A 115,343-nucleotide genomic window follows, 5' to 3' on the forward strand; every position below is an offset into this window, starting at 1 on the left:
GGTTTAGCTTCTCAAGCGCGGTCCATATGCCATCGCGAGTAATATAAATAGGAAATATTTCAAATTTCGATTCATCTAGGGATAAAATGACGGTGTATGCTGTTTTCAAAGAAACCTCATGCTCGACGGACTTGCCGCCGTATAGGACATATAGCTTTGTTTTCACAAGAAAAAACCTCCTAAAATCAACTCGTTATCTCTACCTAAAGATAACCGTCAATCATTAAGAGGCATGTAATTAAAGTTTAATTAAGTCTTAAGTTTCCTTAAATTGTTTATATGCTTTTTTTACCCGAATCAGTTATTGCTCCAGCAAGCGTCTGTAAATCTTGACCTTGCAGAGCTCCCGCTATGAGCTCTGGCAGACGATCAGGCGTACAGCCAAAGCAAGGAATGCCAAAGCCGGACAATCGCTTCGCAAGCTCCGCATCATAGGAAGGAACACCGCCATCAGACAATGCCAACAGGCAAATGACGCTAACCCCCGATTGACGCATATTTTCCATTCGACGGATAAGCGCTGACTGGTTGCCGCCTTCATAGAGATCGGAAATTAAAATAAAAAGCGTTTTTTTCGGATCATGGATAAACTGCTCGCAATATTGAACTGACTTGTTAATATCCGTTCCCCCGCCGAGCTGAATGCCAAATAGCATATCAACGGGATCACTCGCGCATTGCTCGCTTAGATCAGCGACTTCCGTGTCAAAAGCAACGACATGCGTATCGAGCGAGGGCAAGCTTGCGAAAATCGATCCAATAATAGACGCATAAATAACGGAATCTGCCATTGACCCGCTCTGATCAATATCAAGGATTACAGTCCATTCCTTACTGCGCCGTGCCCGCTCGAAAAAATAAAATTTCTCTGGAATAAGCAGCTGCCTTTCAGGATCATAATGCTTCAAATTACGGCGTATCGTCGTCTTCCAATCCAGCCCGGTTACGGAAGGAAGCGGAGAATGTCTCCTGCGGTTTAGCGCCCCGGTCACTGCACGGCGAATATCATGCGCCAGCTTCGCCATAATCTCCTCCACGACCTCGCGGACCAGTAATCTCGCCGTCTCCTTCGTTCTCTCGGGAATACGGCCCTTTAATGCAATGAGAGTCGCAACCATACGGATATCGGGCTTCACCTGCCTGAGCGTTTCGGGCTCAAACAACAGCTGGGTCAAGCCCTTTCTTTCAATCGCATCCGCTTGGATAACGGAAACGATATCGGAAGGAAAGAAGCTTCGGACATCGCCAAGCCATTTTGTTAGTTTAGGAGAAGAAGCGCCTAGTCCAGCCGAGCGTGCAGCGCTATTCCCTTGTTTATCTTTGGGATCATTAACCGTATCGTCATAAATAGCCGCCAGCGCTTCATCCATTAAGCTTTGCTCTTCATCAAGCAGTCCGCGCCCATTCGCCATATCGGACAGTTTGTCGTTTGCAGCTTGGCCTAAAATAAGACGCCAGCGCTTCAATTGTTCGAATTGCTCATTATCGCTCATCTTATAGGTCTCCAAAATCGAACTCGTTGAGCTCGTCCAATTTTTGTTGCTCTTCGCTGCTAAGCGGACGCTGCAGAACATCGGCAGCCTCAATCATGCCAATTTCCCATAGGTCTCCCAGCATTTCGGCAATAGCGTTCTTCTCTCTCGGTTCAAATGCAGCTAACGCCCTTCTAAGAAAGACCAAGGAACGCCGGAATTGCTCTTCATCAAGCGACGCCGTATACAGATCAAGCTGCTCCCAAAGCTGTCTGCGGGATAATAGCACATACCGGTTTCTTAGCGACATGCCTTCAAACCAGCCAGCGCCAATATCTGCGGGAATGCCAGGCGATAATCTTCTGGATACCTCCCTGGCTAAACGATCATTATCGATAAGATTTCGCTCTAAAAGCAGTGCGAAGGCAAGTCCGGAGAGCTTCGCGTTACGGTCATCCCGATAGGCGAGCTCTTCCAACTGCGTTACCCAGCGCTCATCGTCTACCACATCGAAATGCTGCTGCGATACCGCGTGCATATCGATAACGGCCGATGCCATTTCCGCTGCCGCATCATCGCTGCATGCGGCAGAATCAACAAGAAGCAGCGTCCCCCTCAAAAACAGCTGTTGAAGCAGCGGGATTAAGACACCCGTATCCATTTTGCGGACATCCCCAAATTGTACTAATAATGAAAGTTCCCGAAGCGTGCCAGCAATTTGCGTGTAATCGCCGGCATCTACCGCTAATCGCTGCAGCGTTTGACGGGCATCCTCCATGGAAGCAGGAAGACCGCATTGCCAAGCCGCCTTAACGAGAGCAGCTGCTTCTAATATATTCGTGCTTTGAGCCAACGACTCTTTTATTAAAAATGAAGCGGCAAGCTCAATCGTCTCCCCTTTCATAATGGATTCGACCGCTTCGATTTCCGCTTCCGGCGTCCAGCGCAGCACCCAGCTTTCTGCCCAGGTTGCGCTGTCCTGTCTGACAGCGCGTTTTTGGGCAAAGCTGATTTGCAGCAGCTGAATCCGCTCCAGGAAAAAGGATCTTCTTAAGTCGAGAAAAGCAGCATCCTCGGACTTCACTCTTCGATTTTCACGGAGATCCAGCTCCAGCTCAGTCGCAACGGTTGTCTTATATTTTTCTAGCTTCAACGTCTTCAGATTACGGTTCAAATCATCCTGTATCGGCGTTTGGCTGATGCCCTCGGGCAGAAAGCCGATGCTGGTTCCAACATCCGTTCTTACGATCGCATCCGCAACATTGGCGAGCTCCCCGTAACCAAGACAGGTAATTGCGGCATCATGAAGATCCCGTAATACCGGCAGCCTTCCACCATGCAAGGATGCTAATGATTCTGCGAGCCTAACGGCTTCAATAACGGAAGCTGCGGATCGAAACGTACCGCTCTCACGCATATGGCAGGCTATCGTAGCAAGATACAGCGAAGCCAGCTTGTCAGGATCTCCGCTCTTTGCACACTGCCACGCCAGCTCGAAATACGATGGTGCCATATTTCCTGCGCCGTAGCCGGAATGGTTCGACAGCTTATAGTACGAATAAGGCATCAAGGTAATCTTGGTCGGAACCGACGGCAAGGATGCGGCTTCCGCCGCTGTCAATTCCGATCGTTCCGCTACGAGCGCAGATGCATGATAGGCGCCAGTTACGACTACGATACGGTTCGGCGGAATGCCTTCGGCAATCGCCTTGGATATTTGGGAGCGCATGTAAGCCTCGCGGATTTCATTATGCGCTGCCTCCAATGGCGTATGAATACGCTCCTCTGCCTCGGATAGCTGGCGCATTTCATTAGAGAATGCTTGTATGGCAAGGCGGTATGTTCCGGGCTTGTTTAATTGTTCAAAATACCGTTCCCAATACGTTTCGTCATCGGGTTCGCCCGCAAGTATTGCGACTTGCTCATAGCGACCGTTGATTTGCTGACGGTATTCGCGTGCACCTTCCGAATCCGCTTCTTTTTCCAATGCGGCACTCCGGGCTGCATGCAAGCTGACGGATACATCCGACGGTAAATCGATAAACCTTGCCTCCGCGCCATTTGAGGCCGCCCACAGAAATGCCTGATATTCCGGGGAATATTCAGCCAGAGGGAAAACAACCGTTCGTATAGGCAGCTGCTCTGTATAGGCCAAAATTGCTATGGGAGGTTTCACTCTGCTTAACGTGATCTGACTGATCAGCTCTGACGCATCCGAAGGACCCTCTACGAGTACTAAGAGCGGCTTGGTCTCATTTAAATAACTGATTAAATGGAGTGCTCCGTTTGGCGAGAGATGTCGCACGCCGAAAATATGGACGCCGTGCCTGGCAGCGGCACCCGCGCTCACGAACTCAGCTCACGGCAAGCACGATATAGCCCTCTCCACTCGGCTCCCCGTTTCTTCATCACGTTTTCCAAATATTCCTTCCATACCGCGTCATCCTTAGCTTCATCCTTCACTACCGCGCCGAGCAGGCCTGCTGCAAGATCCTCTTCGGCTACCTGGCCATCGCCAAAGCTGCTTGCCAGAGCCATGCTGTTGATCAGCAATGAAATCGCTTCGGCTGTCGAGATGGCACCGCTTGGCTGCTTGAGCTTTTCTTTGCCATCAAGGGTCATTCCGCTGCGCAGCTCGCGGAAGATCGTTACAACCTTGCGTACCGCCTCCTCTTCTGGAACTGCCTCTCCTAACCTGTAATTTGAAGCGATCTCGCTTACGCGCTTGCGTACGATGGAGACCTCCGTTTCCAAATCGGAAGGTGCCGGAAGCACCACGATATTAAAACGCCGCTTTAAAGCGGCAGACATATCATTTACGCCGCGATCTCTTGTATTCGCTGTCGCAATAATAGAAAAGCCTCTCTCTGCCGGAATATCTCTTCCCAGCTCGGGGACTGAAATCGTCTTCTCTGACAAAATGGATATGAGCGCATCCTGCACCTCAGAGGCACAGCGTGATATCTCTTCAAATCGCGAGATCCCGCCTGTTTCCATCGCCCGGTAAATGGGGCTTTTCACCAATGCTTCCTCCGTAGGGCCATTGGCCAGCAGCATCGCGTAATTCCACGAATAACGTACCTGCTCCTCGCTGGTACCCGCAGTTCCTTGTATGACTTTGGAGGAATCCCCATGAATGGCCGCTGTTAAGTTTTCGGAGAGCCAAGATTTTGCCGTGCCCGGCTCGCCGATCAGCAGCAGGGCACGATCGGTTAGCAAAGTAGCGATGGCGATTTCGACCAATCGCGTATGACCGATATATTTTGGTGTAATATCGACTTTGCCCGCACGACCGCCCGTAATAAAAGTAAGCACGGCCCGCGGTGACAGCTGCCAGCCTGCCGGCTTCTCTCCTTGATCATGAGCCTTCAATGCTTCCAGCTCGTGCGCGTAAAGCAGTTCGGCTGGCTGCCTTAAGATAGTTTGTTTTTTATCCATGCTAGAAATCCCGCTCCTTCTGCTTCCGTTTCGATCTCTTCCGGCTTGGCCGCAACATGATCGGCTAACTGTTTGATTTGATTCCGCGAGTACTCATAAGTGATTTTGTCCGCGATTTGGTGCAGCTTTTCCGCATAATGACTTGGCAGCATGGCTATTAACAGCTGTTCCTCTCTCCCCACGTAATAATAAGATTTTTGCGTTGCAAGCTCCAAAGCGGTTAAGAACATCTCATCCGTTTCCCGGTGTCCGAGCCTAAATAACGTGTGAAAAAGGAGCAAGGTCCGCGGTTTCATCAGCTGAGGCGCGACCTTAGACTTCTCTACCAGATAAGCCGCGATCCTTTTATCTGGCGCTTTGACCAAACGGCATACCAGCTCTTCTTCATTAAGCTCCACGAATCGATCAACCCATCTCGCGTCCCACACCACATTCGTTTGTTCCTGCTGTCCCGAGATCATTAGATCCAATGGATTAGACGTGTATGCATAAAAGGCTTGAAGCAGCTCACGCGTATTTTTGCCTTTTTTCTGCGTTAGGTAACCCTCATATTGATCGTATAGCTTGGCTGGCTCAAGAAAATGAAGCGCAGCCTTCAACGAGTAGCCTATTAACGGCGGCCGGCTATCCCGCTGCTCATGCAGATATGCTAATGCAAGCTTATCCTTGGAATACAACAAAATTTGAGCTGCTTCGTTCAAAATCAAATCGTATTCCTTGTGATCGACCTGCTCATTCGAGAACATTCGCATTAAAAACTGTCTCACTGCGCTTTCATGCGCTTTGGTTTGAAAGCTTGAAATCACGCCGCCTAGCGTCTCTTTTACGGCGGCGCTTGGTTCACCTGATTCGATTTTATCGATAAGCGCGGAGCCCAAGTGAAGCAGCTGCCCGGTTAAACGCGGCGCTGTACAAGCTTGTATCGGTGCGATCGCAAGCTCGGTATCCTTCTTCGCCAGCGCATCCATCAACCGGATGACAACCCGATCAGATTGAAACCCCGAAAGCGCGGTTAACGCAGCTCCGCGAATGTCTTTCTTTTTGTCATGCGACAATTCTAGCAGTTCCTCTTCGAACGCAGGAAAGCCCGCCATTAAAGAAATAGCAGCTAGACGAACGGGCGACGCGCCTTCCTTCGAAGCGGCAGATAACAGCGGCCAGAGCGCTTCGGATTCCGAGGTTAGCCGGTATAGGCAGACCAGCATTCTAGCATCTCCGCTGTTTCCCTGCATGTTGAACTGCTCATGCAAAATAGGAAGTACTGCTGCACTCATTTGCGGGATCACTTTTTCTGCGATATAATCTGCAATCTCAGCATAGCTGTCTCTTAGCCCGATCACCGCCGGAATGAACGCCCGAAAGTCGGTAAATAGGCCATCCTCTGCGCCTTGTCTGATGATCTCGAGTCGACCGGGACCGCGCTGGGTCAGCGCATCAAGCAGCGGTTTTAGCTTTCTATAAGGGTACTCAGTGGATACTCGGACCGGATTGGCGGAATTCCCTAGCGGAAGAAGCTCGCCATCCGCATCCGCAGAGCTTTGGGTGTGCAGGACGGCGTGAAGCAAAACGGCTAAATCCAAGAGCTTACCTGCCGCATGCTCGGGCTTTGCCTCGGTAACCCCGTTAATCTCTTCAGCAACTCGTTTAAAAATGGGGGCTTTCTCTCCAAGCTGCTGAAGCTGCGGCAGCATCCGCTTTAGTCTTAAATCATCCGCCGCAATGCCAGCTCCCGCGATGACTAATCGGCGTACATCTTGATGTAATTCTCTAAGTAATGAAATGCTCATCCTATGCTCCTTTGTCACGCATTAATAATATAATCGAATCATTTCATTTTCGGTAATCAGCGTTAGCGGTTGGGCAGTTAGCTTGCCTTCGGATAAATGATCCTCGAACATGACCAGTACCGCGGTATTTTTTATTTGCTCATGATTTAAATGAGGCAGCAGCTGCAGCGTGGGATGCCCAATTCTACTAATATTGCTCAGGGGCAGCCTTCCTCCTTGATCATCAATCAATACGCAGCCATTTTCCGTTTTAGCTACTTCAGCTGCATGGAGCAGCATGACTGGATTTTTATCGGCTAACGGGGTTTTTATATGGTTTTTTACCGCTTTTACAGCCGCGGCGGAGGATCGCTCAGCAAAGGATCGAATATTTTTTCGGTCGGCGTCATTTAACTCCCTCATGGTCATTTCTTCCCACCGAACCCTTTTGTTCAAGTCACCCGGATATGTAAACAGCTCCTTCGTTTGAACGGCCATATATACGGAATCTTCTTCCTTGATATGCTTAGCTGCTCGAAATGGCCGATAGTTGCGTGTAACGACGATTTCTCCGTCATGAAGCTGCAGCCAATGCCCCTCATCCACATACTCTCCCCGGGCTTCATCCGTATAAGATCGGAAGTTTAGCTGGACCAGCTCAACATCCCTGCGAATAAGCTCCAGCTCGCGAAGCTCTGAAAGCTGCCATGCATGCCCGATCTTCTCTTCTAGATTACTTGTGATGTCCATCGGCAGGTCCGGATCCTCGATACGCGCTTTTATATAGTCCCGGCTTCGTTTAAGCAATGCGTGCAAGGAAGCTAGCTGTTCGAATGCTTCCGTATAAATCGCTTCATGGTTATCGCTGGTGTTTATTAATACGAATACCTCACGAAGAGTTGCTTGCACACCTGGCACATAGTGATTGCCAAGCTGCTTCGCTTGGTCCTCATACATACGAATGGAGCGCATATCTAAGGAAGCCAAGCCTGCTTGCACCATTTGCTGGATCAGCTTATGCGCCAGCTCAATCCCCTCTAGCTGCGAAGCAAGCTTCTTAGCCAACGCATTTTTATTAACCTTGCGTTTGCTCTCCTTACCTTCCGGGGCTGCGGCGGTTTCTTTCTTTTTTTCCTCGCGCTTGTCTGCTTTCTCGCGTTTATCCGCGATATCAGAAGGAATATCCGCAATGTCAAAGGTCTTGCCGTCCACATAGGCGTGCATGAGTCCTAAAATATGCTTGCATGGAAACTGTCGGCTTGGGCAGGAACAACGAAAAATAGGCTGCTCCGCTTTTAAAAAGTCTGCGGAACAGCTATAGGGCTCTTTGCCGCTGCCCTTGCATTCCCCGAAAAGCAGCGTTCCGTCTTCTGTGCGGGCTAGCTTTTGAAAGCTGTTTTTACGAACGAGATCCTTTCCGTTTTTGATCGCACCCGCGTTTAGCGCGAATGAATCAACATAAGCTTCTGTTAGTTCGGTCATAGTTTCCCTCATTCATTAGGTTGTTTTTCATCCAATATTTCCACAGAACACTCTCTATTTCCTGCTTTTGGAGTGATTCAACCGGCGAGCATAAAGAAAAAACCCAGGCATGTATGCGCCTGGGCTTGCTTTTACCATGGAATATCTCCAATGTTGTGCATGATCAAATCAATCTCTGTTATTTCGTCAGCGGATAACGGTGCGCTTTCCAGTGCCTTCACATTTTCTTCGATTTGACTAACACGGCTGACGCCGATAAGCGCAGAGGTTACCCCGCCTTCGCGAAGTGCCCATGACAATGCCAGTTGCGAGAGCGTTTGGCCTCTTTTGGCGGCAAAAGCCTCCAAGCTGCGGAATTTCTGTACTCGCTCCCCAGTGATGGCTTCCGGCTTCATCGTGCTGTTTGTCGCCTTGGCTTCCGCTTCAATTTTATCGACATACTTATTGGTCAGCTGGCCTCTGCCGAGCGGGCAATAAGCGATTGAACCAATCCCCTGCTCTTCGAGTACGTCCTGCAGCCCATCTTCGATCCAACGATTCAGCATCGAATAGTTCGGCTGATGAATAAGGCATGGCGTGCCGAGCTCCTTCAGGATTTTTACCGCTGCGCTGGTTTGCTCCGCGTTGTAATTGGACAATCCCACATACAAAGCTTTACCCTGCCTGACCGCATGATCAAGCGCTCCCATCGTCTCCTCCAAAGGCGTTTCCGGGTCCGGGCGGTGAGAATAAAAAATATCGACGTAATCAAGGCCCATTCTGGTTAGACTGCGGTCAAGACTGGACAACAGATTTTTACGCGAGCCCCACTCGCCGTAAGGGCCCTCCCACATGTAATAGCCTGCTTTTGTGGATATAAGCAGCTCGTCCCGATATGGAACAAGATCCTTTTTATAAACCGCACCGAAGGTTTCCTCCGCGGATCCCGCAGGCGGTCCATAATTGTTTGCAAGGTCAAAATGGTTGATTCCAAGATCAAATGCTTTTAGAATCATTGCTCTTGAATTTTCCAGCGGCTGGTTGCCGCCAAAGTTTTGCCAAAGTCCGAGTGAGATGGCGGGCAGCTTAATGCCGCTCTTGCCTGCGCGTTTGTACAACATATCGGAATAACGTGATTGCTCTGCTGCATATGGCATGTAATGGTAGTCCCCTTATCCTATTAATCTGATTTCCTTGAAAAAGAATATGCAATAATGTTTACTTCTAAATCTGATTACTTTCAAAGTATATTGATTTATACAGGAATAAGGAATGTCCACAAGCAAGGTTTATATGTCATAATGTAAGATGTATAAGATTCAATGGCAGGAGCTGAACCGGATGTGCGAGCATTATGATCTCATTTATTATTACCATGGAAAGCAGTATTGCCCTCCCAGCTACAATTGGGGACCAGGAGTAAAAGACCATTATAAAATTTTGTTTATTCATGAAGGAAAAGGCAGCTACCATATAAACGGCCATACGTATGAGCTAAAAAAAGGACAAGGCTTCATGGTTTTTCCAAATATCATCTGTCATATGATGGCTGATGAGCTGGAACCGTGGGTTTATTCTTGGATAGCCTTTCAAGGCAGCAGCGTTGAGCGTTTGCTTGAACAAGTGCAGCTCAGCGTCGACAACCCTTATTTCACCTTTGCGCCGGCCAATTGGTTTGACCCCTGGATGGATCAGCTGGCTGAAGCAGAAGCTCTTGAAAAAAACAGCGGGCTTATCGTACACAGCCTGCTTTACCGTCTCTTCTCGGAATGGATCGATATGCTGACCGGACCTAATCAATTGGGGTACATGCCGAAAGCGAAGGATGAATATGTGCGTAAAGCCGTCGAGTATATCAAAATGAATTATTATACAAAAATAAGCATTACCGAGCTGGCGAATCGGATCGGTATTGATCGAATCTATTTTTCGTCCTTGTTTAAAGAGATCGAGCAGCTTTCCCCTCAAATGTATTTATTGCATTACCGAATGGATAAAGCTTGTGATTTAATGAACAATCAGCAGCTCTCGGTTTCTGATATTTCCCATTCCGTCGGTTATACCGATCCTCTGCTCTTCTCGAAAATGTTCAAGAAGGTGAAGGGGGTGTCTCCCTCTCATTTCCGCAAAAAATTGATCTGAAAAAATAGAAAAGAACCTGCAGGCGTTAGCTCACAGGTTCTTTTCTATTTATTAATGTGATAAATCTTTAACCATCTTAACATGCGGGATGTTTTCTTCCATAAATACGGTCGACGCCACTTCATAACCTTGCTTTTCATAAAAAGCCGCCGCTTGCACCTGTCCATGCAGCTTGGCTTTCTTCATTCCTTTCTCGCGTGCAATCGCTTCAAGCTCGTCCATGATCGCTTTGCCTAAGCGGTGCATCCGGTGAGTGGATAGCACACAGATACGCTCCAGCTTAGCATATTCATCCACAACCCGCACTCTGCCTGTGCCAACTGGTTCGTTTTCGTAATAAACAAGGACATGATCGGCGATATCTTCAAATTCATCCAGCTCTACTTCCTCCGCTACACCCTGCTCCTTCACGAAGACTGCTTTCCGAATACGGAATGCATCATCTAATTGCTCTTCAGTCGTAATACGTGTCGTTTCCATCCTTCTCTTTCCTTCCATAACTAAATTACTTCTTGTCCTGCGTTTCAGCAGCCTATGCTTCTTATTATAATGCTTAATGCTTAATTAGCAAAAATTACTGGTTTGTTTGACTCCGATTTATCCTTCTTCCGATTCCAAACGTTGTTTTTTTCTGCAGACATACACAAACGCAGGTGGAATATTAAACGGAACAAATATTATTTCATCAATATAGAAATAGAAGCTCAGCTGCTTTTTCATTTGCTGAGAATATTGAAATGCAATAAACAGACCATCATCCCGTAAAGAGGCCGTAATCTGTTCCAGCAATGCCGTTCTATACGCGTGAGTAAAATTAAAAAATGGAAGTCCGCTTATGATGCAATCCAGTTGTTCGATTCCTTCTTGGGCTAAAGCTTCATGCAGTTCCAACGTATTCTGAAAGATTAAGAACCGGGGATAAGCATCTTTTAATGCTTTAAACATATACGGATCCTTCTCAAATAATAAAATATTTGTTTGGCTGCTGGCTGCTTTCTTAATATGCTTTGTTATCGCCCCTGTACCTGCACCTAGTTCAGCTATATGATTTACAGCTTGCCATGGCACGCTTTCAACCATTTTTCGGCCTAAATAATTTGAGCTCGGGGTTACGCTTCCCATTTGACCTGGTTTATAAAAGAATTTAAACATAAATAATATTTTCTCGAGAATTGATTTATTAATACCCATATGCTGCGAAAGCCTCCCTTATTGCAAGCTCATCAAGCTAGAAATAAATGAAGTAAAGGGAATGGTGAACGATTTCTGAGCACTTTTATAATACTGTGTATCCTATTTGGAGTAAAATCACTATCTTGAGGAACTATATGCCAAATACGGAGCGTTTTTTTCGGTTATTTACATGCTATGCTGTTCTTAGGTTTAACCATTATATTAAAAGGCGGGATCATTCGTGTCATACCTATCTATTAGTACATGGAGTTTACATCGCATATTGGGCCCTCTCCGCTGGACGATTTGGGATACAGAAACAAGCAGCCATCAGATTAGTGAACAGGAACAGCCTCAGTTGTTGACCTTACTGGAGCTTCCCGCAGAAGCGGCTGCCAGGGACTATCAAGCGCTGGAGGTTTGTCATTTTCATTTCGCATCAACGGAGCCAGAATATCTAGAGCAGCTAAAAAAATCCTTTCACGAAGCCAATATCAAATTTGATACGCTGCTGCTCGATTACGGCGATATCACTTCAGCGGATGAAAACAAGCGATTGGCCGACCTCTCTTTGATTAAAAAATGGATCGATATCGCCTCACTTTGCGGAGCAAAGCAAATACGGGTAATTGCTGGAGAAGCCTCCCCTACGAATGAAGCAGCCATTCAAATTTCTGCGGCATCCTTAGCTGAGCTGGCTTCGTACGGGGCCTCCAAGGCTGTTCATGTCATTACAGAAAATTTCAAATCGCTCCCTTCAACTGCCGAAAGCAGTCTCAAGCTGCTTGCGCAAGCTGGAAGCCAACTCGGTTTTATTACGGATTTCGGAAACTATCATGGTGAAGGGAAAGTCGAAGAAATCGGAGCGACAGCTCCCCTTAGCGTTTCCGTTCATGTGAAGCCCACCTACGATCAAGCTGGCTTCCCGGACAAAAATGAGCTGATTACTTTTCTCAACAAAGTTGAAGAAACAGGCTACGACGGCGCATATGTCCTCATTTATGATGGTCCCGGCGATATGTGGGCGGGCTTGGAACGCGTCAAAGCTATTGTAAAGCCATTTTTATTGACAGTCCGTTAGCTCCCTCCTATACTGATAGAGTACATAGAATGATAATCGTTATCGATACAGCATATACTCTATTAGCCATTATTTTAGATTAGAAAATGAGGAGCTCGCTAATGTCGAATCAAATGGACTTTACGCTTGTCGAAACCTATTTTCATATTTCACCGGGGGGTGCGGCCCATCCCATGCTTGAGCTTCCCGCCGTTAATTTTCATAATCGCGACATTTCTCATGCAACCTTGATTAAGGCTGGCGATATGGTCCAAGCAACGGGCATGGAATTAGCAGCATCCTTTGTCGGCATGTCCTTCTTCAATCTTTGTATTACGAACCTCATTTTTGCGGCCCAATACAACCGATATTTAGATTTATCACTGCAAAACTTGACTTATCAGCTGGAACAACATGATGATCATGCACATCTTGGCTTTAAAATTAATGAATTGCGCTGGACAGAGGTTCCGACCGAAGATCAGGAACGTAAGGCTTTTCTTGAGCAAGCCTTCGGTTCCTATTTCAAAGAAGAAATAAATGCAATCGTCGAAGCTATTGCACTTAGCGCTGATGTGAAATCAGCGATGATTTGGAACCAAGTGGGCGGCCAAATCCATTTTGTGCGAGATTATGTGAATCAAAACATTAAGGATCCCGCTCTTCTTTCCAATTTCCAACGGGATTTTGATGTTTTAGTCGGACTTCCAGCTGAGGTATTTAACCGTAAACGCAATCCATTCATTCACAAACCGCGCTATATTGATAATCCGTGGGCACCTGAAGGTGAAAAACTGATGATGCATTCCTCCTGCTGCATGTATGAATGCCGGGTAGACGGTCAAAAATGTTATACCTGTCCGCGCATGCTGCCCGAGGAACGAGAAGGAAGAAGCAAGCTGGTTGCTGCTGGTGCTCAATAAACAAAAAAAGCTGTTGACAGATACGCTAAGTATCTGTCAACAGCTTTTTTTATAAAAGAAGCAGATTCCCTATATTTGTTTACATAATTATAATTACGTTATGTATTATGAAACTTTAATGGAATTTTGCTTGAAATGTTGTTCATTGCGTTCCGAAGCTGTTTATTATCAATATGTGTATAAATTTGCGTTGTTTCTATGCTTGCATGACCGAGCAGCTCCTGCAAGGTTCGGATATCGGTACCGCTGCGGATTTGCATAGTCGCAAAAGAGTGGCGCAGTTTATGGCTTGATAGCCGTTTATCAGCTAAGGCCGGCATCCGTTCCTTCAGCTGCCTGATCGTTTCATCTGCAACAGTCTGAATCATGCGAATGGACAATCTTCGTCCAAATTGGGAGACAAAAAACGGCTGCTCCTTGCCCTGCCTTGATTCCTTGCGATCTGCGAGCGCTTCATTCAGCATATGCTGCAATGCTTCCGGCAGCGGGATAACGCGCCATTTGCGTCCTTTCCCAAGAATATGGATAGACCCGTCCTGCCGGAAATCCTGTACATTCATCCGGTGGACTTCTCCTACTCGCAATCCGGCATACGCCATCAATAGTACAATTGATACATTTCGAATATAATATTTGCCTTTCATCGTATGGAGCAGCGCTTCAAGCTCGTTCTCCTCCAAATAGACAGGAATTCGATTTTTCTCCTGCTTTGACTTCGCAATGAGCGCCGCGGGGTTACTCTCCAAATGCTCCATTTCGATCAACGCTTTAAAAAAAGAACGCAAGGAAGAGAGCTTCCGGTTCCGCGCCTCATCACCTGCTCCCTTTTCACGGCAAACAGCCATATATCTCATAATATCCATTTTCGTAATTTTCTTCGTATCTGTCGGATGTACCGTCTGGAGAAAATAATTGACATCATTCATGTAGGCTTGATGCGTTGACTTCGTCATCCCTTTATTCTTCATCCAAATGGAAAATAGATCCATCTCTAACCCGTAGCTATCCTTTACTTCATATTGTCCCATATAAATTGTAAATCCTCCATATGTATCCATATTAATCACTCTATTTAGTTGATCACTATGCTAGTATGATAGCTTAAAAATCGATATAAAAGCAAACTGCGTGAAATATGTATTTCACGCAGTTTTTTGAAGCGTAAAAACAACCTTTTCCTGCATATTAAAACGATTAGTATCCTTGCTTTGAGCCCGTTTCCGTTATTGATACCATCACATCATAAGTAATGGGAATACGGCTAAATTCCTCATCCCAATCCTCTTTTACCGTTTTCCATACCTTAGGGTGTTTTATACTCAATTTTGTTCCAAAACCAACAACATCCGTTTTATACTCTTTCTGTATTTTATTAAGTCCCAGCTTGATCAGCCGTTTTATTTCTGTCTCCACTGACTGCTCCGCCTTACTTAAAAACTTTTCATCTATAGGTTCATTCATAACCAGCCATTCTTCAATTAAACGTCCTTCGGTTTCGATGTTGACTCGAAAACTGATTTTACTCCCATCAACATAAGGCACAATTTTGCTCTTCATAGATTTTAGCTCGTACGTGATAACCTGTTTGGTTTTTGGATCATAACTTTTAACGGCGCCGCCTTTCCCTTCGCCTTTTAACCAGGTTACCCCTAACAATTCTTCCTCGCTTAATCTCCCTCTAAATTTCTGTGTCTTGCCTTTGATAACAGCTGCTCCTGAAAATTCCACTTCGCCGTCAACCGCAATGACGTTTTGCAATAAATAACTGGATTTGGAATTCATTTTTCCTTCAAGTTTGATGAGAGACATTGGCGGCAAAATTTTATACGTACGATAACGATTGTCAACCATGCCAAAGAGCCGAAAGGCAGGAATAATTGCTTTCCCTTTTGCTTCTAAGACATCTCTTGCTATCCCTCTGCTCATGACAACTAGGCAATTAAGACGAATATCGTTATCACGCAGCATGAAGCTCAGAAGGTTATTCATATCATAGCGACGAGATAATGATTCATTAATGATGATCACTTTCATATGATGACCGACAATCGGACGTTCCAAGCGAGCGGAAAACTGCCTGATCATCTCGAAAAGTGAATCTCCGGTTTCTGATACGTTAAGGTAAGGTTTGGCCGAGGCATCGCTTTTCGTATCCCCGCTCTTCGCCTCCGACTGCTTGTCTACGATTTGTAATGTATAGGTAAGATTGTCTTTTTTTCTGTATTTTGAACCACGATTCTCCAGCTTTTCCTCAAGCTGCGTTTCATTTGCCAAATCTAGGCCCATACCGACAATGATACTAAGATCTTCGATTTCATCCTTGCTCCAGCAGCCCGTTTGAAAGAGCAGTGCAATGAGGCAAAGAATGATTGCAATTGGTCGAAAATTACTACGACTTCGGTATCCCATCATCCTTCGCTCCTTTATTGCTTTTCTTCCATTTAGTCAGCATTAACGCCAGGATCGGAATCGGAATGAACAAATATAAAGCCAAATTACCAAGAAAATCACCAAAGGCAAATAGCGTACTTAACTCTTTGGGGAGCGTTGAAATGATAAATACGATCGTGAGCAGCCCGTACAAGCATTTCACTATTTTAACCTTGAAAATCTGCGACATCCCTAAAGCTGCTGCATAATACGTAATCGTGAAGGTGGAATAAATTTGCATGATCCAGATGACCAGCAGCAACGACTCGAATCTCTCAAAAATCAAGCCTGTAAACTCAAAGCTTCGAACAAGATCAAGCGTCGGCCATGTTCTCGTACTTACCCCGTGAATCGATAACCCTCCAATAACGACAACAACTGTGAGCAAATATATAATCATGGGAATCGTTGTGCCAATCACAACGGCTTTCACCGATTTATTAGGGTTGCTCATGAAGGCAGTAATGACCAAGATAATTTCCACACCGAGAAAAGAAAGAGCTGTGGAACGGACGCCATTAATTGCCGGGAAAATTCCTTGTCCCAAAAAAGGCCGCAAATTCTCCCAGTCAAAAATCTTAAGCGACATGAGCATCACCAATAAATAGATGACGATCGTTACAGGCAAAATCAATTCAAACAATCGCGCGATTGGATTTATACCGCCGGTCATCAAATAGAGACTAACCCACATAAATACCATGACAATAGCCCAAGATGGCGTTCCTTCAAGCAAGAATAGCCCCGTTACTTCTGACAGTGCGCGTACCTGATATGCGGCAGTCATGAAAAAATAAATGATATAAGCTAAGCCGATAAAACCACCGATCCATTTTCCCAGCAGCAATTGATAATATTGAAAAACAGTTAGGCCTGCATGTGATTTTGATAATACTGCCATGATCACGCCTGCTGCAATGGCAACCATACCGCCTAATAATACGGACAGCCATACATCCGGCGTCCCCACCAAATCTACGGAAGCTCTTGGTAAGGTCAGGATCCCCGATCCGAGTAAAAAATTCGAGACGATCACAGCGGTTTGGACGGTAGTAATTCGATCCTGAGCCTTTTTCATTGGAGCCTCCCTCTATTACAAGAATTACTTTTTTTTCCTCCTTACATTTGCAGGATGCAGCATTTCGGGTCTCTTTTTCATCAAAAAAATAGGTGCGCGAACAAAAAAATCTTTCCAGTCCCCTACTCGATAAGGTGCTCCGGGACTTGCATAGGGTACGCCAAAGCTCTTCAGCTTGCATACATGCGCGCATAATAGAAGAACAAACAATACGACGCCATAAAGCCCGAAAGCTGCCGCGCAGAACATAGCTCCAAAACGAAGCATGCGAAGCGCGATACCGGCACTATATTGCGGAATTGAAAAGGACGAAATAGCCGTTACCGCAACGACAATGACAAGAATAGGACTGACGATTCCTGCTTGCACGGCTGCTTCGCCGATAATCAAACCGCCAACGATGCCCATGGCAGGCCCGATTGGTTTTGGCAATCGAAGCCCGGCTTCCCGCAGTATTTCTATCGCAATCTCCATGATTAATGCTTCTACCAGTGAAGAAAAAGGAACGCCAACCCTTGCTCCAATAATCGAAATCGCAAGCTTTGTAGGAATTAAGCCGGGATGGAATGAGATAAACGAGATATACATAGCAGGCGTCAACAGAGCAACCATTGCCGCGAAAAAACGAAGAATTCGGAGTAACGAACCCGCAAGCCAGCGTTCATAATAATCCTCGGGAGATTGCAGCAGCATACTAAAGGTAACCGGCGCTATCAAGGCAAAAGGAGTACCGTCAAGCAGAATAGCAACCCTGCCTTCCATCAATGCCCCTATGACACGATCCGGTCTCTCCGTGCTCTGAATTTGCGGAAACGGACTGAGAAAATTATCTTCGATTAACTGCTCGACATAGCCGGATTCCGGTAAATTATCAATATCAATTTTACTGACTCTGTCCTTAACCTCCTCCAAAAGTTCAGGATCAACAATATCTTTAATATAAGCAATAACAAGCTCTTTTTTCGCGCGTGATCCCACCTGCATGCTAATAAAAGCCATACTGTCATTTTCGCCATGTCTGCGCAGCAGCGCTGTGTTATCGGATAAGCATTCATTAAAGCCTGCACGCGGTCCCCTTACCAGTGCTTCTGAAATCGGCTCCTCGATGCTCCTCGATTTATTTTTTGCCGTCCCGATCAAAATCATTTCCGGCATTCCATCGATAATTAGTGCCGTTGCGCCCATCAGCACCTTAGGAATCAACTCATCTAAAACACTTACTTCCGTTAGCTGACTGACCGTTAATACCTGGTTAATCAAATAAGATTTTGTAACAGGCACACAATCTCGTGACAAGGACATTAACGGACGCAAAACATGAAGATCTATCAAATCACGATCGGCTAATCCATTCACAAACACAATAGCAGCTTTAATTTCGGTATCACCAAGCATAAACTCTCGTATCGCAACATCGGAATGAAATGACATTTGCTCGCGTATAGCAGCAATTTTTACCGTTAAGTGTTCACTCATATCTATTATTCATCCCTTGTTTGACGGATCCTTTTATAAATATAAGAAATAGTAAGCGGAATGATTAAGACAATAATTGCTTCCAAATAAACAATCCATTCGGGAATTTTCAGTTCAATGCCTGTTGTCATCGATAAACCCCCCCGTAGAATTTTGTCGAATAATCAATATTTTTGCCGTAATTAGATGGTTATAAACACCAATGTGTTGCATCTTAAAAATTATGCCTTTAAATATCCAAAAAGCTGGCTCAACAGGGTTACCCCCGTTAAACCAGCTTAATAACCGATTTACCTCCATGTATTGACGAGCGGGTATAGCTTAAGCGTTACGATCTTTACATTACCGCCTGTCGCATAAAAGGACATTCCTGTGCTTGCTGCGTTCGGAAAAATCGTGTTCGAGAAAACGACCTTTCCGTCGTTGCCGAAAGCTTCTACAGAGGACGCATCAACGAATATTCGCAGCTTGATTCGATTAGCGGCTGTATTTAGCGTCTCCTCCTGCAAAGTCGTAAAGCTTCCGGGAAGATCCGCACCGGCATCGGTACGGTTGACAAAAAGCTTCGATGTGGCTCGTTTATATCCGACGACATTCGATTTAGCCGTGTCGTACATGGTGTAATAAGCTAACAGCCCAGACCCTCCGTTAAACAATCCCGATGCATTATTGGCATCAACGATGGCTGAGCCAGACCAGCTATGAATCGTTCCTTGCCACGGTAAGGCGATCGGCAGCCGTTTCCAGTGTGTTAAATCCGTGCTGACGCTATGCGTCCACTTGCCTCCATCCTGTGCGAATAAATGATACTCGCCATTATGGGGGAGTACCACATGCCCATCAAGCTAAGAACCTTCATTTTGGAATCAAGTGATGAACTCTCTTATTTTCATAAATAGTCGATTTGTTTCCTTACAAATAAACATGCCAAATAAGCCTAAACCACGAGGCTGTTTTTAAAACGTTAGCTATGCAACCTCCTTGGTAGACGTGGTATACTCTTAAACAACACCTAAGATATCAAAGACTGTTTTCTTCTCATAGCGGTGAGATTTTCGTCCGTTTTTTTCTAACAGATGAAACAGACGAGACAGGATTTTCGATATGGCTTGGGTGTTCTTTTGTATGGCTTGATGCAGGATTGGCATATAAAGCATCCCGCTTGAACGGGTCAAGGATAACTTTATTGTCATACCGGGATTCCACTTTGCCGGATGCGACGAAGACGAACTCCCACTTTTCTTGTAAAGGCTGAATTTTATACTGGACCCAGAAATATCCCCCGGGACCTAAAATCTGTATTTGATAAGGACGTTGTTCGTTGCCCGGCACCAAAATGCGAAGCGGTCCCAAAACTTCCGGGAACTCGCTCCGGTTCACGATCCCCGTACCGACGATTCTGGAATGTCCGGCCAAATAATGGCCGATAGCCCGCCCCTGTATGCCTGAATGAAGCAAGATTTGCGGGGATCCAAGCGTGCTTGCCGACAGCACAACGTTCTTTGCTCTTATCACATAGGATTTCTTGTCAGGAGACATCGCTTTCACGCCGACGGCTCTGTCATTTTCAGTCAGGACCTGAACGACGCGCGCGTTAATAGCCAGATCGAGGGGACGATTTAAAGCTTTTGCAAAAAAAATGAGAGAACTGAAAAACGGATTGGAATTGACAACGCCGTATTGTGCCGCCGGTTCGAGGTTAATGGCTAAAGGTTCGTCTGTCGAATCGGAAAATCCGTTATTCTGAAGCCGACGGAGAAGGGTTTGCGTGATCGAGGCGCTTTTGCTAAAGTTGTGTGTAACGCTCATGACCTTCTCCGCTATGCTATAGTATAGCTCCATTTCTTTAATCGGGACGGGCCATTCGGCCATTTCGGAAACCGTCATGCGGGGACAGGTAGTATCCCAGAACAACGTTCTTCCCCCGAGTGCATAAACTTGTGGAGATGGATACTCGGGGTGGAATTTGGCGACGGTATGAAAATACTTCTCATCCTGTTCAGGATTCATCGTAGCGATGTTCTGCGAATGCGTCGGCAGCAAGAGACCCCCTCTTTCAAGGACGCCGATCCGTTTTCCGTTACCCCCCATCTGCTCGATCAATCTCCAGAGAACGGCTCCTCCTCCCGCCCCGGTTCCCACAATGAGTACGTCATAGTCCGTTTGTTCCATATCCTCCAGCGACGTTAGAAGAATCCATTGTTCATCGAATTGAGTAATGGGGGCAGATGGGTATTCTTCAACAGTGCTTCGATTTTTGGCGGACCGGACTATGTCCGGAAGTTTTACTTGCTTGCCGGTGATGTCCAAATCGGGACCTGCAACATAAGGGTTGATCGAAAAGAGTTTCTCCATGTCGATTCCTTTTTTTGAGAGATTGTTCTGAGGGTATCCCCGGAATCTGCGATATAGATGTTCAATTGTTTTCACGCCCTTACTCCCTTACTCCATTATTGCCTCTTTGGCCGGTATGGAACTCGAATCAACCACTCTTTCATCAGGTCAGCCGCCTTCGTAACGCCTTCGAGCACATCCATCAGCGGATCATTCTGCTCTATGCTAAATACGTAGCTGTAGCCTGTCAATTGAAATGCGCTGATCAAGTCTGCCCATGTTTTTATATCGTGTCCGTAGCCTATCGTCCGATATGGGAAATGTGCCGGGATCCGGTGTTCCCGGTTGACCGGAGAAGTTATTGACGATCGGCACTCCCATTTTGTTTGCCAATTGAATGGTCTTGATGAACGTCTCGTGATGTTCTTTGGCAATGGTCTTGTCTGGATGCAAAGGGTTTCCTTGCACACTGAAAGCCGCTATAAAAAGCCCCCGCGATTCAATGGCACGAAGGAAAGCTTTCTGTTTATATTCGTCTGCAAGAAGCTCATCCACATTGACAAAAGCATCACCGGGATAATTGCCGGTTCCAAGCTCCAACGCTTCAATACCGATGGACTGAACGAAATCAAGCATCTGCTCAAAGGACAACTCACTAAATACGGAGCTGACAAACACGCCGAGCTTCACGGAGCATACCTCCATAAATTTTTTTCATACATTTATTTATTCATGGTTGTATCATGGTTATTACAAGATTTGGATCATTCCTTTTCAAGAAAAGCATGCGAGAGTAGTACAAGGGGTACCGCCATGGCGGTACCCCTTCATGGCAAACCATCCTTTCTATGGAATCGTGCTTGATATAGAAAGAATAGCTTATTTTTCCAGTTTGGGGTGTAGATTCATTTTAGCTTGATGAGCATGGGGGAGTACCAGCGAAGCAGACACCACCCGCAAAGTAGATGGAAATTAAATGGTTCAATAAAGCAAAAAGGAGCCAACTTGCGAGCGGCTCCTTCACTATCGTTACCCGAAAGATTAATGTTTGATCCGTTTAACGGACATGACACCGCGTCAACGGTGGCTGGCGTGTCCTGCAGGTTGCTGCATGGACCTACTTTCCGTATTTTGGATCGCGAGGTTTTACTGTTCTTTGATTCTAATTGGTCTATAAGTGAGATCCCCCTGTAACATCAAGTAATTGCGCTGTGACGAAACGACCATCTGGAGATGCGAGGAAAGCTACGACATCGGCAATATCTGAGGGTTCACCCATTCGTCCGAGAGCGACTATATCAGCAGGTAGTTTTTGTGCTTCAGGAGAATCAAGAAAGTCCGCATTCATGTCGGTTCTAACCATGCCGGGTAAAACTGCATTTACTGTGATTCCACGAGGACCTAGTAGTTTTGCAAGATGTAGTGTGAAGGTATTGATTGCTCCTTTGGTTAAGTTATAAGCCATAATGGTTGGATATGCAACCCTTGTAACACCCGAAGAAATATTGACGATACGCCCTTCATTGCGTAAGCGAGAGAGCGATTTTTGAACCAAAAAGAACGGTGCTTTGACATTCACTGCAAATATCTCATCAAAAGCGTTTTCCGTCGTTTCTTCAAATGATTCTGGTATACCCATACCCGCATTGTTGACCAATATGTCAAATAGGGTATCATCGGTTCGAAGTTTCAGTTCCTTATCAAGTAATTGAATTAGCTAATTGACACCATCAACCGTGTTAAGGTTGGCACCAATTGAAAATGCTTCACCTCCATTTGCTTTTATGGTCCTAACAACATCTTCTGCAGCATCCTGTTGACTCCCATAGTGAACGGCAATCAGTGCGCCTTCTTTTGCTAGCCGTAATGCGATCCCTCGACCGATTCCTCTGCTTCCACCAGTAACCAGTGCCACTTTTCCATTTAGTCGATTCATTATTATTCTCCTCTCCAATCAATAACTAACAAAGCACTACGATGTCTTCTTTGTGGTGCATGTTGTAAATGCTCTTTGTTCCAATCGATAGACAATGTAGTCCAAGTTTTTCCTCTATCCGTAGATCGATAAAGCCCTCGATTATTCAAAGCATAGAAAGTATTCAAATCATGTGGATCATCTGCTAAATTGGAAATCATTGTTCCTTTCGCCAATGGCAGGCCCTGTTCAACTCTTTTCCATGGCTGATCTTTTTCTTTTCGATAGATATAAGATTCAGCAACGGAAGGGTCATAAGCATTTCTTGCTCCAGCAGAAGCAGAAACAAGCATCATGTCCGGGTCGTCTTTACTGATCACCATACATAGCATATAACGATGTTCTAATCCATCGCTAAAAGGTACCCATGTATCGCCACTATCGCGACTCAGTAACACACTCCTGCCTGGTTGATCTACACCATCACTACACGCTGCATAGATTCGATTGGGTGCCTTTGGATGAGTTAATAGGGTATGGGCATCTAAAGGGTTTCCTTCTTTTGTATCCAGCCAGTGTTCGCCTCCGTTTTGAGTTCTAATCACTGCCCCTACCTCGATGGAAGCATATATATTTCTATTGGACGGATCTTCTGCAATCATACGAACATTATGGGTTTGGGGATTTGGTGGAAAAGACCAACTCGAATAAGAAGACAAAGATTTGATCGCTTCCCATTCACTCCAACTTTGGCCGGCATCGTTTGAATAAAATAAAGCACTCCGATCGGTTCCTACGTAGACCTTTCCATAATCTCCGTTTTTTCTGATCGGGCTAACAAAAACCGAAGTAAAGATTGATTCCGGGATGTCTTCTCCAATCCTTTTCCAACTGCCTCCACCGTCATCACTCACCCATAAGCCATGACCATCGGTTCCACAATAGAGGCGGTTTTGCATGAAGGGATCGATTGCTATACTTACAGGATTTAAAACTAGTGATTGAGACTGGAGTTTGTACTTTGTTTTCAGTTCATCCAAAACAATTAATTCTTCTGACATACATAAAAAAAATCGATTCATCTCATTCTCTCCTCGTTACCAACAGATTAGTTTGCCACCTTTTTCTGATTAGGGTACACTTAAAGATACAGATCTCGATTATTGTGATCATAACTAATTTTGTTATGTATATAATGATTATGGTCAGTAAAATACAAAATGTCAAGGAGAATATGCATGAGCAATTCAGAATTTCCATTTCCAGCTAACCCTGCTTCAGCTGCCTTTGTGTTACAAACATTAATTAAGACCACTCACCAAGTTCATCGTGAGTTCGAGAGGCTGTTATCTACTTTGGAATTGCCATCGTACTTAACTGGACCACGTTTGCGAGTACTTTTGGATGTTTCACAATTTGGTAACATTCGTATGAGTGATTTAGCAAAAAATCTTGGGGTTGAAGCTCGGGTCGTGACACAATATGTAGATACGTTAGAAGGACAAAATTTGCTTGTGCGGATGGCAGATCCAAATGATCGTCGGGCAACGCTTGTAAAATTGACAGATGAAGCACTCCCTATCATAGAAAAAGCAAGAATTGTAATGGAAAAAGCTGCAGAAAAAATATTTGAAGGAATATCTATTGACTCACGCAAGCAATTGATTCAGCATCTTAATCAGCTTACTCAAGTAAGGTAATGAGTGTGTGTTACGAAGAAAGCCAAACGGCTAGATTCTTTTCAAACAAGACATTGAGCGAATGGATACCAACCCATACCTCCGATCGGCAAACATTGAAGTTGCCCACTCTCTTTGTAAAATCGACAATCATTGGCGAGTCGATATTTGAACACAACTTTATTGAGGATAACTGTCCGTTCGTTTAGCTTAGGAATTCACAAATATTAAAGTTCCGTTTTTTCTTTTGTAAATGGAACATCGAGCTTTTTGAGATTCATATTGTCTAAAATATACAGCTTAGATATACTGATTTCAACCGTCCAGGATTTTTTTGGATTTCGGGAGAACACTGTTCAGGATGCCGAGGAAGTGATCGACTGGCTTTACAAGAACGTACTTTTCTATGATATGAACTTGAACATTTAAAGGAGACTGTATACCGGCGATTCCGGGAGATGAATATTGTTCCTCCTACAGCAGACCGAATCGAGCGGATTATCAAAACAGCTATCCACTCATACGAGGAACAATTTTTCCAATCTACACTTGAAAAATTACCTTCTGTTTTCTTATCCAAACTGGATTCCCTCGTGGATAGCATCGCTTTTCTTGATGATGAACAAGACGACCCAAGCAAGGGAAATGGATTCATTTCATTTCAGGAAATAAAAGCCGATCCAGGCAAACCAGGTGTCGAAAGCGTTCTAAGAGAAGTAAGCTAGCTGCGAACGATTCGAAATTTGGATCTTCCGGATAATCTTTTTCAGGACATTCCACATATAGTATTGAATAAATACCGGCTGCGGACCTTGACAGAGGTTAAACAGCCGAACCTGATCAAGGTTCGGATCGATGTTAGGATATAAACGGTAGTTCCTCCAGCGTTTGCCCTGAACGCAAGCGCAGCAGTACCAAACGGAGTGCTCGTATCCAACTTAAGATCCGCTTCCAATACAAAATCCGACATTGACGTACTTGACATCAAAAACGTATCGCTAGCTCCGTTTGTTACGGCTTTCACTCCATCGCTATGCTGCGTCCAACTGCCATTCGTTTCGGTCCAGCCTTGCAAATTAATATTCAAATTGCTCACATCGTATCCGTATATCACATTTGCACCCAGCCCGACTATGATCATCACGAAAAACAAGGCAGCCATCGTCTTAAATCTCTTGTTCATGCTCATTGAAATCCTCCTCATTCGCAATGAATGTCCCAAGCGCAAACGAACAAGTTTTCTATCACCTCCCTGTCAACCTGTATTCTTCAGCCCTTCAAGAATAACGTAAGCGTTATCACGAAAGCGCATTCAAAAAAATGAAAATCCAATCCTCGCAAACCGATAAGACGGAATCTGCTCTTTCATTTTACCGATATAACCGAAGAAATCATTTTATTTTCATTTATTCTTATATTGCAATTTGATCACTCAACATAAAAAAGAGAAGAAGGATTAATCCTTCTTCCCGAAGTGACGCAAGCCACTATTCCCTACTGCTCCACCCTAACGTTGCTCGGAAGGATGTGCAAAATTTGATCGCGTACCGCTTGCTCGCTCAGCTTCTCGCCGAAAATAACGATTTTTCCGCTGTCCTCGCGCGTCCGTATCAATCGTCCGATCCCTTGTCTTAAGCGAAGCAGCATGTAAGGCATGTCCACCTGCTCAAACGGTTCTTCCGCATCGGTTCTTCTAGCCGCGAATAAGGGGTCATTCGGAGGGAACGGAAGCTCCCATACAATAACCTGTGATAAGGAAGGTCCCGGTATATCTAAGCCTTCCCATAACGTCACCGCGCATAATATACTCGCTTCATCCTGCTGGAACTGTTCAATCAGATGGCTTATTTCGCTTGTTCCTTCATAATAGAAAGTGTAATCTGCCGATGAGGCTTGCAAATCCGCATTAGCTTTGAATTGCTCCAGCTGTTCCATAGACGGAAATAAAATAAGAGTCCGGCCGCCGCTTTCATTCAGTAAGCGAAAGATCTCCTCAACCTTATCATTTAACGGGGTTAAATGATTCGTTTTTGGAATGGAAACCGTCATTTGCTGCTCATAGTCATAGGGTGATGGCACAGAGAATGATAATGAGCTTTCCATGCCCAGAATCTCCATCATGTAATTGAATGAGCCATTCACCGACAACGTAGCGGAGGAGAATACGATTGGCATTTTACGGGAAAACACCTGCTCCTTTAGCACTTCCTTCACCCATTTAGGCATGATAACAAGTGAGGTTCCTTCCTTGTCCTGCGATACCCAGCTAATCGGCTTCTCTTCTTTCTTGAACAGCGAAAGCGCAAATTGAATCATTTCCAAATGCTCTTCAACGATTTTCAGCTGGTACGTATCAATCGTGTATAAGCCGCTTTCGAAAACAAGCTCCTCTTCTATGACAGAGAGCGTGTCCTGCAAACGATTGATCTCACGAATCAGCTCAGCGCTCCATATGATCTCCTTACGATCCGATGCCGGAACCTTTTGGCTGTGTTTATTCATCATTTTAAACAAATATTCACTTTGCGTTATGGCATCCTCCACTGCAACGGCTAACGACTCGCGTATTTCTTCTTGGAGCAATCGTGTGACAATGCCTTCAAACACGGCATGATTGAGTTTATAGGTTAGCGCTTGCTGCGCAGCGGTTTCCAGCAGATGTCCCTCGTCAAAGACGACAGAGCTGTACTCGGGCAGCAACGGAAGCTGACCCTCGCGCTTTCTAGCCTCATACGTCCAAATGTGCTCCATATAGAAATCGTGAGAGCAAATGATTACGTCTGCCGCTTTACGATAATGATCGCGCGAGAGGGTTTGACCGCAGCGATGTCTGACATCGCATACCAGACAATCCTGAAATACATCCCAGCCGAGCTCGTTCCACTGCTCATCGTTCAAGTTAGGATAATCCTTGCGATTTCCATAGGGATGAAAACTTTGCATGGAATCCGGCTTGTGAACGAAGCTTGGAAGCTCACTGTAAATACTGTCGAACAGCTCTGCGTGATCCTGTCCTGCTCTCGCGTCTTCAAGCTTATTCAAGCAAATATACTGATCCGCGGATTTCCCCAATCTCGCATCAATCGTCAACTCCAAATAGCGGGCCAGCTTGGCGATATCCCCTTCGGGCTTCACGAGCTGTTCTATTAACGATTCATCTGCGCATGCTATAATGGCCGGTTTTCTCGTGTATCTTGCATACGTGATGGCATACAGCAGATATACGAATGTTTTTCCAGTTCCCACCCCTGCTTCGGCAAAAATGGTTTGGTTATCGGCATAAGCGCGTTCCAATTGAAAAGCCATATAAATTTGTTCATCTCTTATTTCAAAACCGGCTTCAGGCAGCTTCTCATAAAAAACATCAGCGATCCAATCGCTCGCCTGAGCCATAAAAGGTTGTTTCGGGTCAAAATCAAACGGATATTTATTCAAGGGTAGCTTGCCTCCATATAATAGGCACAAACAGCTGCGTGGATGCACACAGCCGGCTGTGAAATCTCCTGCACTTTTCGCACACTCAAATATATCACTAGATTGTATGCGGAGTCAAAGTTTTGATGGTAACATACTTCTTTTAATGCTATCGGAATCCCCGTGGAATGATAATCCATAGGCAACATATGCATCTAATATGGGCTTCATCGCGATTTTCTATCGATTGGAGGACGAATGCCATCTCTGCTATCGTAAAATGGGATTTAAAAGCGCTGCTTTTCGGATTATTATTATTATCTTTCGCGGATGCTGTATTTACTGACATCGGACTGCGTTTTTTCCTGATCGACGAGCTCAACCCAATCGTTAAGCGCATTTATGAATGGAATATCGTCAGCTATTACGCCATGAAGCTATTGCTTCCCATGCTCCTGATCGTCATATATTACTTTACGAAAAACCGGAAATGGATTAATCCGTGTATTCTCCTCACGGTGGTTCTCTATTTCTTCGTCAATATCTATCATTTGATTTGGATCTCACTCGGTGTTCAAGGCGGATGGCTATCCTTTAATCCTTTGGCATGATTTTCTTTAACTCTTAGAAGGGAGCTGTATAATAGTTGTTAGGAGATCGGCAAAGGAGTTTATCAGCATGGTTGAGGCAAGACATTTAACCCCCGTTTATCTATTGAAATTTATGTTAAAATGGCTTCTTATTGCCGGAAGCGTAGGTATTCTCTCTGGCTCTGCTTCCGCGTTGTTTCTGACAAGTCTTGACTGGGTTACAGAAACCAGATATCAGCATCCATGGCTGCTTTGGCTGCTTCCCGCGGGCGGTGCGTTCATTAGCTATCTATATCTCAAGGTTGGGAAAGATGCAGGCAGAGGCAATAATCTCATTATCGAGCAAATACATTCCGGAGAAGGCGCGGTTCCTTTAAGAATGGCACCGCTTGTTTTATTAGGAACGCTTACGACGCATTTGTTCGGCGGGTCAGCCGGTCGGGAAGGAACGGCTGTTCAAATGGGCGGCAGCTTATCCGAAGGGTTAGGCAAGCTGTTAAAATTAAATCGGCTGGACCGTAAAATTATTCTGATGTGCGGGATCAGCAGCGGCTTTGGCGCCGTATTCGGCACTCCGCTAGCGGGTACGCTATTCGGATTAGAAGTTCTTGCCATCGGAGTCATCAGCTACGAAGCGCTGCTTCCCTGCTTCATTGCAAGCTATGTGGGTCATTTGGTTACCACCGCATGGGGAATCAATCATATCCATTTTACAATAGGCGATATCCCTCCGCTTGGCTGGCTAGTCGTAATAAAAGTCGTTTGCGCATCGGTGCTTTTTGGTTTATCTGCTATTTTATTTACTCAGCTAACCCGGTACCTAAAGCAGTTGTTTAGCAAATGGTTTACGAATCCCGTGTTAAAGAGCGCATTCGGAGGCTTGCTCGTCATCGCTCTTGTCTATGCTCTCGGCACGCGTGATTATTTAGGCCTTGGCATTCCGCTCATGCAGCAGGCTTTTCAAGAAGCGGTATCCCCTCTCGTTTTCCTGCTTAAAACTCTATTTACTGCGCTGACCCTTGGGACAGGCTTTCAGGGCGGAGAAGTTACGCCGCTCTTCGTTATCGGTTCAACGCTAGGGAGCGCGCTTGCCGGATTGTTTCAAATATCCGTTCCCTTTCTCGCAGCCATCGGTTTCATCTCGGTTTTTAGCGGAGCTGCGAAGACCCCGCTTGCCTGCTTCATCATGGGCATTGAGCTGTTTGGCTCCGAAGGGGCGATTTATTTGTTCATCGGCTGTATGATCGCTTTTCTTTGTTCGGGCCACATCGGTATTTATGAAGCTCAAAAACCAATCGCTTACCGCATCGAAAATTAAAAATGGCTTGCTCACCTTTTTCGGGGGAGCAAGCCATTTTTTTAGAAGTAAACGATATAGATAACAGCTGCGAGCACGATGCGGTAAATCGCAAAAGGAACCAGCTTGATTTTATTAATCAGCTTCAGGAAGAAACGAATCGAAATCAGTGCGAATACGAAAGCACTTAGAAAGCCTGCAATAAAAAATGGCAATGAATCCACTGTGAAGTATTCCCAGTTTTTAGCCAAGGACAGCAAGCTTGCACCCGCCATGATCGGCACCGCCATAATGAAAGTGAAATCCGCCGCTGCCCGATGGCTCATTCCAAGCAATACCCCGCCTGAAATCGTCGAGCCCGAACGTGAGAATCCCGGCCAAAGCGACAAGCATTGAATCAATCCCACCGATAGAGCCTGCTTGTAGGTAATTTGGTCAACAGTCTCAATCTTAGCCTTTGCAGGACGAAAGCGATCAGCGATTATCATGAAAATCGCTCCGATAACAAGACCGACGAGCACCGTTTTAATCGAAAACAAATATTCATCGATGTAGTCGTCAAACAAAAGTCCGAACACGCCTGCAGGAATGAGCCCTACCAGCACATGCGTAAGCTTCAGCTTTCGCTTAGGCTCCGAAGCACTCTGAACCGCTTCCTGTCCGCCGCGCCGCAATCCAAGCAAATCAATGAAACGATTCCGGAAGATAATGACCACAGCCAGAATCGAGCCTAATTGAATAACGATTTTGAACGTGTTCGCTACGTATTTCGTCAAATATTGCTCTGACTGAAGCCACATATCATCGACTATAACCATATGTCCCGTCGAGGATACGGGGGCAAACTCCGTCAGTCCTTCCACAATGCCCAAAATAATCGCTTTTAAAATCGTGAGAAAGTCCATTTGTCTTTGAATCTCCTAACTTTTTTGAATGATAGATTGATAGAAAAGAACAACATGAAACAAATCATAACACAAAAGGTCCCCGCCCAACAATTCCAGCCTCTTACATAATGTCCTCCCGTATAACTTTGCGAATCGAAACGATAGCGGATATCATTCCTAAAACAAGGCAGAACATCGCGATCGAAATCGCCGCGGACCAATTGTTGCCGCTCTCATCATGCGTGCTTCCGAACATCAACGCCAAAAACATGGAACATACCATAAAGGCAGGTACAGACTTACGGATCAGCCCTATGTAAAGCGGGATTATCCCCAGACCCACTACGGAAATGCTGTTGATTACGATACGAAAGAATTCCTCGCGCAGCATAAGCAAAGTCAGAGGCTCAGCTATAAAGCTTCTCTGCGAGTCAACGAATAAAAAAAACGCGGCAACAAACCCGTTGGAAAGCAGCGCCGTCAAAAATGAGAAAAGACAAAACAAGATTAGCTTTGCGATAAGAATATGATGTCTCGGCACAGGATAAGTGAACAATACGGAAATCGTTCTGTTTTTGTATTCATCCAGGAAAAGCTTCGAGAGCAATACCGAGGAAAATACGATAAACGTAATCTCCACATAAGATCGAATGCTGTAAAAAGCCTCTAAATAGCTTTTCACCGCTTCATCCGGCAAATTCGTGCTTACCCAAAGACTGATCAAGAGATTTGCTATGATTGCACATATCAGCCAATTTCTCAGCTTTATTTTGTGCAGCTCCAACATGATGAGCTTACCCATTATCGCTGCCTCCTTGAATCCATTTGACGAAATGCTCCTCGAGTGAAATGCTTTTCCGGGTCAAGGATTCGATTCCGATATCATTTAGCACCAGCGACCTTGATAATTGGACAGCTGTAACCCTCGGATCATATACTCGAAGCGTGTGATCATCCGTTACTTTATAGTTTACAATACCCAGCTTGTCCTCTAGGACAAAAGCCGCCAGCTTACCATCTGTCGTAATCACTTCGATATATTCGGCATACTCGCTGCGCACCTGCTCCATCGACAGCTCCTCAATCAGTCTCCCATTGTGTATGACGCCAATCGTATCTGCAAGCAGCTCGATTTCCTGCAAAATATGGCTGGAAATGAGCAATGTCATACCGAACTCCTTGCTCAGCATCGTGAACAATTCCCGTAATTCACGAATACCTACGGGGTCCATCCCATTTACCGGTTCATCCAATATGAGCAGCTCAGGCTTCGTACTAATCGCCCGGGCGATCCCTAAGCGCTGCTTCATGCCGAGCGAGAACGCTTTTACCGGCTTATTCCCCGTCTGCGAAAGCCCAACCAGCTGCAGTGCCTCGCTAATCGCATGCGGCTCATAGCAGCCCATATAGTCGCAATGCAGCTCTAAATTTTTTTGAGCCGACAAATGCTCATAAAATATCGGATACTCAATAATACTACCCATTCGTTTCATCAACTCGCTGGCCTTCCGGTCCATCGTCGATCCAAACAGCTCAATCGAGCCGCTTGTCGGATTGATAAGCCCCGTCAGCATTCGCATGATCGTCGTCTTGCCCGCTCCATTAGGACCCAGGAAACCGTATATTTCGCCCTTCTTAATCGTCATGCTGACCTCTGAGACGACCTCTTTCCCTTTAAATGACTTGCTTAGCTTGTTCGTGCGCAGTAATATGCTCATCCTCTTCCTCCTGCATCCCATAAACATCATTCCGTTACCTTCGATAACTAGTGTATCAAAACAAGCTGTCGTTCCCGTTTCTAAAAACTTAAGAATTCCTTTCGAAATGTCACCTGTATGAAAAAAAATCGCCGCAGGCTCACCCGGAGCGTAACGACGATCTTCTTATTTTATGTTTTTTGATTAATAATTAAGCTTATTCAATGTGACCGTAAAAACCGTTTTCTTAAACGGAGTGCTCTTCACGTTTATGTCCCCGCCCAGCTTTTCAACCAGCCGCTTAGTTATGGTAAGTCCGAGGCCGCTCCCCTGATATTCCGTGTTCCGTGAGTCCTCCAGCGTATATAAACGCTCAAATATATGTAATTGATCGTGCTCGCTTATTCCGCGTCCGCGATCCCATACCTCGATATTGACTTTCTCGGCGTCAGCGCTGAGTGAAAAACCAATGGCATTGCCTTCACTGCCGTACCGGATCGCGTTTGATATCAGATTGCTGCATATACGCTCAAGGGCGTCTTTGTTTCCAAGCGCAAAAATCGTTTGCTCAGGAATCGCGATATCAACTTCTAGTCCTTTGGAAGTGATCGTATCGTAAAAAAATAAAATGATATTTTCGCAGAACAAATTCATGTTTATTTTGGTTAGAGGAACATGCTGATCTTCGGACTCCAGCTTCGCTAAATCAAAAAACTTATTTAACATAGCAACCATTTCCATCGCTTTCCCATGGACCTTCGTCAATAATCTCTTACGTTCTTGTTCATGGAGCGTATGATCCGTGGCAACCGTTTCCGTAAGTCCAAGCACGACCGTTAGCGGCGTCTTCATATCATGGGACATATTCGTCAGCATTTTTCGCATCGACTGCTCATGTTTCACATGATGCGTTTCCGTATTGCGGTTGTTTTCAATTAATCGATTTATCTCAATTAATAACGGCTGCAGCGCGCGATCGGCTGAGAATAACAATAATTTCTCCGATGTTTGGCCATTATTCCATTCGCTAAGCTTGCTATGGATGTATCGGAGCTGCTTGCTGCGTCTAAGATGGCGATAGCAGAGGAAAACCAACAAGCCTCCTGCAACTGCTAAGCTAACAACTAAGAGAATCACCACGTTAAAACTCCCCCAGCTTATAGCCGATTCCCCAAACCGTCTTGATATACTGCGGCGAAGAAGGATCGTTTTCAATCTTTTCTCTTAGTCGGCTTATATGAACGTTGATCGCATTATCGTCTCCTAAATAATCCTCATTCCAAACCTTTACGTACATTTGCGCTTTAGAGAAAGCGCGCTTCGGATTTAGCATAAGCAGCTTTAAGATTTCAAACTCCTTGCCAGTCAGTTTAATTTCTTTTCCGTTTTTACTCACGATATGCTGCTCCGTATCAAGCGACAGCTCATGAATGCGAAGCTGAGTATGCCGTTTCAGGCCCTCCTCGGTGCTGACATTCCCAGTATAGACAGTAGCTCGCCGCAAACAAGCCTTCACGCGGGCGGAAAGCTCTAGTAGCGAGAAAGGCTTCGTAATATAATCATCTGCGCCAAATCCAAGCCCCAGCGCTTTGTCAAGCTCACTGTCCTTGGCCGAAACGATAAGTATGGGTACGAAGCTTCTTGTCCGGACTACTTTCAAAAACGCCGTCCCATCCAGCTCTGGCAGCATTAGATCGAGCAGGATCAAATCTATTTTCTCAAGGTCAAATCGTTCTAACGCGGCAAGACCGTTAACAGCGTGGAAAATACGGTATCCTTCCTTGCTCAAATGGTCGGACATCATTTCCGCAATGGAAAGATCATCCTCTACGATCAATAGTTTCTTTTGCATATCCTGCTCCTTCTATACCCTTTCCGTGCGATCATCCAAAACGCTGGCGGTAGCCGCATTTCCGGCAAAGCTCCTCCACGGCTTCGCGTCTGGAGAAGCCGTCATAAAGTTTTGTTGACCGTTCATTTTCAATGATTTCCGAGAAGTGAGTGTCATGGATATTGCCTAAATTGATGACGCCTTCTCCGTCTAAGCAGCAAGGAATAACGGTTCCATCAATCAAAATGCCTGCTTGATTGCGGAGGGCGTGACAGAAGCCCTTTCCGTTATACTCTGGCTCCTTCAAATCAGGCCATTTGAATTCGGGATCTTGATTTAAATAAATGCGTTCCGCGATTTTCACGCCGGAGCCCGGAATGAACTTCTCTTCGATTTTATAATCGAGATCAAAGGCCTTCTCAATCATGGCAAGCAGCTCGCGGTTTTTGTTCTTCTGCTGATTCGTTTCATTATCCATGTCCAGATTCCAAAGCCGAAACGAAATGATGATCTTGCTGCTTGCCACCGCTTCCTTAACGAAAGATAAAATCTCTGCGAGATAGCCTTCTTTATCTTTAGAGCCTGCGTGGCCGTCAAAACTATGAAGCGAGAAATTGATTTGGCGCAGCGCGGGTTTATTCAACAGCTTTTCTCTATTCTTCGTGATAAGCGTTCCATTTGACGTAATATTCACTTTAAAGCCCTTCTCGTGGCTAATATCGAGAAGCTCATCCATCTTAGGGTGAAGCATTGGCTCACCTTTTACATGGAAGTATATATAATCCGTGTGCGGTTTGATTTGATCAAGCGTTTTTTTAAAATCGTCTACTTTAATAAAGCCTTTCGCGCGCAGTGTGGGCGGGCAAAAGCTGCATGATAAATTGCATATGCTTGTTGTCTCTATATAAAACTTTTTAAACTTTTTCATTCGTCATGTACTCCATTTCCTACGGACTCCACTTTCTGAGCCTTGCCAGCGTGAATCTCCCAATCATGTCTACCGCTATTATACAACGCCCAGCAGGCAAGTGACAAAAAGGAATAAACGGCAGATGCCGTTTATTCCCGTTTCTCGTCTCGAAGCGGCCGGATACCTATCGGTATTGCCTCCGGTCCAGCCTTGATAAACGTGGCTTGGAAGGAGCCTACGTAGCGGAATATCTGCCCAACTACGGGATTGCGCACATCGACAGTGATTCGATAGCAGTCCGCTTCGTCATCATACCACTCATTAACCTCTGCTTCGCCGGTAAACAGCCTTGGGAAGCGGAACTGAAGCGGCCCCTCATAGAATCGCTGCTCGCCGGAGCGTATCTTAATTCCTCCGTTAGATGAAACCGCAATATCAAGATCAACCGCCAAATGCTGTTTATTGCCTAAATAATCTACGATTAGATCCCGCTTGCCGCTAAATACCATTGTCGCATCAAAATGTCTAACCGATCTCGGGAACTTGAATTTACGAATCCACGTTACGGTTTCTCTACCGAATGAATCTAAGTAAGCAAAATTTTCAATCGTGAACGGAATGTTTTTTCCGCCCTGAGGAAACATGATATGTCGGAAGGTCCCGATAAAAAGCGGCAGTGTTACCAGCTTATTGTACCAAATTCGCTGCATAACGCCATGTCCTATCGAAGCAGTCTGATCCTGGCTGTTAAATCCGAAACGCTGTTGAATGCGCGGATGGAGCTTGAGGAAATCTGCACCTAGCGCTTGCTCGTAAATCGATCGCATGTTATCCCCTCTTTTCGAAGTGATGGGCTGTACTTGCGTCTGCAGCGGCTTGCTTGCGGCAGGTACCTGCTGCTCCAACGGGCAGCGAAGCAAAGGCCAATCATTGGCAGCGCCAACGTAAGCGGATTGAACGGCGCTGCCAGCAGCTCGGGAGCAAATAAAATCATAGGAGCAGTAAGCAATAGCAGCAGCAAGGCTTGAACGGTATACATACCGCTTCTCCGGTGCCAAAATGCAGTAATCAAGCCTAATCCTATTTCGAGAATGCCAATCAATTGAATGATTTGCAGCTCACTCCCTTCAAACCAACCTAGCTTTCTCATCAGATACAGCTCCCCTGCCTCAGGAAAGAACAGCTTCGGAACTAACCCTTCATAGCACCACAGCAGCATGATCAAGATGACACTCATATAATGAATCAAGGCCCTTTCCGCTATGAAGGAAGGCGGAATACGCTCTTCCAGCCATATCCGCAACCGATCAAAGCTCCAAGCTGTGGCATAGCCGAATAGAGGTCGGAACAGGTACCGATCCAGTAATTTTCCAGCGAAACCAAATCGGGTCTGATAATCAAATAACGTAATAAAAGTCAGCCGATTTCCGTTTTCCTCGTATTTCCAGTATCCTCCGCCTTTACGAATTAAAGAAAGCTGCTGCTCTGAAGAGAATGCTAAGGTAGACAGTCGCATTCCTTTATTCGGAGCAGTGGTACTGCAGGTTTCACCCATACCAGCGATTTTAAAGCCAAAGCCGATTCTCGTCGCATATCGAAACAACTGCTTTTCTGACACGTCCGCTCTCGGCAGATACTCAATTTCCGTGAATCGAAGATCCCACTGCTCATGCAGCCGTGGATCTTGCGTATGCTCCCATAGTTCTGATAAGGCAGCATCGATATCAAGCTCTACATAAATCGGCTTATTTTTCATCTAAAATGTTCTCCTTAGGTTCAGCATGTACGCCATTCTCCAAGAAACGGTTCATCAGCTGAGGTGTCGGTAAACTACAAGCGTCAGCCGTCCCGAACCAACGAAAACGATTCCGAGCAATAAAATCATAGATGCAATTGCGCCAAACTAGCGGAACCGCGATTAATATATAAAATATCCTCCACCAGCCATCAAGCCTGCGCAAGACACGTAATGCAGCATCTGATTTCGTATAATAACGGCCATCCTGTATCATGACAAAAGTGTCGATATCGTCAGTCGGTAAATTCCCTGCCCGCAGCAGTGCCTGCCCCGCTTGAGATTGCAGAGAAGCGAACCGGAATATTAAATTTTTATCTCTCTTGGCCACAAACTTCGTAATACCATTGCATAACAAGCAGTTACCATCAATTAACAGTATGATCGGCAAATCAGAGCAAGTTACGGCTTCATCCATCCCATCGCGTCCTTTCATCTCCTATTTTAAAGGCATTCACCGGTTGACCGGCAGTTCCAACTTTCATAGAACAATAAAAAAAGAGGTACTACGATTCGTAGTACCCCTGGTAAGGTAATTGATTTATTTATCATTATCCTGCTCTTCCCGCTGAAATAGTCCTCTTCGCCTGACCGTCTCCACCGCTTCTTTGCTGCTGCGGACGCCGAATTTCTTGAGCATTTTATTGACCTGGTTTTTCAGTGTGCTTTCGGCCTTAAATAGCTTTTGTTCAATTTGGGACTGCGTATAGCCTGACTCAATGAGTTCAAATACCTCACGTTCAGCTCCGGTCAGCTTCTTAAGCTGCTCCTCCCGTTTCAATCTTGCAAACTCTTTGAGCAGCGCCTCCATCGGTGCCGGATGGTGATAAGCACTGCGTATCGCTTGAGGCAGCTCTTGAAAGCGCGTTTTCTCCAAATATTGAACCGCACCTGCAGTAAACGCCTGCGTCATGGATTGTTCATCATTTAATGACGTTAACATTATGATTTTGGCAGAGGAATGCTCCTGCATCAACATAGCCGTATGAATACCATCAAGCCTGCTGCCATCTAGCTGGATATCCATGAGTACCACATCGAAAGGAATGGTTTGCGCCATGCTTAACGCTTCTGTCGAATTGGATGCCGTTCCGACAACAAGCAAATCCGGTTCGCGACTCAAGTAAGAAGTTAACGCCTTAATCCAGTCCGAGTCATCCTCTACAATAAATACCTTAATGTGACTCAAGGTGTTCCCCTCCAATAAAAACTTATAAAATCTTTTTTCTTGGCCAAATCAATACAGCCCTCGTACCATGCCTTTCCTCGCTGGTGAGCACTATTTTTGCACCGCTTTTCTGCATGACATTATACACATAGGACAATCCAAGTCCGAAATTTTTACCGCTTTTCCCGCTGCTGTAGAAAGGATCGAATACTTGACCTAGTTTTTCTGCCGGTATTCCAGCGCCCCTATCTTGTACGGACAGCTCGACGCCATTTTTATGCGCAGTCAGCTTAACCTCTATTTCTCCGCCATTCGGCATCGCCTCAGCGGCGTTCATCAGCAGGTTGCCAAATGCTTCACTAATATGGATGGCATCACACAAGATGACAGGATCGATCTCATAAACCGCCTCTACGGTAATGCTGTTCCTATTAAGCAAGGCTTTATGCTGCAAGAGATTTTTCTCAATCATCTGCTTTAGCTGAACAGCCTCTTCCTTCAGAACAATATCCTTTATCTGACTATGAATCCGGCTCATCATCTCCAGCATATGATTGGACGCATTCATAATGATCTGCATATGCTGCTTGGATTGCTCGTTCTTATCGGGCAGTAAGCTGTTTAAATTTTCTGCACTGATCGCGATTTTGCCAATCTCATTCTTGATGGTGTGATTAAGCATGGATGCTCCCGAGCTGACCGCTCGCATGGTGCTTTCCATCGGATCATGCTCAAAACGCAGCCTTACGCCCAAAACGCCATACATAAACGTACACAGCAGCGCAACAACAAGCGAATAGATTATAAAAACAGAGATATAATTAAAAAATTCGAAATCAGGAGAAACCACCTTCGCCACATAGATGAAAAAGAGTACAGCTAATAAAGTCGGAGCTATGATAATCGTTGTGATGAATCGATTACGTTTTAATCGTGGCTCGCGTTCTCTCCAAACCGAAATCACTAACAGATAACAGGATATAAGATAATAAGGAGCGCTCCATAGCAGCAGCAAATTAAAAAACCATTGATTATTATCCGATAGCATCTCAAATACAGCCATTATGATAAGCGGAAGCATCAGATATAACTTGTGCTTCCATCTGGAACGTTTAGCGTCCACTACATTTGTATAGATCAAAGAAAAAATGAGGATACCGTACGGAGTGACCGTATAATTAAGAAATTGCAACACATCCGCTGCATAAGCATATCCGTTTTCCATGAGTACATCAGAAAGACCGCCTGTTGATGCGCTGCATAAGAAATAAGCCGCCCAGCGATTCGATTCATTCCTGTGGTTATTTAACCAAATGATTACTGCAGCCGTAAACAAAGCAATAAAATAAAACAGCATTCTGCTATACCATCCTGTCATTGTTTGGTATATCTATCCTAACATAACAGCCTGCTGGTTCGTCCATTCTTTCTATATGCACCAACGAAAAAATCCCAATCCGCATGTAAAAAAGCGGATTGGGATTTTTTTAGGATACAATTAATAGTCCGATTTCGGCTTGCGAGGCTGCGGCTTCGGTTTATTCTGAACCGCTGGCAAATGCCTCATGCTTCTTAGCATAGGACCTTTGCAAATCGGGCAGGTTTGTTCGGTTGCTGCAAACTCGTCTCTTACCCATGCTTTGCATTCCGGATTTTTGCATTTAAAAATTTTAGTCGCTTTTAGCTTCGGTTTTTCATCTTCTGTAGTAGCCACGCTTCTGTATTCCCCTTTTCATCTCTATACTTACATCATTAATTATTTATATCGTTAAATAAACAGGGATGACACAAACTGGCTTTGCTATCGAAACACTTTTGCCTGTAAACGATAACTTCCCGCTGCTTTGATCGACCTTAAACGTCACAATGTTATCCGAATCCCGATTTGCTGCCAATAAATAACGCCCATTCGGTGTCAATGCAAAGTGACGCGGATGACCACCCTCGACAGAAATATGCTGAACAAGCGAAAGTAGGCCTGAAAGCTCGTCAATGGCATATACAACAAGGCTGTCGTGACCGCGATTAGAGCCGTACAGATACTTTCCATCCATAGATACCGTTATTTCAGCGCAAGAGTTTTCACCCTCGAAGCCAGCCGGTAATGTGCTTACTGTCTCCTTGGTCGTTAACCGGCCTGTCTCTTTTTCGTATGTAAACGAAGTAATGGTCGAATCCACTTCATTAATTACATAGACAAAACCGCCGTTTGGATGGAAGGACAAGTGACGCGGACCTGCTCCCGGATGAAGTGCAACCTCACTTTGATGAACCAGCTTTTGAGCGGCTGTATCAAGTTTATAGGTAACGATACGATCTAGGCCCAAATCGGCTATGAGCAAAAATTTTCCGTCTGGACTGTAGAAAGACGAATGCGGGTGCGGCCGATCTTGTCGTTCAGGATGCTGGCTTCTTCCTTCATGTTGGATGACATCCAACTTTTGACCGATTGCGCCATCCTCAGAAATGCTGAAAAGTCCAATCATTCCTCCATGATAGCTAGTTACCGTCAAAAATTGGCTATTCACATCGCGCTGAATATGGCAAGTGGTTGAATCAACTGTTATTTCACGATTTATGAGTTGAATCGAGCCCTTTGCAGAATCAATGGCGAATGCGGCTGCTTCTCCAACCTTTTGTCCGGATTGATTTACCGTTTCTGCGATAGAGTATAATAACCTGCGATCTGCATCAACGTTTAGAAAGGTCGGGTTCTTAAGTCCCGCAATCGAGTCCGTCAGCGTTAATGTACCCGATTCCTCATTAAAAGCATACACATAAACGCCGCTCTCTTCTGCTTCTGCATAAGAACCAGCGAATACAAACAGTCGTTGTTGTTCCATTGTCAAAATGAATTCCCCCTAAACTTTTGCATGTCATCGCTTATGATTCAGCGACTGACTCTATACCGTTATCTATTATAAGACTTGAACGCGCTCCAGACAAACGTAATATTTATTATAGCTGATCTTCGCTTGTGCTCTCGAACAGTTCGATAATTTCGCCGTCAGGACCCTTGAAGAAAGCAATGCGAACAGGAATACCGCCAAGCACGACTTCCTTGGGCTCTACAGTAACTTCCATTCCGGCTTCTCTCGCAAGCTCAACCGTTTCCGTTACTCGATTTGACCGTAATGCCAAATGCAAAAATGCACCTTCATCCTTTTGTCCTTCTTTGCCGCCCGCGAATACCTCTAAATAATTCCCGTCGCCAGTATCGAGCATAATTGCGCGCTTGTCCTCTTCTCCCCAACGAACCCGCTCAGTAAATCCTAGAATCTCCGTATAAAAGGCAACCGTTTTGTCAAAATCAAATACGCGAATCGCTATATGATGAAACCCGCCGCCGCCTATTTTGGCATTCGTCCCCATAATAATCCACATCCCTATTGTTTATTATTTCAACCTTTAGTATCTATTTTCTTACTCCAGAAGTTTCCTGTCCAGACGACTAGGTCGCCGAGAGCTATTCCTTCGGCGACCTTGTTTTTTGGTACTTCAATAGACTTTCCATTTATCAAAATCAAAGTAAAACTCGCTTGAACTTCAATAACTTCACCAATTCGTTCAATCTGACAGCTTGTTTTGCTCTCTGCGTTATCCATTTAGCATTCGCCTATCCCTTTGATTAGGATTTTGGAGAATCGGTGGCACAATAACCATCCGTGCAGAGTGCATCCGGGTCATCTTCATTCACTTGGATAAAAGCAGGATGTTTTGCTTCCCATGCTTTGTTTAGCGTATCCAGGAATACCTCAGGGGATTGAGCGCCGGATACTGCATACTTACGGTCAATCACATAAAAAGGAACGCCGCGAATGCCCAGCTGGCTGCCTTCTGCTTCTTCTTCGCGAACAATATCCGCGAACTCGCTGGTCTGAAGCATCTCCGCCACCGCTTTTTCATCTAATCCTACTTGCGAAGCCAGTACAGCTAACCTCTCGCGGCTGCCAACATTTTCGCCTTCTGTGAAATAGGCTTTGAACAATCTCTCCGACATCTCTTTCTGCTTGCCAAACTGCGCTGCATATTGAACTAGGCGATGCGCGTCAAACGTATTTGTTGAAACCGTAAGATCGAAATGGAAGGTGAGTCCGACAGCTGCGGCTTGTTCCGAAACGTTAACGGTCGTTTCCTTCGCTTTCTCGATGCTCATGCCATATTTGGCCGCCAACATGCTGTACGTGCTAATATTTGAGTTCGGATCGGCGCCAGAATCAAGCTCGAAGCTTTTGAACACTACCTCGATCTTATCCTTGTGCGCGAATTTATCCAGTGCGAGCTCGAACTTTCTTTTACCTATATAACAAAACGGACATACATAATCCGACCAAATTTCTACTTTCAACACAGACACCTCCGATATTTTTGAAAAAAAGTTTGATGCTATCTTAATTATTGTAACATGATTAGTTACGACTTTGAAAACAGCTATTTGACGATTATTTATAAATAGCAAAAAAAAGATCCTTACCGCAAGCGCTAAGCTTGTCGATAAGAACCATATGACTAAACAGCAAAGATATGACGTCCGATTTTCATCGTTTGCTTCCGTGTCCAAATCCAATCCGAGGTTGCCGTATCCGGATTAAAATAATAAAGCGCTCCGTTTGTCGGATCATATCCTCTCACAGCATCCTGAGCCGCCTGATATGCTGTTTTATCCGGAGTTAGCTGATATTGTCCGTCATCGACTGCCGTAAACGCTCGTGGCTGCTCAATGACACCTCTGATCGAATCGGGAAATCCTGAAGCAGACAAACGATTCATAACTACAGCTCCAACCGCAACCTGACCTTTGTAAGATTCCCCGCGTGCTTCCGCATAAATAATTCTTGCAAGCAGATCAAGCTCTTTTTGGTTTGCGGATACTTTCTTTAACGTTTCCCACGTACGTTCACCTGCAACACCATCTTCAACTAATCCGTAGTCCTTCTGGAATCGTTTAAGCGACTCCAGCGTTGTCGTACCAAAATAGCTGGTCACATCCGTATTAAAATAACCCATTGTCTTTAACCGGTATTGCAAATCCGGAACGTCAGAATTGGAGCTTCCAACTTTTAATGTTGCTGGCGACGCAGCATTTGCTGCTTCAAACGGAATGCTAAATACCATCATAAAAGTGATTATAAGAGCCATGCTATATGTTATGAATTTCTTGTTCATTATCGAGAATGAACCTCCCTTTTCATTTGCGCGTGCACGATACCTTCGCAAATTGGAATAAGTTTGGCAACCTGTCGACTGGTTCGTTCGAGTTTAGCACAGTTACTATTGAAATGTAACCGTGATCGTGGAATTACATACATTTACTAATTTACAACAATGAAAAAATCTGAAACATTGCGTTGACAAAAACAGCTACCTGTAACTATAATAGTTACATCAAACAAGCGTTGTTGTTACTCTTTTTTTGAGGATAATGTAACTAAGGATGTTACATGTTAACGCTTTTGTTTTTGATACAAAAAATAGAACAAAAAGGAGTTTTTTTCAATGAAAATAGCTATAATCGGTGCTGCTGGGCGTGCTGGAAGCCGTATTGCTCAAGAAGCGAAAAGCCGCGGTCATCAAGTAACCGCAATGGTTCGAGATGCCTCTAGGCTTGCTGGTACGGAGGGCATTAAAGTGCGAGAATCGGATGTTTTTCAAACGGGTGCTGAACTTGGACAATTCGATGTTATCGTTAACTCCTTCTCTGCCAAGCCCGGCGCTGAGCATCAGCATGTTGAAGTGATTAAACATCTGATCACACAATTCTTTACAACGTTGGCGGCGCGGGCAGCTTGCTTGTAGATGACAAAGGCACTCGCCTGTTAGAAACGCAAGAGTTCCCAGCCATGTACTATGCAACAGCGAAAGCACAAAGCGATCAGCTCGACGTTCTTCGCGGTGAAACAGGGTTGAAATGGACCTTCTTCAGCCCGGCAGCGTTATTTGAACCGGGAGAAAAAACCGGAAACATACAGCTAGGCAATGATCATTTCCTTCTTAACGAAAAGCATGAAAGTAAAATCAGCATGGAAGATTATGCTTCGGTTTTGCTTGATGAAATCGAAAATCCGCAATTTACGAATCAACGTTTCACAGCCATCCAAATCTGAATAACGTGTGTAATTGAATGATTAAACTTAAAGCAAAGCAGCTCGGTCCTAATCTAAGGACGGCTGCTTTTGCTATTTATACGAAGAATAAACAAACATCCCCGTGGCACACTAATCCGGATAATTTACGTACTACAGGAGGGATTCATCATGATCATTACCGCAGACAAAAAACAAGAGCATGGCAGCAAGCTTCGAGTAAAAGATAAAGTTGCCGTTATCACAGGTGCCGGCTCCGGGATTGGGCGCGCAGCCGCATTGCTATTGGCTCAAAATGGAGCAAAAGTATGCCTTATTGATTTGAATAACAATCGCAGTGAATCAGTAGAAGAACAAATTAATCAAATGGGCGGACAATCATTATTTATCGATACTGATGTATCCGACCCCAAACGGGTACAGGAAGCAATAAAGTCTGCCGTTGATCAATGGGGGCGAGTCGACATCGTGTTTGCAAATGCCGGAATCAACGGCATCGTCTCGCCTATCGAAGATTTAACGCCGGAAGCATGGGATCACACGCTGACGACAAATTTGAAGGGTACGTTTCTAACCGTAAAATATGCGATTCCGCATATGAAAGAAAACGGCGGAAGCATCATTATTACGAGCTCGATTAATGGCAGCCGATCATTCTCGGGTTTCGGCATGTCTGCTTACAGTACTTCCAAAGCAGGGCAGATCGCTTTTGCTAAGATGGCGGCGCTTGAACTCGCACGATATAAAATTCGAGTTAACGTGATCTGCCCAGGATCCATTCAAACCAATATCGGAGAAAGCACGAAAGAAACTCCACAGCTGGACAAAATCAAAATTCCGGTTAAATATCCTGAAGGCAGTCAGCCGCTAGAACATGGACCCGGTTCGTCTGAGCAGGTTGCTGATTTGGTTTTATTTCTTGCTTCGCAAGAATCGAGCCATATCTCAGGTACAGAAATCTTTATTGACGGTGTGGAATCGCTTTTGTAAAACACGCTTGAAATGCTGCATCATTTGAATAAAAAACAATATTGGCCCAGAAAAATAATTAGAGCAGCTCCTTCCTCATCAGAGGGCGAGCTGCTTTTTTTTAATTACTTGACTTATAACATTGTAGTCTTCCTGTATGAATTGTTACAATATAATGGAATCTATTATTATTCACGGTAATTTGTTTACATAATATTATTTATGTTCATTTAATATCATTAATGATTAATTGCATAAAATAAAGGGGCTGAGCTGACATCAATATTTTAAAACAAAAGGATCGCGAAGAATTGGATAAGAAATTACCCTCCATGCCCTGGTACATCGAAAAATTCATCAACTATAAGCTTCCGGACTTATCACCCTCTTCTTTAGTGGAATATATGAGAGATTACGAAACATTTCTTAATTGGCTTATGGCGGAGGGGCTATCTGAAGCCACGAACCTAAGAGATGTGTCGCTGCTAGAGCTGGAGAAGCTGCATATGGACAGCATCGATGGATTCCGGATGTATTTATCCACTTATAAAGTGGAACGCAACAGCAAGACCACCATCTCCCGCAAACTGTCCTCCCTTCGCTCTTTGTTTCACTACCTCAGCCAAATCGCTGAGGATGAGGAGTTTTATCCGCTGCTGAAGCGCAATGTTATGGCCAAGGTAACAATCAAGCGCACCCATAAGCCAAAGGATACGGCGGCTAAGCTGGAAGGCAAGCTGCTGCAGGAGGAAGAAATAACGGAGTTTATGTCTTATATCAAGCAGCATTATGGAACTGATGTTGCCTCGAACAAGCAAGCCCTCTACGCTTATGAATTGAACATGATACGCGACGCTTGCATCATAAGCTTTATTTTGCATTCGGGTTTGCGCGTGTCGGAGCTCGTGAATTTGAATGTCGACGATATCGAATTAAAGAAAAAGCTTTGCTACGTTTATCGCAAAGGCAAAAACGATGATACCTTTAAAACGCCTGTATACTTCCGCCAAGAGGCCGTTGAGGATTTGCAAGCCTATCTGACTTTGCGGGATGTTCGGTACAAAGCTCCAAAACGCGAGAAAGCCTTGTTTCTAGCTATTGCCAATGGAAAAAACGAAGGCTCCCGCATGACTAAACGTGCGATCCAAGAGATGGTCATCAAATACGCAAAACGCTTCGGCAGGCCTTATTTATCCGTTCACAAACTTAGGCATAGCTTCGCGACTGATTACTATTTACGAAATGATATTTATAAAACGCAAGAGCAGCTTGGGCATGCTTCACCGGAAACAACGCAAATCTACGCTCATTTGACGGACAAAACGATGGCACAAGCGATCGACCGCACCAAAAAAGAGGAGGAGCAAAGTTAGCGCTTCATCAGCGCTTGCATGACTCCTCCTCTTTTTCTAAAAGACATTTATGAGTTGGTTTGCAAAATAACCGACTCCTGCATAGAGAGCTGCGTTAGTACGAGATTCGCATAGATACCGCCTTTTTTCATTAACTCGGTATGCGATCCCTGCTCAGCAATGGTACCATTTTCGATGACTAGAATGAGGTCTGCGTCTTTGATGGTTGATAAACGATGAGCGATAATAAAGGCAGTTCTGCCAGCGAGCAGAGTCTGCAAGGCCTCTTGGATATGCTGCTCTGTTTCCGTATCTACGCTTGATGTAGCCTCGTCTAAGATAAGTATTCTTGGGTCGGAAAGCAGCACGCGCCCGAATGCGAGCAGCTGCCGCTGTCCTACGGATAGCTTTGACCCGCGCTCTTCCAGCTCCGTTTGATAGCCGTCAGCCAGCTTAGAGACGACACGGTCCAGCCTGACGCTCTCCCCCGCTTTGCGCAGCTCCTCATCACTCGCAGCCTCGTTACCGTAACGCATATTCTCTTCCACCGTGCCTGCAAAAATAAATGAATCCTGCAGCACGATCCCCATTTGCTTCCGCAGCGATTCCAGCGTTGCTTGCTTTACGTCCATGCCGTCAATGCGCACAGTACCCTCACTTGCATCATAAAATCGCATCAATAAATTGACGATTGTGCTTTTTCCGGCTCCCGTTGGTCCAACAAGCGCTACGCGCTGGCCCGGCATGACATGGAAAGAAACCTTTTTTAACACCTCAGGTTTATTCTCCTCATAGCGGAACGATACGTTTTCGAAGGATACTTCGCCACGAACCTGTGGCAGCTCGCGCGCATGGCTGCTGTTCTTCACTTCCGGATCTGTATCCAGCACTTCAAAAATGCGTTCGGCAGATGCCATTGCAGACAGCAGCTGGCTGTACACCTTAGAGAGCGCGCTGAGCGGACCCCAGAAACGCCAAAGATAATTAATAAACGCCATGATAAACCCAAGTGTGATCGCACCATCCATGACCCGTGCTGCCCCATACCAAACGACAATGCACGTACCCAGCATGCCGATCATTTCAACCAACGGGTAAACCGTCGATTCTAACGTAATTGCTCGCATGAATGCCTGTTTATTCCGAAGGTTAATGCCATTAAATCTTTCGTTATTCGTCCTTTGCCGCGAGAAAGCTTGAATCACGCGAATACCCTGAATCGTTTCGTTCAAATTGCCGTTGATTGCCGACATGGTTGAGCGCGAACGCGACCACGATCCTTCAATTTTCGGACGGAGCTTCGAAACAATGAGATAAAGCAGCGGCATCATAACAAACGATAAAAGGGCAAGCTGCCAATCCATCCAAACCAAGATGATAACGATGCCCAGTAAATGCGTAACTTCCATGACCATCGTAATCAAACCGCCGTTGATCAGCTCGCCAATCGCATTCGTATCGTTCGTAATTCTGGACATGATTTTACCTGCCGGACGTCCATCAAAAAAACGAAAGGATAAGGTTTGCAAATGATTAAATAATTGCTGCCGCAGATCAAACAATATACGCTGGCCCGTAAAATTGATCCACCTCGTATGCATCCAGCTGAACAGCCAGCTCAGGAGCTTAATGCCCAGAAGTACCGCGCCCAGCACATGTATAACGGTAAAATCCTTCTGCACTATCCCTTTGTCGATGATATAGGCGAGAATGATGGGCTCAGATAAGCTCAACAACATATTGAGGAGGACGACAATGACGACCCATGTCATCAATTTACGATACGGAATAAGATATTGCAGCATCCTCCGCATATATTTCCCGTTAAACGGCTTCTCCTCCTGATCCTCGTCCAGATCCCACTCCACTTGACTCATGTTATGCTCTCACCTCTTCTCTATTGATGAGCGATTTGCTTCTGTCTATCGAACAATTGACGGAAGAATCCGCTGCCTTCATTTAATTCCTTATGGGTGCCCTCTTCAGTCAAGCGGCCATTCTCAAGTACGATAATGCGATCGGCATGCTGTATGGACGAAAGCCTCTGTGCAATAATGAACGTTGTCCGCCCTTTCATGACTTCAAGCAAGGCCTCGTGAATTGCCGATTCTGTCGCCGTATCCACGCTTGCGGTTGCTTCATCCAGAACGAGGATCGGAGGATCCATTAAGATCGCCCGAGCCAAAGCAACGCGCTGCCTTTGTCCGCCAGATAAGCCTACGCCGCGCTCGCCGATTCGTGTATCGTATCCTTCAGGCATCGTTTCAATGAAGGAATGGATTTGTGATTTTCGGGCTGCATCTTCGATCTGCTCTTGTGTTGCTTCCGGAAAACCGTAAGCGATATTGTCGCGTATGGATGCCGAGAAAAGGAAGGTCTCTTGGGGAACAATACCGATGCTTCTGCGCAAACCGCCCAGTTCATACTCCCTCACATCAATCCCGTCGATTTGAACACTTCCATCCGTTACATCATAGAACCGTGAAAGCAACCCGATCAGACTGCTTTTACCCGAGCCTGTAGCGCCGAGCACTCCGATTACCTCACCTTGTTTTACCCGGAAAGAAACCTGGTCCAATATCGGTTTTTCCTTTGAAACATCCTGATCGGCAAAATGGAATGTAACACGGTCAAACACAACGTTTCCGCTCATATTTGCGGTATTGACTCCGTCTGCGGGATTGTCAATATCAATCGGCGTATCAAGTACTTCAAATACACGGGGAGCTGCTTTAATTGCCTGTTGAAAAATATTAATTTGCCAGCCGAGCATGTTTAGCGGCCATATAATTCCCCATGTATACCATTGAAAAGCCATAAACGTACCGAGCGACATTTCACCGCGCACGACAAAGATGGCGCCAATCCAGATCATCATGACAAAAGTAAGACCCCCGTATAAGCCCATTAGAGGGAATGCTTTGGCCTCCAGCTTTGCGCGATCCATATTCGTATCAAAGTTTTGTTCGTTGCGCTGTGCAAATTTTCTTTGTTCGACCGACTCGGTCGCAAATGATTTAACGACGCGAATGCCTGAAATGTTTTCTTGCAGCGTTGTGGTTAATCGTCCCATTTGCTCGCGAATATTGGACCATGCCGGTCCAACCCGATGATTAAAGCGAAATAACACAAACAAGATAAAAGGAATGGTAATCAAACTGATAACCGTAACTTTCCACTGCATCGTCATCATAAAAATGGTCGTTCCAAGAAACGTGAGCATGCCGGTAAACAAATTCATGGCTCCGAACCCCACGAAGTTTTTTACCGCTTCAATGTCTCCGGTCATTCTTGACATTAATTGACCTGTCTGCGCCCGGTCGAAATAAGAGAACGACAAACGCTGCAAATGCTCGTATAGCTCCTTACGAAGCTTAAACACAACATTCTGGCCGACAAGCTCTTGCGAATAGCCTTGCACGAACATCCCAATGCTTTTCAAAGCCTGTATGCCTGCTAACGCAAGAGTTAACCCAATGACCACAGACATATTCCGTTTGCTAATTCCTTCATCAAATATTTGGCCTAAAATCCATGGTGCTACCAGATCAAATATCGTTGCCATAATCATGATCGTAATTGCAAGAATGACCCATTTTGCATTTGGCCTAACATAAATCATAATTCGTAAGAGCGTTTTCATTGGACAACCCCTTTCCATTTTGGAAACAAAAAAAAGATCTCAAGCCAAATTTGGCTTGAGATCTCCGTATGACAGCTGGCAACGTAGGCTACAAGAGCTGCGTTGACATCACTGGACGAAGGCAGGCCGGTCGGCATGTTAGATTGGAAATATGGAATAATAAGCTAGTCTGCGCGTTAGCAACTTTCATTCCAAACCAATTGTTAAACATCCTAGAGCCCCCCTTTTCATTTCCATTTGATAAAATCTTCCTAACACATCCAAATCTTAACATCCTCTTTCGGCTTTGCGCAAGAGGTCTTTGAAAAAAAATATTTAAAATCTATCCGACTCATGGGACTGCTCAAAATCACTTGAGGAAATGCCTTCCTCCACGGCAAATTCAAAGTCTTCGATGTCATAGATTTGTACCGGAACCTCTGCTTCGATTAGTTTATCCTGAAACTCAAACTGGTCAGAGAGCAAAGGTACGCTCAGCTTCAAGCTCGTAAGCAGCAGCTCAGTTTCAATAGGATCAAACAATTCGCCGTAATGCGCGTTATCGACAGCGTGCACCACCGTAAATTGTATCGTTTCGTTTAGCAGCAATGGCGAGCTTTCTCTCCAAGGCACCTGCATGGCCTTTTCAATTTTTTTACGATTGAGCGAGTCCTCGAAAAAAGTAATCAGCTCATTTATTTTGTTTTTTACATGTCCATCATCGTCAGGATCATCCATAACGGGTTCGACACTGTCTCTCATATCATACAGCTCTGCTATGGAAGAATAAGGCACGACATAATCAATCGGACGACTTGGTACAAGAAGATGCCCATACGTTGCCACCAAAACTGCCTCTATTACAAAACGCCGCCGCATGTGATCTCCTCCAATTCATTTATGAAATAAAGCTAGCTTCCTATCTATTAGCTTTCTTATTATGAACGTTTCCACATTATTATACAATATTCCAAGGCCTATACACGAGAGTCAATCATCCAAATTTGCGCAATATGTGCGCCTCGCAGTAAAATGTACGTTAAGCGATCTAATAGAAACCATGATAGCTTCGCTATCTTTTTAGGAGGATACTACCATGCAAAATGAAGAAGCCATTATAATCGGGGCAGGTCCGTGCGGCTTGGCGGCAGCCATCGAGCTCGAACGTATTGGACTACGGCCCCTTGTTATAGAAAAACGAAATATTGTTCATTCCATCTCGCAATATCCAACTTATATGCATTTTTTCAGCTCCCCGGAGCTGTTAGAGATTGGCGAAATTCCTTTTACGACCGCCAATGAAAAACCTTCCCGGTTAGAGGCTTTGAATTATTACCGGACAGCAGCACAGCGTCACCAAATCCGCGTAAAAGCCTATGAGTCGATAACAAGCATAACACCTGACGGGGATTTTTTTATTTTGCAAGGAGAGAACCGCTTCGGTGAGAAAAGCAGCTATAAGAGCCGATATGTCATCATAGCAACCGGATATTTTGACCATCCAAATGAGCTTGGTATTCCAGGTGAGCAGTTGGATAAGGTCAGCCATTTTTTTCGCGAATCCCATCCCTATGTCGGCATGAAGGTCGCCATTATTGGCGGCAGCAATTCGGCAATTGATGCCGCACTCGAGCTTGAGCGGGTTGGTGCTGATGTTACGGTTGTTTACCGAGGCGATGATTATTCCAAGAGCATCAAGCCTTGGGTCAAACCCGGGTTCCAAAGCAAAGTGGCCAAAGGATCGATTCGGATGCTTTTCCAATCGACGGTTATCGGAATAGAAAATCATGCGATTACTGTCCAAGGGCCTGAAGGTCCTCTTCAAATTGAAAATGATTTTGTACTGGCATTGACCGGCTTTCACCCCGATCGCCACTTCCTTAATGCAAGCAGGGTTACGATTGAGGAAGAAGGCTTTCCAACCTTCAACGAGGCTACGATGGAGACCAATGTCCCAGGCATTTATCTAGCGGGAGTCGTAGCTTCCAGGCATGAAGCAAATGAAATTTTCATTGAATCCGGCCGCTACCACGGGTGTAAAATAGCTGGTCATATTCAAAGTCTAAAATAAGCGTATTTCATAGATTGGTCATCAAGCATAAACGGCTGTCGCCGTCCTCAGTGGCAAAAGCTATCGTTTCGCGGAGATATATAAGCACATTTATATGTGAAAACTTATAAATTCTTATATATCAAAAAAAGAAAGGGAATCAGCCATTACCGGGCTTGATTCCCTTTCTTATCGAATTGCTGCTTAAAGGTATCAACCTGCTGCTCATCTGGCAGCTTGTCGCCGTAACGAACCTTCTCGTATTCGTCAATAAAGCTTTGCAAACTGCCTTGCTTTAGCGACCCGTCTTTCCACTTCGCCATATCATCCGCCGTTTCACGCGGTGTCAAATAATCTTTAATAACATATCCCTGCTCGGAGCCGTTCCGCAGTAATCGAGTGTACAAATATCTGATTTTTTCAGCATTCGTCCGCAGGTCGCTCCATTCTTGCGCTGACGAGCGCTTCTTAGGAAACAGCTTCTTAAGCTGATTTCCCATCTGTTCACGCCAACTAGTTAATGACATTAAACTTTCGACTTCATCCGTAAATCCTGCTCCGCCGTTCCGATGATCTGCTCCTCGCTCCTGAAGCTTAGCTGCGATCAGCTTCCCCCATTGAAGCAGCTTTTTAGCAAGAAAATAAAGAAGAACGCATACGACAACGATCAAAAGCACGATACCTATGATTTTTAGAATCTGCTCCAGCAGCAGCATCCACTCCGAAGGAGCTTTCGCTTCTCCGGCGGGCAGCTGGGGTTCAGCCGCATCTGGCAGCTCCTCTGCAGGTGGTTGTACTTCCTCTGGTTGGCTGAGCCAGATCATCAATCGTTCCACGATAGAATGAAAAAATCGCTCGATCATTTGCTGAATTTGACGAAACAATGCGATCACGCTGATAACAATAACAATGACAGCCATCATTATGCGATTTTGACGTTTAAAAGTATGCGTAGCGGATGTTTTCCCCGTGTCAACGGTCTCGCTGTTCAAATGCCGTTCATTTGCAAAGAAGAAAAATAAAATAACCGCAATAATGCCGCAAACGATTAAGACTCCGTTATAATCAATTAACTTTTTAAACACCATCAGCTTTAAAGGCTGCATTGCAACATAAAGCATAACGCCGATTAGCATTTGGGTATTAGGAAAAGTAACAGACCATCCCCGAGACTTTGCGGACATGCCTCTTGCAGCTGAAAGTGCAGCAATAAATGCACAAATTGCAATAATCCATATTGCCTCTATGCCAATCCCGGCACCAATCAATAGCACACTGTGCAATATTCCAAGCGCGGCGGCCTGAAGCAGTTTTACGCCTAATCGCATGCTCGCCCATTTCGCAATGACGAGTGAGCCTCCCCAGTAACAAAAAGGCAAGGTGGCAATCCATAACCAAATGGCTGACGAGGGCAGCAGGTAAACTGCAGCGATCAATAAGATTGGCAAATAAAAAAATAATTCAATGATCGCTTGTCCAAAATCTTTTAACGAACCGGATGGCTTCATCGGATTATTCACGCAATCACCTCTTCCCTGTTTGCGTTTGCCGAAGCTTGTCCGTCCTTGCCATGATTTGCTAAAGCTTTATCGGTCAGTGTCCATACCGCTACGGCATTGCCGTTATATCGAAGCTGATTAGCCTGCTGCTCTAACTCATCGTTCCAATAGGATGTAATCATAAGAATATCTCTTTCGCTGAACCCGCTATGCGCTTCCCGTTCCAGCAAATGATGGAAAAGCTCCGTTCTTTCGATTTCGAGCTTTGCCATCTCTTCGAATAAGCCGATCAAATGTTCATGACCCCCGCGCGGCTCAATATGAACGCTTTCTTTCATGCCGGCTGTGGGCATATTCGCAGCAAAACCAACCTCCATGCCCTGCTGGATTACAGCCTCTGCTGCTCCTGCCGCCCACTCGATCCCCCGTTCAATCAGCGCGAGATCCGTTACGCTTCGCCACATGCCTTCCGCATCATCCACGTTTAAATAAATCATCAGCCTGCGGTCTGCCGTAAAATCAAATTGATGGACTTGAAGATTTCCCGTCTTCGCTGTTGCCTTCCAATTAATTTGCTTAAAGGTGTCACCGGCTTGATAATTACGTACGCCTGCAATGACAAAGGGATCGTTGATAATCCAGCGTTTTACCGACTGATCTCCTTGCCAGCTATGGTAAGGCAGCTCATGGATAGGCACCTCTGCAGGCTTAGGATAAACGAGAAGCTCGCCATGCAGTGCAATTTGCTCAGAGGCTTTGGATAAACCTAGCAAATCACCGCCTGTCAGTGTTACCGTTTGAAGCTTATACCAACCGCGCTTTGCGCATGTGATGCGATGAGTTCGCGTAATTTTCGTATAAGGTGCAAGGCTGAAGAAACTTTTGTGATTCTGATAAAGCTGCCCGCTGCTCACCGAAAAATTGTCCAGCTGCTGGAAGTGCAAATGCGTGGACAGCTGGGACTCTACTCTTAGCCATGGGACAGGCAGCCACTTTGCATTGGCCATTTCCTCCAATAACTCAACTTGATCACCGCTGTAGCATGTCTTTGAAGTGAAGCGGCGTTCATATTTGATGCGCCGCAGCACGAACCGCTGAAACACTCGGCTCTGCACGGACAAGATGGCAACAGCGGCAACGATAAACCAGAATAAAATCATCGCTCAGCCGCCTAATGGACCGAAACGCCGGCTTCAGCAGGCACGGCCGTTAAACGAATGATATCATCGATAATGGCATCCGACTGGTTAGCTGTACGCTGCATGCCGCGAATAGCTAAACGATGCGCCAACACAGGCTTCGCCATCGCTTTAATATCATCTGGCGTAACAAAATCACGACCACGAAGGATCGCATGAACCTGAGAAGCACGCAGCAGCGCTTGACTTCCCCGAGGGCTTACACCCACTGAAACCTCTTCACGCTTACGCGTCTGTTCAACGATTTGCAATAAATAATGGAGAACATCGTCCGTTACCTTTACGGCTGTATAAGCTTGTTGTGCCTGCTGGATAACGTCGATTCCCGCAATAGGCTCAAGCTCGGATAAAGGATCATGGGCTTTAAAACGCTTTAAGAGCTGCAAACCCTCTTCTGTAGTGGGATATCCCATTTTAATTTTAAATAGGAACCTATCAAGCTGTGCTTCAGGCAGTGGAAAGGTGCCTTGGTGCTCCACGGGATTTTGAGTGGCAATGACCATAAAGGGACGCGCCAGCTGCTTCGTTTCCCCATCGATGCTGATCTGGCGCTCTTCCATACATTCGAGTAGGCTGGACTGCGTGCGCGGAGTCGCACGATTGATCTCATCTGCAAGCAATAAATTCGTGAATAACGGACCCGCGCGGAATTCGAACTCGCTTAACTTTTGATTATAGAAATGAATGCCGCTCAAATCGGAAGGCAGTAAATCCGGCGTAAATTGAATGCGTCTAAAAGTTAAATCAAGCGACTTAGAAAGTGATTTTGCAAGCAATGTCTTGCCTGTGCCAGGTACATCTTCTAACAGCACATGACCGGATGTAATAAGTCCGATAAGCAATAAATCGACGACTTCCTCTTTACCTACGATGACGCGGCCAATATTCGTTTTCACTTGCTCTGCTAACTGCTTGATTACTTGAAAAGACATAAGTCAGCTCCTCTGTTAGGTTATAAATCCGGTTCGATCGCGCTGCAGCTTCTGAAGCTCGCGCCAACGGATCATACGTATGCCTTCTTCCTGTAAGATCTTCTTCATTTCCGGATCACGAAACAGCTCCATCTCCATCCCCCGTTTAAGCGGCTGCCCGTGAAAGGCATTTAGCTCATCCGTTACGAGAGAAGGATGGATGATGAGCTCAGTCACGCCCGGATGAAGACTTTTTAACAGCTGCTGCATGTTTGCTTTTAAAGATTGGAAGTCTTCTCCGTCCTGCAGCTGAAAAGGCAGTCCAACCAAATAATCCAAGATGACGACTCCCATCGAATCGGCCAGCTGTGCCAGCTGCTTCGCTTGCTCGGCAAGCTCTGGAGGCGCGATTTGTCCATTTTCCCGGAGCAAATATCGCGGTAGACGAAATGGCAAGCCGTAGGAAGCGCATACATCTAGAACAATGGGCAAGAAATGGCGACCTGTCGCTAATCCATATAAGCTTCCCATATGATTATCAGCATGAGAAGGCTTCATCCCCATCGCTATTGCCATTTCGATTTGAGCAATTAGCTCTTCTTTCACTTGGTCCGGATCGGCTTGCTGTTCAACGGTTTTGCTGTCCTTGGGGAAATAGTTTTCACTCGTTACCAAAGAATCTGTTTTTCCTTTACGATTGACCGGACCCCAGCGGTAAAGATCCCATTCGCTCGTAAACGTAAAGTGAACGCCTACGTCAATTTGCGGATGACGTGCGCTCCAAAGCGCAGCTTCCCGTGCCCAGCCGCAAGGCATCATTAATGTTGCCGAGCTGACCGTTTGCTCAAGCAAGAGCTGCTCGATGCCGGTATTAACAGAATGACATAATCCAAAATCGTCGGCGTTTATAAGAAGCAGCTTTTCTCCTTCATCGTATCCTAACGCTTTGGCTAAACTCATACCCACTCATCCTCCCAATGTTCGTTAATCCATTTGCAGCCAAATGCTGATTGATCGATAATTTCGCAAAGAACATCCTCATGATCAAGCTGATCCCTTAAGCGCACAGCGAAATGCAAGGCAACATCGAGCAATCTTAATTTCATTAATAAGGGCAATTTCTTTAGTTCCTGTTCCGTTAGCGGGTTCGTATCCTGAAAGCCTTTAAGCAAATGCCCCACTTTTTCATGCAATGCGTCGTTATTAGGCTTTATTAAATCTACAGCAATAACCGCAAGCTCCATAGCTCTTACATCCATTGTCGCGAATTCAAAATCAAGCACGCCAATGATCCGATCATCCTGTGACACCGTATTATTGAAAACAAGATCCCCATGAATCCATTGCTTCGGCCATTGCTCGAGCTCCGCGCATCCTTCTATTAATCTTTGACGCTCCTCTTGAAGTGCCAAGAAACTGGCCTTCCTAGCGGAAAGCGCCTCGGAATGGTCGGCCATTGCCAAGAATGTATTTCCATTCATAGACGCGTACGTCTCCTCTAGCATGTAGTATGGACTATATTGCGCCTTGCGATCGGGCCGGATCAAAGCTAATGCCCGAGTTAGTTTCGCTGCTGTAGCGCCTAATGCGTAAACATGAGCAGGTTTGGACGAGGTAGGACGCTCGCCGTCTATATAATGAAATAATGAAGACAGCTTGCCGTCACTCGCAATGGTTATCGTATCTCCCCGTTTATTTTGAACGGGAATCGGAATTCGAAAGGGAAGCTCCTCCTGCAGAAGAGCGGCTAGAATCTCCTGCTCAAGCCTTACAATCTCGGTATCCTTGTGGTTATTGTAAATGCGCAGGACAAACCGTTTATCGCCCGAGGAAATAATCCGGGTCGTATTATTCATCCCGCTTTCCAGATTCTCGATGAGACATGGACCAGGAAATTCATATTCATTTAAATAGGATGAAAAATCTATGCTGACAGTCAAACCGTTTATCCTCCTTGATTATCCTTGAGCAACCTTGTCAGTCGACCGCCAAGCTGTTCCTGCCAGCTCGACGCCAACTCCTTAACCTCCAGCAATGCTCGGATGCCGTCAAGATCTTCTTTGTCTTGATACATGATGCGGTTGGCTTCAGATATGGTTTTGCGTGCAGGATGCATATGCGTAACTGCAAACTTTGATCCTGCCGCGATGCTGCCTTCTTTGATGACACGGAAATAAAAACCCGTATAACCTTTCTTCTGGACATGAACCGGCAAGTCCGGAAGGTTATGTCTTAATCCGAGCTTAAAGCAAGGCTGCCTTGGTTGACTGACCTGAAGGATGACCTCACCGCATTGAATGATGTCGCCAATACATAAATCATCCTCTGTCCAATCGGACAAAGTGAAATTTTCTCCAAACGCGCCATAATCAAATGAACGACCAAGCTGTTCCCGCCAGTAAGGATACCTTTGTTCGAAATAAACACACACGGCCTTATCCGGACCGCCATGATTAACCGTGTCTCCTTGGCCATCGCCTTGAAGCCCTGTTAGGGTTAGTTGATGCGATACGGATGAAGGTTTTTTGAAAATGCCGGATAATATTTCCTTAGAGCCGTGTGCGATGGCTGCCGGCTCGCCAACGTTAAGCGAAATGAGTCTGGCTCTCACCGTGAGTTGCGTCATTCTCCTCTTTCCTCCTAAGCGATTTTCTTATCAAACTATTATAGTCTTCACAGGGAGATGTTGGCAAAGAGATATAACCACATTAATTATTAATCTCATTAATCAATAACCGAAAACGCTTTCGACAACTTCTCCACGCCAAACGCTTCACGCTGTCGAAAAGCTCTCTTTTATGTAGCTTATTGCGTTTCCCCGGGAAATGTTTTTGCAATTGTCCGAATATTTCCTACAATTTATTCTCTTTATTTCCCGCGTTCATTTCCGGATATCACTGCTACGAAAACTTGTTTCCATGCGGTTAACCTCCTTTGGTTATCGAATGCTCCTTCTCTGCATGCTTGCAAAATAAATAACGATATCGAAGTTCGATAATCAAAACGGAGATCAAAATAGTCTGCAGCACGCTACTTGTACATAAGAAAAAACCTTCCATCGAATACGATGGAAGGCGATCGGTATTAATCCAAAATTCTATTCATCAGCTTGTGAGTGATGGTTATTGATAATACGCATAATTTCCACTCGCAGTTCAATGATATCAAAAGGTTTCGTAAAGCAGTGACTAATTCCTAAAGTTAAAGCATCTTCCATCTTTTCAGGTGCAGCATACGCGGTAAGCAAAACGACCGGAACGTCAACCGTGAGCGATCTTATCTCCCTTAAAATTTCAATGCCATCCATATCTGGCAGTTTCAAATCCAGCAAAATACAATCGAGCACTTGGTTCCTGCATATTTCTAATGCGGCGTCGCCATTAGCTGCTTCAAAAACAACCATTCCCTGCGCAATAAATAATTCCGACAACATCATCCGAATCGCATACTGGTCATCCACGATTAATAGATTATGTTTTTTGAAAGACGGTGCTTTTTGCTCATTTCCATGAAAACCACTGGATTCCATGCCTGCACGGGCTGTTATTGAATGGATCGACTGTGATGAAATTGCAACGGAAGGCTGAATGTCGGGAATTTTCTTCAAGATGCCCTGCTCCTTTTCTAATTTACGGGGATGGTAAAAGACAAACGATAAAACAACAATCAATACTGCTGCGAAAAGGATGAAAAAATACGTCAATTCATGGTCTCCTTGAAAGCCTTGCGTCTGTTATGCAGCTTAGCAAAATATGCTTATAAAGCATCAATCGTTAACAAGCATCGCTCCCAGAGGACCGTCCTCATTAATGATATCTTGAAGCTCGTAGACAGAGATCGGAAAATACACAAAACCAAAGACATAAGCTGCCAGCTCATAAAGCTGAAAGTAAACAACGAGCGAACGATCGGCCACATAATAGTCTTGGTCTGGCCGGATCTCTTTGAAAGGCTCTAGCGTATCAATATTTCTTGCCTTGATTTGTGCGCTTACAATTGCGCTTATTCGACCCACATAGTCCGTACCCGGTTTAAAGAGTTGTGCGAGCGTATACGTTTGGCCGGTCGACTGTTTAAAGGTCAGCGATTCCTGCAGGGTCAAGCCATGAGCCCCGCCCGTAAAAGCATAATTGAACAATGATAAACTAAGGTAGTCCTTTTGATTGTTCTTTTGTTCAAAATAACCAATCATTTGTGCCCTCGGATCGTCTAAGGAGCCTTGATTGTGAACCAATTGCTGTACGGTTTGGTGAATCGTGTGGTTTATTTTGTTATCCGCGGCTTCGCTTTTCCCTCCGCTTATATACGGCAATGACAAATCTGCCTTTGGAAAATGAGTCTTGGCAGTTTGTACGACGACTGGAGATTGAAATGGCATGTTGAAGACACCTTCCTATTCGGTAAGATGCTCAATTGTATGCAGCGAACGGCTCATCTCATACCAGGTTATTCCGCCATGCTTCGAGGCAGAAATGCCTCGAAGCTCAAACTGCTCAGCTTCATAAAACGGGATTAGATGCTCCTCGCACATTAAAATAACATTTTCGATGTCGGAAGCCTCACATTGTGCAATAAGCTTGCGAAGCAGTAACGCTCCGATCCCATTCCTGCGATGCTCTTCGTCTACTGCCACCGTTAGGACACAAAAATTCATTCCATTTAGAATACTCGTTTGATTCCCTTTCATCTCATCTCCGCATGCAGATTGAGACGTTCGAATGCCGTTTGTGATACCCACTAATTGCCGGCCAATCCATGCTGACAAGAAAAAAGGGCGATAATTAGCATATCGATATTGAAAGCCAGCCCAGGTTGCTGCTGCTTCAGGGGAATAACAGCGCTGCTCAAGCGCGATAGCTGCTTCAAGCTCGTCTTCTGCGATGATGCGGAGTTCGATTTCACTCACAGCAGTGCCTTCTCGCGTTCTGTGAGTCTTCTGCCGCTGACATCAAGTACAAGCTTGCCGTTTTTTAAGCCGAGTATGCGATCCGCGAAACGTTCCGCCCAATCGCCTTGGTGCATGACCGCAATGACGATTACGCCCTGCTCTTTGCACAGCGCTTTCAAATCACTCAGAACTTGATCGGCCGTATGAGGATCGAGACCGGAAACCGGCTCGTCAGCAGCAATTACCTTCGCACCATGCACAAGAGCTCTAGCTATTGCCATTCGCTGCCGTTCCCCGCCGCTTAACGTACTGGCCTTCTGATGAGCTTTCTCGAGCAGCCCGCGCTTCTCTATCATATCCATGGCGCCCATGTAATCATCGTTCCGAACCATACCGGTCCATCTGCGCCATGCAGGCGTTTGCGAGACGGAACCAATGATCACATTTTTGAGACCCGTCTTATTCGGAAATAGAAAAGGCTTTTCCTCCACGTAAGCAACCTCTTGCTTCACTTTTAGCTTGCCGGATATACCCTGCTTAAAAATATCCTTGCCATCAAATTGATAGGAACCCTCACTCCATTTCTCTTGCAGCGCGAGACAACGAAGAAGGGTAGACTTTCCGCTTCCGCTATCTCCTTTTATCGCAATAAAATCTCCGGGATAGGCCTCAAAGCTAATATCATCGAGCACCTTCGGCCCGCCGGGAATACGTCTGGATAGGTTCTTTATTCTGATCATTTTCCGCGCTCCTTCTGTTTGCAGCAACTGCTTCTATGAATCTAGTTTACGTTAAACAAAAAACAGTTTCCATACGAACAAATGTTTGGTATAATAAAAACAAGAACAAGTGTTCTATTGATCATCGAATTCAACATTTTGAAGGAGGCCTGATCACCATGAATAACATCTGCGAAAATTTCCGTTATGTAGAGAATGAACGTCCTGGACGTGACTTAACCTTTAAGTTTTATGCCGATGGACGGCTTATTATCATTGATAATGTTGCAGAGGAGGTGATCACTCCCAAGGATTTGAAGGGTGCATGCAAGGACTTTTACGTTCGCAGGCGAATTGCTTTTATTAAAAATCAATTACGGGCTTCACAGCTTAAATATGCTTAAATATACGTAGGAAGAGAGCTGGAGTCATTCACGCTCTCCTTTCCGTATCATCAACGATCTTCTATGGAAGCTGCTTATTAATTCCGTTTAGACTCGACGGGCGTTTCGCGAACTTATCTGTTTTTAGCTTTCCTGACTGTCCGCGTAAGCCAGCATGGTTTTGACGGCTATCGTTTTTATTAATCTTATTAATTACCAAATCAATCACCTCCGCTGTTTATGATGCCATTTTTTCTGGATAACTATGTAAAAGTTCTTGAACCTATCCGCTTACATTGACTCACCCCCTCCAATTGCGGTAGATTGATCATACAGTTTCAAGTTCCGCAAAGGAGATCGCATATATGAAACAACAAATTATGTTTGACCTCGACGATACCCTAATACACTGTAACAAATATTTTTACTTGGTCATCGATCAGTTTATTGACGCGATGTCAACTTGGTTCGGCAGCTCTTCTCAAGTGTCTGTCCAAGCCATTCGAGACAAGCAAATGGAGATCGACATTGCGGGTGTTGCTGTGTTCGGCTTTAAGAGCGAGCATTTCCCCCAATCGTTTGTCGATACTTACATTCACTTCTCTCATTTAACGGGACGAAAGCGTTCAACAAATGAAGAAAATTTTTTATGGAAGCTTGGTCTTAGCGTTTATGAGCATGATACCGAGCCTTATCCAAATATGGAACAAACTCTTTTCTCTCTTGCAGAAGCCGGTCATGAGCTTCATTTGTATACCGGTGGTGAGCTGCCGATTCAGCGCAGGAAGATTGAGAAATTGAATTTAGAGCGTTATTTTGAGTCGCGCATCTACATTCGACGTCTTAAGAATAGTGACGCGTTGGAGACGATTCTCTCTACGGGGGTCTTTGACCGAAACAGCACCTGGATGGTCGGCAACTCCATTCGAACGGATGTTGTGCCTGCGTTAACAGCAGGTATCCATGCCATTCATATGAGAGCGGTATCCGAATGGGAATATAACGTTATTCAAATTGACGTGGAACCTAAGGGCGCTTTTTTAACCCTCGATCATCTTAAGGATGTACCCGACGCGATACATGGTTACGTTAACCGATAATTTAAGCATTTTAACGAAAAGACCCGAATTCGTCTCATGGTGCATGAGACGAATTCGGGTCTTTGTTATACATTCTCACAGCTCTCTACTGCTCGCTACTGCTCAAGCGCCAACTCGCCAGTATCTATATTTCTAATTACGATTCTGCCCTCACTTGGCGTCCCATCTGCTAATTCAAGCTTAAGCTTCGTAGTCTTTCCCTTCTCTACTAAAGCCTTGACCTGTGAATCCGTTAAGCTCCGTCCGTAGCTTTCCTTCCAGATAACGAATTTACAGCCTTCTTTGTAATGCGAGCAGCCATAGCCCTTCCGACCCATGAATATCGATCCGCCGCAGCCCGGTCGCGGACAGGCAGCAATCGTAGCCAAGCTGCCTGTTGCAGTTGCTGTTGCAGCCGCTGCAGCGCTTTTCTTTGTTGTTCCTGAAGCCTTCGGCTTCGCGGAACGAGACCGTGCTGCTGCAGCAGGCTTGCCAGACGATCCTTTACTTGCAGCAGCTGGATCGCTTTCAAATGATGTTTTTGCCGCGCGGGACTGAATCCGTACCTTGTCTACGATCATGGTCGCGAATTTCTTCACATTTTCCATAAATTGTCCGTCAGAAGCCGTACCTCTCGATATTTCGTTTAAACGTCTCTCCCAAAGCCCCGTCATTTCCGGCGAGGTAAGCAAGTCTATGCCTGCCCCGCGAATAAGCTCGATGGCTGTCCTGCCTTTTTGCGTGACTTGAATCTTCTTGCCCTGCATTTCGACATAGCCGACGTTTTTCAGCCTTTCAATCGTTGCAGCGCGCGTAGCAGGAGTGCCTAAGCCCGAATCCTTCATCGCATCGCGTACATCCTCGTCTTCAATCTGCTTGCCTGCGCTTTCCATCGCTTTCAGCAGTGTTCCTTCCGTGTAATGCTTTGGAGGCTGCGTATCCTTCTCTTTCACAATGGCATCTGAGCATACAATACTCTCTTCTGCATTGATCGAGAAAGGCTCATTTACTTCAATTTCTTCCTCTTCTACATCGTCTTTTTCCTTGCTTTTAGCTGTCGACTTCGCCTTTTCTTTCTTCTGATCGGCATAAATAACCTTCCAGCCCAAGCTCAGAAGCTCCTTAACCGATGTCTTGAAATTTTCGTTTTCCACCTCGGTAAGAACCGTGTGCACTTTATATTCAGCCGGCGGATAAAACTGCGACAGAAATCGCCGAACAATTAAATCATACAGCTTCTGCTCGTCGGGACTTAGTCCGTTCGCCTTACGGTTAGTCGGCAAAATAGCATGATGGTCTTCTACCTTTGTCGGGTTGCAAATAAATTTGTTTCCCTTATGCACAAGGCTCCGATTTGCTCCTTTTACAAGATCATCGTAAACCGTGCCTTGAAGGGCATTCAGCGTCTTGTGCATCTCTGGTATGTTTTGCTCCGTAACATAGTTTGAATTCGTTCTCGGATACGATATAACTTTATGCTTCTCATAAAGCGCCTGCGCGGTGTCCAGTGTCTTCTTCGCAGAGAAAGCATACTTACCGTTAGCTTCCCGCTGCAATAGCGTAAGATCATAAAGCTTGAAGGGATACTCCTTCGTCTCTTTCACCTCGTAGGATGCAATCCTTCCCTGCTTCCCCTTGACCTTGGCAGCGATCGCTTCTACCTTCACTTGATCGGTCGCCCGCTCTCCCTGCCACATGCCTTTGTAGGTCAACTCCATTTGGGAGAAATGTCCCTCCAGCTCAAAAAACTTCAAGGACGAGAACGCCTCAATCTGCTTCTGCCGGTCATAGATAAGCGCTAAAACTGGCGTCTGCACACGGCCCACAGAGAGCAGCACATTGTGCTTGGTCGTAAATGCCCGGGAGCCATTCATCCCAATCAGCCAATCCGCTTCGCTTCTTGCCGTAGCAGCCCGCGTTAAATTCTCGTATTCGGCCCCTTCCTTCAGCTCCTCAAAGCCCTTGCGGATGGTCTCTGGCGTTAAATCCGATATCCATAACCGTTTTACCGGCTGGTTAAGCTTTAAATGACGCTGAATCAATGAAAAAATATATTGCCCCTCGCGCCCGGCGTCACAGGAGTTTACGAGCAGATTGCTTCGCTTTGCAAGATCGCCTATGACCTTTAGCTGATCGATTGTTTTTTTGTTTGGCACAAGCTTGAACTGCGTTGGAATAATAGGCAAATCATTTATATTCCACTTCTTATAACGGTCATCGTAAGCATCGGGCTCTGCCAGTCCAATCAAATGACCGATTGCCCATGTGATAATATAGTGTTCGCCTTCTATGTAGGAACGGTGATTTTTTGCTCTTGGATCGATTGCGGCTGCAATGTTTCGCCCCATATCTGGTTTTTCCGCAATGATTAATGTCTTCAAAAGATATTCGCTCCTTCGTTAAGCAATTCGCAAGCGAGCCATTAACCCAAGCAATATTCGGCTTAAGCTAGCTCCGCACTGGATTTCCACTTTAACATTTTACAGACTTCCGGATCAAAATGGAATCCTTTTTGCCTAATCAGAGTATGGAAATCGCTGAAAAAAAATAAAACCCAAATGGACTTGTATCCCATCTGGGTTTTTAATAATGGCATTTTATGAATGAATGCAGCTCGCTATTATTGGCCTGGCGGGTTTTCTAAATAGCTGATAATCGATGCGAAAATAGAACGTACGCCGTCTGACCACTTTGGATCCTCCGCATATTTACGATTGATCCATTTGAAAGGGTCTATCTCTGCCGGCCTATCCTTGCTTAGATTATACACGGTTCTTGCTGCGATTTCTGCGGATTGTTTAATATCGGTATTAAACTCCTGCCAGCTATGAAAAACATTAAAAGGATTATTGGCGATTTGTTTATGCTGCTTATTCGTTTTAGGTACAAATCCCTGCTCCTGCCCCGTAATGGCAAATAAAATAACAGGATGAATGTCGAAAGCCTGGGCAGCAGTGACGATGGCGTCAAAATACGGCTGTTCCGCTAAAACCGATGATTTGGACTCCAAAAATTGCGTCAAACGTTTACCATCAATGTCATGGTAACGCAGCTCGGCAGGAAGACCGTTCAAAGAAACGGCAAGCGGTTCAGCAGGCTTCATCGCAACCGGCGGTTGAAGCTTATAGAGCGACGGCTTGCTTAATGACCAGCCATACAACAAGCTTGCCGCGATTATAAACAAACAAAGAGTGCTGTAAATATACGAACGCCGGCTTGTTTTTCTCGATAAGTGATTTCGCCATTTTAATCGCGGGAGCGAAATGATCTCAGCATGAACCGAAATCGCATCCGTGCTTCCAGGTGCTACACCCTCAGCAATAAGTTTTCCTCTTAGCAGCGCCAGAATGCCATTCTCAGCAGTTATTACAGCAGTACCCGATTGCTCCAAAGTCAAAGACAGCTCGTCCATTATACGCTGCATGAGGGGCCTCAGACAGCTTACATTAAGCTGTTTCTCTATCCAGTCATGAAGCGGATCATAGATCGTAGAATCAGTTCGATCGAGAGCTAAACAAGCCTGAAAAATATCTTCGGCTCTTACGGGCCCTTGTTTTTCCAACACAACGGTCTTTATCAACATTTCCGTGACGGTGCGCTTTATGCTGCTCTCGAAATTCGGCAACTGCTTATGTATGATTCGTTTGACTGCATCCGCTACGATTTCCGCGCGCTTATCCTGCGGCATCGCAGCATATTTATGTTGAACGTAGCTTCTAATGTTCCGAACGTCTATCGGTGACAGAACGTATGCTTCATCGGCTGGCATGACGAATCGCCCCTTCGCGTCATCTCAAACCGATTTTACCACAAACTTCCTTAAAATGGTGAGCTTAGTTTTCTAATCTTTTCTTGCACATCCGGCTGCAAAATAAAAGCAGAGATTTGCTCCTTCTCACTAAACGTGAATTGATATTCGCAGTCGCAGCCTTCATCATGCGGTACCATTTGTGCAATCGTCCCATCTATCGTACAGATCACAAGCGCCGTAAAATCGATCAGATCATCCGGGACTTCTGTCTCTGGTTCCAGTTCAAACCGCAGCATAATGTCGACCCATTGTTCATCCCTTTTCTCGATAATGGGCAGAAAGGAGCGGAACTTAAGCTCTGTTATTCGTTCTAATCCATATTTAATCATAGGACAACCCCACCATTCTGAACTTATCATAAGACTCTCAGCGGCTTAAACGACTGCTTATGCCGCCGTTCTGTAAGACATAAGCAGTCGTTTCGCTTAAATATAAACACAATATTAAGTGGTTACGTTTGAATTCTTGTATATCAAGCGTAAACGGCTGTCGCCGTCCTCAGTGGCAAAAGCTATCGTTTCGCGGAGATAAATAAGCACATTTATAAGTGAAAACTTATACATTCTTATATATCAAGAAAAGCGCCCGAAGGCGCTTCTCTTCATGCTTATTAAGCTATTCTTGCCGACTTCTATTTCATCCATTAAGGAAGCATCGAAGTTCCCATCAAATACTTGTCTACCTCGCGGGCTGCTTCGCGGCCCTCGTTAATTGCCCATACAACCAAGCTTTGTCCGCGGCGCATATCGCCTGCAGCAAATACTTTATCGACATTTGTCGTATATTTCCCATATCTTGCTTTTACATTAGTACGTTTGTCTTGCGCAAGGCCAAGTTGTTCGATCAGCGTCGTTTCAGGTCCTTCAAAGCCTACTGCGATGAATACGAGATCTGCAGGCCATACTTTTTCTGTTCCTGGAATTTCGCTATATATTTTACGACCAGTTTCATCAACTGTGCGTTCAATTTGAACGGTATGAAGTTCTTTCAGGTTTCCGTTTCCGTCACCGACAAATTTCTTAGTTAATACGGAGAATGCCCGAGGATCTTCGCCAAATAGTGCTTTCGCTTCTTCTTGAGCATAATCAAGCGTGTAAACATTCGGGAATTGCGGCCAAGGATTGTTTAGGCTATCACGCTCCAGCGGAGCTTTGGCATGCGTACCGAATTGCGTAACCGACTTACAGCCATGGCGCAAAGCAGTTGCTACGCAGTCTGTACCCGTGTCGCCGCCGCCAATAACGATAACGTCCTTGTCTTTTGCGGAAATATAGTTCCCATCCTCAAGATTGGAATCAAGGTAGCTCTTAATTGTGCCATTGAGATAATCCATCGCCATGTGAACGCCGTTCAAGTCGCGGCCTTCCATCTCAACGTCGCGCGCTCTTGTAGAACCGCCGCAAAGTACAACAGCGTCAAAGTTTTCAACAAGCTCGTTAGCAGTAATATCTTTGCCGATTTCCGTATTGGTTACAAACTCAACGCCTTCTGCAGTCATCAAATCAACACGGCGCTGAACCACATGCTTCTCCAGCTTCATTGTAGGAATTCCGTAAGTGAGCAAGCCGCCGATGCGGTCTGCGCGTTCATATACGGTTACGGTATGACCTGCTTTGTTAAGCTGGGCAGCCGTTGCCATACCCGCAGGTCCTGAACCTACGACAGCTATACGTTTGCCTGTGCGTACTTTCGGCGGCTGCGGAACGACCCAGCCTTCATCAAATCCGCGATCTATGATCGCTTGTTCAATGGTTTTGATAGTAACTGCATCGCCAATCAATCCAACCGTACAAGATCCCTCACATGGAGCCGGACAAACGCGGCCTGTGAATTCCGGGAAGTTATTCGTTTTATGCAGACGGTCAAGCGCTTCGCGCCACAACCCGCGATAAATCAAGTTATTCCACTCCGGAATCAAATTGTTTACTGGACAACCCGAAACAGAGCCTGCAAGTTCGATTCCTGTATGGCAATATGGCGTACCACAGTCCATGCAACGAGCTCCCTGCGTCTTTAGCTGTTCATCTGAAAAATGCTTATGAAACTCTTGCCAGTCCTTGATACGCTCCAGCGGGTCGCGATCGGCCGGCAGTTCGCGTTGATATTCCATAAAACCAGTAGGTGTAGACATGATCGCATTTCCTCCATCCATATTTCCCGTTAACCTATGTTTCAATTCTCTTCAAACTATATCGGGAATCAGCCAAATATTCAATAACAAACTTTCTCAAAAACGAATATTTTGTCAAAAGCACTCGTTTACTATTTTACAACATCCTAGCATTCAAGTGCTAAAATCGTTAATGGATTATCCGTACAATCATTTGCACTTTATGACATATCGTTCGTCAAATGTTCGCTTTTAGCCCCAAAGGCAACTAGGATTGCCGGATAAACGTCTGAAACGTAAAGGAATACTTATTCTTTTCGTCGCTGTCCCGCGCTCCGAATTCCACTTTCTTCCATTCCGTTTCTGAGAATGCTGGAAAAAACGCATCCCCGCCCTCAATTTCGACATTGACTTCCGTGAGCAATATCTTATCCGCAAACGGAAGGAATTGAGCGTAGATATCAGCCCCGCCAATCACAATCAGCTCATTTCCATTATATCGCTCAAGTGCTTCCTCAACCGAATGGACAATTTCACAACCCTCTGGATGAAAATCGTTTTGACGCGTCAAAACGACATTCTGGCGATCTTTCAGCGGCTTAGGGAGCGATTCGAACGTCTTCCTCCCCATCAACACGGTTTTCCCTAATGTAGATTTCGTGAAAAATGCCATTTCCGCTGGCAGGCGCCAGGGAAGTTTGTTACCAATGCCGATTGTACGGTTTCGATCCATTGCTGCAATTAGTGTGACAGCCATCCTCATCTGCACCTTTCTATCTATAGACTTATCTTTGCTTTAAACGGCGACTGGCGCTTTAATGGCTGGATGCGGCTCGTAACCCTCAATACTCATATCCTCCACCGTAAAATCAAAGATCGATGTTTTATCGGCGTTCAGATTGAGCTTAGGCAATGCCTTTGGTTCCCGGTTAAGCTGCATATCGATCTGTTCCAAATGATTTGTATAGATATGTGCGTCTCCGAGCGTATGGATAAAGTCCCCTGCTTCAAGGCCGCATTCATGAGCAATCATGTGTGTTAGCAGCGCATAGCTCGCAATATTAAACGGAATGCCGAGAAATATATCCGCACTACGCTGGTAGAGCTGACAGGACAGCTTTCCGTCCGTCACGTAAAATTGAAACATCGTATGGCATGGAGGCAGCGCCATATTGCTCGGCACATCCTCCGGATTCCAAGCAGAGACAATCAGCCTTCTCGAATCCGGGTTATTCTTTATCGTCTGGATGACATCTTTTAGCTGATCGATCGTTTCGCATTTAGAGGTCTTCCACTCCCTCCACTGCTTGCCGTATACATTGCCAAGTTCTCCAAATTCCTCTGCAAATTGATCATCTGACAGTACTCGCTGTTTAAACAATTCCATTTGCTGATCGTACTCGGCTGCAAAATCGGCATCGGATTGCGCCCGTAAACCAAAGTTCGTCATGTCGGGGCCCGCGTACGCATCGCTTTCGATCCATCTCTTAAATGCCCATTCGTTCCAAATATTATTATTGTGTTGAAGCAGATAACGAATATTCGTATCTCCTTGAATAAACCAGATTAGCTCACTGGCAATAAGCCGAAAAGGAACACGTTTTGTCGTGAGCAAGGGGAAGCCCTCGCTCAGATCAAATCGCATTTGATAACCAAAGGTAGAGATTGTCCCCGTACCTGTGCGATCTTCCTTCTTTGTTCCTTGCTCTAAAACATATTTTAACAATTGCAAATAGGTTTGCTCGCTTCTACTCATCCGGATATCACACTCCAATCATGAAACAAAAATCGTAAAAATAACAATTAATTATACCATTATCCGCGTTGTCTGTCCTGCTTTCGTTTCTTCCGAAGTGCATATCGCTCAGGTGCAGACGCATGCAGCTTCTTTTCCTCATCTGTTACCGGAACAACGGTTGGGACAAGAGCCGGTTTACCGTTTTCATCTAATCCAACAAAAGTAAAAAAGGCGGTAACGGTCGTTTTCCGTAGACCACTGAACAAATTTTCAGATACAACAGACACATATACTTCCATTGAACTGCGATTAGTCCAGGTAACAAATGCTTCAACCTCAATGACCTCGCCTACCCGAATCGGAGCCAAAAAATCAAGGCTGTCCGTAGAAGCGGTAACGGCCTGCATACGGGCATGACGCATGGCTGCAATGGCAGCAACTTTATCCATATACTCCATTACCTTGCCGCCAAACATCGTCTCGTAAGGGTTTGTATCCAGCGGAAATATAAGCTGCGTCATAATCGTTCTAGATTCGCTTGCAGGTTTCACCGTTTCTTCCATGTGTCAATTTGCCCCTTTATGTTGGATTGGATGCTCATGAAGCACAAAGAGGCCCCGTCGGCTGGGGAGCCGCGTGACCTCTTTGTGCGCTGATGAACAGCGATAATTCCGATTATTTTATGAAAGTATGAATAGGGTGACCTAACGCAACTTCAGCTGCGTCAAGTACGATCTCACCAAGCGTAGGATGCGCATGAATCGTAAGCGCGATATCCTCAAGTGTTGCACCCATTTCGATTGCCAAAGCAAGCTCAGCGATCATATTGGAAGCTTCAAGACCGATAATTTGCGCGCCGAGTAAAAGACCTGACTCTGCATCGGATACGAGCTTAACAAAACCTTCGTTAGCATTAAGCGACATTGCGCGTCCATTGATAGCGAACGGGAATTTGCCGACTTTAACATTGTGGCCTTTGTCTTTCGCTTCTTTCTCGCTTAGACCGACGCTTGCGCATTCCGGATCAGAGAAGCAAACAGCTGGTACGCATTTATAGTCAATCACGCTAGCTTGACCTGAAATGGCTTCAGCGGCAACGCGGCCTTCATACATTGCTTTGTGTGCAAGAGCAGGTCCTGCAATGATGTCGCCAATTGCGAAGATATGCGGAATGTTCGTACGGCACTGCTCATCAACTTCAACTAATCCTCGATCGGACAGCTTAACATTAATAAGGTCAAGACCAAGCTCACCATCGGTATTTGGACGACGTCCTACCGTTACAAGCAAGTAATCTGCCGTTACTTTTTCTTCTTTATCGCCAACTGTATAAGTTACAGTAACGTCTTTATCCGTTTGCTCAGCGCCTTTTGCTTGTGCGCCGGTAATAATATCGACTTTCGTGCTTTTCAGTTTCTTCGCGACGATTGAAGACATATCTTTGTCAAAGCCCGGCAAGATCGCATCCGAACCTTCAATTACGGTTACTTTAGTGCCGAATTTGGAATACATTTGACCAAGCTCGATTCCGATGTAGCCGCCGCCGATTACGACAAGGCTTTTTGGAATTTCAGGTAAGGACAATGCGCCAGTAGATGAAACGATTCGGCCGCCGTAAGGGAATGCTTTTAGTTCAATAGGACGTGAACCTGTAGCAATAATGCAGTTTTTGAAACGGTAACGCGGCGCTTCTTGATCGTTGAAAACACGCGCTTCGTTTTCGTTAATAAACATAACTTCGCCTTGGAAATATTGGACTTTGTTTGCTTTCAAAAGTGAAGCAACGCCGCCAGTCAATTTCTTGACGATACCCGCTTTAAACTCTTGTACTTTAGTAAAGTCAACTTTCGCTTCGCCTACTTCGATACCGAAAGCGGAAGCGTGGCTGATTGACTCATATTGATGGGAAGCAGAGATAAGTGCTTTCGATGGAATACAGCCCACGTTCAAGCATACGCCGCCCACATATTCTTTATCCACGATAAGTACGTTCTGACCAAGCTGAGCAGCACGGATTGCTGCTACATAACCGCCTGGACCCGCACCAATGACTAGAGTGTCAATGTCAAGGGAAGCATCACCTACGACCATATCTTATACCTCCATTATGAACAATTCTGGTTGGCCCAGAAGTGTTTTGATGTAATTCATAAAGTTTTGTGCTGTTGCGCCGTCGATTAGACGGTGGTCAAAGCTAAGGGAAAGAGCCATTACAGGAGCAGCAACGATTTCGCCGTTGCGAACAATCGCTTTTTCCGTAATTCTGCCCGTACCCAGAATAGCAACCTCAGGGAAATTGATAACTGGAGTGAAGAACATACCGCCAGCCGAACCAATGTTCGAGATAGAAATCGTGCTGCCTTTCAATTCGTTGGCAGCAAGTTTGCCGTCGCGGCCGCGAGCAGCTAGATCACGAATCGAATCCGCGATTTTGAACAAGTTTTTACGGTCTGCATCTTCGATTACAGGCACGATTAGACCGTTATCTGTATCGGTTGCGATACCGATATTGTAATATTTGCGTAATACGATTTCTTGGTTAGCTTCATCAAGCGTCGAGTTCAAGATCGGGAACTCACGGCAAGCAGCCACGAGAGCTTTCACGATGAACGGCAAGTAAGTAAGCTTGGAGCCTTTTTTCTCTGCATAAGGTTTATATTTAGCACGAAGAGCGACAAGTTCCGTAACGTCAACTTCGTCCATAATGGTTACGTGAGGAGCCGTGTACACCGATTTGGACATTGCGTTGGCAATAATTTTACGAATACCTTTGAACGGTACGCGCTCTTCTGGACGGTAAGCCGATCCGGAAACGGTTTGCGCTGGTTTAGCATCGCCTGCACCTTTTGGCGCAACTTCAGCATTGCTCGATTGTTCAACTGCCGGAGCTGCATCCGCAGAAACAGCTGCAGGCGCGCCGCCAAAACCGTTAACATCTTCGCGGGTAATGCGGCCATTCTTGCCAGTTCCGCCGACTTGAGTCAGGTCTACACCCTTCTCGCGCGCAAACTTGCGAATACTTGGCGTTGCAAGCACAAGACCGCCAGTTGCTTTAGGGGCTGCCGCTGGAGCTTCTGCAGGCGCTTCTGCCTTAGGAGCTTCAACTGCCGGTGCTGCCGCTGCTGCAGGCGCTTCTGCTTTAGGAGCCTCTTCTGCTGGTGCTGCTTGCTCAGGCAATTCACCTTCTGCATCAATCAAAGCCACAATCTCGCCAACGTGGCAGACTTGACCGTCTTTTACAAGCACTTCAAGCACTTTACCGTTTACTGGGCAAGGTACTTCAACGATCGCTTTGTCGTTTTGAACTTCCATAATAATGTCATCATCTGTAACCGTATCGCCGACTTTGATATGCACTTTAATGATTTCGCCTTCGTGCAAACCTTCGCCAAGCTCCGGGAAACGATATTCGAATTTAGCCACCGCTAGTAACCTCCTTTAAAAGTTCAGAACTTTTTGAACCGCTGCAGAGATACGAGCTACCGAAGGAAGCCACGCATCCTCAACAAGAGCAAACGGATAAACGGTATCCGGTCCAGCTACGCGAAGTACTGGAGCTTCCAAGTGAAGAATTGCATTTTCATTGATTTGAGCGATTACTTCCGCCGCTGCGCCGGATGTTTTTTGTGCTTCTTGAACGACAATCGCGCGGTTCGTTTTTTTGATCGAAGCAACGATAGTATCGATATCAAGCGGAACAAGCGAACGAAGATCAATTACCTCCGCTTTTACTCCTGTTTTCTCAAGCTCTTCCGCTGCTTTCACTGCTGTATGAACCATAAGGCCATAAGTAATGATTGTAACGTCACTACCCTCGCGAACTACGTTCGCTTTACCGATCTCAACGGTATATTCTCCTTCAGGAACGTCAGCTTTAAACGCACGATACAAATTTAAATGCTCCATGAAGAATACAGGATCATTATCGCGAATTGCCGAAATCATCAACCCTTTTGCATCGTAAGGGTTCGAAGGAATGACTACCTTGATTCCCGGTGTTTGAATCGCAAGACCTTCTAGCGAATCCGTGTGCAGCTCTGCCGCTTTTACGCCGCCGCCGAAAGGCGTACGGAATACGATTGGCGAATTGTAGCGGCCGCCAGAGCGGTAACGCATACGTGCAGCTTGGACAAACATTTGGTCAAGTGCTTCATATATAAAGCCTACGAATTGAATTTCTGCGATTGGACGGAAGCCTTGCAAGCCCATCCCTACTGCCATACCTGCAAGTGCAGACTCGGCAAGCGGCGTATCGAATACGCGATCTTCGCCAAACTCTTCTTGCAAACCTTCTGTCACACGGAATACTCCGCCGACTTTACCTACGTCCTCACCGAAGATGACAACGTTTGAGTCACGTTTAAGTTCTACGCGCATCGCATCGCGAATTGCTTCCAACATATTCATTTGAGCCATGATCGTCTGTTCCTCCTCTACTATTGAAAATCGGCCTTTTGTGCTTCCAAGTGCTGCGGTGTTGTTTCAAACATGCTATCGATCAAGCCTGCTACAGTCATTTTTTCAACCGATTCAGCTTTTTTGATGTGCTCGTTAACCGTTGCTTTTGCTTCTTCTTTCACGCGGTTTGTATCTTCTTCCGTCCACAAACCTTTTTTCTCCAAATATTTGCCAAAACGAACAAGCGGATCTTTAAGCGCCCATTCCGCTTCTTCTTCTTTTGTACGGTATTTTGTCGCGTCATCCGCCATGGAATGCGGACGGAAACGGTAAGTGATCAGCTCGATCAAAGTAGCGCCTTCACCGTTGCGGCCGCGCTCTGCAGCTTCTTGAACAGCTTTAATAACGGCAAGCACGTCCATTCCGTCTACTTGAACGCCTTTGATACCGGCTGCTACAGCTTTGTGCGCGATGGACAGCGCAGCAGTTTGCTTAGCGAACGGTGTCGTAATGGCATAACCATTATTTTGAACGGCGTAGATTACTGGCAGTTTATAAGCGCCTGCAAAGTTCATGCCTTCGTAGAAGTCGCCCTCTGACGAACCGCCGTCGCCTGTATATGTGATAGCTACACGCTTTTCATTCTTTTTCTTAAATGCCATTGCAACGCCTGTTGCATGCAAAATTTGTGCTCCAATAATAATTTGCGGCATAAGGACATGTACATCCTCAGGAATACGTCCGCCTTCTTGGTGACCACGGGAATATAGGAAAGCTTGGTAAAGCGGAAGGCCATGCCATACCAGCTGCGGCATATCACGGTATCCCGGGCAAATAAAATCGTCTTTGTTTAGTGCATACTCACTGCCTACCATCGATGCTTCTTGACCGGATACAGGAGCGTAGAAACCTAGGCGACCTTGACGGCCAAGGTTAACAGCGCGCTCATCCCAAGTACGGGTAAATACCATGCGGTACATAACTTCTTTTAGTTGATCATCAGACAAAGCCGGCAATAAATCCGGATTAACAACTTCCCCGTCGAGTGACAAGACAGATAGCGGAGTTACCGGTTCCGTTTGAACTTCGTATGGCAATTTGCTCATTTTGAACGCTCACCTCAATCGAAATATTTGAAAATCGTTTACCTCTGTTATAGAATTATTATAAACCTGTTTAACGAAAATGGTCAAAGCAAAAAACAAAAAAACCGTTGTTTTTTCGCTGATTCTCATCATTCTCTTAAGAAATTGTATATGCTACAGACTTATTTTTTTAGTATAACAGCATAATACAACAAGACAGAAATAGATGCGATTCCCATGATTACCTTTCTATTGTTTACCCACAACCGTACGTTTCCATTCAATGAATTAAAACATGAGGAGAGAAAGCTATGACAGATGAGCGCTATTTAAAAAGAAAGATAGTGAAGGAAACCGTGCCAAGCCGTTTCCTGCCGGAACAAGCTCGAAATTTACGTATATTTTTGCCGCCTGGCTATAACGAGGTATTGAGCTACCCTGTCGTATACTGTCAGGACGGAGAGGATTTTTTCAACTTCGGACGTATCGCAACGACGGCTACCCGGTTGATTTTGGACGAAGGCCTGGAGCCCTTCATTATCGTAGGCGTTGACGTCGACAAAAAACTTCGTACGGAGGAATACACGCCGGGCGGCAATCGACATGCAAACTATATCCGCTTTTTCGCTGAAGAGCTGCTACCATTCGTTGAAGAGCGCTATGCCGTAAGACAGCAACCAGAGCATCGCTTGCTTGCTGGAGATTCACTTGGCGGCTCGGTATCGCTGCATTTAGCGCTAACCTATCCACATCTGTTTACGCGAGTGATGTCTTTATCTGGCGCATACTACGGCGTCTCGCAAAATATAATTTCAGAGGCCGGCGATCTGAGCTGGCTGACTATTTATATGATTGTTGGACTTCAAGAGGACGCATATGAGACGGACCGAGGCGTGTTCGATTTCGTTGCTTTGAATCGGAACGCTAAGGCGCTGCTGGAGTTGAAGCAAGCCACGATTTTCTACGAAGAGAAGGATGGCAAGCATCAATGGGGCTTCTGGCAAAAAGAGCTTGATCAAGCCCTCACTTATTTTATCGAAGTAGAATAAATCAAGCGTAAACGGCTATCGCCGTCCGTCCACAGTGGCAAAAGCTATCGTTTCGCGGAGATATATAAGCACATTTATAAGTGAAAACTTATAAATTCTTATATATTCAAAAAAAGAAACTGTTTAGCAGTCTCCATTCGGAACTGCTGAACAGCTTCTTTTTTTAAAACACCATCTTAAACAAATTTCATATCCGCTTGAATCCGTTTCAGCAGCTCCTTGCAGCCGCTGTCCACCAGTTCAAAAACAAATGGAAAGTTTCCGTCATAATAAGGATCAGGCACATCAGCTATTCCCCTATCCGGAAGAAGCTCCATAAAAGTAAATAGCTTGGCCCCGCTCTCCTCGATTCCTGCTTTCTCAAGAAGCTCACGGACATCGCGGAGATTTTTCGTATCCAAACACACAATATAATCAAAGGATTCGAAATCACTCTCAGCGACCAATCTAGCCTTCATGCCCTGATGAGAAATTTGATGCTGATCCAGCAGCTTCCTAGTGCCTTCATGCGGAGGATGTCCCAAATGCCAATCTCCGGTTCCAGCAGAATCAACCTCAATACGGTCGGCTAAATGAGCTTGTTCCACTTGATGCCGCATAACTGCTTCAGCCATCGGCGAGCGGCATATATTGCCTAAGCATACAAACAAAATATGTGCTTTCATGAGTTACCTCTTTTCTGCTGTTCATGAGTGGTATCAATATGAAGCGATCGACGGGGAAGCTTCCATTTGTAATATACCGAAAGCATACGGAAGCTAATGATAACAACAAATAAAAATAAGAGCTCCAAGGTCGATTTAACCCATCCAAGTCCGACCACAAGGCCTGCCAGCATGGCCCAAACGGCATAAATCTCGTCCTTGAGCACTAGCGGCTTGCGCCCTGCCAACACGTCGCGAATAATTCCGCCGCCGATTCCAGTAAGCATTGCCGCAACAAGAACCGCGCTTAGGGGATGCTTCATTTGCGTGGCATATAATGCACCTTGGATGGCAAACGCCGATAAACCAATCGCATCGAAAAAAGCTTCGCTTTTGCGCCACCGCTGGATCCATACGACCGGCAAGAGAAACGCAATCGTCATTGCGATCATTGCTATTTTGAACAAATAACCTTGATTCCATAGCGATGTTACCGGCATACCGATCAATAAATTACGTACAACCCCTCCGCCGAATGCCGTTACCAAGCCTAGTACGAACACGCCCAAAATATCGTACTCTTCCTCCATCGCCACAATCGCTCCGCTGACAGCGAAGGCAACTGTCCCGATAATACTGAAAATCCCAAAAATGTCCATACTCACTGCTTTAACTCCTCGCTTCCCGTCCATGAACCGACCTGATTCGTCGGTACTTTCCTTCACCATTTTAGCTGGGAGCCTGCGGTTTCGCAACGACAAATTTCGCAGAATCCGACTACAGCATGACGGCTTAATTGGGCTGCCTCTAGTTTTTAGGGGACAAAAGGCTTTATACTTAAAATGTTTGAAGTCAATTCTGCCTGGAAGAAAGGATAATATGTTATGCAGCCTCGTATCGCGATTTGCACAGGCGGCCAGCTCGGCGCCTTTGCCCTTGAATATATAAAATCCGCTGATTTGCTCATCGGGGCCGATAGCGGTGCCCGCTTTCTAATTTCCCAGGGCTTTCGCCCGGATATTTCAATCGGTGATTTTGATTCGGTTTCGGAAGATGAGCTGGCCATCATTCGAACGAAAAGCGGCCAGACCATAGCTTGCGACCCCATTGACAAAGACTATACCGATACGGAAATGGCCGTTAGGCTTGCCTTGGATATGCAGCCCCGGGAGCTCGTCCTGCTCGGCGCTCTTGGAACAAGGTTCGACCATTCGCTTGCAAATGTGCATTTACTTGCTCTAGCCGCACAGCAAAAGGTTCCTGCTACCATCATTGACGAACATAATAAAATTACACTGTTAACGGATCAAGCGACGATTGAGCAGCTAGGCTATCCAAACGTTTCCCTGCTCCCTCTGTCTTTGCAAGTAAAAGGCATTACGCTGACAGGCTTCCAATACCCGCTCACGGATGCAGAATTATCAATTGGGCAATCCCTTGGAATCAGTAACGTTCTGCTCTCGGCAGTTGGCCGCATCGAAATCAAAGAAGGGTTATTACTGGTTATCCAAAGCCGAGATTAGTTGAATCAATAAAAAGCCGATACCTTTTGGCAAGGACTAACCGCAGGTGGAGAAGCAGGGAGCCACAAATCTAAATCGATAACGGATTTTGGTCTCCCTAATCTTTTCCTGCAAGATCAATAAATATCTTCTTCTGGCGTAACAATCGCAAGACCGTCCACATGCTTGCGGCTCATCAGCTTTCGTGCTTTTCTGTTTTCCTTGGATTCGAACACAATATCCAAATCATATTGCTCATCCGGGTAAAGCTTTGTTTTCGGGATATAAAGCTTCATGCGCTTGTGATTAAAAGTAAGCTTTTGCCCCTGGACTTGAACAATCACATTACCGCGTTCATCGGCAGGACGATAAACAACCCCCATTCGGTTAATCGGGTAAATCCAGACGGCGTCCCCTTTTACGAAAGGCTTGGCTGACGCTTTTACGGTAACCTCTTCCGGATTCCCGCTTGCATTTTTATTCGAGCCTGCTCCCTCAGTTGCTGCGTATTGCGTACTTTTCCGTTCACCTGAGTGGTTTGATTGCTTAGGAGTTGACTTCTCGAAAGATTCAGAAGCGTTGCGATCCTTCTTCTCTAACAATTCCTCTGCGCGAAGCAATACTTCCTCTGGCAATCCGAACCGCCTGGCTATCGCAAAAGCATGGCTGTCTCCTGCTTCCCCCATTTCTAATCGATAGAGCGGCTTTAACGTTTCTGCGTCAAAGGCCATTTTCCCGTTTTGGCAGCCTGCCGTACGAGCAGCAAATGCTTTGATTTCATTGAAATGCGTCGTAGCCGCCGCTAAGGCCCCGCGCTTTAGAAGCTGCTCCAATAAAGCGATGGAGAGAGCGATTCCTTCTGAAGGATCTGTGCCTGCTGCAAGCTCATCAAGCAAAAGCAGCGACCTTGGACCGGCCGCTTGAAGCATTTCCTTCAGAACGGTGATATGAGACGAGAATGTGCTTAGCGATTGCTCAAGACTTTGGCCATCGCCTACATCCGCAATTACCTGATGGAACACACCGATTTCGCTTCCTTCATCTGCGGGAACCAATAAACCGGATTGCACCATCAGCACAAACAGGCCAATGGTTTTCAAGGTTACGGTTTTTCCCCCTGTATTGGGCCCCGTAATAATAAGCTGCTTCCAGTTATAGCCTAGCTCGACATGAAGCGGTATGCTGGCATGGCCTAACAATGGATGGCGGGCACTTACGAGCCGGATGACCGGCTGTTCGGACAGCCTGATTTTTTTTCCGTCGTAGAAACGTGAAAGCTTGGCACGGGCAGTTATAAAATCAAAGGATGCCATTGCCTCTACATTGCGAAACAGCTCCGAGGAAAACGATTCTGCCAGCTCGGATAGCCGAGCTAATATGACCGTGCGTTCCCGCTCCTCTTCAGCCTTCCATTGCTGCAGCTCGACCTGAAGATCAGCCACATCGAGCGGCTCAATGAACAGAGTCTGCCCGCTTGCAGATTCGTCCCATACGGTTCCAGGTACCTGCTTTCGCAGCTCCCTTTTGACTGCTATGACAAAACGGTCACGCCGTTTGCTAATGACCGGTTCCTGCAAGGAAGACCGGTATTTGTTTAAAGCATGCTCCATCTTTTTGTGAATTTTATCTTCAGATGCATAGATATGCCTGCGGATATAAGCAAGATCGGCGCTCGCTTGATCCGTAATTAAGCCATAGCGTATGCAGCGGTTCAATTCTTCACGCAGGACGGGGCAATCATACATGGACTCAGCGTAAGACGCTATCGTTGGTGCGATGTCGCGCTTACTGTACATATATTTTTTCATTTGCACGACGGATGTCAGCCATACCGACAGCTGCTCCATTTCTTGTTCGTTATAGATGCGCCCTTTGCCCAGTAGCGCCAAGAAAGGATCGATGCCATCCATTGCGGATAACGGGATGCTTGCCCCGCTTCCAAGCAAAAGCGCAGCTTCCTCCGTCTCCTGCAGCCATGCTTCAACCTGACGCTGCTTTGCGCTAGGCTCATGACGCCCTGCTAATTGCCGGCCAGCAGGCGATACGGTAAAGCTAATCATAGCTTCCTTAACTTTATCAAATTCCAATCTTCGCCAAGATGCTTCATTCATTTTTATAGCCTCCTCTAATTTTGAATAAAAAAAAGACAGAAATAGAACGCGGGTGCGTTCCACTTCTGTCTCAATCGACTAAGCTCCAATCCCATTTCCAAACGCTCATAATAAACGTTTTCCTAAAAATGGGTACAAAAAAACCGTGCTGTGGTAGCACGGTGATTGGGCCGCTGTCGACTAGCTTCAGGCGGAAATCCTCATGTCCATAACTCTTGGTGCCAGATCACGAAATAGAGCCTTGCAGCAGGGCATAAAAAAACGCCAAGCCTGATTCGCAAGACCATAATGCATCTGACCATATCCAATTTATGAGTTAAGGACACCAGCAAACATTAAAATTTCCCCTTTAAGCGTAATTCATAAATGATTAGATGTTACCTAAATAATGTACAAAAAAGACGAGCTGTTTGTCAAGCCTTAGGTATCCATTATCGAACCTACAGGGTAATCTTTAATCCCGTGTGAGAAAAACGGATATGCTCAGGCAGATTATAGGTTCTTCGAATATCAATGTCATGAGACATATGAGTGAGTATCGTCCGCTTTGGTTTCCATTTATGGACTAGCTCGATCGCCTCCACCACGTCATAAACTGATCTCGTTTCGTAGGCGAATGGCTCATGATAGAAGCTGGTTCCAAGTACAAGTAAATCTAAAGCCGCCAACTTCTCTTGCTGTTCCTCCGTCAAGCCGATCGAGTCGGAACAATAAACCCACTTAAAGTCCGTATTATCGTTCTCGAAACGAAAGGCGTATGCATAACCATTTTTTCCGTGATTGACTCGCCAGCTAGATACCTTCCATTTACCCAACTGAATTGGTTGATCAAATGACTGAAATTGAATTTGATTTCCAAGCCATGGAAACCGATCCAAAATCTCTTTAATTACTTCAGCCGGTGCGTATGCACGGCCTTTTTTATTAGTCCAGCGACAGGCGTCCGCCCACTCCACTAGACCCCCGATATGATCAAAATGAGCATGAGTAATGAGCAGTGTATCAATTTCTCTCAATTCGGCTGCTTCTAATTGCTTTGCGAAATCTGGTCCACAGTCAATCCATATCGTTCCTGCATCCTCATCCTCGATTTGGACAGATGAACGCAGGCGACGGTTGATCCCCGTGTTTCTAGCTTCAGCGCATACTTCGCAATCACAATAAATGCGAGGTACGCCCATTGAATCACCATTTCCTCTGAAGATAAGTTTCGTCATAGCGGCAGCAGCTCTAATGTATCCGCAGCACGAATTTTCTCAACCATGCGTAACCATTCCTCTGGCTTGTTCGGCAAGGCAGCATAATACCCATCTAGAAATTCAGCAACAAGGGCAGCATCAATGGAAGTCATTTCATCATCCTGCGGCAGGAAGCATAAATCTAATTCAGAAACGGCTTGACCCTCGTGGTCCCAGGAAGGATGAACATATGCGATATCAATTCGCTTATAACCGATATGCGAGAGCACTTCACGGCGTACAAACGGATTCATTGGCGAAACGCCGCCGAAAGCATGCTCTTCTGCACGGTAAGGATCATACACTTCGGCAAACATACCGATTGGCGAGGTACCCGATTGCACGGCGAGCTTAGCCAAATCACGCTCGCGGTTACGAAGCAGAAATCTCCCAATACCTAAGGAAGGCTTGCCTATTATCGTAAAATCAGTCATCGCTACGCGAAGCTCCGGATAATAACGGTATTCCGTTGATCCGACTACTTCTCCCTCATGAATGGCAACATAGACATGAATCGCTTGATCCTCAAGAGGCTCTCTCCAAAGATCATATGCTAGAACTTCCTCAGGAGGAAAAATCGTTTGCAAAAGCTTATGTAGGGGAACAAAATAAGGATCCTCAATGGATGTAATCCGATGATAGGTCAGCATTTTCGTATATCTCCTTTATTTGAACGGATTTCGCCATTCCATAATGGCTGCACAGTTGTTGGACTGTTCATCTTCTAAATATCCGTGGGCGATGCCGATTGGCATGCGACCGCATCTAAGCAAAAAGGTTATTACAGGATCTTTCAAATCTCCGCTCAGCACTTTTTCCAAATAGGACTCCGGCGTCATTTCATGGGCACGAGGTCCATAACCAGGCATGCGACCACCTCCGAGGAGTCTGAGGAGTCCAAGCTGTACAACGGTCTCATACATCGACTGCATCAGCCATTTGCCAATTCCTGATTTCCTAAATTCCGGAATCACACAAATATCCACAATGTACAGCGTATCTCCTGCCGGATTGTGATTGCGTATATATCCGCCGTCGGTAACGGTTTCCCAATCATGCGTATGGCCGTACTCATTCATATTGACCAAGAGACCGGTCATCGAGCCGATCAGGATGCCGTCAACCTCTGCACACAACGCACCTTCCGGAAAACGGTTAACGTGTTCGGAGAGCTGATCGACATTCCACAATAGCTCCTCAGGAAATGGCGGAGGAAAGCTTGCACGTTGAACATCGATTAATGCCTCAAAATCAGCCTGACCATAATTACGTATAACTGTTTTTTGAGGTTTGTCTTTTACATATAAGTACAGCTCTTTGCGCATCCCAAGCCGCCTTCCAAAAAAAAGGATGAACTCGAATAATTACACTACTGCCAGTCCGTATATAAGTCCGTACGCCGGTCGCGCCAAGTTGTTACTGCACCTTTCAACCTTACATCCTCCAGCAGCGCCAAATCTAAATCAGCTACAACGAGCATATCGTCATTGATGATTCCTTCGCTTAATATGCCAGCAGGCGGAAATGGAATATCATTAGGCGCAATCACAGCAGCTTGCCCAAAATTCGCGCGCATGAGATCTACCTTGCGAAGCGAACCAACCGTGCCCGTGGTAACAATATAAACTTGGTTCTCAACGGCTCTGGCATGGCAGCAATACCTCACCCGATAGAAGCCATGACGATCATCTGTGCAGGAAGGGCAGAATATGACGTCTGCTCCCTTTGCCCTAGCCATCCGGACGATTTCCGGGAATTCAATATCGTAGCAGGTAAGCATTGCAATGGTGCCGTACGCGGTCTCAAACACTTCAAGACCTTCACCCGCCGACATATTCCAGCCCTCCACTTCCGATGGCGTGATATGAATTTTATGCTGGACATCAATTTTGCCATCGGGATGAAAGAGATGGGCAGCATTGCGAAGACTATTATCAGCCGTTTTGATGACATGGGTCCCGCCTATAATATAAACCCTATATTCAACTGCCAAAGAGCCGAATAAATGCAAGTAATCTTCCGTGAAATCAGGAAGGCGGTCGATAGTAAGCGCGTTTCCTTGCTCATCGCCGATAGACATTAATTGCGTTGTAATAAACTCTGGAAATAAAATAAATTGTACGCCGTATTCAGATGCATTTCGCACATAATGAGTCACTTGCTCCGCGAATTGCTCAAATGAATCAATGTCAGCTAGCTTATATTGAACGGCAGCCGTACGAAATTTCATTTTCGGGAAAGACCCCCTCGCTATGTTATTGTTTACGCTGCTTAAACTGCAGAGTAATCGTCGTGCCTAAATCCGGCAAACTAAAGACATCTACCTTTCCCTCATGCAGATCAATAATTCGTTTCGCGATCGATAGTCCGAGTCCCACACCGCCAGTCGCACGGCTTCTTGCACCGTCAACACGATAGAAACGTTCAAATAAATGGGGAATTTCATTCTCAGGAATACCCATTCCTTTATCCTTAACCTCGATTTTTACGATATGCCTAACGAGCGTTATCGTAATGTCTATCGGGTCCTTCGAATATTTAATGGCATTGTCCAGCAAAATGACAAGAAGCTGTCTAATTTTATCCTTATCACCAACCATCCGCACCACCTTGGACATCGCCTTCACCCTGATTGGACGTCCAAACGTCGTTTGCAGCATTGTCGCAAGCTCATCGACAACCTGGACAACATCAAACAGCTCCTGTCGGAGCCAATCCTCTTGCTCAGCCTCCGCCAGCATCAGCATCGATTTTGTTAAGTTCTGCAGTCGATTAGCTTCCTTATCAATGGCCTCGATAGCTTCATTCCGCAAATTCTCATCATCCCGCCCCCAGCGCTTCAACATGCCTGCATAGCTGCTGATAACGGTTAAAGGTGTTTTCAGCTCATGAGAGGCATCTGCAACGAACTGCTTCTGTTTTGCAAAGGTACGATCGAGCCGTTCGATCATTTGATTAAATGCACGGACAAGCTGAAGGAGCTCCGCAGATTCTTCCCGGCTGCTCAGCTCGATCTGCCTGAGCTTGCCGCTTCGATCAATTTCCCTCATTGTATTCACCATTTGTTGAATAGGCGCCGTCAGTCTGGACGTGAACCAATAGGTGCCGAATATGGCAAACAAGATGGCTCCGCCGCTGGTCACGCTTAGCGCCGCAACCAATACCTGCAAGTAATTATCAAGCTCATCCAGTATTCGATTAACCTCAAGCATCGCAATGACGCGATTTCCGTCATACAACGGAACCCGCATGAACAAGATACGTTCTCCGCCCTTCGTAATCATCCCCGTATGGTGATGAGTCTCAAAGGCAGCAGGAAGCTCTTGCAGCAGCTCGTTTGAGCCGGTTATATTGACTACTCTGTTATTAGGCGCAATAATGCGGATCATTTCGTTAACGTTGTAATACTCATTGAGCAGCTCCGGAGAGTTCAGTCCTCGACCGCTCTGAATTCGGGGATTCTCAAGCATGAGATTCACCTTATTCGCAATAACCTCTTCTTCGCTTTCCGTCGTAATTTTGATGACGTAAAAGTATACGAATATATTAAAGAGAATCAAAATAAAGATGAGCCAGAAAATTGTAAAAAGCGTAAACCGTTTGCGCAGTGTCATGCATCCGGCTCCTTAATCATATAACCGACTCCGCGTACCGTATGAATTAGCTTATGACGATAACCCTTGTCCAGTTTCTGGCGCAAATAACGTATATAAACATCGACAAGATTCGTTTCACCGATAAAATCATAGCCCCAAACCTCGGATAAAATATCTTCGCGGGACTTCTCGTCATTTTTATTCTCTACGAGATATACGAGCAGCTCGAACTCTCGCGGCGTTAATTCGATCAAAATATCCTTGCGGTAAACTTTTCGAGTCCGCAGCTCAATCGTCAAATCGCCAACTTTTATCATGTCCGAACCTTCCGCTTCCTTCGGATATTGCTGGAATATACGCAGTATGTTGCGCACACGGGCCAGCAGCTCCTCCATCGCAAACGGTTTCGTAATATAGTCATTGGCACCGTGTTCGAAGCCGCTTACCTTGTCCGGCACGGTATCACGTGCGGTTAATAATATGATAGGTACGGGATTGCCCGCTTGCCGCAATAATCGCAATACTTCAATTCCGCTCATTTCAGGAAGCATCACATCAAGCAGAACAAGTCCCCACTCCCCTGTTGATGCCATTTCATAGCCTGTTCGACCATCGGCGGCTGTGCCCACCGTATAGCCCTCATGCTCTAGTTCAAGCTGAAGTATACGAGAAATACCAGCTTCATCTTCTACGACAAGAATATGTTCTTTCATCTTTGAGGTACACCTGCTTCCAGTTGTAAATAATCGATTTTCAAATCAAACTTCGTGACATTCTTCTACAAGAACGCTTAAATTTATCATAATGAAGACGTTTCACAAATGCAAGTAAGCCGATCTACTGGAAAAGTAGACCGGCGATTGCAGCAAGCATCACCGCTTGCCGCAGCATGCGTTACCGCAGCTTATTATTAGCTTTGCGTTTGCATCGCCCAAGCTTCTACATCCCAAGTTTTGGTTACCCAATCCTCATAAAATTCAGGCTCATGAGAGACGAGCACAACTGTACCTTTGTAAGCCTTGAGCGCGCGTTTCAGTTCCGCTTTGGCGACAACATCCAAATGGTTCGTCGGCTCATCGAACAATATCCAGTTGCTCTCGCGCATCATCAGCTTGCAAAGACGCACTTTAGCTTGCTCGCCCCCGCTGAGCTGGTTGAGCGCGCGCGTAATATGCTCGTTTTTCAAACCGCAGCGGGCAAGTGCAGCACGTACTTCATGCTGGTTCATAAATGAAAACTCATCCCAAACGTCCTCAAGCGGAGTCATGGTCGGCGCTTTAGCTTCCTGTTCAAAGTATGCTGCATTTAAATAATCGCCAAGATAAGTCTTGCCGTCAAGCGGCGGGATTACGCCGAGTATGGTTTTTAGCAGCGTTGATTTTCCTACGCCGTTACAACCAACGATTGCAATTTTATCTCCACGTTCAATGACCATACTCATCTCGGGCAAAAGCGGCCGGTTGTAGCCAATAACCATGCCCTCAGCTTCAAATACCGTTTTGCCGCTTGTTCTGGATTCTTTAAATTGAAAGGTTGGTTTTGCTGCTTCTTCCGGCTTATCGATACGGTCAATACGATCAAGCTGCTTTTCCCGGCTCTTCGCTCTTCCCGAAGTCGAAGCACGAGCTTTATTCTTTTGAATAAACTCCTCTTGCTTCTTAATAAAATCCTTCTGCTTCTCGTATGCGTCGATATGCTGCGCTTTGTTCAAATCTGCCATCTCAAGGAATTTATCATAGTTCGCCGAATAACGAGTCAGCTTCGTGAATTCAAGATGATAAATAACGTTGACAACCTGATTCATGAAGCTTGTTTCATGCGAGATGAGAACAAAAGCATGCGGATAGTTTTTCAGGTAGTTAGTCAACCAGTTGATATGCTCTTCATCCAAGTAGTTCGTCGGCTCATCGAGCAGCAAAACGCCTGGTTTTTCAAGGAGAAGCTTGGCTAGAAGAACCTTTGTCCTTTGTCCGCCACTGAGAGCTGTTACGTCACGGTCAAGACCGATTGCATTTAAGCCTAGACCGTTTGCCATTTCGTCGACTTTTACATCGATCAAATAAAAATCGCCGATTTCCAGCTCCTCTTGAATCTCGCCCATACGCACGAGCAGCTCATCAAGCGTATCCGCATCCGCGTCACCCATTTGCGATGCAATCTGATTGAGCTCTTCTTCTAACAGAAGCATAGGCAGAAAGGCGTCTTTCAGCACATCACGAATGGTTTTGCCCGCATCAAGCTTCGTATGCTGATCCAAATAACCATATCGAACGCGAGGCGTCCATTCCACCTTGCCTTCATCCTTCAATAATTTACCGGTCAAAATATTCATAAGTGTAGATTTGCCGGTTCCATTTGCACCGACAAGTCCGACATGCTCACCATCTAATAAGCGGAAGGATACATTTCTAAACAATACCCGGTCGCCGAATGTATGTGATAATTGCTCAACTGTTAACAAACTCATTTTCGTCTTTATCTCCATTCATATATAAACCATATTCAATCGATGTGAATTCACACTTTTTGCCCGTATCATTGTACCACATAAATGATCAGTCTGTGTTCATTTCATTAGAAAGAAGCTTTAAAATGGGCGATAATGCTTGTTTAAGCCGTTTTTGGATTCGTTTGTCATCGGTTGCCCATAGCCCCCGCCATTGTAAGGAGAGCATTGTTTCCACCGCAAGTTTAGGCACAATGGCTAAAGGACGGTCAGGAAAAAGATGCAGCCACTCGTTTCGACCATGAAAAGCAATGTCCTTATTTGCAACAAACAGCATTCGAGCGTTGCTTAGTCGCAGTTCATTCTTCAAATCAACCAGAAGCCTTAGCTCACTGCCCTGCCATTTTACAACGAAGGGATCGCCAACGACAATAACAAAACTTGCCTGCTTCATTATCTGCCGAGCGCGCGGTTCGGTCCATTTTCGCGATAAATCAATCAAATTGATCTTGGCGCCTGCTTGTCGAAGCATTTGCTCAAAACGATGTTCTTCCTGCACGAGATCCGGACGCTGTTCCGACTTCAACGCGAAACAATCGATTGCCTGCTTATCGAAGCTATAACGCTCGTAGCGTTTATCAAGCGCACTTCTATCCAATGCATTACTTTTGCGCAACCTTTTGTTTCCTGAAAGCCAAGCATGCCATTCCGGCCTTGCTTGTTCATACTCGGCTGCCGTAATCGAGGCTCGTTCGGATTCTAACAGATTTGCAAGCGTATGCGTCAAAAAGGTGGATCCGGATCCCGATGACAGTGAGAGCAAGCAAACGGTATGTTGACTGCGATATGGACTTTGTTCACTCACCGAAATAGGATTTATAGTCTGCTTTAATCCATGATGTTGTACAAACGGCGCTAATGCTTCTTCCACTTCCTGCATGGAACCATATCGCATTCGCGGATCCGAGTGCAGCAAGCATCGCAACACTCTTTTGAAAGCCTCCGGAAAATCACGAGGAATATGCCCGAACGGCTCCTGGCTATTTAATTCCCCGTGCGGCTGTCGATAAATCATTCCTCCGCTGGCCATATAATACAAGAGTGCTCCGAGACCGTAAATATCTGTTTTCTCATCGCTTTGCCCTTTGCCTGCTTGTTCAGGTGCTGCAAAGCCATAGGTTCCAAGCTGGGCCGTATCCTGCTCTTTCCCCAGCTTAAATTGTCTCGAGATACCAAAATCAATAAGTTTGACCTTCCAATTCTCATCGAGCATTACATTTGAAGGCTTGATATCCCGATGAATAATAGGCGGCTCATTCGCATGCAAATAGCGAAGCGCCGAGCAAAGCTGCAGGGCAATATCCAATATTTTCGCAAACGACATGGTAATAGGCTTTGTGCGATTTAGTTCAGCGATGGTGCGGCCTTCTATATATTCCATCACAAGTGCTTCAAAAACCTGCTCATTCGGTGGAAAATAATCAACGATTAATGGCAAATGAATATGATTTACCATCATAAGCATTTGTGCTTCTTCCGCATATCTGCCTATGCCCGGCATCGGAGCAATTACTTTTATTGCTCTGAGCTTACCCGCGAGTCTTAAATCATCTGCAGCGTACACGACGCCCATACCGCCTCGTCCCAAAACACCAGCGATGCGATATCGAGTACCAATCACCGTTCCGATCGGATAAGGATCAAACAGCTCCACTGTGCTTTTCATATTAATCCTCCCAAAAATGAACAAAAAAAGCATCCTGACGCCGTTTGTAAGTTTACAATCGGCATCAGGATGCTTTCCTGATCAAACATTTATTAGTGGAATTTTAACATAAATACAGGGGTTTAAACAATAAAATGTCTAATTAAAATACACGTTTCTTGGAGTTAAGCAGTTCTGCCAGAAAAGCTAGCGCCAATCCCTGTCCCCAGCCTTGAACTCGTTTGTGAGCTACATCGCGGTATCCTTGCAGATCATTCATAACAGCGGTTCCGGCGGATACGTTCAGCACGGCGCCGTCGTCGGTAATTTGGCTTAAAATACCATCGATAGACCGCTGAATGTATTTGTTATACAAAGAACCGAAGGCGAACAATCCTGTAGCGATTCCGGCTGAGCCCGATGTCTCATGGTAAGAAGTTTTATCATCCAATACAGTATGCCACAGTCCATTGTCGTCCTGCAAACGGACAAGCGTGCTAAGCTGATCCCGCATGGAGCCTTCGATAATCATAAAGGATGGATGCTGAACCGCGATATGCGGCAAAGCTTTTGCCATAGTCAATGCAGCCCATGAGTTGCCGCGTGCCCAAAAGATGGAAGACATATGGTTTTGAGCAATGTTATCCCAGCCATGGTAATACAGATTCGATACGGGGTCCTGGAGAAAATGCTCATGGCCATGATACTGCTTCAAACCATCCTCCAAATAATCCGCACGGTCAAGCAGATGGCCTATACGAACAAGGAAATAGCCTGCCATCATCATCGTGTCTACCCAAGCTTGCTCCGGAAAGTTGTAGGTTTCGGAATTTACCGTATGTTGAAAAATTCCATCCGCAAAACGTACAGCGTCATTTTTTAAGTATTCAGCCATTTGAATAGCCACATCTAAATAGTTTTGATTATCTGTTGCTTTATAAAGGGAAATGAGCGCATGTCCAATCGATACGCCGTTCACGGATAGCTTAGGAAGTCCATCCTCCAGCTTCTCATCAACCCACTCTTGCAAAAGTTGAATATAGCGTTTATTCCCAGTTGCTTCGTAAGCTTCTGCCACCCCGTAAAATGCTACGCCGCCTGGCCAATCCCAGCTAAAGTCCATTCTAAAAGTACGGTCTACTACGCGATCAATGACTTCCCGAATATGATTTTCATCAAATTGAAGCTGAGGCATTTCCATCTTCCTCTCCCCTAATTCAAATGATTGACTATTTCAAACCGCTTGTACTGATGCCTTCAACGATGTATTTCTGAAAAGCGAAGAAAATGGCAAGCACAGGAATCAAGCTTACGATCGACATCGCGAACATCGCGCCCCAGTTAGAGACGGTATCGCTGTCTAAGAACATTTTAAGACCCATGGATACCGGATATAAGCTTGGACGGTTCAAATAAAGGACCGGTCCGAGCAAATCCTCCCATCTCCAATAGAAGGAGAAAATAGAAGCAGTCGCCAATGCAGGAACGACCAACGGCAGGATGATCCGGAAAAACAAGCGGAATTTTCCGCAGCCATCGATGGTTGCCGCTTCATCAAGCTCATTTGGAATGGTCCGAATAAACTGAATTAACAAAAAGATGAAAAACGGAATTCCGAAATATTGCGGAATAACAATCGGCTTAATCGAATTCAGCCAGTCAAGCTTAGCGAACAAAATATATTGCGGCACAAGCACGACATCATGCGGCAGCATGAGCGTTACCATCATAATGCCAAACCAGAAGGTTTTTCCCGTAAAGTTAAGTCTCGCGAATCCGAAAGCGATAAATGCCGAAGATAATACCGCTCCGATTGTTGATATAACAACGATTTCCAGCGAGTTCATAATGAAATTTCCGAAGGATTGACCTGCGATCCCAACCCAGCCTATCTTGTAGTTTTCCCAAATCCATGGCTGTGGAATGAGTGAATCTGCGGTTGCGAATATAAGGTTACTTTGCTTGAATGAACTCATTAGCAGCCATAAGACGGGATACACCATAACTAATGCGAGCGCTGCGACAAAGATGTGGTAAATCGGCCACTTCAGTTTTTTTAAGATCATGATTAATGGCCACCTTTCGACTCATAATGAACCCATTTCTTAGAGGTATAGAACAGAATTCCTGTCAAAATGGCAATGATAATTAGCATAACCCATGCCATAGCGGACGCGTAGCCCATATCGAAATAAACAAACGCCTGACGGAATAAATAAAGTGAGTAGAGCAGCGTACCGTCTAGCGGGCCGCCTTCCCCTTTGGAGATAATGTACGCTGGCACAAAGGTCATAAATGCGCCAATGGTCTGCATGATCGTATTAAACAAAATAATTGGACTTAACATCGGTATCGTGATTTTGAAGAATCGAATAATGGGTCCCGCGCCGTCAACATTTGATGCTTCGTACAATTCTGGCGGTATGTTTTTGAGTCCTGCCAGGAAAATAAGCATCGAAGAACCAAATTGCCAAACTGACAAAGTAATAAGCATCCAAAGTGCCGCCGCCGGTTCCGCGAACCATCTTACGCTATCTAAACCGAGTGCATTCAGAAAGATGTTTATAACCCCTTCATCCCCGTAAAGGTTGCGCCACATTATGGATACTGCAACGCTGCCGCCGATAATGGAAGGAAGGTAATAAACCGTCCGATATAACCCGATTGCTTTCGAGGCTGTATTCAATATCATTGCAATAAATAGGGCAAAAGCCAGTCTAAGCGGAACACCGATAAATACGTACAAGAACGTAACCTTAAGCGATGCCCAAAATTTCGAGTCATCCGTAAACATCGTCGAGTAATTCTCTAATCCAATAAAGGATGGTGTCGAGAGGAGATCATAATCCGTAACAGAAAAATATAACGATGCAGCAGCCGGGATCAATGTGAATAATAGAAATCCAATAACAAATGGCCCAATAAAGGTGTAACCGATCAAGTTGTTTTTCAGTGATAGCGATTTCATCTTATCCAACTCCTATACGAAGTCTATCTATTCGATTCTTCTGTATTAAAGAAAACACGATGGTCGATCTTCCGACCAACCATCGCATCTGCTCAAACAATATTACTTGTTTTTCTTAAGAATGGATGTTGCTTCGTCTCTGAACTTCTTAGCTGCTTCTTCTGGCTTAATTTTGTTGTAGTTCATTTGCTCAGCAAGGCTGGTCAATGATTTAAATACTTCAGCAGAACCGATCGGATCAGCTGGATCCATTGGGGAGCTGTTTGCTTCCGCCCAAGCAACGTAGTCATAAACTTGGATTTGAGCTTCCGTGGAAACGGCTTTCAAAGCTTCTTTAACTTTAGACGATACAGGAACACCGCGGTCGCCCAGGATCAATTTGTTTGCTTCGATATCATTTACGAAGAAGTTGATAAACTTAGCTGCTTCTTCTTTCACTTTCGAATTCTCAGACACGGAGAAGAACATACTTGGTTTCAAGAACAAACCTTTTTCCATGTTAGGACCAGCCATTGGAGCGATTGCAAGCGGACGGTTTGCAACTTGCTGCAAGCCTACATATTGGTTTGACCACTGCCATACGCCGATGCCTTGGTTAAGTACAAGGTGGCTGTCTTCCGCGCCTTTGATTTGCGCAAGCACGTCAGGTGATGGTACTACGCCGTCAATTACCAGCTTAGCTAGCATTCCGAAGAAATCTGTAAACATTTTGTCATCTTCATAACCAAGGCCGGTACCTTCTGCATTAAACAATGTTTTGCCTAATGTACGGAGGTAGTAGCCGAAAAATACTTCAGGACGCATGCCGTTATCGAAGTAAAGTCCAGCAGCTTTAGCTTTGCCAGCCATTTCTACGTAGTTATCCCAAGTGAAGTTTTCAGGGATGGAATCAATGCCTGCCTTTTTCAGAAGCGCCGGGTCATAGTTAAAGCCGAGTGCGTTAACGCCAAGGTTGATTCCGTAAAGGCCGTCGCCTAATTTACCGCCGTCGATTGCGTTTTGGCTGATGTCAGTAACATCGATTTGGTTGCCAATGAACGGTGTCAAATCAGCGAGTTGATTTCTGCCTGCATATTGCGAGTAGTTTTGCGTATCGATTTGGATAATATCAGGAAGCTCGTTTGCAGCCGCTTGAGGCGCTAACTTCTTCCAGTAATCATCGTAGTTCGCATATTCCATTTCAATCGTGACATGCGGGTTTTTCGCTTTGTACATTTCAATGACTTTCATCGTGTAATCATGTCGAGGCTGCCCGCCCCACCATGCGATCCGTAGAGTAACTGGTTTCGCTTCTGACGGCTCCTCTTTCACTTCATTGCTAGTCTTAGGTGTGTTAGTGGAGTTAGTTGCGTTACCATTGCCTGAATTTCCTCCGCAAGCGCTTACGAGAACCAATGCAACAGCCATGAGCATTAAAAGCATTTTCTTCGGTGCTTTCATTGTGTTACGCCCCTTCCAAACTCTTTAATGTTGATTACAAGCTTTATTATAGGTCGATTGTCGAATTGTCGGAATTAAAAAAACCGCTTTCTTTGTTAAAAAAACAGAGGTCGCCATTATGGCGACCTTTTGAATTCGGATGGCGTAAATCCGGTATGCTTTTTGAAAACCTGGCTAAAGTATTGTGGATTATCACCGAACCCGAACTTTTCTGCCAGCTCAAAAACCTTTACGTCGCCGGTCTTTTCAATTTCCTCCATGGCCCGCTCCATTCTTAAACGCACGACATAGTTGGAAAATTTCTCGTTCGTTTCCTTCTTGAACAGCTTGCCTAAATAATCAGCGTTCATATATAAAATTTCACTCGCTACCCAGTTGAGCGATAGCTCCGGGTTTGAGATCTGCTCATCGATGACATGGATCATCTTATTGATAATGAGCGAATGTTTTTTGGAATGAGTTTGAAAATTGTTCATGCAAATTTGCTCGGCATTTTCGGTAACAAATTGCTCAATGGTTCTAAGCGTGTGAAATTGCTCGAAGCTGGCGATTTTTGTTAAATAATCATTTATCTCTTCCGGTTTTCCTTGCCGAACGATCGAAATATACAGCGGAATGACATATGATTTTGAGAGATGCGTATCCATCCGGCTTTCCGCCAACTGAGCAAAATAGCTCTGAAGTTCCGTTTGGACGAATTCCCAGTCTCCCGATTTTACATGCATGCATAGCGGTTCTTCATCGTAAATGAACGGCTTCAGCACGCAGTCATCGCCTCGTTCAACATCATTTTGCGTAATGATGCTGCCTTCGCCTAAATAAAACTGGTAATTTACGCACTCTAACGTTTCGCGGTACATTTTGCGGGCGTGGGTAATGGGACCGGCATCACTAACGGCTACCGTGGCATCAAGCTTGTAATAGGTCGAGAAGGTTTGCTTTATTTCAATCAGCTTTGTGAATAAAGCTTCTGTCCCGCTGCTCGCCTTAATCAACAGCAGTACATGCTTACCAATCGTAGTGCTAAGAAGAACAATCGATTGGCCAATAACATCCTGCGCTATATTTTTGACTGCGAACATATGCTCGAACTCAAATTTCCCTTCGATTTGGAACAAAAGCAGCTGCACCCTATCATTATCTACAGTTATATGAAACAAATTACCGTAGTCGTCCCAATCGCGCTGACCATACGTCTTGTTCGTCACAAGCTCCTTCAAAAATTGCTCCTTCGCGTGAGGCAGCACCTTTGACAGTTCCTTCTGAATATTGAGCATGAATTTTTCTTGCGATTGCTGTTCCTCAAGCTCTGAAATCACTTCTGTCAGCGCTTCTGTTATCGTGTTTTCATTACATGGTTTAAGTAAGTAGTGTTTAACCCCGAACTGCATGGCAGTTCTGGCATAATCAAATTCACTAAATCCGGATAATAAGATGAAGGCAATGTGCGGAAATTTCTCATACACTTTCTCAACTAATTGCAAACCGTTCATTCCGGGCATTTTAATATCGGATATCACAATATCCGGCATATGGCTTTCAATAAAAGCCATCGCCTCGAGTCCATTGCGAGCCGTTCCTGCGAGCTCCGTATTAAAATCATTCCATTTAACCGTAAGCGATATTCCCTCAACTATTATTCGTTCGTCATCTACCAGCAACACCTTATACACGGGAATCCCTCATTTCATACGGAAGCATCAGCTTAACTCTCGTGCCCCCATTTGGTTCGCTTTCAACCTGTAGTCCGTAAGCGTCTCCATACAAAAGCTTTATGCGATCCTCAATGTTTTTCAATCCGAGTCCGGAGCCCTTCGTTTTTACTTCACCGCTTAGCAGCTGCGCAACAAATTGCTCCTCCATACCTGGCCCATTATCCTCGACCGTGATAAACAAAAGTTCATGTTCTGTATAAGAATGAATTTTTATCGTACAGGTGTCAATCATTTGTTCAAGTCCATAGTTGATTGCATTCTCGACAAGCGGCTGAAGCGAGAGCTTAGGAATACTGCAATGCAGCAGTATCTCAGGTACATCTACATTAAAATCAAGGCGTTCCTCGAACCGATATTTTTGAATGGTCACATAATGATTGATGATGTCAAGCTCCTTGCTAAGCGGTATAAGCGGCTCCTTCAGATTAATAGAGGTTCTGAGCAGCGAGCCTAACGCTTCAACCATTTGAGAAATATGCGTTTGATTGCTTAGCTTCGCCGACCAATTGATGGATTCCAAGGTGTTATACAGGAAATGCGGGTTTATTTGTGCCTGAAGCGCCTTGAACTCCGTATCGCGAATCGTCAGCTGTTTTACATAGTTTTCATGGATGAGCTCATTGATGCGTTCAACCATAATCCGGAAATTCCTGTGCATTTGCCCTGCTTCATCCATCGCAAGCGTTCGTTCATTCGGTTCATCGATATAAGAAAAATTGCCCAGCTGCACCCTTTTCATCTTTGCATTCAAACGTTCGATTGGTTCGGTTATTCCATTAGCGAACCCTACGGCAATCAATAGAATGACAATAAAAAGGATCGCAAAAATAATAATAATCGTATTTTTCACCTTTGCAACACGGTCAAAAATATCATCAAACGGAATCAGCGTATAATACGTCCAATCAGTATAGGTTGAGGCGATATAAGTTACAAAATATTGCTTCCCCTCATAGCGAATGACCTTATATCCCTCATTGCCGGATAAAGCCGCTAACGAATCAATCGGGAAAGCCGAAGCCTCCGGATATACCGCTTCATTATTTTTCATAATTATTAGCTGCGCATCGTTGCTGTTCAACCCTTTTGCTAAATCCCTAAACAGCTTGTCCATATCAATTCGAAGCGCTAATGTGCCAATGTAATCTAGATTCAACTGTTCAAACGAACGAACCTCACGCGCAGCAATTAAAGACTTGTCATTGCTGTAGGGGGCAATCCATGTATTTCCCCCTTTATTCACGGCTGTTAATTGCTTATATACGTTCAAGCGGTCCTGGTACACGGTAACTGAATTGGCACCTACCGCGTACTCGTTGTCGTTTACGTCATAAAGCTGTGCAGAAAGAACATACTTATCCAGCGCGCCGATATTGACCATCCGCTCTCTAACCGTCAAACGCACAACATAGTTGTCATAATCGGACAACCCGCTTTTAATTGATCTTAAATAATGTTGAATGGTTGAATCCGTTGTAAGCATGAATGTGAGCTTCTCCATCTTTTTCAGTTCATTCTCGATGCTAATCGAAGATAAGCTCAGTGCCTTTGAAGACTGCTTGTATATTTCTTTATCATAAAAATCAAAGGCATATTGTTGAATAATGATAGCAAGCACGGCAACGACCACCATGATGACAGAAATAAGTACAAACATTTTATGCTTTATTCTCAGGTTCGTATAAAGCGCTTTCAAATTGGGCACTTAAAGCAGCCTCCTTCCAGCGGCATAAGATCCTTAAAAAACAAGTGCAAACGGCTGCAGCCGTCCTTTAACGGCAAAAGCTCGTTTCGCGAAGATATATAAGCACATTTATAAGTTAAAACTTATAAATTCTTATCTATTCAAAAAAGAGCGCCCTGCCTTGAGGCGGGGGCGGCTCATCTTATTTTCTAATCAAATATAGCGTAATTTCTTCACGGTTATGGAACAACTGCTTTGCTTTTTGAAGCACAAATTCCGTTGATAGCCTGGAAATGACATCTCTGATGGTTTGCAGCGGCTTCCGATGCATAAGCTTCACCGTGATGATGGCGGTCGCACCGCTCTTGAGCGCAGCTTCCAGGTCAAGCACCAGCTTGCACATGAGCATCGGACTCCAACTCATATCACAGACGAGCAGATCAAACGTACCAGCATTAAATTTCACTTCCGATGCATTGCGTTTTAAATACGTTAAGGTCGGATAAGCCATTAATGAAGGATGTAATTCTGCGGGATCAATAGCGGTTACTCGTAATCCCCGCTCCAGCAGCAATGATGTCCAGCCGCCAGGCGCTGCTCCGACATCAAGTGCATTTTGATAGCTGGCATAATTCAGACCAAATTCCCGCTCCGCTTCCAGCAGTTTGAATTTTGCCCGTGATACCTGCCCTTCCTCACGCTGAAAGCGAACTGCGCCGCCTGGCCAATCCGATAGCATATCCGATGGCGCTCCGAAACCTGCATAAATCTGATTGGCCGCAGCGTATATCGCAATAATGATATCCGGCTGCTGTACGACAGGCTCTGCACCGATCTCTTCAAGCACCGCATCAAGCACTGCTTTCGTGTCAGCGGCAGAATAAACAAATTCAGATTTTGAGGTTCGTCTAATATGCACGGCCACTCGTTTATTTTCAAAGGACAGCACAGCGTTGCGAACCATATTCGATAATTCCTCAAGATCATTCGCGTTTCCTGTTATTTCAATCGTACGATCCACCGGCTGGATATGGCGTAAAAAGATCGGTTCTTGCTGATGGATAGCTTGCAGCGTCTCTTCCCGATTTTGCGGGCTGGACATTAAAAACACTTCACCTGCTGCAAGCTGCGTGAAGGCCACTCCTTCAAGGATTCTGCGAATTTCTTCCATTGCATAGGGTGAATAGGTTTGATTGGCCGTTCCGATCCATTGACTCACGTATGTTAGACCTCTTTCGTATATGAATTACTCTCGGTCCCTTGGAGGGATCTTTTCTCCCCTGCCCTCAAGGGAGTTATACACTCAAACCCTCAAGGGAGTAATACGCCCAAACCCGAACACTCGTGAGTATTACTTCCACTTCTCAAACCCTCGAGGGTGTTATATCCTTACCTCTGAAAACTTTTAAGTTTAATTTTTAATAGGACTAATTTTTAAAAAATAATAAATAAGTGAAGGGTTGTTTTTATATTACCTTTATTAACTTTTCGAACCCGCCCAAACCCTCCCTTCCAAGGGAGGGCTCCAAGGACTGCGTCCTCTGGACACCTGCAATTGGAATAACGTAAGGGGAGCAGAGTACAATTGAGTGTATGTTTGCGTAGGATCGCTTTCGTCCCTGAGGGACACGCTTGCATTGGGAGTGGAGCATTGGTTACTTTTAAGTGCGTGCGATTAGACAGCTAAAGTAGCAATAATGTTAGACTGTCTAGATAATCAAGCTACGTTTGTTACCGAGCTGATCCACCGCTTTTCTTTCGCATATCTTTCACAAATCCTTCACTGCATCAGCAAGCCGAACACCCTAAGCACATTAACTGGAAAAACTACCGCTAATTCCTCACATTGAGCTCGTTTTACTCACTTAACTGGAAAATCTCCAGCTAATTATCTATATTCCCCTCAGTTTGTCCCAAAATAATCAAATTAACGGGAGAAATTGCTGTTAAATGTACGAAAAAAAACATCGCGTGTTGATTAGCAGGAGTTTTTCCTGTTAATTATTATCCAATAGATCACGAGCTAACTATTACAAATGTAAGATCCACTTCTGCTTCGGTCAACTCACATACAACTCATCTGTTTGCATTATAACGAATAAGTCACATTTCGTGAAACTAAACATGATCATTTATTTAGAAATATAAACTAATGAAGCCAATTACACCACTAACTCCATTTAGTATCTCGAAATAAAACCAATTGTAATTCTATTTCAACTAACATAATGAACCAAATGCTTGTCCAAAAATACCTTAAACTTCACTTCCCAATGTAAGCGTGTCCCCCGGGACAAAGCGTTCCCCGCTCTCACCTATCCAATAATCGCGTCGGACTATCAAATACGTTACTCCAATTGCGGGTGTCCAGAGGGTGCAACCCTTGGGGCCCTCCCTTGGAAGGGAGGGTTTGGGTGGGTTCGAAAAGCCGTGAAGGTTGGTAGTAAGCCATTAAGGTTCATTGAAAGCCTTTGAAGGTTGGTAATAATCTCTTAAGCGTTGCTTAATACCCTAGAGGGCAAGGGTGAAAAGTTAACCAGCAGCTATTTCATTTAAAAGCGCGTCCGGCATCGGACCGTTATGCAGCTTGGTTGCAGCCGGCGCGCTAGTTGATAACATATGGTACATTTGCATACGGCCCGCTGCACTTGAAGTGTGTAAGTAGATTTGTTCCGGATAACGGCCTGTTTCCACGATATGACGGACCACTTCATAGCCAGTCGGTTGAGCCCAGCCAAGATCGTAATCGAGCGAAAGAATGCCTATTTTCTCGAAATCCAGAAGCTGCTTGCATTCTTCGGCATTACTCGCCAGAACGAACCCTTTGGGGCATACTCGGTAATCGTCTAAGTACACATGGATCATGAATGAAACCCCCGTTCAACGAATAGATTCAAAGCTTGCTTATTCATTGATCCTTTTGGCAATTTGAACAAACGAATGCTTTCCGGTTCGAAACATCGATTTTCTCGATAATCGTCCCGCAATTCTGGCAGACTTGGCCTTCACGGTCATAAACTTGAAATTGATCACGATGTTTACCCGTTAAGTCATCCTCTGCGGAATAAGCATGCTCGCCTGCCCCGCCATGCGAAATCGCTTCCTTTAATACACTATGCATCGCTTCATATAGGCGTTCCCAGGTTTCGTTCTCGAACATAGGAATTTTTGCATCTGGCCGAACCGAGGCAGCAAAACAAATCTCATCCGAGTATACGGCACCGATACCAGTGATTACGTTTTGGTCCATTAACGCTGTTTTAATTGCTCCGCGTTTTTTGGCAAACTGCCCGATGAAACGGTCTAACGTCAACCTTTTGTCCAGCGCATCAGGTCCAAACTTACCTAGCTTTTCCTCAATTCCCTTTACCGTTAAAAGCTGCAAATCATCCGCACGCAATCCAACGCCGTAAAGTACGGTTTCGCCGAAAATAAGTTTCAACTGTGCGGTACGGCTTGGTTTATCAGCTTCGCTTCCGCTATACAAATAAGCCCCTTGCCCCAAATGTAGCAACAGACGTTTCCCATTATCCAAATGCATAACTAAATAAAAGCCTCTTCTTTCTACAAACCATACTACCTTACCAATAACATCTCGCTCTATTTGCTCGTCGGTTGCTTGAAAAATCTTTGTATTTGATATTTCAATACCGGTTATTTGACCTCCTACGAATTGCTCCGCGATGAAAGTCCGATAAATATCCAGTTCCGGCAGTTCCTGCATGAAAGCTCGCTTCCTTCCTATGTTCTTCGTTTGCTTAATCTCATATTTGTCTGTGATCAGATATATAAGAACGAAGCTCTTCTAAGTGATTGCAAATAACGCTTGGCTGACAGCCTGCTTGCTCCATGTAATATGACAAATTCTCAGCAGTTGTAAGTCCGGTTAAAACAAGAATCGTACCACAGCCTGCAGCCTCTCCGAAAGCGATGTCTGTAGCCATATTGTCTCCAACTACCCACGTTTCTTCAGCCTTTAATCCGATCTCTCTCAGTGAATATTTCATAAGAATCGATGAGGGCTTTCCGATCAAAATTGGTTCTTTCCCACCCGCTGCCCGCAGCATGGCTCCAATGGAGCCCGCACCGGGAATGAGACCGTCTGTGGATGGAATCAGCAAATCCGGGTTTGTCATCACAAAAGCCGCACCGCCATGAATATACCGGACCGCTTTTGTTAAGCGTTCATAGGTAAAGGAACGGTCAATGCCCTGCAGCACGAAATCGGGTTGTTCCTCCGTCAATGATAAGCCAGTTTCTTGAACGGCTTTCTTAAGTCCGGTTTCGCCGACTACAAAAACAGAAGCTCCCGGCTTAATCTCCGCGATATGCCCCGCAGCTGCTTGAGCTGATGTGCATACATCCTTAGGTACCGCAGGGATCCCCATATTGTTCAGTCTATCCGCTACCTCTTCTGGGGTAGACGATGAATTGTTCGTAACGAAGCGGAAAGGAAGCTTCGTGTCTCTCAAATAAGAAATAAGCCGATCTGCATCGTCGATGCGATGCGTTCCATGATATAAGGTGCCATCCAGATCAATAAGCAAACCGCGCATTGTCGGTAGTTTTTTTGTCATTATTATAAAATCCTCTCAAGCAAGAGCGGCATCGCTGCAATCTGCTGTATAAACTTTAATTTTCCGTTATAAAATATCCCCGATCATTCAATTGCATCTATAATCCACGAATTTGCTCGATTTAGTGAGAGCTCGCTTATTGGATATGTTTGGCTGATTTTCGTCGTAAGCGCGTGATTCGATTTCTCAGCGCCTCGAGCTCTGCTCTTTTTTTGATATCGCGACGAATAAGCAGAGAATGATTCATAGCATGTTCAAACGCCATATTCGCATGCCCTAAAGCAGCCTCGTAATCCTTCAGTTTATGCTCGTAGTACATAGCCAGTTCTATGCTCGCTTCATGAGCAGCAGGGCCAAAATGCGAGCTGGAATGAATAATAGCCTTCTGCCACAATAACACAGCACGAACCCAATTTCCAGCCTTCTTGTCGCGTGCGGCAAGCATAAGAAGCGTTGAAGGATTCGATTGTTCCGCATTCATTGCCATATCGAACAATTGAATGGGAAGCTCATTTTTGCCCATCCGTTCCAGCCAAAGGCCAGTGCGCACCATTTCCTCCGGCTCATCCGGTAGGGGAATATACGATTCAATATTGCCATTCAATAAATGCCCAAAACGAATTGCTAGACAAGCAAGTGAGAGCATATCCGTTTCATTATGACGAAAAACGCCTTCAAGCGGCGCTGGATCTCCATTTGCTAAATATTGAAAATAGAGTTGAGGCGCCATCGAGCCCGGTACATCATCTTTCCGATGAATGCCAAGCCGTTCTTCCTCGACGTGACTTAATCGACATGAAACGAGTGTGTTTCTCCATATCGACCGCGCCGGATGCAAAAAATCGAGATGCTGAGGCTCCCACATTTTGCGTCCAAGCCCATTCATGATAAATCGATTTTGGACAAGCGGCCAATCGAATGTCTTGCCGTTATAGGTCGATAGAAAAGTGAACTGCTGCAGCTTTTCCGCCAAATACATGAGCATCGCTCTCTCTTCGGCAGGATGCCTGATCAACGTTTGCTCGATGACAAATTGGCCCTTTGACATATAGCCTATGCCAACCATAAACGGAACGTTCCCCGCCCCAACGCCTAAGCCTGTCGTTTCTAGATCCAGAAACAATATCTGCTCGGAGGCAGTTTGCTGATTGGAATGAAATGCCGATAAACCGGGTGCTGCATCTTGCAGCTCCCGGAGAGCATGCAAACCATGACGATAATCTAATGGATATTCTATTTTTCGCAGTAAGAAGCTGCCAGTAGCATTCGTAACCAGCTTAACTCCAAAAGCAGCCCAAACGGGTGAAAGCTTCTCCTCATCTTCTCCGGCAAGCTCCGTATTCGGTTCTTCAGTCAGCTCGGCTGCTTCTTCAATCACCGCTTCCTGTTTGGAGCTTTCACCGCGCAAACGCTTCATTCTATCACGCATACCGCTCATCGCGTACCCTCCGCTTCGTTCAGCAGCTCCAGCGCCTGCTGCTTCCCAAGCAGCCCCACTTCTTCAATGGGACCCACGCAGGCCGGACAGCCGCTTAAGCATGTACATGCGCGTATTAAGGATTTGGCCTGGCGAATAAGGTCATCATGCACCTCGAACAAACGCTCGCTTAGCCCGATTCCTCCCGGGTAACGATCGTAGAAATAAATCGTCGGCTTTTGCGTATGAACGGCTTTTACTTGAGGTACGACTCTAATATCGAAAGGATCGCACATTAAATAGAGGGGCGCAATATGCACGAGCACGTTCGCAATGCCCAGCAAAGCAAACTGCATTTCGTTTTTGCTTTTGCGGGCTGCGGCCTCTTCGCTAAACGAGAACCAATAACCGCTCGTATGCAGCTCTTCCTCGGGCAAATGAATAGGTCCTGAACCGATATTTTCATGCGTGCGAAGCTTTATTTTTTTGAAAATGGTTGGTTTGGCATTGACCGTGAGTTCACCGTATTGCCTAATCAGCTCGCCCGACTCTCTTTCCTTATCTACGTACAGCACCTTTAGTTCAACCGCTAGGTTGGCATCTGTATAATAATCCACGCTAACCTCTCGTACATAGGCTTTTTTCTCCGGATAGTCGAGCTTCTCGACCTGGTACTGCACGCCTTCATGAATATAGATTGCTTCCTCATGAATGAGCGTCGGAGCACTGAACCGATCAACCTCTCCCAGTACCCGGCTGCCGTTCGTATTATCAATAATGACAAAGTTCTCCTGTGCCGCCGACCGCAGCGAAATGTTGTGTGCCGGGAAGGATTGCTCCATCCAGAACCATCGGCTTCCCGCTTTATGCAGCACCTTCTCCTCCACGAGAAACTCCATCATATCCTCCAGAGATTCCGAACCGAAAGTGTCCCCTGCCTCGAATGGAAGCTCGTATGCCGCACATTTGACATGATCCATAAGCACCAATAAGTTATCAGGATGGATCAATGCGCGTTCGGGGGGCCGATTAAAGAAAAAGTCCGGGTTTTGAATCATATACTGATCCAACGGATTGCTGCTCGCCACCATAAAGGTGATCGAGCTCTCTAGTCTTCTTCCCGCACGTCCGGATTGCTGCCAGGTGCTTGCGATTGTGCCGGGATATCCATTCAAAACGCAGGCTTGGAGCTGACCGATATCAATGCCAAGCTCCAGCGCATTTGTGCTGACAACGCCGCGAATTTCGCCCGATCGCAAACCGCGTTCAATTTCTCTGCGCAATTTGGGCAAATAGCCGCCGCGGTAACCTCTGATCGACTTATCATTGATTTTATCGCGAATCAATTCCTGCAAGTATGTCAGCAGCAGCTCAACGCGAACACGGCTTCTAGCGAATACAATCGTCTGAACCCCCTGCTTAAGCAGCAGTCCGGCAAGCTTGCGCGTCTCTAGCACACTGCTGCGACGAATGCCCAGCTGTTTATTAACAACAGGAGGATTGTAAAAGACAAAATGCTTTTCTCCCATAGGTGCGCCGTTGTTGTCGACAAGTGTTACTTTCTCCCCGATTAAACGTTCTGCATGCTCCTGGGGATTATCGATCGTGGCTGACGCACAAATAAACTGCGGCGTCGAGCCGTAAAACTTGCAAATGCGTTTTAACCGCCGCATGACGTTGGCCACATGGCTTCCGAACACGCCGCGATAGGCATGGACTTCATCTATAACGATATACTTTATATTTTCGAACAGCTTGACCCATTTGGTGTGATGCGGCAGTATCGCCGAGTGGAGCATATCCGGATTCGTGACCACGATATGACCGGCATTACGTATCGCTGTTCGTACAGTTGGCGGCGTATCCCCGTCATAAGTGTGAGTCTTAATGCCTACATCCATTAAGTCGGCGAGCGCTTGCAGCTCTGCAACCTGGTCTTGTGCGAGTGCCTTCGTCGGAAACAAATAGAGCGCCCTGCCCTCTTCGTTTTCGAGCAGAGACTGCATAACAGGCAGATTGTAACAAAGCGTCTTGCCTGATGCAGTTGGCGTCACTGCGACTACATGGTGTCCGGCCCGTACTGCGCGGTATGCTTCAGCTTGATGCGTATATAATTCGCTGACCCCGCGGGAATTCAGCGCTTCCTTCCATGCATGGTGCAGGCCTTCCGGCAGCGGAGCGGTACGCGCGTCACGCGGAGCGAGGGTACGCCAGTGCGTAACATTGTCCATAATCTCGGTATTTTCCCGCACCTGCGTCAACCACTCCTCCAAACCGGAGGTTTTTCCCGTAAACCGGTTCATTACCGTCCATCTCCCATCAAACATATGTTTCTTTTTATTTTACAGAATACATGTTCGGTCTGCAATTTTAATTTAAGAAAACTGCTGGTTCCTTGAAAATTGACAGCCTTTTGCGTAAACGATATAGTAGTTTCATATCTATCATTTAGATACTTGTTTAACTATCTAATCGTTTGAAAAGAAAACGGTGAAAGGATGGTTCTATGTCCATCAACCTTGCCTTTAAAGCGTTATCCGATCCGACTAGGAGAACAATATTAGATCTGCTCCAAGAGCGGGATTTAACCGCCGGAGAAATTGCCGAACATTTTCAAATGACAAAGCCCAGCATCTCTCATCATCTCAGCCTATTAAAGCAAGCGGAGCTCGTATGGGATGAGCGCCAAGGCCAACATATCTACTATTCACTTAATACGGCGGTATTCCAAGACTTGATCAAATGGATCATCTCCTTTCAGCAATCCGACTCCAGGGGGAATGAAAAAAATTGAAATCTACCGTGCTCTCTTGGATCATTATATCGATCGCAGTTATCGCAAGTATCGTAACTTATCCCTATTTGCCTGATCAAATGGCCATTCATTGGGATATCAATAATGAAATCAATGGATTTGCGCATAAAGCTTTCGCTCTTCTGCTGCTTCCCGCGCTAATGGTCATTTTGATCGTCATTCTCCCTAGAAAGCAAAACTACCATAAACACAAAGCCGCTCTACTCATTATCCAGAATGTCATTCTGCTTTGTCTTCTGGTGCTGCACAGTACCACGATCGCATTAGGATACGGATTCGCTATCGATATAGAGAAGGTTGTTATTCCCATGATCGGTGTCATTATGAGCGTTTCGGGTATCTTTATGCCGCGTTTCCAGCATGACAGCTTCATCGGCATAAAAACAGCCCATACGTTAGCAAGCGAGTCTGTTTGGAAGAAAACGCATCAGATGGCTGCTGAATTTTATTTTTTTGGCGGCCTGTTGATGATCGCGAGCGCATTTGTCCCGAGCCCTTATCAAGTGTTTATTTTTTTCGGCATAATCCTTATCGTCGTATTAGCTTCTGTATACTTGTCCTTCCATTACGGCAAGGATCATAATTAAACAAAAAAACGCGAGGATTTCCTCGCGTTTTTGCTATCTTACTCGTTCAAAGCCCGTTTAATTTCAATATGGAGCAGATCCGTCGCAGCCGTTACCGGTTCAAAATAAAGGGCAGCCTCTCTCTCCAATTGCAAAAGATCCTCGTTACTGTATCGTCCGCTAAAATGTGTCATAACCAGCCTCTTGGCTTTCGCTTTTGCGGCCGTTTCGGCGGCTTCCTTCGTTGTGCAATGGCCGAATTCATGAGCCTTCTCCTCTAAGCCTGCAGCAAAGGTAGCTTCATGCACGAGGAGATCCGCATCGACGGCAAGCCTGTGAGCGTTTCCACAAGGCTTAGTGTCGCCCAGAACCGTGATAACCCTTCCGATATGTGCTGGCCCAGTTACATCCTCGGTATGTACAATCATGCCGGTTGGCGAAGTGACAGACTCCCCTTGCTTTAATTTACCATACAAAGGGCCAGCTTCGATGCCGAGCTCCTTCAGCTTGTCTACGAGCAGCCTGCCAGGCTGATCCTTTTCCGTTAAGCGGTAGCCGAAGCTGACCACACGATGCTCAAGCTTACCAACTTCCACTTTAAACCGTTCATCTTCGTAAATAATCGTTTCATTTTCAGATATTTCATGGATAATCAGTTCATAATCGAGCTGAGTTGCACTGATATTGAATATCGTATCAATAAACGCTTTTATTCCAACAGGACCATAGAGCCGAACAGGAGTAACTCCTCCATCGAACGAACGACTGCTGAGCAAGCCCGGCAAACCGTATAGGTGATCGCCGTGTAAATGTGTGATAAACACGAATTCCAGCTTATTCAGCTTAAGCGGCGTGCGCATAATCTGATGCTGGGTCGCTTCGCCGGCATCAAACAGCAGCCAGCTGCAATTTGGCTCAGGCAGCTGCAGCGCCATAGCGGTTACATTGCGATACTTCGAGGGTCTTCCAGCACCCGTCCCCAAAAACCACATGTTCATATTTCTCGATCACCTCACTCTTAGCAGAAGCTGCCTTAACTTCAATAATTGAAACAAAGAGCCCTTACAAGCTCGTTAAACGAACGCTTAAGGGCTCTCCTTTTATTATAAGCTATAGTTTCTCTACATTAAAATATTGCGCTTCCGGATGGGCAAATACCATCGCTGATACAGAGGCTTCAGGTTCCATCATGAAACCTTCAGTTAATTCAACACCGATATCTTGAGGTCTCATCAGACCGAACAGAGGTTCTTGATCCTCTAGATTCGGACACGCCGGATATCCGAAGGATACGCGGATACCTTGATAACGTGCGCCATGACGCTGTTTCATCGTCATTTCTGCCGGATCCGGATATCCGCAAATATCCCGCATAATGTGATGAACACGCTCAGCCATGCCTTCAGCAACTTCCAGTGCTACAGATTGCAATGCATGCGAACGCAGGTAATCCCCGTTGTCTTTCCATTCATTGGCGAGCTCTCGAATGCCGTGACCAGCCGTTACGACTAAGAAGCCTACATAATCCATGACGCCGCTCTCCACTGATTTCAAGAAATCAGCTAAGCATAAATACGGCTCAACCTGCTGACGCGGGAACGTGAATCGCTTGATTTCCTGTAAAGGATCAACCGGATTGTAAATAATAACATCATTGCCCGAGGATTGAGCCGGAAAGAAACGGTACATGCCATGGGTTTTGATAATACCGTTAGAAGTGCCTTCTTGCAAAATCTCATCGACGGTAGCTTTAAGCTGAACTGCTTTCTCATTGCCTTCTTTGAGCAAATTGTCTACATTGCCTTTTAGCCCAAGGTGATGACCGAGCAGCATTTGCATATTCACATACGGAATAACATGCGGAAGCGGTACATCACGAAGTACGTGGCGCTCCAAATCCGGCGGCGTAAATACAGGCGCATCCGGTGAAATTTTAGAGCGTACAGCCCGTGTCAGTTGAGGCAAAGGCTTTTTCTCTTCCTCTTCGAGGCCGCCGGATGCCTTAAAAGCAGCCATCTCGTCCTCCATCCGCGAACGGTGATCAGGATCCATCAGCTTATTTGCGATGTCTAGTCCGTCCATTGCATCCTTCGCATATAACACGAGACCGTCATATTCAGGGCCGATTCTCGTCTTTGTAAATTTCCTCGTCAATGCCGCGCCGCCGACAAGAATTGGTGCATCGATGCCAGCCGTACGCAAATCCTGTGCGGTGATGACCATCTGTTGAGCTGATTTTACGAGCAAGCCCGACAAACCGATCGCATCGACCTTCTCTTTGCGATACGCCTCGATTAATTGCTCAGGCGGTACTTTTATACCCAAATTTATGATTTTATAGCCGTTATTCGATAAAATAATTTCAACCAGGTTTTTACCGATGTCATGCACATCGCCTTTAACCGTTGCCAAAATAATTTTTCCTTTTACGGATGATTCATTTTTCTCCATAAACGACTCTAAATAATTTACGGAGGCTTTCATAACCTCGGCGCTTTGCAGCACTTCAGCTACGATCAGCTCATTTCCGTTAAATAAACGGCCTACTTCCTCCATCCCGCGCATTAGCGGTCCGTTAATGACATCCATGGCTGAATATTTCTTCAGCGCTTCGTCAAGATCCGGGATAAGGCCTTCCTTTGTTCCTTCCACAACGTATGAGCCAAGACGCTCCTCGAGGGTTAGATTCGAAATTTTTTCTTTCTTTTCGACTTTCTTGTCGCGGAATGCAGCCACAAACGCAGCTAACGTCTCGTCCGTCGTATTATAGATGAGCTCCTCAGCCAAACGACGCTCTTCATCGGGAATCGAAGCATAACGCTCCAGCTTCTCCGTGTTAACGATCGCATAATCAAGTCCCGCTTTGGTTGCATGGTACAAATAAACGGAGTTCAGCACTTCACGACCCGCATCTGGAAGGCCAAAGGAAATATTGCTGAGTCCCAGAATCGTTTTGGCAAGCGGGAACTTCTCCTTGATCATCCGGATTCCTTCGAGCGTTTCGACCGCGGAACCGATATATTGAGGATCGCCGGATCCGACCGGGAACATATTCGGGTCAAAAATAATATCCTCTGGGTTCATCTTATATTTCTGGGTCAGCAGGTTGTAGGAACGCTCGGCAACCTCCATCTTCGCTTCACGGGTTACGGCTTGGCCTCGCTCATCGATGAGTATCATCACGACGGCAGCGCCATAACGATGGATTAACGGCAAAATTTGTTCAAATTTAGACTCGCCGTCCTCCAGGTTAATGGAGTTGATGATCGCTTTTCCTTGCGAATATTTTAGCCCCAGCTCGATAATATGATCATAGGTGGAATCGAGCATCAATGGAGCTTTTATCTTCTTGACGACCTGCGGCAAAAATTGATGGACCGCATAGGCCTCATCGATATCCGTGTCCTGCAGGTTAATATCGATAACATGGGCCCCGCCCTTCACCTGGGCCCTTGCGATTTCAGAGGCTTCATCAAACTTTTCTTCCTTCAGAAGCCTTTTGAATTTGCGGGAACCGGAAATGTTCGTGCGTTCCCCAATCATAATCGGCCGATTCTCAGGCTCAATGAATACCGTTTCAATACCTGAAACCGCGTTAGGATGGGATCCCATTTTTGTACGAGGAGCGTATTTCGCCATGGTCTCGCCCATCACGCGTATATGCTCTGGAGTCGTTCCGCAGCATCCGCCGGCGATGTTCAGCCAACCTTGCTCTGCAAAAGCTGACATTTTTTTGGCTAATGATTCCGGCGATTCATGATAATTTCCGTTCTCGTCGGGTAATCCCGCGTTCGGATAACAGCTTATTGCAGAATTAGCAATCTCGCTGAGCGTGCGAAGATGATCCCGCATAAACTCAGGTCCTGTCGCGCAGTTCAAGCCAATGGAGATTGGCTTCAAATGCTCTAAGGAAATATAAAAGGATTCAATCGTTTGTCCCGCTAAGGTCGTGCCCATTGGCTCAATCGTACCGGATATCATGATGGGCAGCTCTTTGCCTAGCTTATCGAAAGCGTTACGTATACCAATACTGCCAGCTTTAACGTTTAGCGTATCCTGTGAGGTTTCGAGCAATAAAGCATCAACATCCGCTTCTATTAAAGCTAGAGCTTGCTCATAATAGCTCTCTACAAGCTCATCGAAGGTCACTCCGCCGGTTACCGACAATGTTTTGGTCGTAGGACCAAGCGCGCCGGCAACGTATCTAGGCTTGTCAGGCGTGCTGTATTTATCGCAGGCATCACGGGCCAGCTTTGCAGCTGCCAGATTGATTTCTCTCGCTTTTTCCGGGATATCATAATCAGCCAACACGACACTTGTAGCTCCGAACGTATTGGTTTCCAAGATGTCCGCGCCTGCTTCAAGATACTGCTCATGAATCAATTGTATGACATCAGGACGAGTTAGAACGAGCATTTCATTACAGCCGTCCAGCTCAGGTCCTCCAAAATCATCTTCATTTAATCCAGCCTGCTGGATCATCGTCCCCATTGCGCCGTCCAAGATAAGTATGCGCTCCTGAAGCATTTGTTGTATGGTCGGTTTCGACAATTTACTACACCCTTCCCAAAATCATTAACACATAGTTTATCAGAATACCTTCTGCGTGAAAAGGTAATCCATCGACAATCCATTTGATTTGTTTTATAATCATTATATCATTTAATCTCTATAGGAAAAGAGGGAATGTTCATGGCTGAAATTAGAATTCGCAATACAGAGGAACGGATTCAAGGGGAAGCGGCTGTCCGTTCATTTCTAGAACAGCAAGAGGTGCTTTACGAGCACTGGAACCCTAGCAAGCTGGCAGAAGGACTTCAGCAAAAATTCGTACTTTCTGACGAAGATAAACAAGAAATTTTGGCAACATATGACGAAGAAATCAAAGACCTCGCTGAGCGCCGCGGTTATAAAACATGGGATATCATTGCCTTATCCGATGCTACTCCTAATCTAGACGAGCTCCTTAAAAAATTCGAAAACGTACACACGCATACGGAAGATGAAGTTCGTGCGATCACTGCAGGACGCGGCATCTTCATTATTAAAGGTACAGATGATGTAGGTTATTTTGACGTTGAGCTGGAAGCAGGCGACGTGATTTCCGTTCCGGAATACAAACCGCATTTCTTCACGCTGATGGATAACCGTCAAATCGTTGCCGTTCGTCTTTTCATTGAAACAGAAGGCTGGATCGCTCATCCTTTTGCTGACGAGAAGTTCGCGTCCAACCAGGCTTAATACGTTCTAAAATAATGCAAGCCCCTCGTAAGCTGCAATTGCAGACAATGAGGGGCTTTTTATTGCTATTATTTAAAGCTCAAGCAGCTGCAAAAGCTCTTCTAAATGTTTGATTTCATGGGTAGGAATGATTTCGTCGTTACGGACGGCGCCATGGCGATTAATCCATACCGATGTCATTCCAATCGTATTCGCGCCGAGAATGTCCGTTGTCAGCTTATCGCCAACCATAATCCCATGCTCTGTCTCGATACCAAGTCTATCAAGCGCATGCTGGAATATCGCAGCAGCCGGCTTCCCTTGCCCAAACTCGCCCGAGATTATAATATGATCAAAATAAGGCAGAAGTTCCGGAACGCCAGCTAACTTTTCTCTTTGCAAGTCAGGAGATCCGTTCGTAAGCAGCAACAGCTTATATTTACCTTTAAGTGCGTCCAGCACGCGGAACGTTTCTTCATATACGATGGGACGTGAGCGGCGTTCTGCAGGGAATTGCTCTGCTAGAATTGCGCCAAGTTCTTCGTTATCAACGCCAAGCGCCTTCAAACCCTGTGTCCACGCCGCTTTCCGGTATCCTGGCGCAAGACTCTCGAGCTTGCGGAATTCCTCCTGCTCACCTTCGCGGAAGGGCGCCCACAATCCTTCAAAAGGATTGATTCCGATCATTTTTGTAAATGGAAAAGTTTCATACGATTCATAAAGCGCTCTTGCTTCACGGCGCACCGCTTCCTCAAGGGCGTCTGGCTCAACTCCCGTTGCTGCAGCTGCAGCTTGGCATGTTGCTTCGAAAGCTTCCTTAACGCTGCGGTCATCCCACAGTAAAGTGTCATCTAGATCAAATAATACTGCATGTTTAGCCATCGTTGTTCGAACTCTCCTACTTATTTATTTTTCCTGAAAAGGAATGCCGTTTGCTTGCGCAAACACTTTCAGCTTCGCGCTAATTTCTTCCGTTGGAAAACGGTTCGTTAATTTAGAGAACACCCAGTTACCGCCTTTGTGCTGCTCTACGATAACATAACCCTTTTGCGCGCTAAATCCTTTAATTGCAGAAGCAGGAATGCGTTTATCCCCTGTCAATCGGCGTGATTGTACAAAATCTTTGCCAATCGTAATATACGGGCGTCTAAAGAAAAAGAGGACCGCGAGTAAAATATAGCAGCCTACCGTGATCCAAAACATCGTATCCATTTTGAATTGGGACGAGCTTTGCATCAAAATAACGTACATTCCGATAAATAAAATCAATAAGATTGGAGCGATGTAATTACGTCCAATAATTTTCTCGGATTTCTCGGCGTTAAACACGATTTGGCCATTGCCTTGTTTTTTGCGTTGTTTATTTATTTCGGTCATATTTTTGCGCACCTTGCGCTCCCAGGAACGTGACAAGCTCATTCTCCTCCTAATTTAAAAGCCCTATTCAAACGGTCTGCGGAATTTATCGATAAAGCGATTCGGATAATCATCTGGAAGCGCACTGACTTGCTCCAAACGGTTCCAGACTTCTTCTGGCATTTCCCAGCCTACTGCACCGATATTATCTTCAAACTGTTCTAATTTGCTGGCACCGAATATCGGCGAAGTAATTCCTTCACGTTGAATCAGCCATCTTAACGCAACTTGTGCAGGCGTTTTACCAAGCTCATTTGCTGCTTCCAGCAATGTATCAAGAATGACGAAATTTTTATCCGAAGCCCGATTAATCCAGGCGCTCTCGCCTACCTTCGAAGTCATCCGACCTTCCTTAGGTTCTTCTCTGGTATAACGCCCTGTAAGAAATCCTCCGCCAATGGGAGCCCATGGAATAATGCCTACCTTTTCCTCTAAGCACAGCGACATCACTTCTCGGTCCATTTGTCTGCTTACTAAGCTGTATTGCGGCTGAATGGATACAAAACGGACATAACGGTTTGCATCGCTGCATGCCAACGATTTCATCAATTGCCATGCAAAAAAATTAGAACAACCTATGTAGCGAACCTTGCCTGAGGTAACAAGGTCGTCAAGCGTGCGAAGCGTTTCTTCGATTGGTGTTGCATGATCCCATACATGTACCTGGTACAAATCAATATAATCGGTTTGAAGTCGTTTAAGGCTGGCTTCAACACCATCCATGATATGTTTGCGCGATAATCCCACGCCATTGATATTTTTGGATGTGGTCATCCTTACCTTTGTTGCCAGTACAATATCAGAGCGATTGTTTTTAATCGCTTCCCCGACGATCTCCTCGGAACGGCCGCTTACATATACGTCAGCAGTATCCAGAAAATTGCCGCCTCGGTCAACAAAACGATTGATCATCTCAATCGAATCCTCTTCACTTGTTGTGTTGCCGAAGGTCATCGTTCCCAAACAAAGCTCGGAAACCGCCAGTCCGCTTTTGCCTAATAGTTTGTAATTCATCTAATCACCCTTTCTTGGATATTAAATGATGTCTTTAGACAATAATTAATGCTTGATATTATCCTTATCATCCACAATTTCAATCGTTTCGAGCTGTTGTCGAAAATTGTTCTTAAAATTCGTTAAATACTGCTTGCGAAGCTCATCTCTCTCGGCAATTTCCGCATCGGTTAAGCCTTCAGATTTATTTTTACGAGCGAGCTCGTTAATCCGTTCAATTATTTTCGTAAATTCCATACCTTGCTCTACTCCTCTCATGATGAAAAACCACTACTCTATACTTTGACATTTCCGACGTTCAGTTGTCAAGGCAAGGCATGTTCAAAACCTATACTTTTCACGTGGAAAATAAGCCTCTGGATTCAATTTCTATCCTCTGAGATGAAAT

108 protein-coding genes and 3 pseudogenes (1 of these 111 cut by a window edge) are annotated in these 115,343 nt (G+C 45.5%); 19 read left to right on the plus strand and 92 right to left on the minus strand.

Features of this window, described 5'->3' with window-relative positions; genetic code table 11:
• From RCO25_RS03955 to RCO25_RS03985, 7 genes are all read right to left on the minus strand, one after another.
• On the minus strand, positions 1–166 hold the beginning of the coding sequence (locus RCO25_RS03955) for a D-alanine--D-alanine ligase (protein ID WP_308994836.1). Its footprint begins 476 nt before the window's first position; only the first 166 of its 642 coding nucleotides appear in the window; it begins with the start codon at positions 164–166; the stop codon falls past the left edge of the window.
• 109 nt (positions 167–275) lie between these two features.
• The gene (locus tag RCO25_RS03960) at positions 276–1,493 is read right to left on the minus strand and encodes a VWA domain-containing protein (protein WP_308994837.1); all 1,218 of its coding nucleotides are present in this window, start codon (positions 1,491–1,493) and stop codon (positions 276–278) included.
• 1 nt (position 1,494) lies between these two features.
• Entirely contained in the window at positions 1,495–3,822 is a 2,328-nt protein-coding gene (locus RCO25_RS03965; RefSeq protein ID WP_308994838.1) for a DUF5682 family protein, read from the minus strand.
• A complete protein-coding gene (locus RCO25_RS03970; protein WP_308994839.1) occupies positions 3,819–4,910 on the minus strand; it encodes an AAA family ATPase in 1,092 nt (363 codons plus the stop codon). The genes RCO25_RS03965 and RCO25_RS03970 overlap by 4 nt, the downstream gene beginning before the upstream one ends.
• Positions 4,886–6,697, minus strand: a complete 1,812-nt coding sequence (locus RCO25_RS03975; protein WP_308994840.1) for a HEAT repeat domain-containing protein — start codon at positions 6,695–6,697, stop codon at positions 4,886–4,888. Before RCO25_RS03975 ends, RCO25_RS03970 begins: the two co-directional genes overlap by 25 nt.
• A 21-nt stretch (positions 6,698–6,718) precedes the next feature.
• Positions 6,719–8,158 carry an SWIM zinc finger family protein gene (locus RCO25_RS03980; RefSeq protein WP_308994841.1) on the minus strand — a complete coding sequence of 480 codons (1,440 nt, stop codon included), beginning with the start codon at positions 8,156–8,158 and terminating at the stop codon, positions 6,719–6,721.
• Positions 8,159–8,289: 131 nt separating this feature from the next.
• Entirely contained in the window at positions 8,290–9,294 is a 1,005-nt protein-coding gene (locus RCO25_RS03985; RefSeq protein ID WP_308994842.1) for an aldo/keto reductase, read from the minus strand.
• A 184-nt stretch (positions 9,295–9,478) separates the two neighbouring features.
• On the opposite strand from RCO25_RS03985, the gene RCO25_RS03990 reads away from it, so the two are divergent.
• Positions 9,479–10,279 (plus strand): AraC family transcriptional regulator, encoded by an 801-nt coding sequence (locus tag RCO25_RS03990; RefSeq protein WP_308994843.1) that lies wholly within the window; start codon positions 9,479–9,481, stop codon positions 10,277–10,279.
• Positions 10,280–10,330: 51 nt separating this feature from the next.
• Here the strand turns inward: RCO25_RS03990 and RCO25_RS03995 are convergent, their stop codons facing one another.
• Together RCO25_RS03995 and RCO25_RS04000 are read right to left on the minus strand one after the other, a co-directional pair.
• Positions 10,331–10,759, minus strand: coding sequence for a GNAT family N-acetyltransferase (locus tag RCO25_RS03995; protein WP_308994844.1), 429 nt, complete (start codon positions 10,757–10,759; stop codon positions 10,331–10,333).
• A gap of 117 nt (positions 10,760–10,876) precedes the next feature.
• On the minus strand, positions 10,877–11,470 hold the full coding sequence (locus RCO25_RS04000; RefSeq protein ID WP_308994845.1) for a class I SAM-dependent methyltransferase: 594 nt from the start codon (positions 11,468–11,470) through the stop codon (positions 10,877–10,879).
• Positions 11,471–11,693: 223 nt separating this feature from the next.
• Here RCO25_RS04000 and RCO25_RS04005 point away from each other — a divergent pair, with 223 nt between their 5' ends.
• Together RCO25_RS04005 and RCO25_RS04010 are read left to right on the plus strand one after the other, a co-directional pair.
• Positions 11,694–12,533, plus strand: coding sequence for a sugar phosphate isomerase/epimerase family protein (locus RCO25_RS04005; protein ID WP_308994846.1), 840 nt, complete (start codon positions 11,694–11,696; stop codon positions 12,531–12,533).
• 101 nt (positions 12,534–12,634) lie between these two features.
• Positions 12,635–13,435: a hypothetical protein gene (locus RCO25_RS04010; RefSeq protein WP_308994847.1), complete on the plus strand. Its 801-nt coding sequence runs from the start codon at positions 12,635–12,637 to the stop codon at positions 13,433–13,435.
• A 98-nt stretch (positions 13,436–13,533) separates the two neighbouring features.
• On the opposite strand, the gene RCO25_RS04015 is transcribed toward RCO25_RS04010, so the two are convergent.
• The 11 genes and pseudogenes from RCO25_RS04015 to RCO25_RS04065 form a co-directional block, all read right to left on the minus strand.
• Positions 13,534–14,463: a tyrosine-type recombinase/integrase gene (locus RCO25_RS04015; protein WP_308994848.1), complete on the minus strand. Its 930-nt coding sequence runs from the start codon at positions 14,461–14,463 to the stop codon at positions 13,534–13,536.
• Between the two features lie 166 nt (positions 14,464–14,629).
• The gene (locus RCO25_RS04020) at positions 14,630–15,847 is read right to left on the minus strand and encodes a Ger(x)C family spore germination protein (RefSeq protein ID WP_308994849.1); all 1,218 of its coding nucleotides are present in this window, start codon (positions 15,845–15,847) and stop codon (positions 14,630–14,632) included.
• Complete coding sequence (locus RCO25_RS04025) at positions 15,825–16,943, minus strand: spore germination protein (RefSeq protein ID WP_308994850.1); 1,119 nt, start codon at positions 16,941–16,943, stop codon at positions 15,825–15,827. Before RCO25_RS04025 ends, RCO25_RS04020 begins: the two co-directional genes overlap by 23 nt.
• A 24-nt stretch (positions 16,944–16,967) precedes the next feature.
• Entirely contained in the window at positions 16,968–18,428 is a 1,461-nt protein-coding gene (locus RCO25_RS04030) for a spore germination protein (protein WP_374992060.1), read from the minus strand.
• A complete protein-coding gene (locus RCO25_RS04035; protein WP_308994851.1) occupies positions 18,425–18,550 on the minus strand; it encodes a hypothetical protein in 126 nt (41 codons plus the stop codon). Before RCO25_RS04035 ends, RCO25_RS04030 begins: the two co-directional genes overlap by 4 nt.
• Before the next feature lie 159 nt (positions 18,551–18,709).
• Complete coding sequence (locus tag RCO25_RS04040) at positions 18,710–19,252, minus strand: glycoside hydrolase family 32 protein (protein ID WP_308994852.1); 543 nt, start codon at positions 19,250–19,252, stop codon at positions 18,710–18,712.
• A 168-nt stretch (positions 19,253–19,420) separates the two neighbouring features.
• Positions 19,421–19,570 (minus strand): annotated as a pseudogene (locus RCO25_RS04045) (IS4 family transposase); the annotation flags it as partial.
• Positions 19,571–19,835: 265 nt separating this feature from the next.
• Positions 19,836–20,774, minus strand: a pseudogene (locus RCO25_RS04050) (GMC family oxidoreductase N-terminal domain-containing protein); the annotation flags it as partial.
• Between the two features lie 204 nt (positions 20,775–20,978).
• Entirely contained in the window at positions 20,979–21,443 is a 465-nt protein-coding gene (locus tag RCO25_RS04055) for a sugar phosphate isomerase/epimerase family protein (protein WP_483874702.1), read from the minus strand.
• A 481-nt stretch (positions 21,444–21,924) separates the two neighbouring features.
• Positions 21,925–22,689, minus strand: a pseudogene (locus RCO25_RS04060) (SDR family oxidoreductase).
• Between the two features lie 2 nt (positions 22,690–22,691).
• Positions 22,692–23,750, minus strand: coding sequence for a WD40/YVTN/BNR-like repeat-containing protein (locus RCO25_RS04065; RefSeq protein WP_308994853.1), 1,059 nt, complete (start codon positions 23,748–23,750; stop codon positions 22,692–22,694).
• Between the two features lie 156 nt (positions 23,751–23,906).
• Here RCO25_RS04065 and RCO25_RS04070 point away from each other — a divergent pair, with 156 nt between their 5' ends.
• Positions 23,907–24,368 (plus strand): MarR family winged helix-turn-helix transcriptional regulator, encoded by a 462-nt coding sequence (locus tag RCO25_RS04070; protein WP_308994854.1) that lies wholly within the window; start codon positions 23,907–23,909, stop codon positions 24,366–24,368.
• A 437-nt stretch (positions 24,369–24,805) separates the two neighbouring features.
• Positions 24,806–25,072 (plus strand): hypothetical protein, encoded by a 267-nt coding sequence (locus RCO25_RS04075; RefSeq protein ID WP_308994855.1) that lies wholly within the window; start codon positions 24,806–24,808, stop codon positions 25,070–25,072.
• 41 nt (positions 25,073–25,113) lie between these two features.
• On the opposite strand, the gene RCO25_RS04080 is transcribed toward RCO25_RS04075, so the two are convergent.
• Both RCO25_RS04080 and RCO25_RS04085 read right to left on the minus strand, forming a co-directional pair.
• The gene (locus tag RCO25_RS04080; RefSeq protein WP_308994856.1) at positions 25,114–25,530 is read right to left on the minus strand and encodes a hypothetical protein; all 417 of its coding nucleotides are present in this window, start codon (positions 25,528–25,530) and stop codon (positions 25,114–25,116) included.
• A gap of 311 nt (positions 25,531–25,841) precedes the next feature.
• Positions 25,842–27,782, minus strand: a complete 1,941-nt coding sequence (locus RCO25_RS04085; protein ID WP_308994857.1) for an ATP-dependent DNA helicase — start codon at positions 27,780–27,782, stop codon at positions 25,842–25,844.
• A gap of 167 nt (positions 27,783–27,949) precedes the next feature.
• Here RCO25_RS04085 and RCO25_RS04090 point away from each other — a divergent pair, with 167 nt between their 5' ends.
• Together RCO25_RS04090 and RCO25_RS04095 are read left to right on the plus strand one after the other, a co-directional pair.
• On the plus strand, positions 27,950–28,372 hold the full coding sequence (locus RCO25_RS04090; protein ID WP_308994858.1) for a DUF5658 family protein: 423 nt from the start codon (positions 27,950–27,952) through the stop codon (positions 28,370–28,372).
• A gap of 67 nt (positions 28,373–28,439) precedes the next feature.
• Positions 28,440–29,669 carry a voltage-gated chloride channel family protein gene (locus RCO25_RS04095; RefSeq protein WP_308994859.1) on the plus strand — a complete coding sequence of 410 codons (1,230 nt, stop codon included), beginning with the start codon at positions 28,440–28,442 and terminating at the stop codon, positions 29,667–29,669.
• A 41-nt stretch (positions 29,670–29,710) separates the two neighbouring features.
• Here RCO25_RS04095 and RCO25_RS04100 read toward each other — a convergent pair whose 3' ends face one another.
• The 17 genes from RCO25_RS04100 to sleB form a co-directional block, all read right to left on the minus strand.
• Complete coding sequence (locus RCO25_RS04100; protein ID WP_308994860.1) at positions 29,711–30,553, minus strand: undecaprenyl-diphosphate phosphatase; 843 nt, start codon at positions 30,551–30,553, stop codon at positions 29,711–29,713.
• Positions 30,554–30,656: 103 nt separating this feature from the next.
• Positions 30,657–31,337, minus strand: coding sequence for an ABC transporter permease (locus RCO25_RS04105; protein WP_308994861.1), 681 nt, complete (start codon positions 31,335–31,337; stop codon positions 30,657–30,659).
• Positions 31,330–32,253: an ABC transporter ATP-binding protein gene (locus RCO25_RS04110; protein WP_308994862.1), complete on the minus strand. Its 924-nt coding sequence runs from the start codon at positions 32,251–32,253 to the stop codon at positions 31,330–31,332. The genes RCO25_RS04105 and RCO25_RS04110 overlap by 8 nt, the downstream gene beginning before the upstream one ends.
• A gap of 183 nt (positions 32,254–32,436) precedes the next feature.
• On the minus strand, positions 32,437–33,372 hold the full coding sequence (locus RCO25_RS04115; protein ID WP_374992054.1) for a sensor histidine kinase: 936 nt from the start codon (positions 33,370–33,372) through the stop codon (positions 32,437–32,439).
• Position 33,373: 1 nt separating this feature from the next.
• The gene (locus RCO25_RS04120; RefSeq protein ID WP_308994864.1) at positions 33,374–34,084 is read right to left on the minus strand and encodes a response regulator transcription factor; all 711 of its coding nucleotides are present in this window, start codon (positions 34,082–34,084) and stop codon (positions 33,374–33,376) included.
• A 31-nt stretch (positions 34,085–34,115) separates the two neighbouring features.
• Complete coding sequence (locus RCO25_RS04125; RefSeq protein ID WP_308994865.1) at positions 34,116–34,991, minus strand: radical SAM/SPASM domain-containing protein; 876 nt, start codon at positions 34,989–34,991, stop codon at positions 34,116–34,118.
• A 131-nt stretch (positions 34,992–35,122) separates the two neighbouring features.
• Positions 35,123–35,800, minus strand: a complete 678-nt coding sequence (locus RCO25_RS04130) for a DUF4166 domain-containing protein (protein ID WP_308994866.1) — start codon at positions 35,798–35,800, stop codon at positions 35,123–35,125.
• Positions 35,773–36,729 carry a DoxX-like family protein gene (locus RCO25_RS04135; RefSeq protein ID WP_308994867.1) on the minus strand — a complete coding sequence of 319 codons (957 nt, stop codon included), beginning with the start codon at positions 36,727–36,729 and terminating at the stop codon, positions 35,773–35,775. Before RCO25_RS04135 ends, RCO25_RS04130 begins: the two co-directional genes overlap by 28 nt.
• A complete protein-coding gene (locus RCO25_RS04140) occupies positions 36,719–37,186 on the minus strand; it encodes a thiol-disulfide oxidoreductase DCC family protein (protein ID WP_308994868.1) in 468 nt (155 codons plus the stop codon). Before RCO25_RS04140 ends, RCO25_RS04135 begins: the two co-directional genes overlap by 11 nt.
• A 123-nt stretch (positions 37,187–37,309) precedes the next feature.
• On the minus strand, positions 37,310–37,957 hold the full coding sequence (locus tag RCO25_RS04145; RefSeq protein ID WP_308994869.1) for a response regulator transcription factor: 648 nt from the start codon (positions 37,955–37,957) through the stop codon (positions 37,310–37,312).
• A 22-nt stretch (positions 37,958–37,979) separates the two neighbouring features.
• On the minus strand, positions 37,980–39,293 hold the full coding sequence (locus tag RCO25_RS04150; protein ID WP_308994870.1) for a sensor histidine kinase: 1,314 nt from the start codon (positions 39,291–39,293) through the stop codon (positions 37,980–37,982).
• Between the two features lie 141 nt (positions 39,294–39,434).
• On the minus strand, positions 39,435–39,650 hold the full coding sequence (locus RCO25_RS04155; RefSeq protein WP_308994871.1) for a cold-inducible protein YdjO-related protein: 216 nt from the start codon (positions 39,648–39,650) through the stop codon (positions 39,435–39,437).
• 46 nt (positions 39,651–39,696) lie between these two features.
• Positions 39,697–40,779, minus strand: coding sequence for a lactonase family protein (locus tag RCO25_RS04160; RefSeq protein WP_308994962.1), 1,083 nt, complete (start codon positions 40,777–40,779; stop codon positions 39,697–39,699).
• 115 nt (positions 40,780–40,894) lie between these two features.
• Positions 40,895–41,308, minus strand: coding sequence for a VOC family protein (locus RCO25_RS04165; RefSeq protein WP_308994872.1), 414 nt, complete (start codon positions 41,306–41,308; stop codon positions 40,895–40,897).
• Between the two features lie 29 nt (positions 41,309–41,337).
• On the minus strand, positions 41,338–41,541 hold the full coding sequence (locus RCO25_RS04170; protein WP_308994873.1) for a hypothetical protein: 204 nt from the start codon (positions 41,539–41,541) through the stop codon (positions 41,338–41,340).
• Between the two features lie 23 nt (positions 41,542–41,564).
• On the minus strand, positions 41,565–42,284 hold the full coding sequence (locus RCO25_RS04175) for a DsbA family oxidoreductase (protein ID WP_308994874.1): 720 nt from the start codon (positions 42,282–42,284) through the stop codon (positions 41,565–41,567).
• Between the two features lie 161 nt (positions 42,285–42,445).
• On the minus strand, positions 42,446–43,102 hold the full coding sequence (sleB, locus tag RCO25_RS04180; RefSeq protein ID WP_308994875.1) for a spore cortex-lytic enzyme: 657 nt from the start codon (positions 43,100–43,102) through the stop codon (positions 42,446–42,448).
• A 330-nt stretch (positions 43,103–43,432) separates the two neighbouring features.
• Here sleB and RCO25_RS34765 point away from each other — a divergent pair, with 330 nt between their 5' ends.
• From RCO25_RS34765 to xerS, 4 genes are all read left to right on the plus strand, one after another.
• Entirely contained in the window at positions 43,433–43,732 is a 300-nt protein-coding gene (locus RCO25_RS34765; RefSeq protein WP_374992055.1) for an NAD(P)H-binding protein, read from the plus strand.
• Between the two features lie 44 nt (positions 43,733–43,776).
• A complete protein-coding gene (locus RCO25_RS34770; RefSeq protein WP_374992056.1) occupies positions 43,777–44,040 on the plus strand; it encodes an NAD(P)-dependent oxidoreductase in 264 nt (87 codons plus the stop codon).
• 150 nt (positions 44,041–44,190) lie between these two features.
• Positions 44,191–45,009: an SDR family oxidoreductase gene (locus tag RCO25_RS04190; protein ID WP_308994876.1), complete on the plus strand. Its 819-nt coding sequence runs from the start codon at positions 44,191–44,193 to the stop codon at positions 45,007–45,009.
• Positions 45,010–45,266: 257 nt separating this feature from the next.
• Positions 45,267–46,361 (plus strand): tyrosine recombinase XerS, encoded by a 1,095-nt coding sequence (xerS, locus tag RCO25_RS04195; RefSeq protein WP_308994963.1) that lies wholly within the window; start codon positions 45,267–45,269, stop codon positions 46,359–46,361.
• A gap of 47 nt (positions 46,362–46,408) precedes the next feature.
• Here the strand turns inward: xerS and RCO25_RS04200 are convergent, their stop codons facing one another.
• From RCO25_RS04200 to RCO25_RS04210, 3 genes are all read right to left on the minus strand, one after another.
• A complete protein-coding gene (locus RCO25_RS04200) occupies positions 46,409–48,217 on the minus strand; it encodes an ABC transporter ATP-binding protein (RefSeq protein WP_308994877.1) in 1,809 nt (602 codons plus the stop codon).
• A 20-nt stretch (positions 48,218–48,237) separates the two neighbouring features.
• Positions 48,238–49,983, minus strand: coding sequence for an ABC transporter ATP-binding protein (locus RCO25_RS04205; protein ID WP_308994878.1), 1,746 nt, complete (start codon positions 49,981–49,983; stop codon positions 48,238–48,240).
• A gap of 315 nt (positions 49,984–50,298) precedes the next feature.
• Complete coding sequence (locus RCO25_RS04210; RefSeq protein WP_308994879.1) at positions 50,299–50,841, minus strand: ADP-heptose synthase; 543 nt, start codon at positions 50,839–50,841, stop codon at positions 50,299–50,301.
• Between the two features lie 217 nt (positions 50,842–51,058).
• On the opposite strand from RCO25_RS04210, the gene RCO25_RS04215 reads away from it, so the two are divergent.
• A complete protein-coding gene (locus tag RCO25_RS04215) occupies positions 51,059–52,033 on the plus strand; it encodes a YpdA family putative bacillithiol disulfide reductase (RefSeq protein WP_308994880.1) in 975 nt (324 codons plus the stop codon).
• A 146-nt stretch (positions 52,034–52,179) separates the two neighbouring features.
• On the opposite strand, the gene RCO25_RS04220 is transcribed toward RCO25_RS04215, so the two are convergent.
• The 10 genes from RCO25_RS04220 to RCO25_RS04265 form a co-directional block, all read right to left on the minus strand.
• Positions 52,180–53,532: a DUF4129 domain-containing protein gene (locus RCO25_RS04220; protein ID WP_308994881.1), complete on the minus strand. Its 1,353-nt coding sequence runs from the start codon at positions 53,530–53,532 to the stop codon at positions 52,180–52,182.
• Positions 53,529–54,671, minus strand: a complete 1,143-nt coding sequence (locus RCO25_RS04225) for a DUF58 domain-containing protein (RefSeq protein WP_308994882.1) — start codon at positions 54,669–54,671, stop codon at positions 53,529–53,531. The genes RCO25_RS04220 and RCO25_RS04225 overlap by 4 nt, the downstream gene beginning before the upstream one ends.
• Before the next feature lie 11 nt (positions 54,672–54,682).
• Complete coding sequence (locus RCO25_RS04230) at positions 54,683–55,642, minus strand: AAA family ATPase (RefSeq protein ID WP_308994883.1); 960 nt, start codon at positions 55,640–55,642, stop codon at positions 54,683–54,685.
• Between the two features lie 15 nt (positions 55,643–55,657).
• The gene (locus RCO25_RS04235; RefSeq protein WP_308994884.1) at positions 55,658–56,581 is read right to left on the minus strand and encodes a polysaccharide deacetylase family protein; all 924 of its coding nucleotides are present in this window, start codon (positions 56,579–56,581) and stop codon (positions 55,658–55,660) included.
• The gene (locus RCO25_RS04240) at positions 56,578–57,561 is read right to left on the minus strand and encodes a phosphotransferase (RefSeq protein ID WP_308994885.1); all 984 of its coding nucleotides are present in this window, start codon (positions 57,559–57,561) and stop codon (positions 56,578–56,580) included. The genes RCO25_RS04235 and RCO25_RS04240 overlap by 4 nt, the downstream gene beginning before the upstream one ends.
• Before the next feature lie 5 nt (positions 57,562–57,566).
• Complete coding sequence (locus tag RCO25_RS04245) at positions 57,567–58,247, minus strand: MOSC domain-containing protein (protein WP_308994886.1); 681 nt, start codon at positions 58,245–58,247, stop codon at positions 57,567–57,569.
• Positions 58,248–58,718: 471 nt separating this feature from the next.
• On the minus strand, positions 58,719–59,324 hold the full coding sequence (locus tag RCO25_RS04250) for a response regulator (protein WP_308994887.1): 606 nt from the start codon (positions 59,322–59,324) through the stop codon (positions 58,719–58,721).
• 63 nt (positions 59,325–59,387) lie between these two features.
• Complete coding sequence (locus RCO25_RS04255; protein WP_308994888.1) at positions 59,388–59,999, minus strand: DUF3298 and DUF4163 domain-containing protein; 612 nt, start codon at positions 59,997–59,999, stop codon at positions 59,388–59,390.
• 15 nt (positions 60,000–60,014) lie between these two features.
• Positions 60,015–60,527, minus strand: a complete 513-nt coding sequence (locus tag RCO25_RS04260; protein ID WP_308994889.1) for a GNAT family N-acetyltransferase — start codon at positions 60,525–60,527, stop codon at positions 60,015–60,017.
• The gene (locus RCO25_RS04265) at positions 60,524–61,249 is read right to left on the minus strand and encodes a phosphonate ABC transporter ATP-binding protein (protein ID WP_308994890.1); all 726 of its coding nucleotides are present in this window, start codon (positions 61,247–61,249) and stop codon (positions 60,524–60,526) included. The genes RCO25_RS04260 and RCO25_RS04265 overlap by 4 nt, the downstream gene beginning before the upstream one ends.
• Before the next feature lie 158 nt (positions 61,250–61,407).
• On the opposite strand from RCO25_RS04265, the gene RCO25_RS04270 reads away from it, so the two are divergent.
• Both RCO25_RS04270 and RCO25_RS04275 read left to right on the plus strand, forming a co-directional pair.
• Positions 61,408–61,632, plus strand: a complete 225-nt coding sequence (locus RCO25_RS04270) for a hypothetical protein (protein ID WP_308994891.1) — start codon at positions 61,408–61,410, stop codon at positions 61,630–61,632.
• 344 nt (positions 61,633–61,976) lie between these two features.
• Positions 61,977–62,711, plus strand: coding sequence for an HAD family hydrolase (locus tag RCO25_RS04275; RefSeq protein ID WP_308994892.1), 735 nt, complete (start codon positions 61,977–61,979; stop codon positions 62,709–62,711).
• A 95-nt stretch (positions 62,712–62,806) separates the two neighbouring features.
• Here the strand turns inward: RCO25_RS04275 and RCO25_RS04280 are convergent, their stop codons facing one another.
• The 11 genes from RCO25_RS04280 to pdhA all read right to left on the minus strand — a co-directional run bounded on the left by RCO25_RS04280 (position 62,807) and on the right by pdhA (position 75,853).
• Entirely contained in the window at positions 62,807–65,071 is a 2,265-nt protein-coding gene (locus RCO25_RS04280) for a type IA DNA topoisomerase (RefSeq protein ID WP_308994893.1), read from the minus strand.
• Between the two features lie 239 nt (positions 65,072–65,310).
• Positions 65,311–66,459 carry a hypothetical protein gene (locus RCO25_RS04285; RefSeq protein WP_308994894.1) on the minus strand — a complete coding sequence of 383 codons (1,149 nt, stop codon included), beginning with the start codon at positions 66,457–66,459 and terminating at the stop codon, positions 65,311–65,313.
• 50 nt (positions 66,460–66,509) lie between these two features.
• Positions 66,510–66,830 (minus strand): hypothetical protein, encoded by a 321-nt coding sequence (locus tag RCO25_RS04290; protein ID WP_308994895.1) that lies wholly within the window; start codon positions 66,828–66,830, stop codon positions 66,510–66,512.
• Positions 66,831–67,144: 314 nt separating this feature from the next.
• Entirely contained in the window at positions 67,145–68,632 is a 1,488-nt protein-coding gene (locus RCO25_RS04295; RefSeq protein WP_308994896.1) for a glutamate synthase subunit beta, read from the minus strand.
• 247 nt (positions 68,633–68,879) lie between these two features.
• Positions 68,880–69,368, minus strand: a complete 489-nt coding sequence (locus tag RCO25_RS04300; protein ID WP_308994897.1) for a dihydrofolate reductase — start codon at positions 69,366–69,368, stop codon at positions 68,880–68,882.
• Positions 69,369–69,407: 39 nt separating this feature from the next.
• Positions 69,408–70,367 carry a thymidylate synthase gene (locus tag RCO25_RS04305; protein ID WP_308994898.1) on the minus strand — a complete coding sequence of 320 codons (960 nt, stop codon included), beginning with the start codon at positions 70,365–70,367 and terminating at the stop codon, positions 69,408–69,410.
• A gap of 59 nt (positions 70,368–70,426) precedes the next feature.
• Positions 70,427–70,912, minus strand: a complete 486-nt coding sequence (locus tag RCO25_RS04310; protein WP_308994899.1) for an acyl-CoA thioesterase — start codon at positions 70,910–70,912, stop codon at positions 70,427–70,429.
• A gap of 112 nt (positions 70,913–71,024) precedes the next feature.
• The gene (gene lpdA, locus RCO25_RS04315) at positions 71,025–72,440 is read right to left on the minus strand and encodes a dihydrolipoyl dehydrogenase (RefSeq protein ID WP_308994900.1); all 1,416 of its coding nucleotides are present in this window, start codon (positions 72,438–72,440) and stop codon (positions 71,025–71,027) included.
• Between the two features lie 3 nt (positions 72,441–72,443).
• Entirely contained in the window at positions 72,444–73,772 is a 1,329-nt protein-coding gene (locus RCO25_RS04320; protein WP_308994901.1) for a dihydrolipoamide acetyltransferase family protein, read from the minus strand.
• Between the two features lie 15 nt (positions 73,773–73,787).
• Positions 73,788–74,765 carry an alpha-ketoacid dehydrogenase subunit beta gene (locus tag RCO25_RS04325; RefSeq protein WP_308994902.1) on the minus strand — a complete coding sequence of 326 codons (978 nt, stop codon included), beginning with the start codon at positions 74,763–74,765 and terminating at the stop codon, positions 73,788–73,790.
• 20 nt (positions 74,766–74,785) lie between these two features.
• Positions 74,786–75,853 carry a pyruvate dehydrogenase (acetyl-transferring) E1 component subunit alpha gene (gene pdhA / locus RCO25_RS04330; protein WP_308994903.1) on the minus strand — a complete coding sequence of 356 codons (1,068 nt, stop codon included), beginning with the start codon at positions 75,851–75,853 and terminating at the stop codon, positions 74,786–74,788.
• Between the two features lie 290 nt (positions 75,854–76,143).
• Here pdhA and RCO25_RS04335 point away from each other — a divergent pair, with 290 nt between their 5' ends.
• The gene (locus RCO25_RS04335) at positions 76,144–76,881 is read left to right on the plus strand and encodes an alpha/beta hydrolase (RefSeq protein ID WP_308994904.1); all 738 of its coding nucleotides are present in this window, start codon (positions 76,144–76,146) and stop codon (positions 76,879–76,881) included.
• Positions 76,882–77,057: 176 nt separating this feature from the next.
• Here the strand turns inward: RCO25_RS04335 and RCO25_RS04340 are convergent, their stop codons facing one another.
• Both RCO25_RS04340 and RCO25_RS04345 read right to left on the minus strand, forming a co-directional pair.
• Positions 77,058–77,546, minus strand: a complete 489-nt coding sequence (locus RCO25_RS04340) for a low molecular weight protein-tyrosine-phosphatase (RefSeq protein ID WP_308994905.1) — start codon at positions 77,544–77,546, stop codon at positions 77,058–77,060.
• Positions 77,543–78,184 (minus strand): trimeric intracellular cation channel family protein, encoded by a 642-nt coding sequence (locus tag RCO25_RS04345; RefSeq protein WP_308994964.1) that lies wholly within the window; start codon positions 78,182–78,184, stop codon positions 77,543–77,545. Before RCO25_RS04345 ends, RCO25_RS04340 begins: the two co-directional genes overlap by 4 nt.
• A 225-nt stretch (positions 78,185–78,409) precedes the next feature.
• Between RCO25_RS04345 and RCO25_RS04350 the strand changes: the two genes are divergently transcribed.
• Positions 78,410–79,048, plus strand: a complete 639-nt coding sequence (locus RCO25_RS04350) for a thiamine diphosphokinase (RefSeq protein WP_308994906.1) — start codon at positions 78,410–78,412, stop codon at positions 79,046–79,048.
• A gap of 116 nt (positions 79,049–79,164) precedes the next feature.
• Here the strand turns inward: RCO25_RS04350 and RCO25_RS04355 are convergent, their stop codons facing one another.
• The 21 genes from RCO25_RS04355 to RCO25_RS04455 all read right to left on the minus strand — a co-directional run bounded on the left by RCO25_RS04355 (position 79,165) and on the right by RCO25_RS04455 (position 106,227).
• A complete protein-coding gene (locus RCO25_RS04355) occupies positions 79,165–81,138 on the minus strand; it encodes an endonuclease MutS2 (RefSeq protein ID WP_308994907.1) in 1,974 nt (657 codons plus the stop codon).
• A 440-nt stretch (positions 81,139–81,578) separates the two neighbouring features.
• Positions 81,579–82,355, minus strand: coding sequence for an MBL fold metallo-hydrolase (locus RCO25_RS04360; protein ID WP_308994908.1), 777 nt, complete (start codon positions 82,353–82,355; stop codon positions 81,579–81,581).
• The gene (locus tag RCO25_RS04365) at positions 82,352–83,023 is read right to left on the minus strand and encodes a GNAT family N-acetyltransferase (protein ID WP_308994965.1); all 672 of its coding nucleotides are present in this window, start codon (positions 83,021–83,023) and stop codon (positions 82,352–82,354) included. Before RCO25_RS04365 ends, RCO25_RS04360 begins: the two co-directional genes overlap by 4 nt.
• Positions 83,024–83,041: 18 nt before the next feature.
• Positions 83,042–83,701: a GNAT family N-acetyltransferase gene (locus tag RCO25_RS04370; protein ID WP_308994909.1), complete on the minus strand. Its 660-nt coding sequence runs from the start codon at positions 83,699–83,701 to the stop codon at positions 83,042–83,044.
• Between the two features lie 44 nt (positions 83,702–83,745).
• Positions 83,746–84,606: a carbon-nitrogen hydrolase family protein gene (locus RCO25_RS04375; protein WP_308994910.1), complete on the minus strand. Its 861-nt coding sequence runs from the start codon at positions 84,604–84,606 to the stop codon at positions 83,746–83,748.
• A 25-nt stretch (positions 84,607–84,631) separates the two neighbouring features.
• Positions 84,632–85,990 carry a HAMP domain-containing sensor histidine kinase gene (locus tag RCO25_RS04380; RefSeq protein WP_308994911.1) on the minus strand — a complete coding sequence of 453 codons (1,359 nt, stop codon included), beginning with the start codon at positions 85,988–85,990 and terminating at the stop codon, positions 84,632–84,634.
• On the minus strand, positions 85,987–86,685 hold the full coding sequence (locus tag RCO25_RS04385; protein ID WP_308994912.1) for a response regulator transcription factor: 699 nt from the start codon (positions 86,683–86,685) through the stop codon (positions 85,987–85,989). The genes RCO25_RS04380 and RCO25_RS04385 overlap by 4 nt, the downstream gene beginning before the upstream one ends.
• Positions 86,686–86,882: 197 nt before the next feature.
• The gene (gene abc-f / locus RCO25_RS04390) at positions 86,883–88,439 is read right to left on the minus strand and encodes a ribosomal protection-like ABC-F family protein (RefSeq protein WP_308994913.1); all 1,557 of its coding nucleotides are present in this window, start codon (positions 88,437–88,439) and stop codon (positions 86,883–86,885) included.
• An 88-nt stretch (positions 88,440–88,527) separates the two neighbouring features.
• A complete protein-coding gene (locus RCO25_RS04395; protein WP_308994914.1) occupies positions 88,528–90,144 on the minus strand; it encodes a serine/threonine-protein kinase in 1,617 nt (538 codons plus the stop codon).
• 142 nt (positions 90,145–90,286) lie between these two features.
• Positions 90,287–91,318, minus strand: coding sequence for a glycoside hydrolase family 88/105 protein (locus RCO25_RS04400; RefSeq protein WP_308994966.1), 1,032 nt, complete (start codon positions 91,316–91,318; stop codon positions 90,287–90,289).
• A gap of 34 nt (positions 91,319–91,352) precedes the next feature.
• Complete coding sequence (locus RCO25_RS04405; RefSeq protein ID WP_308994915.1) at positions 91,353–92,189, minus strand: carbohydrate ABC transporter permease; 837 nt, start codon at positions 92,187–92,189, stop codon at positions 91,353–91,355.
• 2 nt (positions 92,190–92,191) lie between these two features.
• Entirely contained in the window at positions 92,192–93,091 is a 900-nt protein-coding gene (locus RCO25_RS04410) for a carbohydrate ABC transporter permease (RefSeq protein ID WP_308994916.1), read from the minus strand.
• A gap of 102 nt (positions 93,092–93,193) precedes the next feature.
• Positions 93,194–94,531, minus strand: coding sequence for an ABC transporter substrate-binding protein (locus tag RCO25_RS04415; protein WP_308994917.1), 1,338 nt, complete (start codon positions 94,529–94,531; stop codon positions 93,194–93,196).
• A gap of 116 nt (positions 94,532–94,647) precedes the next feature.
• Positions 94,648–96,204 (minus strand): response regulator transcription factor, encoded by a 1,557-nt coding sequence (locus RCO25_RS04420; protein WP_308994918.1) that lies wholly within the window; start codon positions 96,202–96,204, stop codon positions 94,648–94,650.
• On the minus strand, positions 96,197–97,951 hold the full coding sequence (locus tag RCO25_RS04425) for a sensor histidine kinase (protein ID WP_308994919.1): 1,755 nt from the start codon (positions 97,949–97,951) through the stop codon (positions 96,197–96,199). Before RCO25_RS04425 ends, RCO25_RS04420 begins: the two co-directional genes overlap by 8 nt.
• A 181-nt stretch (positions 97,952–98,132) precedes the next feature.
• Positions 98,133–99,149, minus strand: a complete 1,017-nt coding sequence (locus RCO25_RS04430; protein ID WP_308994920.1) for an SAM-dependent methyltransferase — start codon at positions 99,147–99,149, stop codon at positions 98,133–98,135.
• Between the two features lie 1,313 nt (positions 99,150–100,462).
• Positions 100,463–100,795 (minus strand): cyclic-phosphate processing receiver domain-containing protein, encoded by a 333-nt coding sequence (locus RCO25_RS04435; RefSeq protein WP_308994921.1) that lies wholly within the window; start codon positions 100,793–100,795, stop codon positions 100,463–100,465.
• A 43-nt stretch (positions 100,796–100,838) separates the two neighbouring features.
• Entirely contained in the window at positions 100,839–101,654 is an 816-nt protein-coding gene (locus tag RCO25_RS04440) for an Fpg/Nei family DNA glycosylase (RefSeq protein WP_308994922.1), read from the minus strand.
• A gap of 40 nt (positions 101,655–101,694) precedes the next feature.
• Positions 101,695–102,507, minus strand: a complete 813-nt coding sequence (locus RCO25_RS04445) for a TIGR01457 family HAD-type hydrolase (RefSeq protein WP_308994923.1) — start codon at positions 102,505–102,507, stop codon at positions 101,695–101,697.
• 136 nt (positions 102,508–102,643) lie between these two features.
• Complete coding sequence (locus RCO25_RS04450) at positions 102,644–103,945, minus strand: ribonuclease H-like domain-containing protein (RefSeq protein ID WP_308994924.1); 1,302 nt, start codon at positions 103,943–103,945, stop codon at positions 102,644–102,646.
• Positions 103,942–106,227 (minus strand): DEAD/DEAH box helicase, encoded by a 2,286-nt coding sequence (locus RCO25_RS04455; protein WP_308994925.1) that lies wholly within the window; start codon positions 106,225–106,227, stop codon positions 103,942–103,944. Before RCO25_RS04455 ends, RCO25_RS04450 begins: the two co-directional genes overlap by 4 nt.
• A 203-nt stretch (positions 106,228–106,430) precedes the next feature.
• Here RCO25_RS04455 and RCO25_RS04460 point away from each other — a divergent pair, with 203 nt between their 5' ends.
• Entirely contained in the window at positions 106,431–106,718 is a 288-nt protein-coding gene (locus tag RCO25_RS04460) for an autorepressor SdpR family transcription factor (protein WP_308994926.1), read from the plus strand.
• Entirely contained in the window at positions 106,715–107,326 is a 612-nt protein-coding gene (locus RCO25_RS04465; protein WP_308994927.1) for an SdpI family protein, read from the plus strand. The genes RCO25_RS04460 and RCO25_RS04465 overlap by 4 nt, the downstream gene beginning before the upstream one ends.
• Before the next feature lie 38 nt (positions 107,327–107,364).
• Here the strand turns inward: RCO25_RS04465 and rnz are convergent, their stop codons facing one another.
• Together rnz and metH are read right to left on the minus strand one after the other, a co-directional pair.
• Positions 107,365–108,303 (minus strand): ribonuclease Z, encoded by a 939-nt coding sequence (gene rnz, locus RCO25_RS04470; RefSeq protein ID WP_308994928.1) that lies wholly within the window; start codon positions 108,301–108,303, stop codon positions 107,365–107,367.
• A 112-nt stretch (positions 108,304–108,415) separates the two neighbouring features.
• A complete protein-coding gene (gene metH, locus RCO25_RS04475) occupies positions 108,416–111,856 on the minus strand; it encodes a methionine synthase (protein WP_308994929.1) in 3,441 nt (1,146 codons plus the stop codon).
• A 141-nt stretch (positions 111,857–111,997) separates the two neighbouring features.
• On the opposite strand from metH, the gene RCO25_RS04480 reads away from it, so the two are divergent.
• Positions 111,998–112,546, plus strand: coding sequence for a 1,2-dihydroxy-3-keto-5-methylthiopentene dioxygenase (locus tag RCO25_RS04480; protein WP_308994930.1), 549 nt, complete (start codon positions 111,998–112,000; stop codon positions 112,544–112,546).
• Between the two features lie 72 nt (positions 112,547–112,618).
• On the opposite strand, the gene RCO25_RS04485 is transcribed toward RCO25_RS04480, so the two are convergent.
• From RCO25_RS04485 to RCO25_RS04500, 4 genes are read right to left on the minus strand one after another with little or no spacing between them, the layout of a single operon-like run.
• Positions 112,619–113,407: an HAD family hydrolase gene (locus tag RCO25_RS04485; protein ID WP_308994931.1), complete on the minus strand. Its 789-nt coding sequence runs from the start codon at positions 113,405–113,407 to the stop codon at positions 112,619–112,621.
• Between the two features lie 24 nt (positions 113,408–113,431).
• The gene (locus tag RCO25_RS04490; RefSeq protein ID WP_308994932.1) at positions 113,432–113,944 is read right to left on the minus strand and encodes a hypothetical protein; all 513 of its coding nucleotides are present in this window, start codon (positions 113,942–113,944) and stop codon (positions 113,432–113,434) included.
• A 21-nt stretch (positions 113,945–113,965) separates the two neighbouring features.
• On the minus strand, positions 113,966–114,955 hold the full coding sequence (locus RCO25_RS04495; RefSeq protein ID WP_308994933.1) for an aldo/keto reductase: 990 nt from the start codon (positions 114,953–114,955) through the stop codon (positions 113,966–113,968).
• Between the two features lie 45 nt (positions 114,956–115,000).
• Positions 115,001–115,192 carry a DUF896 domain-containing protein gene (locus RCO25_RS04500; protein ID WP_308994934.1) on the minus strand — a complete coding sequence of 64 codons (192 nt, stop codon included), beginning with the start codon at positions 115,190–115,192 and terminating at the stop codon, positions 115,001–115,003.
• Between the last annotated feature and the right edge of the window lie 151 nt (positions 115,193–115,343).

It is taken from the genome of Paenibacillus sp. LHD-38 (genome assembly GCF_031157315.1).
GTDB lineage: Bacteria > Bacillota > Bacilli > Paenibacillales > Paenibacillaceae > Pristimantibacillus.

Excerpts from the sequence above, each read along its gene's own strand:
- RCO25_RS04485 (WP_308994931.1), bottom strand. The coding sequence starts at position 113,407 with ATGGCTAAACATGCAGTATTATTTGATCTAGATGACACTTTACTGTGG.
- RCO25_RS04135 (WP_308994867.1), bottom strand. The coding sequence starts at position 36,729 with ATGAAAAATAAGCCGATTTATGTAGAGCTTGATATCGATGCTGCCTTA.
- RCO25_RS04100 (WP_308994860.1), bottom strand. The coding sequence starts at position 30,553 with ATGGACTTTCTCACGATTTTAAAAGCGATTATTTTGGGCATTGTGGAA.
- RCO25_RS04245 (WP_308994886.1), bottom strand. The coding sequence starts at position 58,247 with ATGACGCAACTCACGGTGAGAGCCAGACTCATTTCGCTTAACGTTGGC.
- RCO25_RS04270 (WP_308994891.1), top strand. The coding sequence starts at position 61,408 with ATGAATAACATCTGCGAAAATTTCCGTTATGTAGAGAATGAACGTCCT.
- pdhA (WP_308994903.1), bottom strand. The coding sequence starts at position 75,853 with ATGAGCAAATTGCCATACGAAGTTCAAACGGAACCGGTAACTCCGCTA.
- RCO25_RS04435 (WP_308994921.1), bottom strand. The coding sequence starts at position 100,795 with ATGATCCATGTGTACTTAGACGATTACCGAGTATGCCCCAAAGGGTTC.
- RCO25_RS04275 (WP_308994892.1), top strand. The coding sequence starts at position 61,977 with ATGAAACAACAAATTATGTTTGACCTCGACGATACCCTAATACACTGT.
- RCO25_RS04010 (WP_308994847.1), top strand. The coding sequence starts at position 12,635 with ATGTCGAATCAAATGGACTTTACGCTTGTCGAAACCTATTTTCATATT.
- RCO25_RS04065 (WP_308994853.1), bottom strand. The coding sequence starts at position 23,750 with ATGAATCGATTTTTTTTATGTATGTCAGAAGAATTAATTGTTTTGGAT.
- RCO25_RS04405 (WP_308994915.1), bottom strand. The coding sequence starts at position 92,189 with ATGATCTTAAAAAAACTGAAGTGGCCGATTTACCACATCTTTGTCGCA.
- RCO25_RS04160 (WP_308994962.1), bottom strand. The coding sequence starts at position 40,779 with ATGGAACAACAACGACTGTTTGTATTCGCTGGTTCTTATGCAGAAGCA.
- RCO25_RS04215 (WP_308994880.1), top strand. The coding sequence starts at position 51,059 with ATGCAAAATGAAGAAGCCATTATAATCGGGGCAGGTCCGTGCGGCTTG.
- RCO25_RS04495 (WP_308994933.1), bottom strand. The coding sequence starts at position 114,955 with ATGAATTACAAACTATTAGGCAAAAGCGGACTGGCGGTTTCCGAGCTT.
- RCO25_RS03990 (WP_308994843.1), top strand. The coding sequence starts at position 9,479 with ATGTGCGAGCATTATGATCTCATTTATTATTACCATGGAAAGCAGTAT.
- RCO25_RS04190 (WP_308994876.1), top strand. The coding sequence starts at position 44,191 with ATGATCATTACCGCAGACAAAAAACAAGAGCATGGCAGCAAGCTTCGA.
- RCO25_RS04370 (WP_308994909.1), bottom strand. The coding sequence starts at position 83,701 with ATGCGCAAAGAGCTGTACTTATATGTAAAAGACAAACCTCAAAAAACA.
- RCO25_RS04325 (WP_308994902.1), bottom strand. The coding sequence starts at position 74,765 with ATGGCTCAAATGAATATGTTGGAAGCAATTCGCGATGCGATGCGCGTA.
- RCO25_RS04380 (WP_308994911.1), bottom strand. The coding sequence starts at position 85,990 with ATGACACTGCGCAAACGGTTTACGCTTTTTACAATTTTCTGGCTCATC.
- RCO25_RS04125 (WP_308994865.1), bottom strand. The coding sequence starts at position 34,991 with ATGAAAAAGTTTAAAAAGTTTTATATAGAGACAACAAGCATATGCAAT.
- RCO25_RS04205 (WP_308994878.1), bottom strand. The coding sequence starts at position 49,983 with ATGAAAACGCTCTTACGAATTATGATTTATGTTAGGCCAAATGCAAAA.
- RCO25_RS04210 (WP_308994879.1), bottom strand. The coding sequence starts at position 50,841 with ATGCGGCGGCGTTTTGTAATAGAGGCAGTTTTGGTGGCAACGTATGGG.
- RCO25_RS04480 (WP_308994930.1), top strand. The coding sequence starts at position 111,998 with ATGGCTGAAATTAGAATTCGCAATACAGAGGAACGGATTCAAGGGGAA.
- RCO25_RS04225 (WP_308994882.1), bottom strand. The coding sequence starts at position 54,671 with ATGATTTTATTCTGGTTTATCGTTGCCGCTGTTGCCATCTTGTCCGTG.
- RCO25_RS04110 (WP_308994862.1), bottom strand. The coding sequence starts at position 32,253 with ATGAGCATATTACTGCGCACGAACAAGCTAAGCAAGTCATTTAAAGGG.
- RCO25_RS04000 (WP_308994845.1), bottom strand. The coding sequence starts at position 11,470 with ATGGGTATTAATAAATCAATTCTCGAGAAAATATTATTTATGTTTAAA.
- RCO25_RS04440 (WP_308994922.1), bottom strand. The coding sequence starts at position 101,654 with ATGCAGGAACTGCCGGAACTGGATATTTATCGGACTTTCATCGCGGAG.
- RCO25_RS04025 (WP_308994850.1), bottom strand. The coding sequence starts at position 16,943 with ATGAAAAAGGCTCAGGATCGAATTACTACCGTCCAAACCGCTGTGATC.
- lpdA (WP_308994900.1), bottom strand. The coding sequence starts at position 72,440 with ATGGTCGTAGGTGATGCTTCCCTTGACATTGACACTCTAGTCATTGGT.
- RCO25_RS04455 (WP_308994925.1), bottom strand. The coding sequence starts at position 106,227 with ATGAACCGGTTTACGGGAAAAACCTCCGGTTTGGAGGAGTGGTTGACG.
- RCO25_RS04450 (WP_308994924.1), bottom strand. The coding sequence starts at position 103,945 with ATGAGCGGTATGCGTGATAGAATGAAGCGTTTGCGCGGTGAAAGCTCC.
- RCO25_RS04070 (WP_308994854.1), top strand. The coding sequence starts at position 23,907 with ATGAGCAATTCAGAATTTCCATTTCCAGCTAACCCTGCTTCAGCTGCC.
- RCO25_RS04500 (WP_308994934.1), bottom strand. The coding sequence starts at position 115,192 with ATGGAATTTACGAAAATAATTGAACGGATTAACGAGCTCGCTCGTAAA.
- RCO25_RS04200 (WP_308994877.1), bottom strand. The coding sequence starts at position 48,217 with ATGAGTCAAGTGGAGTGGGATCTGGACGAGGATCAGGAGGAGAAGCCG.
- RCO25_RS04295 (WP_308994896.1), bottom strand. The coding sequence starts at position 68,632 with ATGTCTACACCTACTGGTTTTATGGAATATCAACGCGAACTGCCGGCC.
- RCO25_RS04235 (WP_308994884.1), bottom strand. The coding sequence starts at position 56,581 with ATGAGTTTAGCCAAAGCGTTAGGATACGATGAAGGAGAAAAGCTGCTT.
- RCO25_RS04165 (WP_308994872.1), bottom strand. The coding sequence starts at position 41,308 with ATGGGGACGAATGCCAAAATAGGCGGCGGCGGGTTTCATCATATAGCG.
- RCO25_RS04395 (WP_308994914.1), bottom strand. The coding sequence starts at position 90,144 with ATGAAAAGCACAGTGGAGCTGTTTGATCCTTATCCGATCGGAACGGTG.
- RCO25_RS04460 (WP_308994926.1), top strand. The coding sequence starts at position 106,431 with ATGTCCATCAACCTTGCCTTTAAAGCGTTATCCGATCCGACTAGGAGA.
- RCO25_RS04350 (WP_308994906.1), top strand. The coding sequence starts at position 78,410 with ATGCAGCCTCGTATCGCGATTTGCACAGGCGGCCAGCTCGGCGCCTTT.
- RCO25_RS04415 (WP_308994917.1), bottom strand. The coding sequence starts at position 94,531 with ATGAAAGCACCGAAGAAAATGCTTTTAATGCTCATGGCTGTTGCATTG.
- RCO25_RS04020 (WP_308994849.1), bottom strand. The coding sequence starts at position 15,847 with ATGATGGGATACCGAAGTCGTAGTAATTTTCGACCAATTGCAATCATT.
- RCO25_RS04290 (WP_308994895.1), bottom strand. The coding sequence starts at position 66,830 with ATGATTAAATATGGATTAGAACGAATAACAGAGCTTAAGTTCCGCTCC.
- RCO25_RS04095 (WP_308994859.1), top strand. The coding sequence starts at position 28,440 with ATGGTTGAGGCAAGACATTTAACCCCCGTTTATCTATTGAAATTTATG.
- RCO25_RS04075 (WP_308994855.1), top strand. The coding sequence starts at position 24,806 with ATGAATATTGTTCCTCCTACAGCAGACCGAATCGAGCGGATTATCAAA.
- RCO25_RS04375 (WP_308994910.1), bottom strand. The coding sequence starts at position 84,606 with ATGAAATTTCGTACGGCTGCCGTTCAATATAAGCTAGCTGACATTGAT.
- RCO25_RS04255 (WP_308994888.1), bottom strand. The coding sequence starts at position 59,999 with ATGCCATTTCAATCTCCAGTCGTCGTACAAACTGCCAAGACTCATTTT.
- RCO25_RS04445 (WP_308994923.1), bottom strand. The coding sequence starts at position 102,507 with ATGACAAAAAAACTACCGACAATGCGCGGTTTGCTTATTGATCTGGAT.
- RCO25_RS03975 (WP_308994840.1), bottom strand. The coding sequence starts at position 6,697 with ATGAGCATTTCATTACTTAGAGAATTACATCAAGATGTACGCCGATTA.
- RCO25_RS04150 (WP_308994870.1), bottom strand. The coding sequence starts at position 39,293 with ATGCTGTTTTATTTTATTGCTTTGTTTACGGCTGCAGTAATCATTTGG.
- RCO25_RS04410 (WP_308994916.1), bottom strand. The coding sequence starts at position 93,091 with ATGAAATCGCTATCACTGAAAAACAACTTGATCGGTTACACCTTTATT.
- RCO25_RS04385 (WP_308994912.1), bottom strand. The coding sequence starts at position 86,685 with ATGAAAGAACATATTCTTGTCGTAGAAGATGAAGCTGGTATTTCTCGT.
- RCO25_RS04345 (WP_308994964.1), bottom strand. The coding sequence starts at position 78,184 with ATGGACATTTTTGGGATTTTCAGTATTATCGGGACAGTTGCCTTCGCT.
- RCO25_RS04340 (WP_308994905.1), bottom strand. The coding sequence starts at position 77,546 with ATGAAAGCACATATTTTGTTTGTATGCTTAGGCAATATATGCCGCTCG.
- RCO25_RS03995 (WP_308994844.1), bottom strand. The coding sequence starts at position 10,759 with ATGGAAACGACACGTATTACGACTGAAGAGCAATTAGATGATGCATTC.
- RCO25_RS04265 (WP_308994890.1), bottom strand. The coding sequence starts at position 61,249 with ATGATCAGAATAAAGAACCTATCCAGACGTATTCCCGGCGGGCCGAAG.
- RCO25_RS04130 (WP_308994866.1), bottom strand. The coding sequence starts at position 35,800 with ATGCGATCGATTTACGAGCAAGCGCTAGGTGCAGATTTCCTCAAGCTC.
- abc-f (WP_308994913.1), bottom strand. The coding sequence starts at position 88,439 with ATGAGTTTGTTAACAGTTGAGCAATTATCACATACATTCGGCGACCGG.
- RCO25_RS04230 (WP_308994883.1), bottom strand. The coding sequence starts at position 55,642 with ATGTCTTTTCAAGTAATCAAGCAGTTAGCAGAGCAAGTGAAAACGAAT.
- RCO25_RS04285 (WP_308994894.1), bottom strand. The coding sequence starts at position 66,459 with ATGCCAGCCGATGAAGCATACGTTCTGTCACCGATAGACGTTCGGAAC.
- RCO25_RS04140 (WP_308994868.1), bottom strand. The coding sequence starts at position 37,186 with ATGGATGAAGCCGTAACTTGCTCTGATTTGCCGATCATACTGTTAATT.
- RCO25_RS04080 (WP_308994856.1), bottom strand. The coding sequence starts at position 25,530 with ATGAACAAGAGATTTAAGACGATGGCTGCCTTGTTTTTCGTGATGATC.
- RCO25_RS04015 (WP_308994848.1), bottom strand. The coding sequence starts at position 14,463 with ATGGGACAATATGAAGTAAAGGATAGCTACGGGTTAGAGATGGATCTA.
- RCO25_RS34770 (WP_374992056.1), top strand. The coding sequence starts at position 43,777 with ATGTACTATGCAACAGCGAAAGCACAAAGCGATCAGCTCGACGTTCTT.
- RCO25_RS04490 (WP_308994932.1), bottom strand. The coding sequence starts at position 113,944 with ATGAGCTTGTCACGTTCCTGGGAGCGCAAGGTGCGCAAAAATATGACC.
- RCO25_RS04305 (WP_308994898.1), bottom strand. The coding sequence starts at position 70,367 with ATGAGTAGAAGCGAGCAAACCTATTTGCAATTGTTAAAATATGTTTTA.
- RCO25_RS04170 (WP_308994873.1), bottom strand. The coding sequence starts at position 41,541 with ATGGATAACGCAGAGAGCAAAACAAGCTGTCAGATTGAACGAATTGGT.
- RCO25_RS03970 (WP_308994839.1), bottom strand. The coding sequence starts at position 4,910 with ATGGATAAAAAACAAACTATCTTAAGGCAGCCAGCCGAACTGCTTTAC.
- RCO25_RS04105 (WP_308994861.1), bottom strand. The coding sequence starts at position 31,337 with ATGGGTAAGCTCATCATGTTGGAGCTGCACAAAATAAAGCTGAGAAAT.
- RCO25_RS04120 (WP_308994864.1), bottom strand. The coding sequence starts at position 34,084 with ATGCAAAAGAAACTATTGATCGTAGAGGATGATCTTTCCATTGCGGAA.
- rnz (WP_308994928.1), bottom strand. The coding sequence starts at position 108,303 with ATGAACATGTGGTTTTTGGGGACGGGTGCTGGAAGACCCTCGAAGTAT.
- RCO25_RS34765 (WP_374992055.1), top strand. The coding sequence starts at position 43,433 with ATGAAAATAGCTATAATCGGTGCTGCTGGGCGTGCTGGAAGCCGTATT.
- RCO25_RS03985 (WP_308994842.1), bottom strand. The coding sequence starts at position 9,294 with ATGCCATATGCAGCAGAGCAATCACGTTATTCCGATATGTTGTACAAA.
- RCO25_RS04035 (WP_308994851.1), bottom strand. The coding sequence starts at position 18,550 with ATGACAACAGGCATTGAACTGAAAATTCCCGAATGGATTGTTTATTTG.
- RCO25_RS03960 (WP_308994837.1), bottom strand. The coding sequence starts at position 1,493 with ATGAGCGATAATGAGCAATTCGAACAATTGAAGCGCTGGCGTCTTATT.
- RCO25_RS04310 (WP_308994899.1), bottom strand. The coding sequence starts at position 70,912 with ATGGAAGAAACGGTGAAACCTGCAAGCGAATCTAGAACGATTATGACG.
- RCO25_RS04400 (WP_308994966.1), bottom strand. The coding sequence starts at position 91,318 with ATGCCTCAGCTTCAATTTGATGAAAATCATATTCGGGAAGTCATTGAT.
- RCO25_RS04300 (WP_308994897.1), bottom strand. The coding sequence starts at position 69,368 with ATGGCTGTCACACTAATTGCAGCAATGGATCGAAACCGTACAATCGGC.
- sleB (WP_308994875.1), bottom strand. The coding sequence starts at position 43,102 with ATGAACAAGAAATTCATAACATATAGCATGGCTCTTATAATCACTTTT.
- RCO25_RS04090 (WP_308994858.1), top strand. The coding sequence starts at position 27,950 with ATGATAATCCATAGGCAACATATGCATCTAATATGGGCTTCATCGCGA.
- RCO25_RS03980 (WP_308994841.1), bottom strand. The coding sequence starts at position 8,158 with ATGACCGAACTAACAGAAGCTTATGTTGATTCATTCGCGCTAAACGCG.
- RCO25_RS04355 (WP_308994907.1), bottom strand. The coding sequence starts at position 81,138 with ATGAATGAAGCATCTTGGCGAAGATTGGAATTTGATAAAGTTAAGGAA.
- RCO25_RS04360 (WP_308994908.1), bottom strand. The coding sequence starts at position 82,355 with ATGACGAAACTTATCTTCAGAGGAAATGGTGATTCAATGGGCGTACCT.
- RCO25_RS04335 (WP_308994904.1), top strand. The coding sequence starts at position 76,144 with ATGACAGATGAGCGCTATTTAAAAAGAAAGATAGTGAAGGAAACCGTG.